Below are 115,343 nucleotides of genomic sequence, written 5' to 3'. Positions count from 1 at the left end.
CCAAATTGAGCGGCGGTTCTTCAGGCGTTTCAGTCATCAATGCCCACCGTTGTGAGCTGGCCACCATCGTCTGAGCGGCTCCGGCTTTACGCAATTCATAACTGTCTTTACCGGGTTTATCGACATCCATATTATGGTGGGTATGCTTGATTAAACCCGGGCGAATACCCTTTCTACAAAGCGCCGGAATAAGCTTTTTCAAAAGAGTGGTTTTCCCTGTGCCGCTCCAGGCGGCGATAGCCAGAACCGGTGTCATATTTTCCCCTGAAGTAACTGCAAATCTGCTGTGGTGTTAACGTTAATAAAGGCGGCTTGATGATCGCTAAAATCGACGGAATGGCCTCCTGCCCGACGCATAAACATCATTACGCGCCTCTCTCCTGCAGCGAGATAGTCCCGGATACTGTTCATCAAACCCTTATGGATCAAGGCAATCGTCGGATGATCGCGCTCTCCGTCATGTACCCAGACTACCGGGGCCTCTTGTCGTGCTCCGATCAATCTTTCGACGAGACCGTCGGGAATAAAAGGAACGTCGCAGGGGCAAAAAAGAAACCATTCATCTCTGGATTGCTGCATGACGGCGAGCATACCGGCGAGCGGTCCAGGAAAATCAACAAGGGTGTCCGGATACACGTCATAGCCACTTTGCTGATAAATCGCGATATTACGATTAGCGCTGATGGCCATTTTCGCCACCTGACCTTCAAGCCTGTCGGCAACATGGCGCCAGAGAGGCTTACCATTAAGGTACTGCAACCCTTTATCTTCTCCGCTCATGCGGGTTGATCGACCGCCTGCAAGAATGACTCCGGTAATTTGCTGGCACTGATTCACTAATATCGCCTCTTTTATTGTGGGATTGACCCTGATAACGTATCCCTCTCACAGAAAGGAGCACCACCATGAAATGTAAACGTCTGAATGAAGTCATTGAACTCCTCCAGCCGGCCTGGCAAAAAGAGCCAGAACTGAATCTGATGCAATTTTTACAGAAACTGGCGAAAGAGTCAGGTTATGACGGCGAACTGACCGACCTTTCTGATGACATTCTGATCTATCATCTGAAAATGCGCGATTCCTCGAAGGATGCGGTCATCCCTGGTATTCAAAAAGATTATGAAGAAGACTTCAAAACGGCACTGCTGCGCGCCCGAGGCGTGATTAAAGAGTAAAACCTTGTAAGCGGAGCCACCGAAATCGCGCTGAAATGATATCCTGAATCATTCGTATAAATTTCCGGATGATCGGATGAACGACCAGGCTTTTACTTTCCAGACATTACACCCGGATATCATTATGGATGCGCTGTTTGAACAGGGCATCCGGGTGGATTCCGGGCTCACGCCGTTGAACAGCTACGAAAACCGCGTCTACCAGTTTCAGGATGAGGATCGTCAGCGTTTTGTCGTAAAGTTCTATCGCCCTCAGCGCTGGTCTGCAGCGCAGATTCAGGAAGAACACGATTTCGCGCACGAGCTCGTCAATAACGATGTGCCCGTCGCCGCACCCGTAAAATTCAACCACCAAACGCTGCTCACGCACCAGGGGTATTACTACGCGGTATTCCCGAGCCTCGGTGGCCGGCAGTTCGAAGCAGACAACATCGATCAGATGGAGTGGGTCGCCCGTTATCTGGGGCGTATTCATCAGACAGGCCGCGCGCAGCCTTTTAAAGCCCGGCCTACGATGGGTATTCAGGAGTATCTAATCGAGCCGCGTCAGCTCTTCGAAACGTCCACACTGATTCCGGCGTCCCTGAAAGAAGCTTTCCTGAAAGCGACAGATAAACTTATTGCTGCGGTGACCAGCCGTTGGGATGATAAGGCTGATATGTTGCGTCTTCATGGCGACTGCCATGCCGGCAATATACTCTGGCGTGATGGCCCGCTTTTTGTGGATCTGGATGATGCCCGCATGGGGCCAGCGGTTCAGGATCTCTGGATGCTGTTAAATGGCGATAAAGCTGAACAACGTATGCAGCTTGAAACCATTATTGAAGCCTATGAAGAGTTTAGCCCCTTCAATTTAGATGAAATTGCCTTGATTGAACCTTTACGCGCCATGCGGTATGTATATTATCTCGCATGGATAATCAGGCGTTGGGACGATCCTGCTTTTCCCAGAAACTTCCCGTGGCTGACCGGAGAAGATTACTGGCGTAGCCAGACCACCACTTTTATTGAGCAGGTTAAGGTTTTACAGGAACCTCCACTGCAATTAACGCCAATGTATTAATCGGAAATACCCAGGAGAATGTTGATCATGAAAAAAATTTGGCTGGCGCTGGCAGGAATGATTCTGGCATTTAGCGCTTCTGCTGCACAGTTTACTGATGGCAAGCAGTTCACCACACTTGATAAGCCTGTTACAGGCGAACCCCAGGTGCTGGAGTTCTTCTCATTCTATTGCCCTCACTGCTATCAGTTCGAAGAAGTTCTTCATGTTTCTGACAACGTGAAGAAAAAGCTGCCTGAAGGCGTCAAAATGACGAAATATCACGTCGAGTTCCTTGGCCCGCTGGGTAAAGATTTAACGCAGGCATGGGCGGTGGCTATCGCGCTGGGCGTGGAAGATAAAGTGACTGCGCCAATGTTCGAAGCGGTTCAGAAAACCCAGACAGTACAAACCACGGCCGATATTCGCAAAGTCTTTGTCGATGCGGGTGTTAAGGGTGAAGACTATGACGCCGCGTGGAACAGCTTTGTCGTGAAATCTCTGGTCGCACAGCAGGAAAAAGCTGCCGCTGACCTGCAGCTGCAGGGCGTTCCGGCCATGTTTGTTAACGGCAAATATCAGCTGAATATGCAGGGTATGGATACCAGCAGCATGGATATCTTTGTCCAGCAGTATGCCGACACGGTGAAATACCTGGTCGAGAAGAAGTAAACACGAAGCGCCGGTCAATGACCGGCGTTTTTATATTGCGATTTAATCCCTTCTATCTGACTATCTTTTTCATTCCATAGCGCATTTAGCCAGCTCTGGAATCGACGCTTAAAATTCTTATCGTTAAGGTAATCGCCGTACAGCGCCTCATCGACCGGAACCAAATCGACCCGCACGACAATACGCGTCACTTTGCCACTCAACATGTCATAAAACGGTGTCTTATCGTTTTCGGGATAACAGAGAGTGACATTAAGTAATTTATCGAACTGCTTTCCTAATACATTAAGCGCCATCGCAATCCCTGCGGCTTTTGGTGCCAGTAAATGTTTAAAAGGCGAACGCGTCCCGGCCCGTTTCTCTTCCGTAAAGCGTGACCCTTCAACAAAATTCACAATCGTTGTTGGATGAGCGCGAAACTTCTCGCAGGAGCGGCGTGTCGTCTCAACGTCTTTGCCGCGGCGTTCCGGGTGGCGAAGAAGATAGCTTCGTGAATAACGCTTCATAAAGGGCATGTCCAGCGCCCAGCACGCAAGTCCCATAAAAGGAACCCAGGCCAGCTGTTGCTTCAAAAAGTATTTGTTCATTGGGATCTGTTTGCGAAAAAGTACGCAGAGCACCACGATATCCGCCCAGCTATGGTGGTTACAGATCAGCAAATACCAGTTTTTCTTATCCAGATTTTCCAGCCCATCGATATCCCATTTTAGCCATGGGTTAAGATGTAATAGCGCTGCCAGCCCTTCGCACCAGCAATACATCATTCCATTACAAAAGGCAGATACGCCACGCCAGATAACCGGGAAAGGGAGAAGAAATTTGATGATACCGGCAGCAATAATGGGGAGCGAACAGGCGACAGTCAAAAGGATCGTCAAAACGATACTGATAAGCAATGTTATAGCAGCGAGCAATCTGGACATAATAAATGGTTTCAAAGAGTTAACTTGTGTCCGGCGGTCATGCCGCAGACGCAGGGCGCTGATTTTATCAGAAAAGCATAAAAAGAAGGGGGGCTTTACCTGCGATCTGACATCAGGTGACGCTCTTATCCGGATAATTGTCTAATTTATTCTGACAGATGCCGCTTATATCCACATAGAGCAAATAGTCAGCAATGTAAAATATAACGCCTCGATCCTTTCATATTTGGCTGATAAATAAGGTTAAAATTATTTCTGCCGAGGTCGGTATGACAGGATTATTCATATGAAACGAAAGTATGCACAAACTTATCCACAGATTATATTTGCGAGGGATCCTGACGATCGCAAAATCTTTACCTGAATTCCGCGCGAAAAACTGATGTTTTTGCTCGTCTGTGGCATCCTTTATCCATAAATTGATTAAAGGCACGGACATTATGGTTCAGATCCCAGAAAACCCGCTTATTCTCGTCGATGGCTCCTCTTACCTGTATCGGGCGTATCATGCGTTTCCTCCTCTGACCAACAGCGCAGGGGAGCCTACCGGCGCGATGTATGGCGTGCTGAACATGCTGCGTAGCCTCATTCTTCAGTACAAGCCCTCACATGCTGCAGTCGTCTTTGATGCGAAAGGGAAAACCTTCCGCGATGAGCTCTTCGAACATTACAAATCTCATCGCCCTCCGATGCCAGACGATCTGCGTGCCCAAATTGAGCCGCTGCATACCATGGTTAAAGCGATGGGCCTGCCTTTACTGGCTGTCTCCGGCGTTGAGGCTGATGACGTCATCGGCACACTCGCCCGCGAGGCAGAAAAGCTGGGTCGTCCTGTGCTGATCAGTACGGGTGATAAAGATATGGCGCAGCTTGTGACGCCAGGCATTACGCTCATCAACACCATGACCAATACCATCCTCGGTCCGGAAGAGGTGGCGACCAAATATGGCGTGCCGCCAGAGCTCATCATTGACTTCCTTGCTCTGATGGGCGATTCATCCGATAACATCCCTGGCGTGCCGGGCGTGGGTGAGAAGACCGCACAAGCCCTTCTGCAAGGGCTGGGTGGGTTAGACACGTTGTATGCCGAATCCGAGAAAATCGCGGGTCTGACGTTCCGTGGCGCAAAAACCATGGCCGCGAAGCTGGAACAAAATAAAGAGGTCGCCTACCTCTCTTATCAGCTGGCGACCATCAAAACGGATGTTGAGCTGGAACTCACCTGCGACCAGCTGGAAGTGCAACAGCCCGCCGATGATGAGCTGCTGAGCCTGTTCAGGCACTATGAATTTAAGCGCTGGATCACCGATATTGAAGCCGGTAAGTGGATGCAGGCTAAAGGTGCCAAACCTGCTACGAAGCCGCAGGAAACCCTCGTCATCAATGCAGAAGATGAGCTTGAAGAAGAAGCGTCTGCACTCTCTTCTGAACATTACGAAACGATTCTCGATGAAGCGCAACTCATTGCATGGATTGAGAAACTCAAAAAAGCCCCTGTTTTTGCCTTCGATACGGAAACCGACAGCCTGGATAACATTTCTGCAAATATGGTCGGGCTCTCTTTTGCTATCGAACCTGGCGTTGCGGCTTATGTACCGGTTGCCCATGACTATCTGGATGCACCGGCGCAGATTTCACGTGAACGCGTGCTCGAACTGCTGAAACCGATCCTTGAGGATGACAAGGTGCTTAAGGTTGGGCAAAACCTCAAGTTCGACCGTGGCATCCTGCAAAATTACGACATTGAGCTGCGCGGAATCGCGTTTGATACCATGCTGGAATCCTACATTCTCGACAGCGTCGCGGGACGCCATGATATGGATTCCTTGTCCACGCGCTGGCTCAAGCATAAAACCGTCACCTTTGAAGAGATTGCCGGTAAAGGCAAAAATCAGCTGACGTTCAATCAGATCGCCCTTGAAGAAGCGGGTCACTACGCGGCGGAAGATGCCGATGTCACCCTGCAGCTGCATCTGAAGATGTGGCCAAAATTGCAGAAGCTGGACGGTCCGCGGAACGTATTTGAGCATATCGAAATGCCGCTCGTGCCGGTGCTGTCTCGTATTGAGCGTAATGGGGTTAATATCGATCCCGTTGTGTTGCACAAACACTCTGAAGAGATAGCGTTACGTCTGAACGAGCTGGAACAGAAAGCGCACGAGATCGCCGGTGAACCGTTTAACCTCTCGTCAACCAAACAGCTGCAAACCATTCTTTTCGAAAAACAGGGTATCAAGCCGCTGAAGAAAACGCCGGGCGGCGCGCCGTCTACCTCTGAAGAGGTGCTTGAAGAGCTTGCGCTGGACTATCCGCTGCCGAAAGTGATCCTGTCGTATCGCGGACTTGCCAAGCTTAAGTCCACTTATACCGATAAGTTACCCCTGATGATTAACCCGAAAACCGGGCGAGTCCACACCTCTTATCATCAGGCCGTGGCCGCGACCGGACGCTTGTCATCAACCGATCCAAACCTGCAGAACATTCCGGTGCGTAATGAAGAGGGTCGACGTATTCGCCAGGCCTTTATTGCACCTAAAGATCACGTCATTGTCTCTGCGGACTATTCGCAAATCGAACTGCGTATTATGGCGCATCTGTCGCGTGATAAGGGCTTGCTCACCGCTTTTGCGGAAGGGAAGGATATCCACCGCGCAACGGCAGCTGAAGTCTTTGGCCTGCCGCTGGACAGCGTGACAAATGAACAGCGTCGAAGCGCTAAAGCGATTAACTTTGGTCTGATTTACGGGATGAGTGCCTTTGGCCTGTCACGCCAGCTGAACATTCCGCGTAAAGAGTCGCAAAAGTATATGGACCTCTACTTTGAGCGCTACCCTGGCGTGCTGGAGTACATGGAACGCACCCGTGCGCAGGCGAAAGAGAATGGCTATGTCGAAACGCTGGATGGCCGTCGCCTCTATTTGCCGGACATCAAATCCAGTAACGCAGCGCGACGCGCCGGTGCGGAACGTGCCGCTATCAACGCCCCGATGCAGGGCACGGCCGCAGATATCATCAAGCGTGCAATGATTGACGTTGATGCCTGGCTGGAAAAGGACAAACCGCGCGTTCGTATGATCATGCAGGTACACGATGAACTGGTGTTCGAAGTGCACAAAGATGACGTGGAGAAAGTCTCGAAAAAGATCCACGAACTTATGGAAAACAGCATGAAGCTGGACGTGCCGTTGCTGGTGGAAGTGGGGTACGGCGAAAACTGGGATCAAGCTCACTAAGTGTTCGATGAATAAAGGGCTTTTTATGTAAGTAAGCAACATAACTAAGAACTTTTTGTGACGATCATTAGATTTCCCTATGTAAAGAGTGAAAAAAAACTACAAAAAGTGCTTTGTCCAGCGATAAAAAAAGAGTAGAGTTAACGACGTAGGGTACAGAGGTAAGATGTTCTATCTTTCAGACCTTTTACTTCACGTAATCGGATTTGGCTGAATATTTTAGCCGCCCCAGTCAGTTATGACTGGGGCGTTTTTTATTGCGGCAAAGAAAAAATCGGCCATAAAAAAGCGCGGACTCTGCCGCGCTTATTGTTACTCTTCTTCGGCTTCTACAGCCGGTTCCAGGTCGTTATACCAGCTATCCAGTTTCTGACGCAGTTTATCCACGCCAAGTTTTTTCAAGGATGAGAAAGGCTCAACCTGCACGTCACCATTGAACGCCAGCACCGCTTCACGAACCATGTTGACCTGCGCTTTGCGCGCGCCGCTCGCCAGTTTGTCGGCTTTCGTCAGTAGCACCAACACTTCAATCTCGCTATCCACTGCCCACGCGATCATCTGCTGATCGAGATCTTTGAGCGGATGGCGAATATCCATCAGGATCACCAGCCCCTTAAGGCACTGACGTTTTTCGAGATACTCACCCAGGGCGCGTTGCCACTTGATCTTCATCTCTTCCGGAACTTGCGCGAAGCCATAGCCCGGTAAGTCCACCAGACGTTTTCCATCGGCGACTTCGAAAAGGTTAATCAGCTGGGTACGGCCAGGCGTTTTAGAGGTACGCGCCAGACTTTTCTGGTTGGTAAGCGTATTCAGTGCGCTGGACTTACCCGCATTGGAGCGTCCAGCAAAGGCCACCTCTATACCCGTATCGGAGGGTAAGTGGCGAATATCAGGCGCGCTGGTGACAAAATGCGTCTGTTGATAGTTCCAGGTAGTCACGTGGTCGTCTCCAAAAATCGTAATCTGAGGGGATTATACCTGAATGCCAGCAAAAGGCTTTTCCCATCGCTCCGGCTATGTAGGTAAAAACCCTGCAACGTGTGAGACATTAGCCATAAAAAGGCTAAGACATTTAGGAATATACGCAGGGTCGAAAAAGGCCAAGTGTAGTTAAATCATAACGTTAAGTTTAAGTAATTATCTTAAAATCGTCCTTAATGCGCTTTAGCCGCTTGTCTGTATGGGTGAACAAGGTAAAGTAATGACCACGGCGAGGATGCCATCAGGAAAACGACTTACGGACGAGGGTCAGGAGCGCCAGGAGGCGAAGACTCAGGATTGTCAGGATGACAAGCGCCTGGAGGCGTTTAAAAAGGAAAGGGAACCGTATCACGGACGATAGTAGCCAAGGGATAAACAGGGTTGGTTGCTGGCAAACAAGGAATGTCTGGCCCGTTAAGGGTTATGAGTCAGGAAAAAAGGCGACAGATTGCTCTGTCGCCTTTTTTCTTTGCTTGCTTTCTGCTAGATTTCGCCGCAATTCTATACTGAATAAAACGGCTTAAAGATAAAACATCATGAAAAAACCGACCTCTGCTGCAGGCGCTAAACGCCCTGCAAAAGCGCACCGCAAAACACGTGAAGAACTTGACCAGGAAGCACGTGATCGTAAACGTGCGAAAAAGCACAGTGGTCATTCCGCTGGCTCCCGTGCTAACAGCAGCGGTCCGTCAGGCTCTTCGAACAAAAGCAGCCAAAAGAAAGATCCCCGCATCGGCAGCAAAACCCCCATTCCTCTGGGCGTGACAGACACCCCGGTTACTAAGCAGCACAAACCAAAGAGCGAGAAACCTATGCTTTCACCGCAGGCTGAGCTGGATATGCTGGAGAATGATGAGCGCCTGGACGCGCTGCTGGAACGTCTTGAAGAAGGTCAACCGCTGAGCGCCGAAGAGCAATCCTGGGTTGATGCCAAACTGGATCGCATCGATGAGCTGATGCAGTCATTGGGCCTTTCTTATGACGATGAAGAAGAGGACGAGGAAGAAGAAAAACAGGAAGATATGATGCGTCTTCTGAAGGGTGGAAACTAACGTTTGCACCCGGCAGGTACGATAGTCCTGCTTATAACCCTTCCGGTTATATGTTATCTGGTGTGGTTATTCGTTAAACTACGGCGGTTGTCGCGGCGACAGAAGTGGCTGCGCACCCGAGCGTTGACGCGCAATAGCGTCAAACCGGGCCGCCGTATACGAACGCGACACCAACGGAAGGAGTGAGCATGTCTGTACCAACTATCGATTGGGATTTGGCCCTAATCCAGAAGTATAACTATTCCGGGCCGCGTTATACCTCGTACCCCACTGCGCTGGAATTTGCGGAAACCTTTGCTGACGCCGATTTCGTGCAGGCAGTCTCACGCTACCCTGAGCGTCCGTTGTCGCTCTACGTTCACATTCCGTTCTGCCATAAGCTCTGCTATTTCTGTGGCTGCAATAAAATTGTGACCCGTCAGCAGCATAAAGCCGATCAGTATCTGGATGCGTTAGAGCAGGAAATTCTGCACCGTGCGCCGCGCTTTGCCGGGCGTCACGTCAGCCAGCTGCACTGGGGCGGCGGTACGCCAACCTATCTGAACAAGGCGCAAATCAGCCGCCTGATGTCACTGCTTCGCACGCATTTTGATTTTAACGACGATGCGGAAATTTCCATCGAAGTAGACCCGCGTGAAATCGAGCTGGATGTGCTGGATCATCTCCGTAGCGAGGGCTTTAATCGCCTGAGCATGGGCGTCCAGGACTTCAATAAAGAGGTTCAGCGGCTGGTAAATCGTGAGCAGGACGAAGAGTTTATCTTTGCGCTACTCAACCACGCCCGCGAGATTGGCTTTACGTCGACCAACATTGACCTGATCTACGGTTTGCCAAAGCAGACGCCGGAAAGCTTTGCCTTCACCCTTAAGCGCGTTGCTGAGCTCAATCCCGACCGCCTGAGCGTATTCAACTATGCCCATTTGCCGACGCTCTTTGCCGCCCAGCGTAAAATCAAAGATGCCGACCTGCCATCTGCACAGCAAAAGCTGGATATTCTGCAGGAAACCATCACCTCCCTGACGGAAACCGGCTATCAGTTCATTGGGATGGACCACTTTGCCCGCCCGGACGATGAGCTGGCCGTAGCCCAGCGTGAAGGGGTGCTGCATCGCAATTTCCAGGGCTATACCACCCAGGGCGACAGTGATTTACTCGGTATGGGCGTCTCCGCCATAAGTATGCTGGGGGATTGCTACGCGCAGAACCAGAAAGAGCTGAAGCGCTATTATCAGCAGGTGGACGAGACCGGCAATGCGCTGTGGCGAGGTATCGCCTTAACCCGCGATGACTGTATTCGTCGTGATGTGATTAAGGCGCTTATCTGCAATTTCCGCCTCGATTTTGCGAGCGTGGAAGCGCAGTGGGAGTTGCAGTTTGCCGACTATTTCGCCGAAGATCTCAACCTGCTCGCCCCGCTGGCCAAAGATGGGCTGGTGGACGTAACGGATACAGGGATTCAGGTGACCCCTAAAGGCCGCTTACTGATTCGTAATATCTGCATGTGCTTCGATGCTTACCTGCGTCAGAAAGCCCGCTTACAGCAGTTCTCACGCGTGATTTGACCGCTTCCCCGGGGTATCCCGGGGAACGCCTGCCTATTCCATACCTAACTCTTTCAGCTTGCGTGTCAGGGTATTTCGCCCCCAGCCCAGCAGGCGAGCCGCTTCCTGCTTATGGCCCTGCGTGTGCCGCAGCGCTGTCGTCAGCAAGGTGCGCTCCATTTCAGGTTGTGCTTCTGAAAGCAGGTTTTGATGACCGGAACGCAGCGCCCGATCGGCCCACTGCGCCAGCAGCGTGGCCCAGTTGTCCGGTAAAACCTGCCCGGCGTGACTGCTTTCCGGAACGGTGGCTTCAAACAGTTCGCTGGGTAAATCCTGAATCAACACCTCTTGTCCCGCTGCCATCACGGTGAGCCAGCGACAGGTATTCTCTAACTGACGCACGTTGCCCGGCCAGGCCAGGCGCGTTAACGCGGCATCGGTTTCCGGATGCAGCAGCTTGGCTTCAACGCCCAGCTCGCGGGCAGCCACCTGCAGGAAGTGACGGGCAAGGCGAGGAATATCTTCACGACGCTCACGCAGCGGCGGCAGATGCACGCGGATCACATTCAGACGGTGGAATAAATCCTCGCGGAATTTTCCTTCCTGAACGCGTTGCTCAAGATTCTGGTGCGTGGCGGCGATAATGCGCACGTCCACTTTCACCGGAGCATAACCGCCTACGCGATAAAACTGCCCGTCAGCCAGCACGCGCAGCAAGCGCGTCTGCACATCCATGGGCATATCACCGATTTCATCCAGGAACAGCGTGCCGCCATCGGCCTGCTCAAAACGGCCCTGGCGAACGGTATTTGCGCCGGTAAATGCCCCTTTCTCGTGACCGAACAGCTCCGATTCAATCAAATCCTTCGGGATCGCGGCCATATTCAGGGCGATAAACGGCGCTTTGGCGCGAGGGCTGTGGCGATGCAGCGCGTGGGCAACCAGCTCTTTCCCGGTCCCGGATTCACCGTTAATCAGCACGCTGATGGACGATCGCGACAGACGCCCGATGATGCGAAACACATCCTGCATTGCAGGTGCTTCGCCAATAATATCGGCGGTAGGGCCAAATACGGGCGCATTGCGCGGCTGTTGCTGCTCCTGGTAGTGGCTAATGGCTCGCTCTACCAGCGCGACGGCTTCATCGATATCAAAGGGCTTAGGCAGATAATCAAAGGCACCCTGTTGATAAGCACTGACGGCAGCATCCAGATCGGAATGGGCGGTCATTATGATGACCGGGAGCATAGGGTGGCGCTGTTTAATTTGCTTGAGCAGCGCCAGCCCGTCCATGCCCGGCATGCGGATGTCCGAAAGCAGGACATCCGGCGTTTTAGTGATGAGCGCGTCGAGGACGTCGCTGCCGCTTTCAAACGTCGTGCAGTTCAACCCTGCGCCCGTCAGTGCACGTTCCAGCACCCAGCGGATGGAGCTATCATCATCGACTACCCAGACTATCCCTCGTTGCATCGTCGTCACCTTTATTTTTTAATTGGCAGGAAAACCGAAAACTCGGTATGACCCGGCCAACTGTTAAATTCAATTTTTCCGGCATGCTGGTCGATCAAATTACGGGCAATCGATAATCCCAGCCCGGTGCCGCCTTCGCGACCGCTGACCATGGGGTAAAACAGCGTGTCCTGAAGATGCGGTGGAATGCCTGGCCCGTTATCCTGGACATCTATTCTTGCTGCCAGGCGATAACGCACGCCGTGTAACGTCAACTGGAAGGCGGTGCGGGTACGCAGGACAATCTCGCCGCCCTCCGGTCCCAGGGCCTGGAGCGCGTTACGCACGATATTCAGCAGTACTTGTTCTATCTGATCGGGATCGTGCGGTAATTCCGGCAGGCTTGGATCGTAATCGCGAATCAGCGTGACGTTTGCCGGCAGCTCCATCGAAACCAGTTTCACCACGCGCTCGGCGACTTTATGAATACTCTCGGTGATATGCATGCCCGGCTGCTGTGGCCCAAGCAGGCGATCAACCAGATTCCGCAGGCGGTCGGCCTGCTCAATAATCACGTTGGTATATTCCGCAAGAGAAGGGTCCGGCAACGCTTTGGTTAATAGCTGTGCCGCGCCGCGTAACCCTCCCAGCGGGTTTTTAATCTCATGGGCAAGACCGCGCACCAGATCGCGTGCAGCAATCTGCTGCGCATGCTGGAGCTGTTCCTGGCTCAGACGTCTCTGGTTATCCATCGGCGCCATTTCCAGCAGGATTAACCCTTCGGGTAAGCGCTGGGCCGTCAGCGACAAAATATGCGAGCGCCCGTCGATGACTAAGGTCACTTCGTTGTCGGTAAAACCTTGCCCGGCCTGCAGGCTTTCCTGCATCAGGCCAATATTCAGCGAAAAGTAGCTCAACAGTTCGGGTAACGGGGTGCCGAACAATTTACGCGCGCTTTGGGCGAGCAACTGTTGGGCTGCCGGGTTGGCGTAATGAACCGCCAGCTCGTCGTCGACCAGCAAGATACTGTTAATCAAAGAATTGAGGATCTGCCCAGCATCGGGCAGCGTGCCAGTTGCCATTCAGCAGTCTCCTGGAGCGGGTTGCACTAATTTAGTGCAGTATAGCTTTTTCGTTGTAAAAAGCGCGTCAGATCAGGCTGTTGCTGGAGAAAAAAGCCCATCCGGAGATGGGCTAAAAGTTTCCACGGCAACTAAAACCTGCGTCTTTCTCGCTTCAGCTGTGTTGGCCGCTTTCGTTCATCCCGGTCACTTACTGATGTACGCTCCCGGGACTCACTCAAATGCCGCCTTGCTGTAGCAAGAAATCCAGTGGTTTTTAAACTCTCACGACACCTCGTGCAGAGTTTTTATTCTTCATTAAACGCTGTAGTACAGTTCGAACTCAACCGGGTGTGGCGTCATGCGCACACGGTCGTTCTCTTCGGTACGCAGCGCGATGTAAGCGTCGATAGCTTCATCGGTGAACACGCCGCCAGCCGTCAGGAACTCACGGTCAGCATCCAGCGCGTTCAGGGCTTCTTCCAGAGAACCGGCAACCTGTGGGATCTCTTTCGCTTCTTCTGGCGGCAGGTCATACAGGTTTTTGTCCATGGCTTCGCCAGGGTGAATCTTGTTCTTGATCCCGTCCAGGCCTGCCATCAGCAGTGCCGCGAAGCACAGGTATGGGTTAGCCGCTGGGTCCGGGAAGCGCACTTCGATACGACGTGCTTTCGGAGACGCGACCACCGGGATACGGATAGAAGCAGAACGGTTACGGGCAGAGTACGCCAGCATGACCGGGGCTTCGTAGCCTGGGACCAGACGCTTGTATGAGTTGGTGGTTGGGTTCGCCAGGGCGTTAATCGCTTTAGCGTGCTTGATAACACCGCCGATGTAATGCAGCGCCTGCTCGGACAGACCCGCATATTTGTCGCCAGAGAACAGGTTAGTCCCGTTTTTGGACAGAGACATGTGGCAGTGCATGCCGGAACCGTTATCGCCAAACATAGGTTTTGGCATGAAGGTCGCGGTTTTACCGAAACGGTGCGCCACGTTGTGCACAACGTATTTGTAGATCTGAATCTCATCCGCTTTTTTGGTCATGGTGTTAAAGCGGGTAGCGATTTCGTTCTGGCCAGCGGTCGCCACTTCGTGGTGATGCGCTTCAACAACCAGGCCCATCTCTTCCATGATCAGACACATGGTAGAACGGATGTCCTGTGAAGAATCGACCGGAGGAACCGGGAAGTAACCGCCTTTCACGCCAGGACGGTGACCTTTGTTACCACCTTCGTATTTGGTGGAAGAGTTCCATGCGCCTTCGATGTCATCGATGGCCACGTGAGAACCGGAGATAGACGCACCAAAGCGGATGTCGTCGAACAGGAAGAATTCTGGCTCAGGCCCAAACAGAACGGTGTCTGCAATGCCGGTAGAACGCAGGTACTCTTCAGCGCGTTTCGCGATGGAGCGTGGGTCGCGGTCGTAGCCCTGCAGCGTGCCTGGCTCGAGGATATCGCAACGGATGATCAGCGTAGGCTCTTCGAAGAACGGGTCAATGAGCGCAGTAGAAGAGTCCGGCATCAGAACCATGTCAGATTCGTTAATGCCTTTCCAGCCGCCAATGGAGGAGCCGTCAAACATTTTGCCTTCTTCAAAGAACTCGGCGTTTACCTGATGAGCAGGAATTGTGACGTGCTGTTCTTTACCTTTGGTATCGGTGAATCGCAGATCAACAAACTTCACTTCATGTTCGTTCAGCATCGTCAAAACGTGTTCAGCGGACATACTTAACTCTCCAGATTGGTCATTGTCGTCGTGGTAACGAGGTCTTCAAATCGGCTGTGCTGCCATATTTTTTCTGTATTTCTACAAAGCGAAATCTGTGCCAACTTTTAAATCACCCCAAAAAGGCGTTATCATGCACGTCATAGTGCAATTGAGCTGCACCACGAGAGTCATCTTGCACCAGTATAGTGCTTCAGCGTGATCGTTGAGCACCATATTGGTGCAAATTACGTTAAAGTGCACTTTTAACGCTGCGTGAAAGCGATCACAAAGCAACTCTGCAATACTTGTTTGCGGAGGATGTTTGTGATCCTGTTTAGTCCTGCGATTAATCCGTGTACAATAACGCGCTATTTCTAATGCCTGAGGCAAAGTTGTGATCGAAAATCTGCGTAATATCGCCATCATCGCGCACGTTGACCATGGTAAAACTACCCTGGTTGATAAGCTGCTGCAGCAATCCGGTACTTTCAGTAATGAACGTGCTGAAGCCACCGAACGCGTGATGGACTCCAACGATTTGGAGAAAGAGCGTGGGATTACCATCCTCGCTAAAAACACCGCTATCAAATGGAATGACTACCGTATCAACATCGTTGATACCCCAGGGCACGCCGACTTCGGTGGTGAAGTTGAACGTGTAATGTCAATGGTAGACTCCGTTCTGCTGGTCGTTGACGCAATGGATGGCCCAATGCCGCAGACGCGCTTCGTAACCAAAAAGGCGTTTGCCCATGGTTTGAAGCCAATCGTGGTTATCAACAAAGTTGACCGTCCTGGCGCGCGTCCTGACTGGGTTGTGGATCAGGTCTTCGACCTGTTCGTTAACCTTGACGCAAGCGACGAGCAACTCGACTTCCCAATCATCTATGCATCTGCACTGATGGGTATCGCGGGCAACGACCACACTGATATGGCGGAAGACATGACCCCGCTGTACCAGGCGATTGTTGACCACGTTAAAGCACCTAGCGTTGACCTTGACGGTCCGTTCCAGATGCAGATCTCCCAGCTCGACTACAACAACTACGTTGGCGTTATCGGCATTGGTCGCATCAAACGCGGTAAAGTGAAGCCTAACCAGCAAGTCACTGTTATCGACAGCGAAGGTAAAACACGTAACGGTAAAGTCGGTAAAGTACTGACTCACCTCGGTCTGGAGCGTATTGAATCCACCGAAGCCGAAGCGGGCGACATCATCGCGATCACCGGTCTTGGCGAGCTGAACATCTCCGACACCCTTTGCGATCCGCAAAACGTCGAAGCCCTGCCAGCGCTGTCCGTTGATGAACCAACTGTTACCATGTTCTTCAACGTCAACACCTCTCCGTTCTGTGGTAAAGAAGGTAAATACGTTACCTCTCGTCAGATCCTTGACCGCCTGAACAAAGAGCTGGTGCACAACGTTGCCCTGCGCGTTGAAGAAACCGAAGATGCGGACGCGTTCCGTGTATCCGGTCGTGGCGAGCTGCACTTGTCTGTACTGATCGAAAACATGCGTCGTGAAGGCTTCGAACTGGCTGTGTCCCGTCCGAAAGTTATCAACCGTATGATCGACGGTCGTCTGCAAGAGCCGTTCGAAAACGTAACGCTGGATATCGAAGAACAGCACCAGGGTTCTGTGATGCAGGCGATGGGCGAGCGTAAGGGTGATGTTAAAGACATGATCCCTGATGGCAAAGGTCGTATCCGTCTGGATTACCTGATCCCAGCGCGTGGTCTGATCGGCTTCCGTACCGAGTTCATGACCATGACCTCCGGTACCGGTCTGCTGTACTCCACCTTCAGCCACTACGATGATGTTAAACCGGGTGAAATCGGCCAGCGTCAGAACGGCGTGCTGATCTCTAACGGCCAGGGTAAAGCAGTGGCATTCGCCCTGTTCAGCCTGCAGGATCGCGGTAAGCTGTTCCTGGGTCACGGTGCAGAAGTTTACGAAGGCCAGATCATCGGTATTCACAGTCGTTCTAACGACCTGACTGTAAACTGCCTGACCGGTAAAAAACTGACCAACATGCGTGCTTCCGGTACTGATGAAGCGACCACGCTGGTTCCACCACAGAAAATGTCTCTTGAGCAGGCGCTTGAGTTTATCGATGACGACGAACTGGTAGAAGTTACGCCGGTTTCTGTACGTATTCGTAAACGTCACCTGACCGAGAACGACCGTAAACGTGCGGGCCGTGGTAGTAAAGACTAATACACCGTATACCGGGTGGGCGTAAGCCGCGCCCGGAGCGTAAAAAGCCGCTGATTTCAGCGGCTTTTTTATTAGAACGAATAGCGTAACCCCAGACGGATACGATACTGCTCGCGATGGTAATCGTTCCATCTGTCCAGCCACTGCAGTTCCATATAGGGCAGCCAGTTCCGGTCGATTTTATAGCTAAACTTGTTGGTAATTTCCCAGTGATGATCCTTGCCGTTTTTGCTGTAGTAGTCATTTACCCGCTGGAAAAAGTGCGGCTCAAAGGTATAAAACAACGAATCGGTTAAGGTGAAATTCCAGTAACTGGCGAATTCGTGGGTATCGTTTTTATCCATCTCACCGTTAAAGTCAGGCGTATCATAATTATTGTGGTTATAGCGATAACGAAACGTCAGATTAAACCAGTCGACAAATTTATAGTTGGTATCCAGATAAAGGGCACCCCCCGATCCCTCTTTACTGTCGTTAATTAACCCGCCGGGTTGAAACGTCAGATTGGGCGTCGGTTTGAACAGGGGATACCATCCTTCGATTTCGTTATAGTTGTGCTTAATTTCGTCCCACTTTCCCACGTCATAGGCGTTCGTGAACATCAGTCCCGCGCCCATATCAAAGTTATAACCGGCTCGCAGGATCACCTCATGGCGTTCAGAGGCGGTGTTATAGGCATCACGCGTTTCGACATAGGCGCCTGCAAAAGCAGAGCCAGACACAGACGAAACGAGGAGTACTGTCGCTATTTTTTTCATAATTCTTCCATGTGTCAGGTACAGAAATGCCGCCCCTCCTGATAAACAGGAAGGGAAAACCGGCGGGATTTATTGTTATAGGGTGACGGGTGACGCTTTTTTCTCGTTATTCAGGGGCGTAATGTCGGCCACTGTTTTCTTACGTTTGCTTATCTCCTCAATAATAAAAGCGAAGCGCGCTTCGTTGAGTTTATAAAATAGGCCCATGGTGATGGCGGCAATAATGGCCAGCCCACAGGGCCAGAGAAAGATCAGCTGACGCAAACCCAGCAGCGTGCCCGCACTTTGAACGGCATGCGGAACATAGCCAATCTGCGTAAGCATGATGCCCGGCAGGAAACCGGCCAGCGCGGCGGAAATCTTGCGAGAAAAGGTATACCCGGTATATACCGACCCTTCCGCGCGAATCCCCGTTTTCCACTCGCCATAGTCCACGGTATCGGGCACCAGCGCCCAGTTCAGGCTGTTGACAAAGGCGGTGCCGAAAAAGGCCATGCAGGAGAAGAGCACAAACGTGGTGGAACTGCTCCCCCAGAAGAAATTCAGCACGTCGCCTACGGCCCAGAGCGCCAGCCCACCCAAATAGACCTGTTTCTTACCAAAACGCTTTACCGCGCCGGGCACCAGGAAAACGCCCACCAGGATGCAGCCCATGCTGAAAAATCCCATCCACGACAGCAGATGAATATCGTTCAGCACGTACTGGGTGTAATAGACCTGGATGGCGAGTTTGATGTTAAAAGCCGCCAGCGTACAGAGATTGGCGATGCACAACACCAGCAGGGGGGGATTGCGAAAGATGGCGCAGAAGGATTTCACAATGCTGGGTTTATGGTGATCGGGTGAAACCTCGACGTAGCGTTCTTTCACCCCGCTGTAGCACCACCACATGCAGAACAGCCCGCAGGTGACAAACAGCAGGGCCGCCACGAGGTAGCCCAGCGACGGCTGGCTGACAAAGAGTGCCTGAATGGGCATAAAGCCCACCGTGCACAGCAGCAAGCCCACCGTGGCGCCCCCCTGACGCCATGCGGCCAGCTGCGCCCGCTCGTTCGGGTTTTTGGTGATCGCCGGGACCATCGCGCCATAAGAGCAGTTCATCAGGCTGTAGAACAACCCGAACAGCATAAACAGCACGGTGGCGAGGGCGGTTTTTACCGTCAGGTTAAAATCGTTCGCCATAAACTGCGCCGTCGCCACCAGCGCGACGGGAACCGAAGCATAGAGAATAAACGGCCTGAATTTGCCCCGGGCACCAATACGACGCCGTGAGTCCAGCAGCACGCCGGTCAACATATCGGTGAACGCGGTAAAGAACTTGGCGACCAGAAAAATAATGCCGCCATAGAAGGCAGGCAGGCCCAGCTCATCGGTATAAAACTTCAGCAGATACAGCGTGCCGATACACAGCATCAGATTCGAGCCAAAATCGCCCATCCCGTAGGCGCACTTCTCACGCAGGCTCAGTTTCAGGGTTAACGGATCAGGAGTGTAATTCATAGTCGATCCTCGTAGCGCTCGTGAGAGCGCTATGACAGTTCATTCAGGCCGGACGCTTACGCTGTTCTATCTCTTCAACGATGCGGACATACATCTTCTCGTTGAGGTTATAGAAACAGCCCATCGCCACGATGGTGATCACCGCGAGGAGGCTGGGGTAGATGAAGATCAGTTGCCGCAACCCTTCAACCGTCCCTGCCGACTGCACCACATTCGGCACATAGCCGATTTGCGTCAGCATTATGCCGGGGAAGAAGCCCGCCAGCGCCTGCGACACCTTGCGGAAGAAGGTGAAACCGGTATAGACCGTCCCTTCCGAACGGACACCGGTACGCCATTCGCCGTACTCGACCGTATCCGACACCAGCGCCCAGTTCAGGCTGTTCACAAACGCGGAACCGAAGAACGCCAGGCACGAAAACGCAACAAAGCTGACCGATCCACCGCCAAAGAAGTAGTTAAGAAGATCGCCCGCCACCCAGATCAGCAACCCGCTGATATAGACTTTTTTCTTGCCGAAGCGCCTGACTGCACCGGGCATCATAAAGACCCCGATAAAAATGCAGCCCATGCTGAAAAAGCCCATATAGGAGAGCAAAATAGGATCGTTAAGAACGTACTGGGTGTAGTAAACCTGAATAGCGAGTTTGACGTTGAACGCGCCAAGTGTACACAGGTTGGCGATGCACAAAATAAACAGCGGCCGGTTACCCGCAATCGCCCGAAACGACTGTAACAGCCCCGGTTTTTGCGTCGGGTGCGCAGGCTGTGCCTCCACGTAGCGTTCTTTCACGCCGCGATAGCACCACCACATAAAGAACAGCCCGAACAGCGAGAAGAGGGTCGCGGCAAAGATATAGGCGAGCTGGTCATTCCCCTCGATCAGGTTCATCACCGGAACAAAGCCCACGGTACAGAGCAGCAAGCCCAGCGTTGCGCCGCCCTGTCGCCATGCAGCCAGCGAGGCGCGCTCGTCGGGGTTTTTGGTGATGGCGGGCACCATGGCGCCGTAAGAACAGTTCATCATGCTGAAGAACAAGCCATACAGCATGAACAACACCGTGGCCATCACCGTCTTGCCGGTCACCTCAAACGGCGTGCCGACAAAGTTGGCGATAGCTAACAACGTCACCGGAAACGCCGCGTAAAGCACGAACGGGCGGAACTTGCCTTTTGGCCCGATTTTGCGCCGCGAGTCGAGCATAATGCCGGTGCCCATATCGGTGAAGGCGGTAAAGAACTTGGCAATCAAAAAGATAATCCCGCCATACGTGCCCGGTAACCCCAGCACATCGGTGTAAAACTTCAGCAGGTACAGGGTGCCGATATCCAACAGGATATTGGACCCTAAATCGCCCATCCCGTAGGCGAGTTTTTCTTTAAACGGCAGTCGTAGGGTTGCCGGATCGGATGTATGTTGACTCATTATTATTCTCCGTCTGCCCGCAGGTTTCCCTGCGGGCGAGCCTTATCAGAGTTGACGTAAGCGGCCAAACAGTTCGGCCCATTCACTTTGCTCGCGCCAGAAGACCGGGGGCTGACCGAGAGGGGCGGCAACGGTCACTTCGCCACCCTGATAGCGTTCTCCGGTCCAGGCATTGACCCAGTTATCCTGCGGCAGGTACAGCGTCCAGTCGCTGCGGCCCTCTTCATACACAGGCGCAACCAGCAGATCGCGGCCGAACAGATACTGATATTTCAGCGTGTAGGTATGGGCGTCATCTTCGTAATGCAGGAAGAGAGGGCGCATTACCGGCAGGCCAGACTGGGCGTTCCGGGATACGGCATCTTTGATGTAAGGCTTAAGGGTCGTGAAGACGGTGGTCATACGGGCGAAATGGGCGATGGTTTCAGCATCGCTGTCAAACTGCCAGTTATCGCCGGGGCGATTGCCTTCGTGGGTGCGCATCATGGGGGTAAAGGCGCTGAAATCGCACCAGCGCAACAGCAACTCTTTGCTGCGCTTCATCTCAAAGAGCGTGGTGTAACCGCCAATGTCGCTATGGTGCAGACCGTGCCCGGTCATCGCCAGGGAGAGCGCCGCCGGGATCACCGAGGCCAGGCCATCGTCCAGACTCCAGTCTACGTTCTGATCGCCTGCCCACATCATCAGGGAGTGTTTCTGGCTGCCGGTATAGCCTGCCCGCATAAAGAACAGGACCTCCCCGAGCTTGCCGGTCTCTTCCAGCGCTTCGTAGTTACATTTTGCCCACAGCGCAGGCCAGGCGTTATGCATAATCTCCGCGCTGACGCCGTTGTGCAGGAAGGTATCGGTCGGCAGATATTCGCCGAAGTCGGCCATCCAGCCGCCGCATCCGAGTTCGATCAGATTCTTTTTGATGACCTCTTTGTACCAGGCGTAAGCCTCCGGATTGGTCAGATCGATGACGCCTGCATAAAATTCACCAAACTCAACGTGATAATCTTTTCCCTCGGCATCTTTGGTGACATACCCGCGTTCAGACGCCTCTTCGCACAAGTCACGGTCGCTGGCGACGTACGGGTTGATATAGGAAAGATACTGCACGCCTTCGCGCTTCCACTGCGGAATACGATCATCCAGCTGCGGATAAAGCTCGCTGTTCCATTTCCAGTTCCACATCACGCGCTTGCCGAATGAGGTCATGCGGATGCCGGACCAGTCCTGTGCCCAAATCCCGTTAACCTTCACGCCACCGTTGCGCATGGTGTCCAGCTTTTGCTGACACACGTCGGTACCGCCCTGAATCCCCAGCGTTACGCCATCGTATACCCAGTCCGGCAGTTCAGGCTGACGGCCCAGCAGCCCGGTCAATTTTTCCAGCAGATCGACATAGGTTTCCGCGCAGTCGAAGCGCAGCGTCGCGTTATCTTCCCAGAAGGCCAGTTCGTGGTACGCCGGGGCGCTGAAGTCAAAATTCATATAGCAGCTGTTATCAACGTGGCAGTAATACTTCTGCGTGCTGACAAAGGTTGGCTGAGGGAAGAAGGTCCAGTAATAATCGCCGCCCGCATTCTCTTTGCAGTCGGCCTGCCAGGTGACATAGGTCTGTTTGTTACGTCCCACGCCCTGTTCACTGGTCCACAGCGGGAAGGGTTTACCGCGCAAATCGAAATACGAGAACTGCTCGCCACAGCCGTAGATATGATCCTCAGGCTCTGCCGCCAGCCGCAGCCAGATGCGGTTATGGCTGGCGGCGTCGTTTTTGAGCTTTATTTCAAGCCGGCCCCGATCGTCTGCCCCGACAAGCAGCGTGGCACTCACCGTATCGCCACGGGTAAAGCGAATCGCCCAGCCGTTTTGCTGGTGGGTGACGGTCGCCTCGGTCAGCGCGATTTTTTCGTTCAGCTTATCCTTGATGCTGAAGTTGCCGCGAAACATCTCAATATCCGCCACGCCGGTGCCGATCCACAGGCAGGGCGCGTCATCGGTATGGGCCAAAATCAGCCGGTTTTGCCAGCGTAACGTAAAGCCATTGTCGAGCGTGGTCAGGTTTACATCATGTAGGGTAGTCATAAGATCTCCATCGTTTCGGGAGTAATGTTATTTGGCCTGGCTGTCGAGTAGCCCGGCGGCGACCGCAGGCGCCAGCCCTGGTGCGAGCGGCAGGCGAGGGATCACCAGACAGTGCAGAAGATGGTAGATATCCTGTTTGCCATCCCAGACTTTGGTCGTCACCTCGTTATGAATATCCAGTTCCTGCCACCATGATCCGTTTTCGTAATCCATCAGATATTTAATGCAGTAATCCCACCATTTCTGATACCAGGCCTCGTACTGCGGATCGCCGGTAACGGTGTAGAGCGCATAGGCCGTGCCCATAGCCTCAACAATCGGCCAGCGCACACGTTCACGCACAATTGGTTTACCGTCCCAGTCGACGGAATAGACAAACCCGTCCGCGCCGTCCGGTGCCCAGGCGTCACGGATCGTGGCGTGGAACAACCCTTTCGCATCTTCCAGCAGCCATGCAGGGGGCGTTTCAAAACGGGCTTCCAGCGCGGCGCGCAGATGCAGCATCAGACGGCCCCACTCGATCCAGTGGCCCGGCGTCCCGCCGTAGGCACGGAAACGGTGCGCAGGGTTGTCTTTGTTGTAATCGCGGATGGGGTTCCAGTGAGTGTCGAAATGCTCATTCACGCGGTACTCCCCCTTGCGGGCGACATCGTGAATAATCACCGACGCAATGCGCAGGGCGCGATCGAGCCATTTACGATCGTGCGTCACGTCATAGACGATCAGGAACGCTTCGACCGCGTGCATATTGGCATTGCCCCCGCGGTAATTCTCGGTTTTACTGAAGGCTTCGTCCCAGGATTCCAGGCACATTTGTTCCTGTTCACTCCAGAAATATTTCTCGATAACGGCGATGGCCTCATCGAGCAGCGGGCGGGCGTCAGGATGACCGGTGGTGACCGCACTGGCGGCACCCAGCAGGACGAAGAAATGCTGGTAACCCTGTTTAGAAGCATCGACCACGCCTTCATCATTGACGCAGGCGTACCAGCCGCCGTACTGCGGATCGCGCAGCGCGCCGTTCAGGGTTTTAATCCCATGATCGACCAGCGCATAGGCGCCGGGGCGACCCATTCCGGCGGCTACCGCGTAGACGTGCAGCATGCGGGCGGTGATCCACAGATGCGTGCCCATATCGCTTCGCACCTGGCCGTTATTGCCCAGCCAGCCAAAGCCGGTCGGCACGGCGGCGTTTTTACCAAAATCCAGAATGCGGTCGGTCTCTTGTTCGAGCCAGCGGTTGTGGCTCAGGGTGTTAAACCATTTCATAGTCTTGTCCTTCTTTAGCGGCGAGCCATCATTTCGTCGACGATCTCACCCAATCGCTGCAATTTCGGCACAGAAATATCGCGCAGCATCAGTTCGGTATCCGGCAGGCCCACCACGGAAGACCACACGGCGCGCCCGGCGAGGAAGCCAGAAGCGCCTGCCTGCATCGCCACGCTGACCGCACGCGGGAAAAGCTTCTCATCGACACCGGAGGAGAGAATCACCCACGGCATGTTGATCTGCTCATTCAGCGTCTGCGAAGCGTTCAGCAGGTCTTGCTGTGTGCCTTTGCCGTAAAGCGGCATTTCAACTTTGTAGAGATCCGCGCCGCTGTCACCCAGCTCTTTTGCCGCCTCGATAATGGCCTGCTCGCGGTCAAACACATCTCCCCGACGCGGCGGGCGTACCACTGGCTCAATAATGCTGAGCAAGCCATTCGCATGGCAAAGCTGGTTAAAGTTGCGCACCATCTCCAGGCGTTGCGCGGGATCTTCGTCGCTACGCCACAGCACCAGCAGCTTGAGCGCTTTGCCGCCGTCGCGTTTCACCGCCTGTGCATCGACATTTTTATCAATCACAACGCTGTCGACCGGGATGCCATTGCCCGGAATAAACGCGTCCGCGGCGACAATCATGGCGCAGCTTTCCGCTATCGCGTTTTGCTCCACCACCTGGCGGTAGCAGAATTGCTGATCGACCAGAATCGCAGAGGCATAGGGTGAGAGGATCTTAGCCGCATTGACTTTGAAATCGGTTAACTGCCCATCGGTCACCGGCGCAGGCACACCCGCAGCGGCAAACATCAGGCGCATCGCTTCACGCTGGTCGACCGCCAGCATGGAAAAACCGCCGGAAGGTCGGGTGATATCTTTCAGGGTGTACGTCGTCATGCAATAGTCCTTTTCTTCATCAGTGTTGGTTGTTCAGCCCGGCGGATGCGCGAACCTGTTCAAGAATGGCGGTCCAGTCTTCGCGACCGCGCCCGGCGGCACGCGCCTGGTTATAAACTTCACGAGAGGCTGCGCCGAGCGGCATGGGAACGTGCAGCTGATTAGCCACGTCCAGCGCAATGCCCAGATCCTTATGCGCAAGGTCGATCATGAACGCCGGAGAAAGATCCCCTTTCAGCACTTTGTTGGGCCACGAGGTGGTGAAATGCCCTTTGCCCGCCGGCGTGCCGCTCATGACCTTAAGCGCCACGTCGAAAGAGAGTCCCAGCGCTTCACACAGCACGGCGGCCTCCGCGGATAATGCGTTCAGGGCAATACTCATGTAGTTATTGATAAGCTTCACGCGGATGCCCATTCCCGGGCCGCCTGCCTCAATTAACTCGTTCCCCATCGCCATCAGCACCGGAGTGGCGCGTTTAACCTGCTGCGACGTACCGCCAGCCAGCAGGAGCAGCGTGCCGGCGATAGCGTGATCGGATGTCCGGCCAACCGGCGCGTCCATCATGCTAAAGCCGCGATCGGCCATCTCAGCGATGAGCTTGTCGGTTTGCAGCGGGTGAATGGTCGACATATCAATGACCAGCGCGTCGCGGGATAAGCCGTCGCACACGCCGTTCTCGCCGAACAACACGGCACGCACCAGATCGCCGTTTGGCAGCATTGTGATGATAAATTCCGCATCTCTGGCGGCATCGGCAGGCGTCGCGGCAGACGTTGCCCCTTTTTCGACCAGCGCCTGAACCGCCTGCGGATTAACGTCGTAAACGTGAAGCGAATGACCTTGTTTGAGCAAATTGCTCGCCATTGGCGCGCCCATTTGTCCCAGACCAATAAATGCAATGTCTGACATGCCTCTCTCCTGCAAATGCGTTATTGTCACAGTTTGTCTATTCGTGAGCGTTTGTGGTGTCTGTTTTTGATCGTATTTGTAATTTATAGTCAAAAAATAGACATGGGTCACTTTTTAAACATTTGATGAAATTAAAATGGTCACATTCATTTGAGGGAAGGAATCACCATGGCTCGAATCGCTTGTGTTGGCATCACCGTGCTGGATCGCATCTGGTATCTCGCTGATTTACCGAAAGAGGGAGGCAAATATGTGGCAAACAATTACACGGAGGTGGGCGGCGGCCCGGCGGCCACTGCGGCGGTGGCTGCGGCGAAACTGGGGTCCGACGTGGACTTTATTGGGCGCGTGGGCGATGACGATACGGGCCACCGGCTCCTCGCGGAGCTGGAGTCCCTGGGAGTAAACACGCGCTTTACCCGGGTCTTTAAGGGGGCACGCTCCTCGCAATCGGCGGTGCTGGTCGATGCCAGTGGCGAACGGATCATCGCCAATTACCCCAGCCCGGACCTTCCTGAAGAAGCGAACTGGCTGCAGGATATCGACTTTTCGCAGTGGGATGTGGTGCTGGCGGACGTACGCTGGCATGACGGGGCAAAACAGGCATTCACCCTGGCTCGTCAGCAAGGGGTGACGACGGTTCTGGATGCGGATATCACCCCGCAGGCGATAACCGATCTGGTTGCCTTAAGCGATCACGCCGCCTTTTCCGCCCCGGGCCTGCAGCGTCTGACGCAGATCGCCGAGGCCGAAAGCGCGCTGAAAAAAGCACAAACGATCACAAATGGACACGTCTACGTTACGCAAGGCAAAGAGGGCTGTTACTGGCTGGAAAAAGGTGCACTGTGTCATCAGCCTGCATTTGCAATCGATGTGGTGGACACCACCGGAGCGGGTGATGTTTTTCACGGCGTACTGGCGGCAGGACTGGCGCAGAATCAGCCCGTGCGTGAGGCGGTTCGCTTCGCCAGCGCCGTCGCGGCGTTGAAATGCACCCGCCCCGGCGGACGGGCGGGAATCCCCGACTGTGATCAAACCCGCTCTTTTTTGTCACTTTTTGTATAAAATGCGGGGCGTGATGGTTTTCAGAGGACAGCCCATGAGCCTTACCGAAATGACCGGTAATCCACGGCACGATCAACTGCTCACGTTGATCGCCGATCGTGGCTACATGAACATTGATGAACTGGCGCAACTGCTGGATGTCTCAACGCAAACGGTGCGGCGTGATATTCGCAAGCTCAGCGAGCAGGGATTGATTACGCGCCATCACGGCGGCGCGGGTCGTGCGTCCAGCGTGGTGAATACGGCGTTTGAACAGCGTGAAGTCTCTCTGACCGAGGAGAAACGGGCGATCGCCGAAGCCATTGCGGATTACATCCCCGACGGTTCAACGATTTTCATCACCATTGGCACCACGGTAGAACACGTGGCGCGGGCCCTGCTGAACCATAACCATCTGCGCATTATCACCAACAGTTTGCGGGTGGCGCATATTCTCTATAAAAATCCGCGATTTGAAGTGATGGTGCCGGGCGGCACGCTGCGGGCGCATAACGGCGGCATTATTGGCCCTGCCGCCACGGCTTTTGTTTCCGGTTTTCGGGCCGATTATCTGGTGACCAGCGTCGGGGCCATTGAACCCGACGGTGCAATGATGGAGTTTGACGTGAATGAAGCCAGCGTCGTAAAAACGATGATGGCCCACGCCCGGCATATATTACTGGCGGCCGATCATACAAAATATCATGCGTCCGCCGCCGTCGAGATTGGCAACGTTTCCCAGGCGACCGCCTTGTTTACCGATGAACTTCCCGGCACCGCCTTGCAAACCCTTCTCAGAAACAGCCATGTTGAGCTGGTGGAAGTCAGTTCCAGCGACGAACAACAGGCAGGATAATCTCCCCGACAGACAGGCCCGGTTCACACCGCACCGGGTTTTTTGCTCTCTTTCTCTAAGCTGAATCTGGCGCATAGCCAAAGCTTATCTTTCCCGCTACAGTTATTTCTCCACGGAGCGAAGGGGATAAACATGCTTTATATCTTTGACTTAGGAAATGTCATCGTCGATATCGATTTCAATCGCGTGCTGGGGGCCTGGAGCGATTTCGGCCGTGTCCCGCTGGCGACGCTTAAACAAAATTTCACCATGGGTGACGCCTTCCATCAGCATGAACGCGGTGAAATCAGCGACGAAGCGTTTGCGCAGGCGATCTGCCATGAGCTGGAATTACCGCTGAGCTATGAACAGTTCTCCCATGGCTGGCAGGCGGTGTTTGTCGGTCTGCGTCCCGAGGTGATCGACATCATGCATAAACTGCGTGAGCAGGGGCATCGCGTGGTGGTTCTGTCCAACACCAACCGACTTCATACCACCTTCTGGCCGGATGAATACCCGGAAATCCGTGCCGCAGCGGATAAAATTTACCTCTCCCAGGAGATGGGGATGCGCAAACCCGAAGCGCGAATTTACCAGGAACTTCTGCGTGCCGAAGGTTTTACCGCCTCGGATGCGGTCTTTTTCGACGACAATGCCGATAATATAGAGGGCGCTAACCAGTTGGGTATCACCTCCATTCTGGTGACCGGAAAAGAGACGATACCGAACTATTTTGCGAAGCAGGTATGTTAAAAAACGTTCATCAAAAAGCGTCACATCATTCTCGCCCGTTCAGGGCCTGGATAAAACTGCTCTGGCAACGCATTGATGAGGACAACATGACCACGCTGGCGGGGAATCTCGCTTACGTGTCGTTGCTCTCATTAGTGCCGCTGGTGGCGGTCATTTTTGCGCTGTTCGCCGCATTTCCGATGTTTTCAGAAGTCAGCGTACAGCTGCGGCATTTTGTTTTTGCGAACTTTATGCCGGCGACAGGGGATGTCATCCAGCGCTATATCGAACAGTTTGTCGCGAACTCCAGCAAGATGACCGCGGTGGGCGCGTGCGGGCTTATCGTGACCGCGCTGCTGTTGATGTATGCCATCGATAGCGCGCTGAACACCATCTGGCGCAGCAAAAAAGTGCGACCAAAAGTATACTCCTTTGCCGTCTACTGGATGATTCTCACGCTCGGGCCACTGCTTGCCGGGGCCAGTCTTGCTATCAGCTCCTATTTGCTTTCCCTGCGTTGGGCCAGCGAACTCAACACGGTGATTGATAACGTGCTGAGGCTCTTTCCGCTCATTTTGTCGTGGCTCTCGTTCTGGCTGCTGTACAGCGTGGTGCCCACCACTCGCGTGCCTAATCGGGATGCCATGACGGGCGCGCTGGTGGCCGCCATTTTATTTGAACTGGGTAAAAAAGGGTTCGCCCTCTATATCACCATGTTCCCTTCTTATCAGCTGATCTATGGCGTACTTGCCGTCGTGCCGATTCTGTTCGTCTGGGTCTACTGGACCTGGTGCATCGTCTTGCTTGGGGCAGAAATAACTGTCACTCTCGGGGAGTACCGCAAACTCAAAGAAGCCGCAGAACAAGAAGAAGCAGACCAACCATGATTGCATTGATTCAACGCGTAACCCGTGCCAGCGTCACCGTGGAGGATGAGGTGACGGGTGAAATTGGCCCAGGACTTTTGGTGCTATTAGGTGTCGAAAAGGAAGATGACGAACAGAAAGCCAACCGCTTATGTGAGCGCGTGCTGGGCTATCGTATCTTCAGCGATGCTGACGGAAAGATGAATCTCAACGTCCAGCAGGCCGGGGGCAGTGTGCTGGTGGTGTCCCAGTTTACCCTCGCTGCAGATACCGGGCGCGGAATGCGTCCTGGCTTTTCCAGAGGCGCTGAACCCGAACGTGCAGAAGCCCTCTACGAATACTTTGTTGAGCGCTGTCGTCAACAGAATACGCCTACACAAACCGGACGATTCGCTGCGGATATGCAGGTGTCGCTGGTGAACGATGGCCCCGTCACATTCTGGCTCCAGGTATGAGCCAACTGGCGGCAAGGCCGCGGGTAACAAGAGAGAGTACAGCTATGTATCACCTTCGAGTACCGCAAACGGAAGAAGAGTTAGAAGCCTATTACCAGTTCCGCTGGGAGATGCTGCGTAAGCCATTACATCAGCCGAAAGGATCTGAACGCGACGCCTGGGACGCAATGGCCCATCATCAGATGGTGGTGGATGAAGAGGGTAATCTGGTCGCCGTCGGGCGGTTATATATCAATGCCGATTATGAAGCCTCGATCCGCTTTATGGCGGTTCACCCCAGCGTGCAGGATAAAGGGCTGGGAACGCTGATGGCGATGACGCTCGAATCCGTCGCCCGTCAGGAAGGGGTCAAACGCGTCACCTGTAGCGCCCGCGAAGACGCCGTGGAATTTTTCTCGAAGCTTGGATTTGTGAACGAAGGTGAAATCACCGCGCCGCAAACCACGCCGATCCGCCACTTTTTGATGATCAAACCCATCGCCTCGCTCGACGATATCCTCCATCGCGGCGACTGGTGCGGGCAACTGCAACAAGCGTGGTATCAGCACATCCCGCTCAGTGAAAAAATGGGTGTGCGTATCCTGCAATACACCGGACAGAAATTTATCACCACCATGCCGGAAGTGGGCAATCAAAACCCGCACCATACCCTGTTTGCCGGCAGCCTCTTTTCCCTTGCAACGCTAACCGGCTGGGGGCTTATCTGGCTGATGCTGCGTGAACGCCATCTCGGCGGCACCATTATTCTGGCCGATGCCCACATTCGCTACAGCGCGCCGATCAGCGGCAAGCCGAGCGCGGTGGCCGATCTTGGCGCACTGGGCGGCGATCTCGACCGCCTGGCGCGCGGCCGCAAAGCGCGCGTGCAGATGCAGGTTGAGCTGTTTGGCGATGAAACCCCGGGCGCGGTATTTGAAGGCACCTATATTGTTTTACCTGCGAAGCCCTATGGCGCGTATGAAGAGGGGGGTAACGAGGAGGAGTAGCTTCTGGAAAGCGGCTCGCAAAAATGTGAACTGTATAAAGAAGTCGCTTTAACCTCACCTTTAAAAGGAGTATTTTGCCTGAAATTTAACCATGGATGATATACTGGAGTGATATATGAGTCTCATGGCGGAACGTGATATGGGCAGAATACTGATTGATTTGTCTGACGATGTTATCCAGCGGCTGGATAACCTCAAACAATTGCGCAATCAGCCCCGCGCTGAATTGCTGCGAGAAGCAATAGAGTTATACCTCGACCAACAAAACTCATCGGTTATTCGCAAGGCTCTGGGTCTGTGGAGCGACCAGCAAGAAGATGGGCTTGAGTATGAACGCAAGATGCGAGAGGAGTGGTAGTCATGCAGCACATGGCAGTGTTTGATACCAACATCCTGATCGATCTTTTCAATAATCGCCATGAGGCTGCGGACGCATTAGATAACACCGCTTCGCACTGTGCGATTAGCTTAATCACCTGGATGGAAGTGATGGTAGGCGCTCGCAAATATGGTCAAGAAGCTAAAACAGCGGCGGTGATGGGAGCGTTTGAGATTATCGATGTGTCACGAGAGATCGCACAGAGGAGTGTTTTACTTCGCGTTCAGCACGGTATGAAACTGCCGGATGCCATTATACTGGCCACTGCTCAAATCAAACATTGCGCGCTCATTTCACGCAATACCAAGGATTTCGCAGGCATTGACGGCGTGTTTTCGCCTTATCAACTGTAGGCCGGGCAAGCTTGCGCCGCCCGGCATTATCACAGCAGACTACTCCCCTTCACCCGGGAACAGGAACGGGTTAATAGAACTGCGGGCAAAGCCCTCTTGTTCCATATGCGCGTCCAGCACCAGCGTGGCGAGATCGTCAGCGACGGCTTCCACTTTCGGGTCCTTTTCCTGATACAAAATCTTCAGGTAGGTCCCGCAGTCACCGCAGCTTTCCGCTTTTACTGCCGCGTTTTCGTTTTCCAGCGACCAGTAGTTCAGGTCACGGGTCTGCTCGCAGTTGCTGCATTTGATGCGCACCACGTGCCACTCTGTTTCACACAGGTTGCAGTGCAGGTAACGCAGCCCTTGCGTGGTGCCGATCTGTACCATGCTGGTCACCGGCATTGAGCCACAAACCGGGCAGAACTGGCGCGCTTCGCCGTACTCGGCGCGGGCTTTACCGGGGATCAGACTCGCCATCTGCGCCCAGTAAAGCGACAGGGCGGCCCAGATAAACGGCGCTTTATCGCTGCTCACCAGGGCGAAGTCGGCGGCGAACAGCGCGTTCGCCATCTCTTCCAGCTCCAGCTCAGACGCTTTTTCCAGATTCTCAATGACCGCCAGCGCAGGGCCGCTCATCTCCGGTTTCAGCTCGGCAATCAGCGAATGCAGCAGCTTATGCCAGTGCTTGTCACGCGGCAGAACGTGGATATCCAGCGGCGGCTTGCCCTGCTCGTTCGCTTCTTTGATGCGCGCCGTCAGGTCGATTTGCAGCGGGTGGTCATACAGCACCACTTCCTGCGCATGGGCAATCAGCGCGGCGAAACGTAGAAAATCGCCAAGCGGGTTGTTCTCAGCCAGCTCGCGCAGACGCTCTGCGCGGCGGTTATACAGGTTCTTGAGTCTGGGGAATAACAGCGGCGGAATATATTCCGCCGTGCGTTTCTCGCTCGACCCCAGCTCATCTTGCGGGATTATGCGAATACTCATTCAGTTTTCTTTTCCGTTGTCTTGCGGACTTCACGGTACCAGCGCGGGTGATGTTTCTTCGCCCACGTTTTGGTCACCCATCCCTCCACCATCGCGGTAATAGTGCCTTTCACCCAAAGGGCGGCGTAGATATGCACCATGATAACCACAATTAACGCCACTGCGGCAAATGAATGCAGCATCAGCGCAAATCGGATCACCGGGATTGAGAAAGCAGGCGCAAAGTACGGACGCCAGATGATCACGCCGCTCACCAGCAACAGGACCAGGAAGATAATCGCCGCCCAGAATACGCATTTCTGACCGAAGTTATAACGCCCGGTATCACCCACTTCCTCGTTGACGATGATCTTACGAATATTCTTCGCCCAAAAGATATCATCCCGATTGATTAGATTATGGTGCCAGTAACGGAAAAACATGATGATAAACGAGGCAAACATAATGACGCCGACAAACGGGTGCAGAATTCGCGCCAGCTGTGGTGTCCCCATGATCTGCATCAGCCAGTTAAAGGAGGGGAAGAAGAACCCCAGCCCGCTTATCGCCGCCAGCATGAAGCAGAAGGCGGTGACCCAGTGGTTGATACGTTCCGGCGCGGTGTAGCGCACGATGGTGTCACGTCGTTTCATTTGCGCACCTCGTCTTTCTCTTCATGCAGGTTATCGTCTTCCTCTTCCGCACGGTTCGGACCGACACCGACGTAGTGGAAGATGCTGGCGGCGAAGGTAGCCGCAAACCCGACCGCTGCCAGCGGTTTCCAGATGCCTTTCCAGAACTTCACGGTCGCGCTGATTTCCGGGTTCTCCGGCAGGCCGTGATACAGATTCGGCTTGTCGGCATGGTGCAGCACGTACATCACGTGCGTACCGCCAACGCCAGACGGATCGTACAGGCCCGCATTATCGTAACCACGGGTTTTCAGCTCGCCCACGCGCTCTGCTGCCAGCGTTTTCATGTCCTCTTTGGAGCCAAAATGGATGGCGCCGGTTGGGCATGTTTTCACGCAGGCAGGTTCCTGGCCCACGGTCACACGGTCGACGCACAGCGTACATTTGTAGACGCGGTTATCTTCCGGGTTCAGGCGCGGTACGTCGAATGGACAGCCCGCAATGCAGTAGCCGCAGCCAATACACTGTTCAGACTGGAAGTCGACGATGCCGTTGGCATACTGAATGATAGCGCCTTCTGACGGACACGCCTTCAGGCAGCCCGGGTCCGCACAGTGCATACAGCCATCTTTGCGGATCAGCCATTCCAGTTTGTCGTTTTGTTCCACTTCCGAGAAACGCATCACCGTCCAGGACTTGGCGGTCAAATCGGCGGGGTTATCGTACACCCCGACGTTGTGACCGACTTCGTCACGCAGGTCGTTCCACTCCGAGCAGGCCACCTGACAGGCTTTACAGCCGATACAGGTAGTCACGTCGATAAGCTTCGCCACTTCCTGCTGGTGGTCCCGCGCCTGAGGCGCGGGGGTGAAACTGTTAGTCGCGGAACGACGGATAATATCTTGCGATTGATAAGCCATAATTCGTCTCCGCTATACCTTTTCCACGTTCACAAGGAAGGCCTTAAATTCCGGCGTCTGCGTGTTCGCATCACCGACGAACGGCGTCAGGGTGTTTGCAATAAACCCTTTCTTCGCCACGCCCTCGTAACCCCAGTGAATCGGGATGCCGATGGTATCCACCTGCTGGCCGTGAACGTTCAGCGTGCGAATACGCTTGGTCACCACCGCCTTGGCCTTGATATAGCCGCGGTTAGAGGAGACCTTCACGGTATCGCCATGGGCAATGCCGAGCTTGTTCGCCAGCTTTTCGCCGATCTCCACAAACTGTTCCGGCTGCGCAATAGCGTTAAGCAGCGCGTGCTTGGTCCAGTAGTGGAAATGCTCGGTCAGACGGTACGTGGTACCCACATACGGGAACTTGTCTTTTTTACCCAGCGCCTCGAAATCGCCTTTGAAGATACGGGCGGCGGGGTTAGAGACCACGTTCGGGTGTAGCGGGTTAGTGCCCAGCGGCGTCTCAAACGGCTCGTAGTGTTCCGGGAACGGACCTTCCGCCATCTTATCGATAGCAAACAGGCGGCCCATCCCTTCAGGCTGCATGATAAACGGCCCGACATCGCTGCCCGGAGGAGCAGTGCTGTAGTCCGGAATATCCACGCCGCCCCATTTCGCGCCGTCCCACTTAAGGAGCTGACGCTTCGGATCCCACGGATTACCCTGCGGGTCAGCGGAAGCACGGTTATAAAGAATGCGGCGGTTCAGCGGCCATGACCAGGCCCAGCCCAGCGTATTGCCAAGGCCTGACGGGTCGGCGTTATCGCGGTTGGCCATCTGGTTGCCTTTCGGCGTCCAGCTACCGGCAAAGATCCAGCAGCCGCTGGAGGTCGTGCCGTCATCACGCAGGTGCGCGAAGGTGCTCAGCTGATCGCCTTTCTTCGCCAGTACCACACCGGTGGCCGGGTCAATGACATCCGCCAGCGCTTTACCGTTGCTCTCCATCGCCACTTCTTCCGGCGCAGGGTTTTCCGGCGTCGAGTAGTTCCAGGTCATGTTCAACACCGGTTCCGGGTTCGCGCCGCCTTCTGTCGCATACATCTTACGCAGGCGTAAGAAAATACCGGCCAGGATCTCGCCGTCATTCATGGCGATACCCGGGGCGTCCGCACCTTTCCAGTGCCACTGCAGCCAGCGACCGGAGTTAACGATAGAGCCGTTCTCTTCCGCGAAGCAGGTGGAAGGCAGACGGAACACTTCGGTCTGAATCTTCGACGGATCGACGTCATTCGACTCACCGTGGTTCTGCCAGAAGGTCGACGTCTCGGTGTTGAGCGGATCAATCGTGACCAGGAACTTCAGCTTCGACAGCGACTCAACCACCTTATTCTTGTTCGGGAACGACGCGACGGGGTTGAAGCCCTGGCAGATATAGCCGTTGACCTGGCCCTGATGCATCATCTCGAAGTACTGCAGAACGTCATAACCTTTGTCCCACTTTGGCAACCAGTCAAAGCCCCAGCTGTTTTCCGCTGTCGCTTTGTCACCGAAGAAGGCTTTCATCATGGAGACGAAGAACTTCGGATAGTTACCCCAGTAGTTAACCTGGCCTTCGAGCAGCGGTTTTGGCGTGCTGGCCGTGAGGTAGGTTTGCAGGTCGGTCTGTTTTTCGCTTGGCAGGTTCATGTAACCGGTCAGGCTTTGTGACAGCAGGCCGAGGTCGGTCAGACCCTGAATGTTGGAGTGACCGCGCAGGGCGTTCACGCCGCCGCCTGCCATCCCCATGTTGCCGAGCAGCAGTTGCACCATCGCCATGGTACGGATGTTCTGTGCGCCGATGGAGTGTTGCGTCCAGCCGAGCGCGTACAGGAACGACGCGGTTTTATCTTTCGCGCTGGTTTCGGCAATGTATTCGCATACTTTCAGGAAATCAGCCTTCGGCGTACCGCAGATGTTTTCGACAACATCAGGCGTATAGCGGGAAACGTGCTCTTTCAGCAAGTTCCACACGCAGCGTGGGTGCTGCAGGGTGGTATCGCGCTTCGCAAAGCCTTTTTCATCCAGCTCATAGTTCCAGCTGGTTTTGTCATACTTGCGTTTTTCGGCGTCATAACCGCTGAACAAACCGTCATCAAAGCTGTAGTCCTCACGCACGATCAGGCTGGCGTTGGTGTAAGCCTCAGTATATTCACGGTTATATTTTTCATTGGTCATCAGGTACAGCAATACGCCTGACAGGAAAGTGATGTCAGTACCTGAACGAATAGGGGTGTAGAAATCCGCCACTGACGCCGTACGCGTAAAGCGGGGATCGATCACAATCAGTTTCGCACCGTTGTGGATTTTGGCTTCCATCGCCCAGCGGAACCCGACAGGGTGCGCTTCAGCGGCGTTACCGCCCATCACCACAATAAGGTTGGCGTTCTTGATGTCGACCCAGTGGTTGGTCATCGCACCGCGACCAAATGTTGGAGCAAGACTTGCTACCGTTGGTCCGTGTCAGACACGCGCCTGGTTGTCGACCGCGAGCATACCGAGTGCGCGCGTGAATTTCTGGGTTAAATATCCGGTTTCGTTACTGGAGGCAGACGCACACAGCATACCGGTGGAGAGCCAGCGGTTGACCGTAACGCCTTCCGCGTTTTGGGCCACAAAGTTCGCGTCGCGGTCTTCTTTAATCAGTTTAGCGATGCGGTCAAAGGCTTGTTCCCAGCTGATTTGCTGCCACTTATCAGAACCTGGCGCGCGATATTCCGGGAATTTCAGGCGGCTTTCAGAGTGGATAAAGTCCACCAGTCCTGCCCCTTTCGGGCACAGCGCGCCGCGGTTGACCGGATGATCCGGATCCCCTTCGATGTGGAAGATGGATGCTTTGGCGTTTTTCGCACCGTCGCCCAGGCTATACATCAATAGCCCACAGCCGACGGAGCAATATGTGCAGGTATTACGGGTTTCGCGGGTGCGCAGCAGTTTGTACTGCCGCGTTTCCGCCAGCGCTACGCCTGGAGCAAAGCCCAGTGCCGCCGCCGTCGTGCCTGCCATACCGCCAGCGCAGATCTTAAAGAACTGCCTTCTGCTGACCTGCATGGGTCACTCCTTGTTTCATTTCGACATTGCCACCCTGATATCTCGCGCCGCAGGGAACGGGGCTGCCCAGGTTCATCCACGAGGATTCACTGCGTAGCCGGCTTCCTGCCATGCGAATTATTTTGGGTCATTATTGTTTTACTCTACGGTTAAGGTTTAACCGTAAAGACGAAAATTTGAGTTATACCCTCAATTCTGCGAGGGGTATGGCGCAGAATACCACAATGTCGGTATGCCTGTTCCAACGGCGTTAAAACAAAGTGAACGTATTATCACTGTGATGATTATAAAGTGTGACATCAATCACAAAAATACCCCTGACTGTTAAAGGGATGTTTCTGCGAATCAGTTGTGCCTCTACTGAATGAGTAGGTACACTGACAGGAAAGGGTTGCTGAAAAGTTGATCCATACTATGCGCAAGGCATGCCATTTATGTTGCAATAGCAGGCCTCACCCACGTGGTTGCTCAGGAATACCGTTGTGCCGAAACAAAATCGTGATATCCAGCCTTCACCCTTACCTGTAGGTGTTGTGGAACATTGGGTTCACAGACCCCCTTCTGTCACGCTTGCCACCCCCGATTTTCTGGCGGAGGAGGTGCCCGTTGCACTGGTTTACAACGGCATATCCCATGTGGTGATGATGGCCTCGCCGAAGGATCTCGAGCTTTTTGCCATCGGCTTTTCGCTTTCGGAAGGCATCATTGCCCACCCGAATGAGATCTTCGGGATGGACGTGGTGAAAGTCTGCAACGGTCTGGAAGTGCAGATTGAGCTTTCCAGCCGCCGCTTTATGGGATTGAAAGAGCGGCGTCGCGCCCTGGCAGGCCGAACCGGCTGCGGCGTGTGTGGCGTTGAGCAACTGAACGATATTGGCAAGCCGATCGTTCCGCTGCCGTTTACGCAAACCTTTAATCTCCGCCATCTCGATCGCGCGCTGACCCATCTCAACGACGTTCAGCCGATTGGTCATCTTAGCGGTTGCACGCACGCTGCGGCCTGGGTGTTACCGTCGGGTGAGATTGCGGGCGGTCATGAAGATGTCGGGCGACACGTGGCGCTGGATAAGCTGCTGGGACGTCGCGCCGGGGAAAGTGAAAGCTGGCGACAGGGCGCCGCGCTGGTTTCCAGCCGTGCGAGCTATGAGATGGTGCAAAAAGCGGCGATGTGTGGCGTCGAAATTCTGTTTGCGGTCTCTGCGGCCACCACGCTGGCGGTCGAAGTGGCCCAGCGTTGTAATCTGACGCTTGCCGGATTCTGTAAGCCCGGAAAGGTCACGATTTATACCCATCCTCAGCGCTTTAATATTGATCAGTAAATTTGAATGAAGTGAGCAAATCCTTCCGCTATCAGTTGTGCGTGATGAAGCCTATTATTATCACATCAAGGCAAAACGCCTTATCCAAACAACTTAATGAAAGGGTTTATCTCATGAAAAGCATCAAAACTTTTGTCGCTGTAATCGCTCTGGCTACCTCTTTCGGTTCTTTCGCTGCACAGACTGTGACCGCAACTGGCTCAACTATTGATGGCGCAGAAGCAAAAATCGCCGCTCAGGCAGAGCAGGCTGGCGCGTCTTCTTACACCATTACTCAGGCGTTTTCGGGTAACCGTGTTCACATGACCGCTGAACTGAACAAATAAGTTATGTTGCCACTGTCCCTTGCTCTCTGGAGCGGGGACAGGTCTGCTTTTCCCTCAGCGCAGTAACGCAATAAATGCGTCATGATCCCTGAGTGCTTCAATTGTCTGCGGCGAATAGCGATTCAGCACGCTCGCCAGATAGCCAAAAATTTTCAGTTCCTGTTGATGCTCTGCGCTGGCACAGGCTACCAGCACATGTCTCACCTCTTCACCGTTAACGGAAAGGGGGGACTCAAGCGTGACAAAAAATCCACGAAACGGCTGCGGCTGCTCACTCCAGCAATGGGGAATGGCGATGCGGTTTACGATTAAATTTTCCCCCTCCTGCTCGCGTTGCTCAATCCGCCGTGCTTCTGTTTCAGTGATCAGATTTTGCTGGCGTAGCCGTGTGGTGATCGCCGCGACGACCTGCATCCAGCGCTCATTCGGCCCGTTGCGATAGTGGAAATAGCTTTCCGCCGGGAAAAAACGCGTCGGTTGCTGGCGAATAAACGCGGAGGCCAGAAAATCTTTGATTTGATCAAGACCGGCGGCAGGGATGATGTGACGAATAGTCAGGACGCACCCCTGTCGCTCATCCAGCGGGTAATGGCTATTGTTGATTACCAGCCCCGGCGTCAGTTCCTGTCTGATGGCGCAAAGCTCATCAGGCGTGCGGACAACGATCACCCGGCAATTAAACACGGCTCGCTCAATCGCCATCTTGTTGATCGTGGCGATAGCGTTTTGGTCGGCCAACAACACGACCGGTACCGATTCATGATGATGACGTTCCAGCGCGCAGGCGAAGTAAAGTCCCGGGAGATCGCTGTCAATAAGCGGAATATCTCTGCTTTCTTTTAAATGATGGATAAATTTCACGCTCATATCAAAAGCCGCAGGCCAGGCCGCTTTCAGGTGATTCATCGAACCCTGACGATGTTCTGGCAACCATTTCGGCATCGCGACGCATCGCACGAGATGCCCGGTAAGATCGTTAATCAATTGCGCATCCACCATTGCCGGCTGACCGGCGTGAGTGAGGCTGGCAAGAATACCGGTGACGTATTCTGGCGTTATGCGTCGGGCTTCCTGCTGCAAATCATCCAGCCGCTCGGCGAGAATGCTCAGCATAGCCTGACTCATCCAGAGACCCGCGCGTTCCGTGCAGGCCTGTAGCGCCTCGGCGGCAGGATGTAAACCTTTAGCAACCAGCTGGTGGCGCAGAGCGTAGACTGCCAGAATCATACTGGCACGGTAATCCGGAGTGATATCAGGCCAGGCAGTAAGCGGGCGGCAGTTTTCAAGAAGGGCGGTGAACGACCCGGCAGCGATACCCACCAGTGGAAACACGAGGGGATCTTTTCTGAAAAGCTCTGCCAGTAAAATAATCCGTTTGTCGCGATCGACGACAACGTAATGGCCCGAACCCGGGCGGCTGCCCAGCGTAAAGACTCGGGCATAGCGCTTTTTCAGGCGGGGCAAGCGTTCAGCCACCCAGGTATCAGGCAGATTAAGGGCTTCAGCGAGCTGCGCACGGGAAATTACCGGATGGATCAGGAGCAGCGCCAGCATCCGGTCATCATTATCATGACGCTGAAGAAGCTGGAAATAACCCTTCCTGTCGACAATTTCCAGCTGATAAAGCGAGTTGCCCACGGTATGAATGCGCGCTTTTCCACCGAGGGTAAAATTCAGATAGTCGATATCGCGCAGGATGGTTCGCGCTGAAACGGCACGCTTTTGCGCCAGCACACCCAGCGACACAGGTTGTGATTCAAGTTCGTCGAGCAGGGCAAACTGGCGCTCATTTAACATGCTGCTTCCTCAGCAAAACTGCGTAAAGCCTGCGACCTTCTCCTTATTCAGTGACGTGAGAAGCTCAAAAAGCATGGCGTACGCCGCCTCGTAATCCTTTACGGAAATCATACTGTTATTGGCATGCAGATAACGTGTGGGTAAGCACAGGGCCACCACCGGACGACCGCCTCCCACCACATTGTAACGCCCGCCATCGGTAGCGCCGGTCTTCATGATGCTGAACTGCAGCGCGGCGTCACACCGTGAGGCACTCTCTTGTAACGCGGTCACCAGTTTTTGGTTGGGGAAATAGCGTTTATCGAACAGCATCACACCGGGCCCAAAACCGAGCTTCAACGGATATTTTACCGCATCGATTCCCGGCACATCACCGGCTACTGCGGTATCGAGTACGATCGCGACATCCGGCAGGATGTGTCCTGCGGAGGTTTGCGCCCCGCGCAAGCCCACCTCTTCCTCCACGCTTCCCACGCCGTAAAGCGTGATTTGCGGGTTTTTGACCTGCATAAACAGTTCCGCCATCAGGGCACAACCCACACGATTATCCAGCGACTTAGCGACTATTTTATCCTCGCCCCATCGGTCAAAAGACGATGCCGGGCTAATAAAATCACCGGGCGCTACGCCGCGCCGGATCGCCTCTTCATGACTCCTTGCACCTATATCCACGAACATCTCATCGACGCTGATGGGCTGGTTTTTTTGCTTATCACTTAGCGCATGTGGCGCCACCGAGCCAATGACGCCGGGGATCTTATGGCCGCTGCGGGTGCGAAGCGTCACCCGATGGTTGAGCATCGACTGGCTCCACCAGCTGCCAATGGTGTCGAAGCGAATAAAGCCTTGCTCGGTAATGTGAGTGACCATAAAGCCGACCTCATCCATATGACCGATAAGCGCCACTTTCGGCCCCTGTGAGCCTTTACGGGCGATAAAGCTGCCCAGCCCATCAAAGGAAATATCATCAGCATGAGGTTTAAGCGTACCGTTCAGAATATCGCGCACCTCCTGTTCATCGCCGCTCACTGCATCCGCTTCACACAGTGCCTGCAGTAAATCAGTGTTCATTCGCCGTCTCCCGTCGTGCGGCCTGGCGCGCGAGCCACCAGCCTTTGAGTAAAATAATCAGTGAAATGTTGAGCGCCAGGCCAATCGTCAGCACCAGATAAAACGCGCCCATCGGTGACATCAGGCCAATCAGGGGATCAAAGACGCCAAGCCCCGGGGCAAGACGCTGGATGCCAAAGGAGAGGGTCAACATGCCCGCGATTCCACCGCTCAGGGTATTCGCGGTTAGCATGGGTAAAGGAGCCGCAAGGGCATAAGGAATGGCGGGTTCGGTGGCGACGGTTGCCCCCACGATAATCGCACTGCTGGCCGCCGCTTTTTCCTGAGGTGTAAACAGCTTAGGTGCAATATAGGTGGCGATCCCCGCCGCGACGGGCGGCATCAGCGCTACCACACCCACAATGGCGTACCAGTCGTAGATATGCTTTTCCAGCAAAGAAAAACAGAAGAACCACGCGGTTTTGTTGACAGGACCGCCCATGTCGAAAGCCAGCATCGCGCCGACCAGGAAGGCGGCACCCAGCTTCATGGATGGCGGAATCGTGTTGAGAAGATGCAACAGCCCGCTCATCAAATCGGACATCAGCGGGCCAATGATGTACCAGGTCAGCACACCAAATACCAGCAGCGTGACGAAGGGAATCATCATCGAACCCAGCAAAGGCTGGAGCGCTTTGCCCAGCCGGACTTTGCGAAACCACAGCACAAAGTAACCCATGGTCAGGCCCAGCACGACGGCACCCAGGAAACCCGCGCCAGATTGTGTTCCCAGCAACCCTTTATCATTTGCCAGGTAGCACACCAGAAAGGTGGGGGCGAACGCAGGTTTGTCGGCTATCGACAGGGCAATATAGGCCCCCATCACCGGGATCATAAAGGTAAAGCCCAGATACCCGATGCTTTCCACCACCCAGGTTAACGACGGCATTCCTTTTGCCATATCGACGTACGGCAAGCCCAGTTGCACCAGCATATTAGCGATCGCCACCAGGATACCGCCGCCAATCACAAAGGGCAGCGCGGCGGAAACGCCCGCCATCAGATGGGCCATGACGCTACCCTGTGGCACCTCCTGCTTACCTAATTTCACGTTAGCTTCTGCGGCGAAAAGAGTAGAGTGTGCAGGTAAATTCGCAAATATAGCGTCAATTTCTTTCAACGCGCGTGAAACGGGGATTTGATAGACGCGTTTGCCGGCAAAACGGGCGCGGTCATCGGCGCTCAGGCCGCGTCCTGTCGCCAGGATCACGTAGTCCGCCGCACCAATAGCCTCATCGCTCAGTGCATTTTCCACGCCGCTAGCGCCTTGCGTCTCTACCTGTATGGTATGACCGAGATCCCGGGCCTTTCGCTCCAGCGCTTCTGCCACCATATAGGTGTGGGCGATCCCGGCGGGGCAGTTGGTGATTGCCACCAACCGTAAGCATTTTTCCATAGGTCGCTCCTTAGTGGCTTAGCGTCTGGTTAAGCAGCGCCTGCACCTGGGCGCTGTTGCCCTGTTTTAGCTGCAAGATAAAGTCGTCGTGGATGATTTTTCGGCACAAATTACCCATTACCCTGACCTGATCGTCCTCGCCCTCCTGCGGTACCCCCAGACAGATCCAGCAGGTCACGTTTTCGCTGTCGCTGGCCTGCCAGTCCACGCCTTCCGCTTTGCGAGCAAAAAGCACAAAAGGATGCGTAACGGCGGCGCTTTTGCCGTGCGGCACGGCAATGCCGGAACCAAATCCGGTTGAGTGCTGTTTTTCGCGCAGTAACAGCGTTTGTAAAAAGGCGCTGCGATCGCTGACATAGCCATTTTTGTAAGCCATATCAGCCAGGGTTTTCAGGACGGAATAAACGCTGTTGCCGCTAATATCGAGATCGATACAGCTGGCGGTCAGAAGGGCCATCTTGTCACTCCATAAAATATGCGTAGGGCAATTTTACGGGAGGCACGCCGGGGCTATGATCGGGAATATGTCAGCCATAAATGACAGGAGAGCGGGGAATGAGGTGGGATAGTTGTGGGCGAAGCCACACTTAACGACGGAAAGATTTCCCTGACGAATGAGCGCACGTCAGGGAATGGATTTCATCAATGCACGCCGAAGCCTCGCAGTAGCGCCGTCATCACTGCCGCTGCAATGATCACCACAATTAACGGCATTTTTCGCCAGGCCAGAAATACCGCAAACGCCACGCCCAGCACACGCGCCATGCCGGCAAAATGTTCGCCTTCATAGAAGGTGGTCGCCAGCGCAACTGAAAACAGTAATACCGTGGCAGCATCGGAAAGCAGTGCCTGCGATCGCGCAGAGAGTGCCAGTCGGTTTCCCAGCTTCGCGCCACCGAGGCGCATCAGATAGGTTCCGGCAGAAAGCATGGCGATACCGAGAATAAAGACCGTCATATTGCCCATTATTTTTTCCTCGCTGCAAGGCCAAGTAAAGAGAGCAGAACCGGTAAGCCAACAGGCGCAAACGGCACGGCAGCCAGCGACAGTACCGCTCCGCTACAGGCGCGAATGAGCGTGGTCCGGTTTTTAAAGGCAGGCACAACGAGGGCGAGTAAAATGGCAGGGAAAACGGCATCCAGCCCGATGGTTTCCGGGGCAGGTAATAATTTACCCACCATAGCGCCCAGCAGGGTACCCAGGGGCCAGATCAGCGCCACGCCCAGCCCACAGAGCCAGTAGGCGGCCTTTCGCTGCTCGGGCGTTTTTTGTGACAGGCCAAACACCACGCTTTCGTCGTTCATAATGTGGCAGCCCAGCAGGCTCGCCGCGCGCGTGCCGACCAAATCGCGCACCGTAACGCCAAACGGCACATGACGGGCATTCACCAGCAGGCCCGCTGCCGCGGCGGCAAGCGGATTACCCCCGCTGGCAACAATACCGATAAACATAAATTCCGACGCGCCTGCCAGCACTGTCACAGAGAGCACAAAAGGCACCCATAGCGGAAACCCGTAGGCCATCGCCAGTGAGCCATAGGACATGCCCACGACCCCGACCGCCAGACACACCAGAATGATGGCCTTGATCGTGTCGCCTTTCAAAGATGAGAGAGAGTGCTTCATACATTTTTAGCCATATCGAACGAGTATCCATTATAATGAACGCATCAGGAACGTTTTTCAAGACGAACGATTCGTTCGATTTATAGAACAGAGGCCGTTTAATGACGCAGCCAATCAGCGTGATCGCTAAAAGTCTGGTGCGGGAACGTCTGCGAACCGGGCTTTCACTGGCGGAAATCGCTCGCCGTGCCGGGATCGCCAAATCCACGCTGTCACAGCTGGAGTCCGGTAACGGAAATCCCAGCCTGGAGACGCTCTGGTCACTGTGTGTGGCGCTGGACATTCCTTTCGCCCGTTTACTCGAACCGCAGCTGCCGACCACTCAGGTGATCCGCCGCGGAGAGGGGACGAAGGTCGTTGCCGGGCAGGCCAACTACGAAGCCATCCTACTGGCGGCGTGCCCACCGGGTGCGCGTCGGGATATCTACCTGCTGCTCACCCAGCCGGGTGCCGATCGCATCTCTCAGCCGCACCCGCCAGGCTCAGTTGAGCATATTATTGTGACGCAGGGTAGAGCGCGGGTGGGTTTGATCGACGCGGCAGAAGAGCTCGGTCCGGGGGATTATATTTGCTATCCCGCTGACCTGCCGCATATCTTTAAGGCCCTGGAGCCGGATACGCATGCGCTTTTGGTCGCAGAACAAAATTAACGCAGATACGGAAAATCATGTCGCTTAAAGCCATTGCTAAAGAACTGGGGCTGTCCGTGACGACAGTGAGTCGCGCGCTGAATGGATACGATGATGTGTCCAGCGAGACGCGCGCCCGCGTTGAAGCGGAGGCTCAGCGCCGTGGCTACCGGCCAAACACCTTCGCGCGTCGCCTGAAAATGGGCAAAATTGACGCCGTAGGTCTCGTTTTTCCGGTGCATCCTGTTCCGCTCAATAACAGCGTTTTTATGGACATGGTCGGCGAAATTAGCCATGAACTTGCGCAATATGAAATTGATTTACTGCTGATTGCCGATGACGATTTGGCCGACAAACACAGCTACATGCGTATGGTACAGAGCCGTCGTGTGGATGCGCTGATTGTCGCGCATACGCTGGAAAACGATCCTCGCCTGTCACAGCTTCAGGCTGCGGGTTTCCCCTTTCTCGCGCTGGGCCGCAGCCAGCTTTCCGAGCCTTATGCCTGGTTTGATTTTGACAACTATGCCGGAACCTATCAGGCCACGCGCTGGTTGATTGAGCGAGGCCATCAGCGTATTGCCCTGCTGGGCGAAAGCAACAATCAGGCGTTTATCACCCAGCGTCGGCAGGGCTATCTGGATGCGCTTCGTGAAGCGGGGCTGTCCAGCGAGTGGCTGCGTGCGATGCCACCTTCCCGCCGCGTGGGGTTTGCTACTACCCATGAGTTGCTCTCTCTTGAACAGCCCCCTACCGCCATCATCACAGACTGTAATACCCACGGTGACGGTGCCGCCATGGCGCTGGCGCAACTGGGTCGCCTGAGCGGCGAGAATGCCGTTGCGCTTATCGTCTATGACGGGCTGCCGCAGGACAGCATTGTCGATTTTGATGTGGCGGCGGTCATCCAGTCCACCCGTCAGGGGGTAGGCAAGCAAATTGCTGACATGGTGCGCCAGCTGATTAACGGCGTCGATGTTTCTCAGTTACAGGTGCTGTGGCAACCCGAATTTTCCCCAGGCCAGACCCGCTAAAAAACCAAAATTACCGAACCGATCACAAAACCGAAACGTTTTGGTTTGTATCCGAAACGTTTCGGATCAACACTCAGATCATCCCGATGACTGGAGAGGTCTGATGCAAGATTCCATTTTACGGCTCGAAAGCGGCACTGTCGATGTGGTGATAAAAACCCACCCGTTCACCGAAATTCTCTACTGGGGACCACATCTTCACCACTTTTCCCCGCAAGATACGTTAAGTCTTTCTCGCCCTGTCGCCAACGGGCGGCTGGATATCGACATCCCGTTAACGCTGATGGCGGAGCCAGGGCACGGGTTGTTTGGTTCGCCAGGAATTGAAGGGCATCGTCAGGGCAAGGACAGTTCCCCCATTTTTACCACGACCGCGGTGGAACAGCTGGAAAAACAACTGACCCTCATCGCGGAAGATAATCAGGCAGGTCTGCGTCTGACCAGTGAAATCTCGCTGGACGAGAGCGGTGTGCTGGTGGTTCGACACGGCCTGACCAACCTGCGTTCCCAGCCGTGGCAGGTGGATCGGCTGGCGGTGACGCTACCGGTCGCCGAACGGGCGCGAGAGGTTATGGCGTTCCATGGCCGCTGGATACGCGAATTTCAGCCGCATCGACTCCCGCTTGAGCATGATAGTTTTGTCATTGAAAGTCGTCGCGGTCGCTCATCACACGAACATTTCCCGGCCCTCATCACCGGCACACCCGCCTTTGGAGAGATGCAGGGCGACGTCTGGGGCGTCCATTTGGGCTGGAGCGGTAACCATCGCCTGCGGGCGGAAGCCAAAACCGACGGTCGGCGCTATCTGCAGGCCGAAGCGCTCTACCTGCCGGGCGAAATGAGCATTGATGAGGGGGAAACGCTCTGGACGCCCGCGCTTTACGCCAGCTATTCCGCGCAGGGCATGAACGGGATGAGTCAGCAGTTCCACCGTTACCTTCGCGACAACATCATTCGCTTCCCGAAAAACAGGGTGCGTCCGGTTCATCTCAACACCTGGGAAGGGATCTACTTTGACCACGATCCTGACTACATTATGCGGATGGCGGACGAAGCGGCATCGCTTGGCGTTGAGCGTTTCATCATTGATGATGGCTGGTTTAAGGGGCGCAATAACGACCACGGGGCGCTGGGTGACTGGTATCTCGACGAAAGAAAATACCCCAACGGCTTAACGCCTGTGATCGATCACGTTAAGCAACGGGGTATGGAGTTTGGCATTTGGGTTGAGCCCGAAATGATAAGCCCTGACTCCGATCTCTGTCGCGCCCATCCCGACTGGGTGCTGGCGATGCCAGGATACCCCCAGGCGACGGGGCGCCACCAGTGGGTGCTTAATCTGAACATTCCAGACGCCTTTGAATTTATTCTGGAAAGGATGAGCTGGCTGTTGGGTGAGCATGACATTGACTACGTAAAGTGGGACATGAATCGCGAGCTGGTTCAGCCCGGCCACCACGGGAAAGCGGCAGCCGATGCACAAACGCGCCAGTTTTATCGCCTGCTCGACACGCTGGGCGAACGCTTCCCGCAGGTTGAGTTTGAATCCTGCTCTTCGGGCGGGGGGCGTATCGATTATGAGGTCCTGAAGCGTTGCCATCGTTTTTGGGCATCGGACAACAATGATGCGCTGGAACGCAATACCATCCAGCGCGGGATGGGCTATTTCTTCCCGCCAGAGGTGATGGGCGCGCATATCGGTCATCATAAATGCCATGCCACTTTCCGTCAGCACAGTATCGAATTCCGCGGTCTGACGGCGCTTTTCGGCCATATGGGTCTTGAGCTGGATCCGCTTGCCGTAGATGAACACGAGCGTGAGGGTTATCGCCGTTATGCGGCACTGCATAAACGGTGGCGTGACGTAATCCATCACGGCACTCAGTGGCGCGTGGAGATGCCGGATGCCACGACGCTGGCGCAGGGTATAGTGAACGAGGCTAAGACGCAGGGGCTGTTTATTGTCAGCCAGCTGGCCATGCCGGATTACACCCTGATGATGCCGCTGCGTATGCCTGGCCTGGACGCGAGTGCGCAGTACCGAATCAGTCTGCTCGACCACCCCAATATTCGCCTGACGGGCGAAGGCGGCCACACCATGCGCAAATTACCGGCATGGATGGAAGCCCCTCAGACTGCCAGCGGGGAGTGGTTAATGCAGGCGGGTATCGCCCTGCCGATTCTGGATCCGGAAACCGCCATTCTCATTGGCGTTGAACGCGTATAAGGGCCACGGGCCGGGTGACCGGCCCAGCGTTGAGGATAAAATAATGATTACAAACACCTGTACCCATAAAGACAACCCTAACTTTTGGATCTTCGGAGCGTTTTTCTTTCTCTACTTCTTCATTATGGCCACCTGCTTTCCGTTCCTGCCCATCTGGCTGTCGGACGTCATTGGCCTGAACAAAACCCATACCGGGATTGTGTTCTCCTGTATCTCGCTTTCTGCCATTGCCTTCCAGCCGGTGCTGGGCGTGATTTCCGACAAGCTGGGGCTGAAAAAACACCTGCTTTGGATTATTGCCGTACTGTTATTCGCCTTTGCGCCGTTTTTTCTCTACGTCTTCGCGCCCTTGCTTAAAACCAATATCTGGCTGGGTGCTCTCAGCGGCGGTCTCTATATCGGCTTTGTTTTTTCGGCAGGGTCCGGGGCGATCGAGGCCTATATTGAGCGCGTCAGCCGCAATAGCTTCTTTGAATACGGCAAAGCGCGCATGTTTGGCTGCCTTGGCTGGGGGCTTTGCGCCTCTACCGCCGGGTTGCTGTTCAGCATCGATCCCTCTTTTGTCTTCTGGATGGGCTCCGCGGCCGCGCTGCTGCTGATGGTGCTGTTATGGGTCGCTAAGCCTAAACCCAACCAGACCGCCGAAGTGATGAACGCGCTGGGGGCTAACCAGCCGCAGATCACCGCCCGTACCGTTTTCAGCCTGTTTCGCCAGCGCAAGATGTGGATGTTCATTCTGTATGTGATTGGCGTGGCCTGCGTGTACGACGTCTTTGATCAGCAGTTTGCGACCTTCTTCAAAACCTTCTTCGCGACGCCGCAGGAAGGCACCCGCGCCTTTGGTTTTGCCACCACGGCGGGTGAACTGTGTAATGCCATCATCATGTTCTGCTCACCGTGGATCATTAACCGCATCGGCGCCAAAAACACGCTGCTGATTGCCGGTCTCATTATGGCGACGCGGATTATCGGTTCATCGTTTGCCACCACGGCCGTGGAAGTGATTGCCCTGAAAATGCTGCATGCGCTCGAGGTGCCGTTCCTGCTGGTGGGCGCATTCAAGTACATTACCGGCGTGTTCGACACCCGCCTGTCCGCCACGATTTATCTTATCGGCTTCAACTTTGCCAAGCAGTCGGCGGCGATTTTCCTGTCCGCGTTCGCGGGAAATATGTATGACCGGATCGGCTTCCAGGATACCTATCTGATGCTGGGCTGCCTGGTCCTGACCATTACGCTGGTGTCGGCCTTTACCCTGAGCAACCGGCAGGAGAGTGCCGCGCGCAGTAATACGGTGGAGGCGAATTGAGTGAAGACGCTGCCGCGAAGGCGGCAGCGTAAAACGCATTATTCCAGGTAGAACACCTCTTTCAACTCCGCGCTTACCGGGCTGTTGTCCGGGTTCGCGGGCATCACCTCGCTCATGTGTTTCCACCAGCGCTGGCATACATCGGTGTTCGCCACCGCGTTCCAGCGGGCTTCGGATTCAATCTCAACGGTGGCAAACAGCAGGTTGCGTTCACGATCAAGATAGATGGCGTAGTGGTGGGCGCCGTGCTCTTTCAGCACCGCTTCCAGTTCGGGCCAGATGGGATTATGACGGCGCGCGTACTCTGCGTGCGCATCCGGGTTCACCTGCATGACAAAGGCTTTGCGAATCATAAGGCCTCCAGGTACAGCTCACGGACCTCATCGCGGCTGGCGGTGCGGGGATTGCAGGGCGCACACGGATCGGCGAGCGCTTTATCCAGCCAGCCTTCAATGTCTGCTTTGGTCACCCCAAGCTGGCTGAAACCGGATGGGATCCCCACGCGGGCGCTCAGGTCGCGGATGGCCTGAATGGCCGACATGCTTGCCGCTTCGTCGCTCATGCCACGAGTGTCCACACCCATGGCCTGCGCCACGCGGGCAAAACGGGATACCGCATTTGGGCGGTTAAAGTTTTCGATGATCGGCAGCAGGATGGCGTTGCAGACGCCGTGGGGCAGGTTGTGCGTGGCGCCAGGCTGATGCGCCAGAGCGTGTACCAGGCCAAGGCCGGCACTGTTAAAAGCCATGCCCGCCAGATACTGACCGAAGGCCATCTGCTCACGGGCCTCCAGGTTATGCCCGTCGTCGACCGCCCTGGGCAGCCACAGCGCGATCAGACGAATGGCTTCCAGCGCATTAGCATCCGTCAGCGGGTGCGCGCCCACGGAGACAAAGGCTTCAATGGCGTGCGTTAGCGCATCCATTCCGGTCGCGGCGGTCACGGACGCCGGAATATCCAGCATGACGCTGGCATCGTCCACGGCGATATCCGGAATAATGTTCGGGTCGATAATCACTTCTTTTACCTGACGTCCCGTGTCAATGATCACCGCGTTGCTGGTCATCTCCGCCGCCGTGCCCGCCGTGGTGTTAATCGCCACCAGCGGTACGCCCGCGTTTTTCACTTTGCCCACGCCCGCGTAATCCGTTGACGGCCCAGGGTTAGCGGTGAGGATTTTAATCGCTTTCGCCGTATCAATCGGGCTGCCGCCGCCGAACGCGATAATGTACTCACATTCAGCCTCCTGAAAGGCCGCAAAGCCTTTTTGCACCAGCTCTTCCGTTGGGTTCGGGAATACCTCGTCAAACAGGTGATAGGACATCTCATGGCCGTCCAGGGCGGTAAAGAGGCTGTCGAGCAGGCCGAGTTTAACCAGCTGACCGTCGGTCACAATCAGCGCCTTGCCCCAGGGGTTGTTTGCCACCAGCGTCACCATATCGCCGATTGCGCCTGCGCCATGCAGGCTGATTTTTGGCAGCGCCAACATAAAGCTCATGATAATTCTCCTTAATATGATTTTTGGGTAATCCGTTCCCCTCACCCCGTTCTTCTCCCCGTAAGGGATAAGATAAAAGACGGCGCCGGGCGGTCCCCCTTCCCGGCGGGGAGAGGGAGAGGTGAGGGAGTTAAATCCTTCTTCGTTGCATAATCCGCCGGGTAATGATCGGCAGTGAAATCACCACAATCAGCATCGCGCCGATAATCACCGACATCACAATGCCGGGCACGTTGAGCAGGCTCAGGCCAAAGGTCACCAGCCCCATCAGGAAGGCGGCAATGATCACACCCACCATGCTGCCGGACCCGCCCAGGATGTTGACCCCGCCGAGCACCGCCATCGTCACCACCGCCAGTTCCCAGCCCATCGCAATCGTCGGGCGCGTACTGCCAAGGCGTGAGGTAAGTAGCACCGATGCGAGGCCGGACATCAGCCCGACCAGCGCAAACAGCATCAGGTTGTGGCGTTTGACGTTGATGCCGGAGTACCACGCCCCGGTTGGGTTATTGCCAATGGCGTAGGTGCGACGGCCGAAGTTGGTGCGGTGCAGCACAAACGCGAAGACCCCCGCCAGAACGATAAAGAGCGCAAACTCAAACGACAGCGCGCCCCAGACGTAGCCTTGTCCAAACCAGGCGAAGCTCTCCGGGTAGCTGTTCAGCGCCTGATCGCCCAGCAGGATGTAGGTGATCCCGCGGTAGAGGCTCATGGTGCCGATGGTGATCACGATGGACGACAGGTTAAAGCGCGTCACCAGAATGCCGTTGAACAACCCGCACAACAGCCCCACACCGAGTCCCACGCAGACAAGCAGGGGCGTGTCGATGCCCGCCGCCGCGCAAAAGCCCATGACCGTGGAGCTGAGCGCGATGGTAGAGGCCACCGACAGATCAATTTCACGGGCAATAATCAGCATCGCCATCGGCAGCACGATGATCGCTTTTTCGGTGAAGTTGAACGTCGCATCTGACAGATTCCAGATGTTGAGGAAGTAAGGCGAGGCGAGGGCATTAACGACAAATACCGCCAGCGTTACCGCCAGCAGAAACCCTTCCCAGCTGAGCAGGCGCTGGAAAAACCCCGTCCGGTCCGGATCGCGGGTCATTGTCTCTGAGGTCATTATTTTGCTCATGATTTCACCGCCATTTTCTGACGAGCCAGCGCCGCATCGCGTAGAATTAACCGACCTTTGCGTTTGTTGCCCCGCTCATTAAGCAGAACCGCAATCACAATCACCATGCCGGAAATCGCCATTTGCCAGAACGGCGAGACGCCGATGACCGGTAACGCATTGTTGATCACGCCAAGGAACAGTGCGCCAAACAGGCAGCCGAGTACGCGTCCGGTGCCGCCCATGGTGCTAATACCGCCAATCACACAGGCTGCCACCACCTGCAGTTCAAAACCGTTAGCCACGTCGACATACGCAACGGCAAAGCGCGAAATCCACAGATAGCCGCAGAACCCCGCCAGCGCACCGGAAAGGCAGAAGCTGACGAACTGCATTTTCCCGGCGTTGATGCCGGTGTAATAGGCCGCCGTAGCGTTACCGCCCGCGGTATACAGTGCGCGGCCGGTTCGGCTGTAACGCAGGAAATAGCCCACCAGCAGCAGTGCGGCAATCGCGCACCAGCTCAGGACCGGTAGCCCCAGCACCGCCGTGCGCGGCAGCGCCAGAAAGTTTGCGCCCATCTGGTTAGAGTTAACCCAGCCGCCGCCGGAGAGCATAAAGATGATCCCCCGGTAGATGCTCATGGTGCCAAGCGTAACGACAATCGCCGGGATGCCGAGCTTCCAGACCAGCAGGCCATTGATCATACCCATCAGCAGGCCAAGCGCGGTCGCCAGGATCAGCAGCACCCAGACGGGTACCTCCGGATGATGGAAGTTTAACAACGCCACAATCATGCCGGTGAGCGCCAGATTCGCCGCCATCGACAGATCGATGCCTTTGGTTAGCAGAACCATCATCTGCCCGAGCGCAAGGATGATCAGAATGGACGTATCGTTAAAAATCTCCACCAGGTTACCCGGCGCGACAAAGGACGGCACGCGACTGCCGATGGCGACAATCATCAGTACGATAACCGCGCCCAACAGCGCTTCGCGGTGTTTAAGCAGTTGAGTGATCATCACGCGGCCTCCTGTTTTGCACCGCTGGCCGCGCTGACGATGGTTTCTGCCGTTGCGTCACCCGCCTGATATTCGGCCACCATTAACCCTTCATGCATCACAATGATACGGTCCGCCATGCCCATCACTTCCGGCAGTTCGGACGACACCATAATGACCGCCAGCCCCTGGCCGACCAGTTCCGACATAAATTGATGAACGGCGGCTTTTGAACCGATATCAATCCCTTTTGTCGGCTCATCAAGGATGATCACCTCAGGATGCGTCGCCAGCCATTTTCCGATCACCACTTTTTGCTGATTACCGCCGGAGAGGGTCTCTACGGGCTGTTTCCAGCTAAAGGCCTTCACCTGAAGCCGGGTCGCGTACTCGTCCGCCAGCTGCCATTCGCGATCGTCGTGCAGAACGCCGTTCGGGTTGAGCTTGCTGAGCTGGGGAAGGCTGATGTTTTGCGCGATTGGCAGCGCAACGATCGCCCCCTGTTGCTGGCGCTCTTCCGGCACGCAGACAATACCCGCCCTGATGGCGTCCGCAGGCTGGCGAAAATGGCAGGATGTTCCGTTCAGCACAATTTCACCGGAGGACGGGCGCGTCACCCCCGATAAGGCCTGCATCAGTTCCGTCCGTCCAGCGCCGACCAGCCCGTAAAAGCCCAGGATTTCGCCCTTGTGCAGAGAAAAGGAGATATGCGCGAATTCGGTCGGGTGACACAGGTCTTTGACCTCCAGCACCGTGTCGCCTTTTTCGCACTCGACCTTCGGGAAGGTTTGCGTAATGGCGCGACCGACCATCATCGAAACCATACGCTCCTCGGTGATCTCGTTCATCGCGCCCGCCCCGACAAATACCCCGTCACGCAAGATGGTGTAATGGTCCGCCAGCTCAAAGATTTCATCGAACTTATGCGAGATAAACAGGATGGCTTTGCCCTCCTGCTTTAACCGCTCGACAATCTGGTAAAACTCGAGAATTTCGTGCTGTGACAGCGCGGCGGTCGGCTCGTCCAGAATGACCACCTGCGCATCAAACGACAGCGCACGGGCGATCGCCACCATATGGCGCTGGGCGATACTGAGGGTTTTCAGCGTTGCGCGCGGGTCGATTTTTACCTCAAGACGGGTGAGGATTGCCTGCGCCTTACGGTGCATCTCTGGCCAGTCGAGCTTCCTGAAAAAGCCCTTATAGAGATACTGACCGACGAAGATATTTTCGGTGACCGACAGTTCATCAAACAGGACGGTTTCCTGATGAATGGCGGTAATGCCGACTTTATGCGCCGACTCCGGCGTCGGGAGTTGAATAGGGATCGCTTTGTAGAGGATTTCGCCCTCTTCAGGCTGGTAAATGCCGGTCATAACTTTGACCAGCGTCGATTTTCCCGCGCCGTTTTCGCCTATCAGCGCGGTCACTTTTCCGGGCCAGAGGGCAAGCTGGACGTTCTCAAGCGCGCGCACCCCCGGGAAGACTTTGGTGATGCCCGAAAGCTGAAGCAATGGTGTCATGATCGTTCTCCAGAGTATCTCCTCTCCCCCTGGAAGCAGGGTAGGGTGAGGGGCATGCGGCCTGATGCCCTCACCCCGGCGCGCTCTCACAGGGAGAGGGAGAAGGGATTAGAAAATCTTCGAGAACTTATCAATATTGCTGGCATCGTAAACGAACGGCTCAGCCATCGCGCCGTTGCCGTCGGCGTCCAGCTTCACTTTGCCCAGTTTGCCCATGCTGGCTTCGCCTTTGGTAGCGGTCCCTTTTACCAGATCGTCGGCTAAATACGTGGCGGCATAACCCAGGTCAATGGGGTTCCAGATGGCAAAACTTTTGCTCGCGCCGGATTTTACCGCCCCGGCCATTTCAGACGGCAGCCCTAAACCGGTCACGTACACCTTGCCGATCTTGCCCTGGTCTTTGACCGCCTGTGCCGCCGCCACAATCCCCACGGAGGACGGCGAGACGATCACTTTCAGGTCCGGATAGGTTTTAAGCAGGCCAACCGCTTCACGATAGCTTTTGTCGGAGAGATCGTCGCCATAGGCCACGGTCACCAGATTGACGGACGGGTACTTCGGCAGCACCTTTTTCATCTCGGCAATCCAGGTATTCTGGTTGGTGGATGTTGGTGTGGCGCTCAGTACCGCCACATCGCCTTTCTCCACGTTCAGCGCTTTCAGCGCATCGGCGGCGAGCTTGACGTTGGTTTCACCAATCAGGGCGTTATTTGACGGGTTGAGGTGGATTTGACGGCCCGCTTTCGCCACGCCGGAATCCCAGGAAACCACTTTGATACCGCGCTGCATCGCTTTTTTCAGCACCGGCACCAGCGCGTCCGGATCGTTTGCGGAAATCGCGATCGCATCCACATCCTGGGCGATCAACCCGTTCAGCACGTCGATCTGCGCTTCCGCCGTGGTGGTGGTCGGGCCGGTATAAATCACTTTTACATCGCCTAACTCTTTGGCCGCCTCCTGCGCGCCGACGTTCGCTGCTTCAAAGAATCCATTTCCTAAAGACTTCGCCACCAGGGCGATTTTTACTTCTGCTAAAGCGGAACCGGACAACGCCAGAGCGGCAACGGTGAGGATCAAGCTTGTCTTTATTTTCATTGCTTTTACTCCACATAGTAAGCGAGTTGTGTAGGGATGGCAGGTGGTTTTCGCCCCGTCTCATTGAGCGGGGCGCGATGTTTTTATGGGTACAGATCTAACGCAGACTGCATCGGGGTGACGCTAAAACGTTTCCCCAGCGCAATCAATTCTTCCCGGGTGATAGTCTGCTTCATACCGCCCATGGAATAGACTTTTACCAGCACTTCAGCAGATTTTTCCGCAGTGTCGATCAGGCCAAAGGCTTCATCGAGCGTCGGGCCGCTGCCGAATACGCCGTGGAACGGCCACAGCACCAGCGAATGTTGCTGCATCTCGTGCGCGGTCGCTTCCCCGATCTCGTCGGTACCTGGCACCATCCAGGGCAGGATGCCCACCCCATCCGGGAAGACCACCAGACATTCGGTGCTGCCTTCCCACAGTTTACGGGTGAAGACATCGGTGTTGTTTTCCAGCACGTAGGTCAGGGCGATCAGGTTGGTGGCGTGGCAGTGCATGATCACGCGGTCTTTACCGTCGGTCGCTTTGATACGTTCGCAGTGAGAAAGGAAGTGCGCCGGCAGTTCAGAGGTGGGCACCGCCTCGTCAGTCAGCCCCCAAAGAATGTGGTAGCCCGCGCCGTCGCTGTCCACTTTTACCACGCCCAGGTTCGCGGTGGGATCAAGCTGGACGTTGCGGAAGAACTTACCGGAACCCGTGACAATAAACGGCGTGTTGGCGAGCAGCGGCATCGGCTGGCTCAGCGCAATATAACGCGGTTTTGCATGGAAATCGGCCTCGAACGGGGCAAGGTCGGCCTCATCAAGACGCAGCGTCAGGTTGCCGCCGTTGCGCTCGTCCCAGCCTTTCAGCCAGGCGTCCGAGGTGGCTTTAATCATGCCCTGGACGAACCAGGCGTTTGTGATGGTCTGCATAGTTTTCTTTTCCAGTTATCGCGGTGAGGTGGAATTCCCTCACCCCGGCCCTCTCCTACAGAGAGAGGGGGTAAACGTTCCTTCTCCCGGCGGGAGAGGGTTAGAATGAGGGCAGAATTATCCGCGCTGACTCAGCACGTCTTTCTCATACGCCCGCACGTTGTCCAGCCACTGGCTCCCCGCCGGAGCATCATGACGCTGACAGTACATTTCCCACACGGCCTGCCAGGGCAGAGATTTTTGCTCTTCCAGCAGGGCCAGACGGGCGGTGTAATCGCCTTGTTGCTCCAGCGTGCGTAACGCGTCTACCGGTTCCAGCAGGGCGCGCAGCAGCGCTTTTTTCATGTTGCGGGTGCCGATCACCCATGCCGCGATGCGGTTGATGGAGGCATCAAAGAAATCCAGACCGATGTGGACGCGGTCGAACAGGTTGTGGCGAATAATCTCGCTGGCGATCGCCTGCGTTTCATCATCCAGCAGCACGACGTGATCGCTGTCCCAGCGAACCGGACGGCTGACGTGCAGCAGCAGGCGAGGCACAAACAGCATGGCGGCAGAGATTTTGTCGGAGATCACCTCGGTCGGGTGGAAGTGCCCCGCATCCAGGCACAGCGCAGTCTGACGGCTGGTGGCGTACCCCATATAGAACTCATTCGAGCCTACGGTGTAGCTTTCTGCGCCAATGCCGAACAGCTTGCTCTCCACGGCGTCGATGTGGTGTGCCGGGTCCAGCTTTTCACTGATGATTTCATCCAGGGCGTCCAGCAGACGCTGGCGCGGTGCCAGACGATCGACGGTAATATCTTTCATGCCGTCCGGAACCCAGATGTTCATCACCGACGGCGTGCCGAGCTGCTCACCAAAATAGGCAGAGACGCGACGGCTGGCCTTTACGTGGTCAATCCAGAACTGGCGAATGTCATCATTCGCATGGGCAAGGGTGAAACCGTCAGCGCTCAGCGGATGTGAGAAACAGGACGGGTTAAAATCCAGCCCGAGTTTGTTGGCTTTTGCCCATTCAACCCAGTTTTTAAAGTGGGCTGGTTTGATCTCGTTACGCGCAACAGGTTGGTCCGATTCCAGATAGATAGCGTGCAGGTTCAGGCGTTTAGGGCCTGGGATAAGGCTCAGCGCCAGCTCCAGATCGGCACGCAGTTCGGTCGCGTTACGCGCTTTGCCTGGGTAGTTGCCCGTCGCCTGAATGCCACCCGTCAGCGAGCCGCCCGGATTCTCAAAACCCGCGACATCATCGCCCTGCCAGCAATGCATCGACACGGGCAGACGGTCAAGCTGACGCAGCGCCTCTTCGACGTCCACCCCAACGGTGGCGAAACGCTGTTTAGCCAGTTCCCAGGCTTGTTCAAGTTGAGTGGTCATGCGCAAAGCTCCTTTGTCAGTCGTTTTTGCTGAAACTGTGCCCGGTAGCGGGCAATTTCATGGCAGGAATGGGGGGTAAAGGTGGTCAGTTCATGGTTGGCTGTGACCACGCTTCGAAACGCATCCACGCTGGAAAGCTCGTCGAGGGTCATCAGCTGAATGCCGATATTGCCAAGGGTGGAGGCTTCAACCGGGCCGGCCACGACCGTGATACCACAGGCATCGGCGCACAGCTGATTCAGCAGATGGTTCTGGCAGCCGCCGCCCACGATATGCAGTTGTGTAAAGGGTTTGCCGCGCAGTGCCTCCAGTTCACCCAGCACGTCGGCATACAGCAGCGCCAGGCTATCGAAGATGCAGCGCGCCAGTTCGGCGGGGTTTACCGGCACCGGCTGGTGGCTTTCCCGACAGGCCGCCTGAATTTCGTCGCTCATGCTTTCGGGATTGATAAAGCGATCGTCATTTGGGTTGATCAGGAAGGTGCAGGCGGGCAACTGTTCGGTAGCGGCAATCAGGGCGGGTAAGTCGGTGATGTTCTGCTCTTTCAGCACGCGCTGAAGCAGCCACAGGCCCATGATATTTTTCAGCACCCGATAACGGCCTTCGGCACCGCCCTCGTTGGTGATATTTGCGGCGAGCGCAGCCTCGCTGGTATAGGGCGTTTTGCTCTCAAAGCCCATCAGCGACCAGGTCCCGGAAGAGAGATACGCGGCGTCCTGGCCTGCCAGCGGCGCGGCGATCACCGCACTGGCGGTGTCATGGCTTGCCACGGCGACCACCGGGATGGCATTGCCCTGCGGACACAGCCAGTGGCCAATCACATTGCCGGGATGGGTTGGGGTCCCAAACCAGTCAGGCGAAGCGCCGGTCCAGTTCAGCAGATTGTCGTCCCAGTTATCGGAATTGATGTTTACCATCTGGGTGGTGGTGGCGTTGGTGTATTCCCAGTTCAGATTGCCCGTCAGGCGATAGCTGAAATAGTCCGGGATCAGCAGCGCATGGGCGACACTGGCGACCAGCGCAGGCTCCTGCTCCACCAGCGCACGCAGCTGATAGAGCGTATTAAAAGGCAGAAACTGAATGCCGCTGCGCCCGTAGATATCGGCTTTGCCAAGCTGATCGACGGCCCGCGCCATCACGCCGTCCGTGCGGCTGTCCCGATAAGAGACCGGCAGGCCAACGCGTTCGCCGTTTTTATCCAACAGAACGTAATCCACGCCCCAGGTATCAATACCGATGCTGTCGATGCGGATACCCTCTTCACATACCTTGTTCAGGCCGGTGCGGATGTCATCTTCAAGGCTGTCGATATCCCAGGTCACTTTGCCGTCCTGCTTCTGCAGGCCGTTAACAAAGCGGTGGATTTCACGTAGCGAGAGCGTGCGCTGTTCAGGGGCATAGCGGGCGAGCATTACGCGACCGCTGGAAGCGCCTAAATCGACAGCCACACAATGGCGAAAAGTCATGTTCCGGTCCTTACTTATGTCATTACGCATGAGTGTAAGAACGGGAAGAAAAAGTGACCTTCTTGCCAATGACAGGCGAAATGCAGGGCTGGCAAGAAAGCAAAGATGAACGTGAGGAAGTTCACAGTTTCCAGTAATGGCGCGGTTTTCAGGCGATGTGACGGTGACCGCATTTCCCGATCTTTCCGCTCGTTTCTTGAAAAACCGACAGGCTTTGCACGCTTTGTTGTCGAAAATTGAAGGTCAGAATCGCGACCCTTAATTACTATTTTGAGAACATTTCTCATTAATGGTGGCCGTCATGACCGTACTGCACAGCGTGGATTTTTTCCCTTCAGCCTCGCCGGTGGCCATCGAGCCACGCCTCCCGCAGGCGGCCTTCCCTGAACATCATCATGACTTCCACGAGATCGTGATCGTGGAGCACGGCACCGGTATTCATGTTTTTAACGGCCAGCCGTACACCATCAGCGGAGGAACGGTCTGTTTTGTGCGCGACCACGACAGACACTTGTATGAACATACTGACAACCTGTGTCTGACTAACGTGCTCTATCGTTCGCCGGACGCTTTCCAGTTTTTGTCCGGGCTGAACCAGCTTCTGCCGCAGGAAAAGGACGGGCATTACCCGTCGCACTGGCGGGTAAATCAGTCCACGTTGCAACAGGTTCGTCAGCTGGTCAGCCAGATGGAACACACGGAAGATGCCCGTGAAACCCACGCTCTGGCGACGCGCGAGCTTCTTTTTATGCAACTGCTGGTGCTGCTGCGCCGCAGCAGCCTGGTGGAAGGGTCGGAGAATAATGATGCCCGGCTCAATCAGCTGATCGCCTGGCTGGATGAGCATTATGCGGAAGAGGTCTGCTGGGAAACGCTGGCCGAAACGTTCTCGCTGTCGCTGCGTACCCTGCATCGTCAGCTTAAACACCAGACCGGTTCCACGCCGCAGCGTTACTTAAATCGCCTGCGCCTGATTAAAGCCCGGCATCTCCTGCGCCATACCGATGAAAGCGTCACAGATATCGCTTATCGCTGCGGTTTTGGCGACAGTAACCATTTTTCGACGCTGTTTCGCCGGGAATTTAGCTGGTCTCCGCGCGACATTCGTCAGGGAAGGGATGCGTCACTTCAGTAACGCGAGGGCAATCACCGTTTTTTTGCCGTAAAAAGGCTAATAATATCCGGTGATAAGCCGCTGAGGTGTGTTGTGGGCGTTCCTTTAATTCTTCGCAAAGCTGATTTTTTTGCTAACGCCGGGCAGGCCGTCGCGGTGGCGGACCGCTATCCACAAAATGTCTTTGCCGAACATACCCATGAATTTTGCGAGCTGGTGCTGGTGTGGCGCGGCAACGGTCTGCATGTCCTGAACGATCGACCTTATCGTATTACCCGTGGCGACCTGTTTTATATTCGCGCTGAAGATAAACACTCCTATGCCTCGGTGAATGACCTGGTGCTACAGAATGTGATCTATTGTCCGGACCGGTTAAAGCTCAACATCGACTGGGGAGCCGCGATTCCGCGCTTCAACGATGCGAACGGTTCGCCGCACTGGCGTCTTAGCAGCAATGGCATGACCCAGGTGAGGCAGGTGATCACCCAGCTTGAGCAGGAGAGCCAGAAAGCCGAGCCGCTGGCAAACGAGATGGCGGAATTGCTGTTCGCTCAGTTGGTTATCACGCTCAAACGCTATCGCTACGCCATTGATAATCCGTCTGCCAGTGAACAAGAGGCGTTGCTGGATAAGCTGATTACCACCCTGGCGGGAAGCCTGAACCGCAGCTTCGTGCTGGAGAAATTCTGCGAACAGGCGCAGTGCAGCGAGCGTACGTTACGCCAGCAGTTTCGCACCCAGACGGGCATGACGGTGAACCATTACCTGCGTCAGTTACGCATTTGCCACGCACAGTATTTGTTGCAGCACACCGAGCTGATGGTGAGTGAAGTGGCGATGCGCTGCGGTTTTGAGGACAGTAACTACTTTTCGGTGGTGTTTAACCGTGAAGTGGGGATGACGCCGGTTCAGTGGCGTCATCGCAGTCGAAAGGCCGCGTAATTAATTTGCCATGCCGAGGCCAACAATGTTGGCCGCAATGATAATCACCACGCAGCCCAGGCTCAGCACGCCCACCGGCCGTCGACCGGCATGCTTCCACTCCTTTAGCACCAGTCCCACCAGACCGCCGCACAGCACGTAGAAGCTCATGTGCAGCATCCAGCTCATGTAGTCATATTGCGCAGGTATGCTGGCGTGACCCCAGGCATAAAAGAAGAACTGCAAATACCACATCAGGCCACCGAGCGCCGAGAGCAGCACGTTGGTGACAATTAACGATTTTGCCAGCGAAAAGTCGGCTTTTACCGACAACGTTTTTACCTTTGCCAGACGAATAAAACAGAAACCGAGGTTAACCAGCGCGCCGCCGCCCATGATCACCACATAACTTGGCAGGGCGACATAGAGCGGATCCACGCCCAGCGCTGCGGCGGCTTCATGCATCGGTTTCGCGGCGTTCATGGCAAAGGACATCCCCGCTGAGAAAATGCCGCACATCACCGCCAGCACCAGCCCTTTTTTGAGATTAAACTCCTCGGCCCGGATGCCCATTTTACGCTCTTTCAGTTGCCCAGCCCGGGTCACAATCCCCACGCCAATCACCGCAACCAGCACGCCAAGCAGCGTCATGCGGCCACCCTGCGTGTTGATCAATACGTCGAAATTGCCGTTGAGAATGGGCGTCATCAGCGTTCCCACAATCAGCGTGATGCCGATGGCGATGCCGATGCCCATCGACATACCGAGGTAGCGCATAGTGAGTCCGTAATTGATATTCCCGATGCCCCACATCGCGCCGAACAAAAAGACCGGCAGCAGGGTCGAGGCGCTAAAGGAGGAGAAATACCCCCAGAAATCCGGGAGCAGCAGGGCGCTGATGGTCCAGGGCAGAATCAGCCAGGACACCGTGCCACCGACAGACCACATGGTTTCCCATGACCAATGTTTTACCTTTTTAAACGGGGCATAGAAACAGGCCGCACTGGCTGCGCCTATCAAATGCCAGAAAATACCCATCGTAATCGCATGATTCATTTTTACATCCTCATCGTTTTTATAGGTCGTTGGCTTCCCTCCGACCCGACGAGTGTAAAAATTAAGCGGTGAGCGAACCTTCAGAAGGTTGCCGCAGATTTCTTTTGAATGGCAATAAGCGCGTTAACCGCGTGAGCGGACTCACAGTTCCGGGAATGAAACAAAAATTAATAACCTTACAAATAGTACGGCATTGATAATCATTTTCAATATCATTTAATTAACTATAATGAACCAACTGCTTACGCGGCATTAACAGCTGTGCCGCCCGACAATAATGGAGAGGATTATGAGTTATACACTGCCATCCCTGCCGTATGCCTATGACGCACTGGAACCGCATTTCGACAAGCAGACGATGGAAATCCATCACACTAAACACCACCAGACCTACGTTAACAATGCGAATGCTGCGCTGGAAAGCCTGCCAGAGTTCGCAAGCCTGCCTGTTGAAGAGCTGATCACCAAACTGGACCAGCTGCCAGCGGACAAGAAAACCGTTCTGCGCAACAACGCAGGTGGTCACGCTAACCACAGCCTGTTCTGGAAAGGCCTGAAAACCGGTACCACCCTGCAGGGCGACCTGAAAGCGGCTATCGAGCGCGATTTCGGTTCTGTTGATAACTTCAAAGCAGAATTCGAGAAAGCAGCTGCAACCCGTTTCGGCTCTGGCTGGGCGTGGCTGGTGCTGAAAGGCGACAAACTGGCGGTTGTATCTACCGCTAACCAGGACTCCCCGCTGATGGGTGAAGCAATCTCTGGCGCATCCGGTTTCCCAATTGTGGGCCTGGACGTGTGGGAACACGCTTACTACCTGAAATTCCAGAACCGTCGCCCTGACTACATCAAAGCCTTCTGGGACGTAGTGAACTGGGACGAAGCAGCAGCACGTTTCGCCGCGAAAAAATAAGGTTGCATTGACACCTGTGAGAAGCGAGTCTGATGACTCGCTTTTTTTGTATCTGTATACCCGTCATACTTCAAGCTGCAGGTGCGTTGGCTGTGCTCGCTCACCCCAGTCACTTACAGGAGTAAGCTCCCGGGGATTCTCTCCCTTGCCGCCTGCCTGCAACTCGAAATATTTAGGGTAAAAGGAGTGGCAATGCACTATCCGGTGAATGTGTTTACAGGCAAGGTCAGGGACTACGACGGCAGCCGCCCGAGCGCCATCGGCAAAATTCAGGTCGACGGCGAGCTGTCCCTGACCGAACGGGGGCTGGTGGGTGATGAGCAGGCCGAAAAGAAAATCCACGGCGGGCCCGATCGCGCGCTGTGCCACTATCCGCGTGAGCACTATCGCCACTGGATAGCCGAATTCCCCGAACAGGCGGATCTGTTTGTCGCCCCGGCATTTGGCGAAAATCTCTCGACGGAAGGGCTGACGGAAAAGAATGTGTTTATTGGCGATATTTATCGCTGGGGCGATGTCCTGATTCAGGTGACGCAGCCGCGCTCGCCGTGCTTTAAACTCAACTACCATTTCGGTATCAGCGATATGTCAGCGCAGCTGCAAAGCGCGGGCAAAACCGGCTGGTTGTATCGGGTGGTACAGGCGGGAAAGGTATCGGCAGATGCGCCGCTGGCGCTGGCATCGCGCCTGAGTGATGTCTCGGTATATGACGCCTGTGCGATTGCCTGGCATATGCCGTTTGATGATGAGCAGTATCATCGCCTGCTGTCGGCGGCCGGGCTATCGACAAGCTGGACCAGAACGATGCAGAAGCGGCGAATAAGCGGGAAGATCGAAGATAATGCACGGAGATTGTGGGGAAGATAACTGCCCCTCACCCCGGCCCTCTCCCCAAAGGGGCGAGGAGTGAAAGACCGCGCCATTTGGTTCCCTCTCCCCTATGGGGAGAGGGTGAGGGGAAGACTACGAACGCTTATACAGCGGCAGCCACAGCGTTAACCGCAGCCCACCCAGCGGGCTGTCGTCGGCTTTGACCCAACCGCGATGCTGCTGCATAGCGGTCTCAACAATCGCCAGCCCCAGCCCCGTGCCGCCAGACTCGCGATCGCGCGCCTCATCGGTACGGTAGAACGGACGGAAGATCTGCTCGCGGTCTTCAGGACTTACGCCAGGACCATCGTCATCAACGATGATGGTAATCCCGTCTTTATCCACCGAGAACGCCACCTCAATCTTCGTATTCGAGTAGCGCAGGGCGTTACGCACGATATTCTCCAGCGCGCTTTCCAGCGCGTTAGGGTTACCGTACAGCGGCCAGGGCCCCGGCGGGAAGTTGACGGTAAAGGACTTGCCCATCTGCTCCGCTTCGAACGCCGCGTTATCCAGCACTTCATGCCACAGGTGATTGGCTTTCACCGTTTCACTCAACAGCGCGTTTTTCTGCTGATTGCGCGACATCACCAGCAGATCGTTGATCATGCTGTCCAGACGATGTGCTTCGGTTTCAATGCGCTCCAGCTCTTTGCTCTCACCGCTACGGCGACGTAACAGCGCCGTGCCAAGCTGCAAGCGGGTAAGCGGGGTGCGCAGTTCGTGGGAGATATCCGACAGCAGACGTTGCTGTGCGGTCATCATGCGATCCAGCGCGCTTACCATCTGGTTGAAGCTGGTTCCGGCGGCAAGGAATTCTTGCGGGCCGGCTTCCAGTTCCGGATGTTGCCTCAGGTTGCCTTGCGCCACTTCATCGGCGGCATTTTTCAGCTTACGCGCCGGTTTTGCCAGGCTCCACGCCAGCCATAACAGCAGCGGTGAACTCAGCAACATGGTCACAATCAGCAGCAATAAAGGTCTGTCAAACAACAGGTTGATAAAATCGGTTTGAGAACTGCTTGCCGGGCGAATCAGATAGAGCTGGTAATTATCTTCGCCATCACGGATAGAGAAGGGCCCCACCATTTCTACCCGACCGTACTTTTTCTTTTGGGGATGGTCAGCGTTATCTGCCTGGCCAATGAAGTTACGGATGACCTGCATTTCATTGCGTTCTGCACCGATGACGCGGCCTTCGCTGGTCACCAGCAGCAGGCGTTGTCCGGGCGGCGCCCATTTATCGATAGCGCGAAACAGCCTGCGCCACCACATCAAATCGTTAGGCGGATCGTTTGCCAGCTCTGCCTCAACGTGTTGTTCGATCATCACGCCCTGACGTTGCTCGCTGTCGAGAAGCTCCGTCATCTGGCGTGAGTCGAGTTTTGGCAACATCAAAACCAGCATTAACACCAGTGCCAGCGTCAGCCAGAAAATGGCGAAGATGCGGGCGGTTAAACTGCCTATCATGAAGCCGACACCATCAGATAGCCGCGCCCACGCAGGGTTTTAAACCAGGGGTGGCCATCTTTGCGCTCCGGCAGCTTGCGACGCAGGTTGGAGATGTGCATATCGATTGCGCGGTCAAACGGCGTGAGACGTTTGCCCAGCACTTCCTGACTAAGGTGTTCACGCGAGACCACCTGACCAAGATGCTGTGCCAGCAAATAGAGCAGGGTGAACTCGGTGCCGGTCAGTTCCAGCGCAACGCCGTCGAAACTGGCTTCCTGACGCCCCGGATTGAGGCTGAGGGAATCCACTTCCAGCGTTGGTGAGCTGTTATCCGCGTTCTGCTGCTGTTCGCTCCAGTGGGAACGACGCAGGATGGCACGAATACGGGCGACCAGTTCACGGTCGTTGAACGGTTTAGGTAAATAGTCATCGGCACCGAGCTCAAGGCCCAGTACGCGATCCAGTTCGCTGCCGCGCGCGGTCAGCATGATAACGGGTGTCTGGTGTGTCTGGCGTAACTCTTTCAGCGTGTCGATACCGTTTTTCTTCGGCATCATCACGTCCAGCAAAAGCAAATCGATACTGTCGTCCAGGAGACTCAGCGCCTGTTCCCCATCATGGGCAACCAGCACGTTGAAACCTTCCATATCGAGTAATTCTTTCAAAAGGGATGTGAGCTCTTTGTCATCATCCACTAACAGTATTTTATTCATTTTTTAAATACCTCCGAGGCAGAAATTACGTCATCGAAGCGCGCTAATCCATGACTTTACGTTGTTTTACACCCCCTGACGCATGTTTGCAGCCCGAATCGTAGACTGTCTCTCGTTGAATCGCGATACGAAAGAAAGTGGGAGCAAGTGATGCGCATAGTTACCGTTGCCGTCATGGCCTCAACACTGGCGATAAGTGCTGTAAGCCAGGCTGCTGGAGTCATACCCGGCGTTAACGGGTCCTCAACGGAGGGAACTTCGCAGCACAGTGGCCAGATCAATATGTTTGACGGCATTAGTTTAACCGAACATCAGCGTCAACAGATGCGAGATCTTATGCAGCGGGCACGACACGATCAGCCCCCTGTTAATGTTAGCGAAATTGAGACAATGCATCGCCTTGTCACCGCAGATAATTTTGACGAAAGCGCTGTGCGCGCTCAGGCAGAAAAAATGGCACAGGAACAGGTGGCCCGCCAGGTCGAAATGGCGCGAGTTCGCAACCAAATGTTCCATCTGCTTTCGCCCGAGCAGCAAGCGGTTTTAAACCAGAAACATCAGCAACGTATGGACCAGTTGCGTGAGGTTGCACGGATGCAACGAAGCTCAGAAATGACGCTTTTCAGTAGCAATACCCGTAGTAACCAGTAACCCTGTTTTTCCTTGCCATAGACACCATCCCTGTCTTCCCCCACATGATGTGGGGGTTTTTTTTGTCTTTCATTCAGGGTTGTTAACCGTTTATTCATCTTTTGACTCCGTAGGCATCCGTTATACTAGCGGCAGAGCATGACAGGAGTGTTTATGAATCAAACCTATGGACGGCTGGTGAGCCGGGCTGCAATTGCGGCGACCATCATGGCGTCGTGTTTACTGATCATTAAAATTTTTGCCTGGTGGTACACCGGGTCGGTCAGCATTCTGGCGGCGCTGGTGGATTCGCTTGTCGATATCGCCGCGTCGTTGACCAACCTGCTGGTTGTGCGTTATTCACTGCAACCGGCCGATGAGGAACACACCTTTGGTCATGGAAAAGCCGAATCGCTGGCGGCCCTGGCGCAAAGCATGTTTATCTCCGGCTCCGCGCTGTTCCTTTTTTTAACCGGTATTCAGCACCTGATTTCGCCTACGCCCATGAACGATCCTGGCGTGGGCGTCATCGTGACAATTATTGCACTTATTTGCACAATCGTTCTTGTAACGTTCCAGCGATGGGTGGTTCGTAAAACGCAAAGCCAGGCAGTACGGGCAGATATGCTTCATTATCAGTCTGATGTTATGATGAATGGGGCGATTCTTATTGCACTCGGTCTTGCCTGGTATGGCTGGCATCGCGCCGATGCGATTTTTGCGTTAGGGATAGGGGTCTATATCCTGTATTGCGCCTTGCGGATGGGGTATGAAGCCGTGCAATCGCTTCTCGACCGCGCGTTACCTGACGCAGAACGGCTTGAAATATTTGACATTGTCACCTCCTGGCCCGGCGTCAGCGGTGCACACGATCTTCGTACGCGGCAGTCAGGGCCGACCCGCTTTATTCAGATTCATTTGGAAATGGAAGATAACCTGCCGCTCGTTCAGGCCCATCTGGTGGCCGAACAGGTCGAACAGGCAATTTTGCGACGTTTCCCGGGATCGGATGTGATTATCCATCAGGATCCCTGTTCCGTTGTCCCCAGGGAAGGCTAAAGAGATTTTGCGCTTTCGTCATTCGTTGTAAAAAAGTGAGCCAGGCCAGCATTTTGTGTATAAATTACCGCCATTTGGTCTGACCTGAATCAATTCAGCTGGAAGTGGTTGATATACTATTTGCAGTATTCGTTGGTTGAGCAGACGTCTTCCGGCAACAGATTTCATTTTTGCATTCCTAAGTTCAGAGGTAGTCATGATTAAGAAAATCGGTGTGTTGACAAGCGGTGGCGATGCCCCAGGCATGAACGCTGCAATTCGTGGAGTTGTTCGTGCAGCGTTGACGGAAGGTCTGGAAATTTTTGGCGTGTATGATGGCTACCTGGGTCTGTATGAAGACCGCATGGTGCAGCTCGATCGCTACAGCGTCTCTGACATGATTAACCGTGGGGGAACCTTCCTGGGCTCCGCACGCTTCCCGGAATTCCGCGAAGAGCACATCCGTCAGGTGGCCATCGAAAACATGAAAAAACGCGGCCTGGACGCGCTGGTGGTGATCGGCGGTGACGGCTCTTACATGGGTGCAAAACGTCTGACTGAAATGGGCTTCCCGTGCATCGGGCTGCCGGGCACCATCGATAACGACATCAAAGGCACAGACTACACCATCGGCTTCTTTACTGCGCTGGGTACCGTTGTGGAAGCCATTGACCGCCTGCGTGACACCTCTTCTTCTCACCAGCGTATCTCCATCGTCGAAGTGATGGGCCGCTACTGCGGCGACCTGACCCTGGCGGCGGCCATTGCGGGCGGCTGCGAATTTATCGTGGTGCCGGAAGTCGAATTTAGCCGTGAAGACCTGGTGAATGAAATCAAAGCCGGTATCGCAAAAGGTAAGAAACACGCTATCGTCGCGATCACTGAGCACATCTGTGATGTCGATGAGCTGGCGAAGTACATTGAAACCGAAACCAAACGTGAAACCCGTGCGACCGTACTGGGCCACATCCAGCGTGGCGGTTCCCCGGGCCCTTACGACCGTATCCTGGCGTCCCGTATGGGTGCCTACGCTATTGACCTGCTGCTGCAGGGCCACGGTGGTCGTTGCGTCGGTATTCAGAACGAAAAACTGGTTCACCATGACATTATCGACGCCATTGAGAACATGAAGCGTCCGTTCAAAGGTGACTGGTTAGACTGCGCGAAAAAACTGTACTGATTATTGTCAGTTCCGTGCGGGCTGTTGCCCTCACCCCGCCCTCTCCCACGGGGAGAGGGAGAACACACTAAAAACGGTAACCTGCGGGTTACCGTTTTGCATTTTCTGCACCGTGCGGGCTGTTGCCCTCACCCCGCTCTCTTCCACGGGGAGAGGGAGAACACACTAAAACGGTAACCATTGGGTTGCCGTTTTGTATTGCTTTCACAGCCACGCTCCATATTCCCTCACGTTATAGCCAATCTTTTTTTATTCTTTAATCATTGGTTAGCTTTCTGGCACGCTGCATTCATCGAAACACTGCATAAGAGAACCGGGCGATGAATAAATGGGGCGTGGGTTTAACATTATTACTGGCATCGACCAGCGTGCTGGCAAAGGATATCCAGTTATTAAACGTGTCGTATGACCCGACGCGTGAGCTTTACGATCAATACAACAAAGCGTTCGCGGCGCACTGGAAACAGGAAACCGGCGATAATGTGGTCATTCGCCAGTCGCACGGCGGTTCCGGTAAGCAGGCGACGTCGGTGATCAATGGCATCGAAGCGGATGTGGTGACGCTGGCTCTGGCTTACGATGTGGATGCCATTGCTGCGCGTGGTCGTATCGATAAAAACTGGATCAAACGCCTGCCAGATAACTCTGCACCTTACACCTCCACCATCGTTTTCCTGGTGCGCAAAGGCAATCCGAAACAGATCCATGACTGGAACGATCTCATTAAGCCGGGCGTCTCCGTCATTACGCCTAACCCGAAAAGCTCCGGTGGCGCACGCTGGAACTACCTGGCAGCCTGGGGCTATGCGCTGCACCATAACAATGGCGATCAGGCAAAAGCCCAGGATTTTGTGAAGTCACTGTATAAAAACGTCGAAGTGCTGGATTCCGGCGCGCGTGGTGCGACCAATACCTTCGTGGAACGCGGCATTGGTGATGTGCTGATTGCCTGGGAAAATGAAGCCCTGCTGGCGACCCATGAACTGGGTAAAGACAAGTTTGAGATTGTGACCCCAAGCGAGTCTATCCTGGCCGAGCCAACCGTCTCGGTGGTCGACAAAGTCGTTGAGAAGAAAGAGACCAAAACGGTAGCAGAAGCCTATCTGAAGTATCTCTATTCGCCAGAAGGCCAGGAAATCGCTGCGAAAAACTACTATCGTCCACGCGATCCTGCGGTGGCGAAGAAACATGAAGGCGAATTCCCGCAGCTCAAGCTTTTCACCATCGACGAAGAGTTTGGCGGCTGGACGAAAGCGCAGAAAGAGCACTTCTCCAACGGCGGCACGTTCGATCAAATCAGCAAACGTTAAGACGCAAAACCCTGTGACCCGGTGTGAGAAATCCACCGGGTTTTTTGTTTGGTCATCTTTTTGCGTTACTCTTTCGCTTCGGACGAATTCAGGGAACGCGTTGTGAAAAAAATTATTGTGCTGGTTGTGATGGTTATTGCCCTTGCGGCAGGGGGATGGCTCTGGCTAAAAACCGGTAACCCGGATGCGTTACGCCACATCGTTCTCGACCAGTGCCTGCCAAACCAACAACAGCATCAGCTTCCGGCACCCTGCGAGCAGGTGAAACCTGACGCCGGGTATGTGGTATTCAAAGATCGTAATGGGCCGCTGCAGTACCTGCTGATGCCAACGTATCGCATCAATGGTACCGAAAGTCCGCTGCTGACCGAGCCACAAACGCCGAATTTTTTCTGGCTGGCATGGCAGTCGCGACAGTTTATGAGCATGAAACGGGGCGCGGACGTGCCTGATAGCGCGGTCTCGCTCACGATCAACTCTCCGACCGGACGCACGCAAAATCATTTCCATATTCACATCTCCTGCCTGCGTACCGATGTGCGGGAAAAGCTTAACGCGCATCAGGGGCAGATTAGCACCCAGTGGCTGCCTTTTCCTGGTGGACTGGAAGGGCATGAATATCTGGCGCGCCGTGTGACCGATCAAGAGCTGGTCCAGCGCAGTCCGTTTATCATGCTGGCGGAAGAGGTGCCTGAAGCCCGTGACCATATGGGGCGTTTCGCCCTGGCGATGGCGCAGCAGTCCGACGGGTCGTTTGTGTTGCTCGCCACCGAGCGAAATCTGCTCACACTTAACCGTGCATCCGCTGAGGAATTACAGGATCATCAATGCCATATTTTGAAGTGACCCCACCATAAATAGCGTTTACTCGTCCTGCCTGTCGCCGTAGACTTGCTGAAAAAATCTACAGGAGACAGGTATGTCGCTCTGGTTAACGCATCCTCTGCTACTGCCCTCACTGATTGTTGGCATCACCATCGTACTGTGGGCGACCTCGCTCCTGCCGGAATTTATCACCGCGCTGCTGTTTTTCACGGCGGCGATGATCGCCAAAATTGCCCCACCGGACGTCATTTTTGGCGGCTTCGCCTCCTCGGCCTTCTGGCTGGTCTTCAGCGGGTTTGTGCTGGGGGTAGCGATCCGTAAAACAGGACTTGCTGACCGCGCCGCACGGGCGCTTTCCGCAAAGCTGACCGATTCATGGGTGCTCATGGTGGCAAGCGTCGTGCTGCTGAGCTATGCGCTGGCCTTCGTCATGCCGTCAAACATGGGGCGCATCGCGCTGTTGATGCCAATTGTGGCCGCGATGGCAAAAAGGGCGGGCATCCCGGACGGTTCGCGCGCGTGGTTTGGCCTGGCGCTGGCCGTGGGTTTCGGCACGTTTCAACTTTCTGCCACCATACTGCCGGCGAACGTGCCGAATCTGGTGATGAGCGGCGCGGCGGAAGGGTCGTATGGCATTCATCTTAACTACGTCCCCTATCTGCTTTTACACACGCCTGTGCTCGGTATCCTGAAAGGACTGATCCTGATTGGTCTTATCTGCTGGTTATTTCCCGGCTCGCCGAAACACCCTACCGACACTGCGCCCTCGCAGCCGATGGGGGGTGAAGAAAAGCGTCTGGCCTGGCTGCTCGCCGTGGTCTTGACGATGTGGGTGACCGAAAGCTGGCACGGTATCGGCCCCGCCTGGACCGGCCTGGCTGCCGCCGTGGTGGTGATGCTGCCGCGTATCGGCTTTATTACCGGCGATGAGTTCGCGGCGGGGGTCAATATGCGAACCTGCATTTACGTGGCAGGCATCCTTGGGCTGGCGATTACCGTGACGCAAACCGGCATCGGGAACGCGGTTGGCGAGGCGCTTCTCACCATGATGCCGCTGGATGCGGCAAAACCGTTCACCAGCTTCCTGGCGTTGACGGGGATCACCACGGCGCTGAATTTCATCATGACGGCAAATGGCGTTCCGGCCCTGTATACCACGCTGGCGCAGAGCTTTGCGGATGCGACCGGCTTCCCGCTGCTGTCGGTGATTATGATTCAGGTTCTGGGGTATTCCACGCCGCTGCTGCCGTATCAGGCATCACCGATTGTGGTGGCGATGGGGCTAGGGAAGGTGCCTGCAAAGGCGGGGATGTTGCTCTGTCTGGCGCTGGCGATGGCGACGTATCTGGTGCTGCTCCCGCTGGATTATCTGTGGTTTAGTCTTTTAGGTAAGCTGTAAAAAAGCCCGGTGGCGCGAGCGCTGACCGGGCCTGCAGAATGAGCAGGGCGGGCGTGCTGTTCGCCACCCGCCGTTAAGCATTACGCTTTTGCTGCTTCTGCCGCTTTAACGATAACCGCGAAAGCGTCTGCTTTCAGGGAAGCACCGCCAACCAGCGCGCCATCGATGTCTGGCTGGGTGAACAGCTCAGCAGCGTTGGAAGCGTTAACGGAACCGCCGTACTGGATGATCACTTGTTCAGCGACCTTCGCATCAGCTTTAGCAATGTGATCGCGGATGAATTTGTGAACGGCCTGTGCCTGAGCTGGGGTCGCTGATTTGCCGGTACCGATAGCCCATACTGGTTCGTAGGCGATGACCGCGCCTTCGAACGCTGCTGCGCCCTGGCTGTTCAGCACGGCGTCGAGCTGACGTGCACACACTTCTTCCGTTTTGCCCGCTTCGTTTTCTGCTTCGGTTTCACCAATGCACAGAACCGGCACCAGGCCTTGCTCTTTCAGCACGGCGAATTTTTTCGCGATGAATTCGTCGGATTCTTTGTGGTAAGTACGACGCTCAGAGTGGCCGATGATGATGTATTTTGCGCCGATATCTTTCAGCATTTCAGCGGAGGTTTCGCCGGTGAATGCGCCAGACAGGTTAACGTCTACGTTCTGTGCGCCAAGGATGATATGGCTGCCGTCAGCGGCGTGTTTAGCCAGGTCCAGGTACATGTCCGGCGGAGCGATTGCAACAGCACAGCCCGTCACGCCAGCCAGCTCTTTGCGCAGGTTCGCAACCAACTCATTTACCATGTGGCGGCTGCCGTTCAGTTTCCAGTTACCCATCACTAAAGGATGTCGCATTTTAATTCTCCACGCTTCTAGAGCGAATTAAGGATTATGGCCGCCCTGAAGGGCAGCATGGTCTGTGAATCAGTATAGAGATTTTCCCCTGAAAGGCTTTGCTTTTTGTCATTAATTCGCCCCTCCGAGTGTGTCAGATAGTGCCAGCTTAATCGGTTCAACGGCGAAGGTCAGTCCCTTTTCGCCGTTATCTGCAACCACATAGCGCACGGCACCTTCCGTTTCGGCGTAATAACCTTTGTTTTTACCGGCGACGAGCAACTTTTGCAGCTTTTGCTGGCTCTGCGCTTTGGTGAACGCAGGGGTAAATGCCTGCAAAATCGCGCTCATGTACTCCAGCGCTTTTGCTTTGGCTGCTTTCTGATCTGGCCCCTGAATAGGCAGCCAGGTGATTTGCATGCTTTTGATTTTTAACGTGCCGCGTTCAAGCGCCGTTGACGCATACAAATTTTCGTTAATTTTACTGGCGGCTCGCGTCAGAGAAGGGGTATCGCGCGCGGCGTCAATGGCGCGGAATTCACCCAAAGGCAGCCGGGGATTATCGTGATTGAAGCTCTCGCGAAACTGGCTGATCGACTGATCAAAAGAGGGCGCACCCGCAGCGAGATACGGTGCGGTAGCCGGTTTGGCAGGTTCATTAGCATGCAGAAAAAAGCTGGCGCTCAGCAAGGTGATACACAGTAAAAAAGAGTCGGCCCGTTTTTTCATCAAATATGTCCCTGGTTGTGGCTGTTCACAATTAAATCGATATCTGCCTGGCTTGTCAAAAAGTCCCAACACCAGGGTAAACTAGGCGGCAAAGGATAATCAGGAACCTGACATGACGATACAGCAGTGGTTGTTTTCATTCAAAGGGCGTATTGGACGTCGCGATTTCTGGATTTGGATGGCGGCGTGGATTGCCGGCATGCTTTTGCTTTTTAGTCTGGCGGATACTGCGCTGCTCAGCTCGCAAATGGCGGCATTTGCGCTGGTTTGCCTGCTTTGGCCGACGGCCTCGGTGATCGTTAAGCGTCTGCACGACCGTGGACGTTCCGGATTATGGGCGCTGCTGTTTATACTTTCGTGGATGCTGCTGGCCGGAAACTGGTCAATGCTGCCCTCCGTACTGCCGTGGCTGGTGGGCCGCTTTGTCCCGACGCTGATATTTGTGATGATGATGATCGATCTGGGTGCCTTTGTGGGCACCCCAGGCGAGAACAAATATGGCAAAGAGACGCAGGACGTAAAGTACAGTTAATTACCAGTAATGTTCCGCAGTCATGTGGCCCGGTCGACGGCGTAAATGTTTGGTCATCTGCCGGGTCTCCTTCAGCAACTGCTGGGTATCCCGCACCATCTGCGGATTTCCGCACAGCATGACATGGCTGGTTTCGGCGTTCATGAGCAGACCGACGGCCCCTTCCAGTTCGCCGTTTTCAATGAGCGCCGGAACGCGTCCGGTCAGCGATCCTTCCACCGTTTCACGACTGACAACGGTCTGAATGGTGAGCTTCCCTTCGTAGCGTTTTTCCAGCGCCTGCATCAGCGGCAGGTAGCTGAGATCGGCGGCATAGCGTGCGGCATGCACCAGCACGATTTTTTTAAAGCGGTCCAGATCGTGGCCATACTGCAAAATAGAGAGATAAGGGCCAATCGCCGTACCGGTTGCCAGCATCCAGAGCGTGTCGCAATCGGGGATTTCATCCAGCACAAAGAAGCCTGCGGCCTCGCTGACAATCTGAATTTCATCCTCTGGCTGCAACGCCGCCAGGCGCGGGCTGAGCTTTCCATCAGGCACGGTGACCAGATAAAACTCGAGATCGGGATTATCGGGGGCATTGACGTAGGAGTACGCACGCTGCACGCGTTCGCCGTCAATCTCCAGCCCCAGTTTGGCAAACTGTCCTGCCGTGAAGGGCTGAATAGGGGCGTGGACGGTGATGCTGAAGAGCGCATCGGTCCAGAACGTTACCTTTTTGACTTTACCTGTTACCCAGTCTGCCATGACGGTCTCCTGTGCTGAATTTCTGCTTCTATCTTCCGTTCTTGCTGGCGAGATTTCCAGCCCAGCGGGGCCGGAAAGCTCTATTGATCAAATCACCTTACAGGATGTGAGTCTGAACATTCGGGTCTTTACGATCCAGATAATGGATGGACTGGATACGTCGGATGGTGCGCGATTTACCGCGAATCAGCAGCGTTTCGGTGGTCGCTATGTTGCCTTTACGGGTGATCCCATCCAGCAGATCGCCTTTGGTGATTCCGGTGGCGGCGAAAATGACGTTGTCGCTACGCGCCATCTCATCCAGAGGCAGGACTTTATTGGCTCTAATGCCCATCTCTTTACAACGTGCCAGCTCGTCTTCACCGATGCGGCGGTTCTCTTCAGTGTCGCCCTTAACATCATGACGCGCCAGTAAACGGCCCTGCATATCACCATCCAGCGCACGGATGACGGCTGCGGAAACCACGCCCTCTGGCGCCCCGCCGATGCCATACAGCACATCCACTTCGCTGTCCGGCATGCAGGTGAGAATGGAGGCCGCGACGTCGCCATCGGGAATGGCGAACACGCGCACGCCGAGCTGTTGCATTTGGGCGATGGTGGCGTCATGACGCGGTTTCGCCAGAATGGTGACGGTGAGTTCGCTAAGCGGCTTGCCTAATGCGGCAGCGACATTGCGCAGGTTCTCTTCCAGCGGCAGGTTAAGGTCGATCGCTCCTTTTGCGCCGGGGCCAACGACCAGTTTTTCCATGTACATGTCGGGCGCGTTAAGAAAACAGCCTTTATCACCGACGGCGAGCACCGCCAGCGCGTTAGCCTGACCCATCGCGGTCATGCGGGTCCCCTCAATGGGATCGACGGCAATATCCACCGCGTCGCCGTTACCGGTACCGACCTTTTCACCGATGTAAAGCATCGGGGCTTCGTCGATCTCGCCTTCGCCGATGACGATGGTGCCATCGATGTTGACCAGATTGAGCATAATACGCATAGCATGGACGGCCGCGCCGTCGGCGGTATTCTTATCGCCACGACCTAACCATTTATAGCCAGCCAGGGCGGCGGCTTCGGTTACGCGGGAAAATTCGATAGCAAGTTCACGTCTCATTGGATACTCGTGCAGTCAAAAGGAATTGCACGAAGTTTATCACAGAGTGGGGAGGGGGGCGGTTTTAGCCCTCTCTCCGGGGAGAGAGGGCTGGGGTAACGGCAAAATTACTCTTCGTGCTCTTCCCATGCCAGGGCGCGTTTCACCGCTTTTTTCCAGCCGCTGTAACGGTAGTTACGCTCGGTGGTTTCGATGCCCGGACGGAATTCGCGCTCGATGACGGCTTTCTCCTGCAGCTCATCCAGGTTCTGCCAGAAGCCGACGGCCAGTCCTGCCAGATACGCCGCGCCTAAGGCGGTGACTTCACGCACTTCAGGACGCTCCACGCGCGTTCCCAGAATGTCGGACTGGAACTGCATCAGGAAGTTGTTCGCGACCGCGCCGCCGTCCACACGCAGCGCGTGGAGACGAATACCGGAGTCAGCCTGCATCGCTTCCAGCACGTCGCGCGTCTGATAAGCGATGGATTCCAGCGTAGCGCGAATAATATGGTTCGAGTTCACCCCACGGGTCAGGCCGAAAATCGCGCCGCGTGCATACGGGTCCCAGTAGGGCGCACCCAGACCGGTAAAGGCGGGCACAACGTAGACGCCGTTGGTGTCTTTCACTTTGGTGGCGAAATATTCAGAGTCGAAGGCGTCGCTGATCAGCTTCATCTCGTCACGCAGCCACTGAATAGAGGCCCCCGCCATAAACACCGCACCTTCCAGCGCATAGTTCACTTCACCACGCGGGCCGCAGGCGATGGTGGTCAGCAGACCGTTTTCTGATTTCACCGCTTTCTCACCGGTATTCATCAGCATGAAGCAGCCGGTGCCGTAGGTGTTCTTCGCCATCCCTTCTTTCACACACAGCTGACCAAACAGCGCTGCCTGCTGGTCACCCGCGATCCCGGAGATGGGAATACGCGTTCCGCCCTTACCGCCGATGTTAGTCTGACCGTAAACCTCAGAGGATTTGCGAACGTCCGGCAGCATGGCACGCGGGATGTCCAGCGCGTCCAGCATCTTGTCGTCCCAGTCCAGGTCGTGGATGTTAAACAGCATGGTTCGGGAGGCGTTGGTGTAGTCGGTCACGTGGACGCGCCCTTGCGTCATCTTCCAGATGAGCCAGGTATCGACGGTACCAAACAGCAGCTCGCCGCGTTTTGCCCGCTCACGTGAACCCTCCACGTGGTCAAGGATCCATTTTACTTTTGTACCGGAGAAGTACGGGTCGACGACCAGACCGGTCGCGCTACGGATGTACTCTTCCATCCCGTCACGCTTCAGCTTTTCGCAGATATCGGCGGTACGACGGCACTGCCACACGATGGCGTTATAGATCGGTTTACCGGTTTCACGTTCCCACACAATGGCGGTTTCACGCTGGTTGGTGATACCAATGGCGGCGATCTCATCGGAACTGATATCTGCTTTCGCCAGCACTTCGACCAGCGTAGAGCTTTGGGATGCCCAGATCTCCATTGGGTCGTGTTCTACCCAGCCTGGCTTAGGATAGATTTGTTCAAATTCGCGCTGTGACACGCTGACGATGTTCGCGTCATGATCCATTACGACAGCGCGGGAGCTGGTGGTGCCCTGGTCGAGCGCAACGATATATTTTTTTTCGGTCATGGTATGTGTCCCGTAGTCAGATTACAGCGAAGCTTTTTGTTGTGCGGGAGAAGCGGTTTCCTTCTCGTCTACCACACAGGTGTCGCACGGTAAGTGGCGACCAATTAATTTACGATAGCCAAAGGCGCCCAGCGCAGCCCCAACAATCGGGCCGAACAGCGGCACCAGGAAGTAAGGGATATCTTTGCCACCGGTAAAGGCGACGTCGCCCCAGCCTGCGAAGAAGGCGAACGTTTTTGGGCCAAGGTCACGTGCCGGGTTCATCGCAAAACCGGTCAGTGGACCCATGGATGCGCCAATGACCGCAATCAGTAAGCCTATCAGCAGCGGCGCTAAAGGCCCGCGTGGAATACCGTTACCATCATCGCCCAGAGCCATAATGACGCCCATCAGAATAGCGGTAATCACCATTTCAACTGCGAAGGCCTGCACAAAATTGATATGCGGGTTAGGATAGGTAGAGAAAATACCCGCGAGATCAAGACTTTCGACGCTGCCGCGAACCATATGATGCGTCTGTTCGAAGTCGATGAAAAGGTTGTAATAAAGCCCGTAAACTAACGCCGCAGCGCAAAACGCGCCGGCAAACTGTGAAAGAATAAAAGGAACGACCTTACGTTTGTCAAAGCAGGCGAAGAGCCACAGCGCGATGGTGACCGCCGGGTTAAGATGTGCACCGGAAACCCCCGCGGTCAGGTAGATGGCCATCGCCACGCCCAGACCCCAGATGATACTGATTTCCCACTGCCCGAAAGAGGCACCCGCGACTTTCAGTGCGGCCACACAGCCCACCCCGAAGAAAATCAACAACCCGGTACCCAGGAACTCGGCAATGCACTGGCCTTTTAAGGTTGATGTCTGACTCATAATCGGAATCCTGAAATAATGAATGTTTGTTGTTAGCGTGGAAGCCCGTGACAGCCACGATGTCCTGTAGACACTGTGTTAATTTATCGTTAACGAGCAAAAACGAGAAATATCGAAATCAAAATGTGTGTGCTGCGTCAATAAAATGAGCGTTTTCGCGCTGTAAAGCGCATTTGTACCGCATTCGAGAAACGTGAGCTGAATCATTTCATTAACGAAAGTAGTAACAATTTAGTGGTATATGTGCCGAAATCACCAGGACCAGGCCGAAAAGTGTTGCTAACCGCAATCTACGCGGCGTGCCGCTGGACAGGGAAGGCGGGGCTTCATACAATCGGCATATATGTTGTGCGCGTTTACGTCCAAGCGTCGCCTTGCAATTCAGAAGAGGTATGGTCATGTCATTAGAAGTGTTTGAGAAACTGGAATCGAAAGTACAGCAGGCGATCGACACCATCACGTTGCTGCAGATGGAAATCGAAGAGCTGAAAGAAAAGAACAATTCTCTGTCGCAGGAAGTGCAGAATGCTCAGCACGGTCGTGAAGAGCTTGAGCGCGAAAACAACCAGCTGCGTGAACAGCAGAACGGCTGGCAGGATCGTCTGCAGGCGCTGCTGGGACGTATGGAAGAGGTGTAACACCCCTTCGCCCTGTGCGCCAGAGTGGAAAAAAGCCATCATTATCATGATGGCTTTTTTTATTATTACTGGGTTACGGTCGCGTTTATTCCTGCTTAACAGACGAAATAACCTGTAAAGGAAAGTCGCGATTCTTTGCCAGAAATTTCGGGCCCACGATAACGGAAAATAAATACGTTTTTTTGTCATCGTTGAGAAAGGCAAAATACCCCGTTCCGCTACTGTTTTTTACATCCTCGATCTTTATATAATGACATTTAAACTGCGCGTTAAAACAGCTTTCCAGTTGGAAATTCGGTGGGGTTTCAATTCCGGACGTCGCTTCCATAACCTGAGTGATAAATTCTTCATAGGACATCTCATCAAATATCCCTTGCTCAAGCGCTGTAGCCCCCACGACGGCAAACTGATTTTCTTCTCCCGTGCGCACAGCAACTTTCTCTTTCGTTTGCCACAGTTTGTCAGGCAGTTCAACCGAGAGGGGCACATTGCTAAAGGTATAGCGCCAGGGGCTGAACACCTTGTAATATGAGCGAACGCTGTAAAGCGTGAGGAAGGCCAGCGATGCGCAAATAAGCCAGACCAGTCGGATATGTGTATTTTTATGGATTAAATAAATAATTCCTGAAATTATAATTAAAACTAAAAATATTATAACCCAGGCGAATATCCCAATAATAACGATATGGGACATAAATAACGAGCCGAGACTAATAAACGCCAGGAATAGCGTCAAGCCCCATGAGAACCAGGTAAGTGTGGAATCACGCATAAACATCCTTGTGAAATATAAAAGGGGCACAGCCCCCTTTATATTACAGTATGCGTTTATTCAATATCCAGCGGATCTTCAGAAAGGATGATACCGGTATTATCTGCGTAGAGATGGTCGCCAGAAAAGAATGTCACGCCGCCGAAATTCACGCGAACGTCGCTTTCACCGATGCCATCACCCGCGGCACCCACCGGAATGGCGGCAATCGCCTGAATGCCGATATCCAGCTCTTCCAGATCGTCGACCTGACGCACTGCGCCATATACTACCATCCCTTCCCACTCGTTTTGGGTGGCAAGGCGGGCCAGATCGGCATCGATTAACGCCCGGCGAACTGAACCGCCGCCATCCACCAGCAGAATGCGGCCACGGCCGTTCTCTTCGAGCAGATCGTACAGCAACCCGTTATCCTCGAAACATTTCACCGTGATGATTTGTCCGCCAAACGATGAGCGTCCTCCAAAGTTGGAGAACAGGGGTTCGACGACGTTGACATCTTCCTGGTAGATGTCACAAAGCTCGGAGGTATCGTATTTCATAGGGTTACCGCTCAGTTGCTGCGAATGTGTTCAGTATATCGTGCGAACCGCGTTGTTGGCAAAATCATCAATTGTTAATTGATATTTGTCAGTTAACGCAGCGTCTGGCTTAAGACAATCCCGATGACGAACAACAGGTTAACCAACAGCGCGCCTTTTACCGTGCGTTCGAGCATGGGCGGCATCACCGCGGGGCTCAGTTCGCGCATCACGAAACGTGCCTGTTTGACCAGCAGCGGTGCGGCAAGTACAAACAGCCAGCCCCACAGGCTTTGCAATGACATCAGGTTAAACAGCGCCAGACAAACCAGAGCACCTGTTAGCAGGCAGGCATGGTAACGGCGCGCGTTCACCGGCCCGAGACGTACCGCCAGCGTGTTTTTACCGTTTTCACGGTCGCTGTCGATATCGCGCAGGTTATTGATATTCAGTACGGCCGTGGCCAGCAGGCCGCAGGCCGTGGCGGGCAGAAGGAAAGCAGGGATCAGGGTGTGCATCTGTAAATACCCACTGCCCATCACGCTCAGCCAGCCGAAAAAGACCAGCACGGAAATATCACCCAGGCCAATGTAACCATAGGGGCGCGTTCCGACGGTGTAAGTAATGGCAGCGATAATAGCCAGTAGCCCAAGCACCGTAAAACCAATGAAATCAGCAGGCGTTTTACAGGCAACCGACACCAGCGCCAGCCCGGAAAGACAAATTAACACCACGGTGATCATTAGCGCACGCTTCATCTGCGCCTGGGTGATCGCCCCTTTTTGCATGCCGCGTAGCGGCCCAATGCGGTCGGGCTTGTCACTGCCTTTCACCGCGTCGCCATAATCATTGGCGAGATTGGAGAGGATTTGCAGCAGCCCTGCGGTGCTCAGTGCCAGACCGGCCACCAGCGGATCGAAATGTCCTTGCCACCAGGCGAGAGCCGTACCGACGACAATCGCGGCAAAAGCCAGAGGAAGTGTTTTAGGGCGGAGACTTTCGAGCCACGCCTGAGTACGGCTGATATCAGTCATAAGTATTTAGCCAATAAAAATGGGGGCATTAGCCCCCATCAACAGTGATGAAAATGCAGTAACCGCGATTATAAGATAAAACGGCTCAGATCTTCATCTGCCACTAACGCATCCAGATGTTTGCTCACATAATCTGCGTCAATGGTAATGCTTTGACCGCCAAGGTCGCTGGCATCATAAGAGATATCTTCCATCAGGCGTTCAAGCACGGTATGCAAACGACGTGCACCGATGTTTTCGGTGGTTTCGTTCACCTGCCAGGCGGCCTGGGCGATACGCTTGATGCCGTCTTCGGTGAACTCAATGTTCACGCCTTCGGTCGCCATCAGCGCTTTATACTGTACGGTGACAGACGCGTTTGGCTCGGTCAGAATGCGCTCGAAATCTTCGGTAGTCAGCGCCTGCAGCTCAACGCGGATAGGCAGACGACCCTGCAGTTCCGGAATCAAATCGGAAGGCTTCGCCACCTGGAATGCGCCAGAGGCGATAAACAGGATGTGGTCAGTTTTAACCATGCCATGCTTGGTCGAGACGGTGCAACCTTCGACCAGCGGCAGCAGGTCACGCTGAACGCCTTCACGGGAGACATCCGGGCCGGACGATTCGCCACGCTTACAGATTTTATCGATTTCATCGATGAAGACGATGCCGTGCTGCTCAACCGCGTCGATAGCGTCCTGCTTCAGCTCTTCAGGGTTAACCAGTTTTGCCGCTTCTTCTTCAATCAGCAGCTTCATCGCGTCTTTGATTTTCAGCTTACGCGATTTTTGTTTCTGGCCGCCCAGGTTCTGGAACATGGACTGCAGCTGGCTGGTCATCTCTTCCATACCCGGAGGTGCCATAATTTCGACGCCCATCGGCGCAGCAGCCAGATCGATCTCAATCTCTTTGTCGTCTAACTGTCCTTCACGCAATTTCTTACGGAAGGACTGACGCGCTGCCGAGGGTTCCTGAGGCTGTTCAGCCTGGCCCCAGTTATTTTTCGCCGGTGGGATCAGCACGTCGAGAATACGCTCTTCCGCCATCTCTTCCGCGCGGTAGCGATTTTTTTCGATAGCCTGAACGCGCACCATTTTAATCGCGGAATCGGTGAGGTCGCGGATAATGGAATCCACCTCTTTACCGACATAACCCACTTCGGTGAATTTCGTCGCTTCGACTTTGATGAACGGCGCGTTTGCCAGCTTCGCCAGGCGACGGGCAATTTCGGTTTTACCGACGCCCGTTGGGCCGATCATCAGAATGTTTTTAGGCGTGACTTCGTGGCGCAGCTCTTCATCAAGCTGCATACGACGCCAGCGGTTACGCAGGGCGATTGCCACGGAACGCTTCGCGTTGTCCTGGCCGATAATGTGATTGTTCAGCTCGCTGACAATTTCGCGTGGGGTCATTTCAGACATGGGAGATCCTTACGCTTTAGAGGCTAATTCTTCAATAGTGTGGTTGTGGTTGGTATAAATGCAGATATCACCTGCAATATCCAACGCTTTCACCGCGATATCGCGCGCGTTCATGTCGGTGTTTTCCAACAGGGCGCGAGCGGCGGCCTGGGCGTATGGGCCGCCAGAGCCAATCGCAATCAGATCGTTTTCAGGTTGGATGACGTCGCCGTTCCCCGTGATGATGAGGGAGGCATTTTCGTCTGCGACGGCCAGCAAGGCTTCAAGCTTGCGCAGCATGCGGTCGGTACGCCAGTCTTTTGCCAGCTCAACGGCGGCTTTCACCAGATGCCCCTGGTGCATTTCCAGTTTGCGTTCAAAAAGTTCAAACAGCGTGAAGGCGTCAGCCGTACCGCCAGCAAAACCGGCGATCACTTTGTCGTTATAAAGACGACGGACTTTTTTGACGTTGCCCTTCATGACGGTATTACCCAGTGTGGCCTGGCCATCACCGGCAATCACCACCTGGCCGTTACGGCGTACACTTACAATTGTTGTCACGAGCAGACCCCCTGGTTACATATTCTGAATAGGGGCCCCGAGCCAATGCTCAGGGCTGAATAGAATGATAGATGGGGGGGATTTTGGGGGTTTCAACCCCCAGAGGCGAGGCGAATACAGTTTGAGTGGCCGGCAATCTTCAGACGGCTGATGGTGCCATCCGCATTATCTTTGCCTTTCACCGGGCCTATCACCACGCGATTCCAGCCATTATTAGTGGTAATGCGGGAGTCAAAGCCTTCAAAGGCCAGCTGTGCGCGAACGGTTTCCGCCTGTTCGGCGCCTTTAAACGAACCGCACTGAACCATCCAGCGGCGTTCATCTTTTTTCTCAGCGGTTTGCTTCGGCGCGTCGGCTTCTTTGGTCACCGGCGCACTTTGCTGTGGCTGCGCTTTTGGCTGCTGCGCGGTGTTGTGTGCCGGCGTTTGCAGAAGATCCTGATAAGGCTGTGACGTTGCCGTTGGTTTTGACTGCGTCTGAGCCTGACGCGTCGGCTGCGTCGGTTGAGACTGCACGGTGCGCGTCTGTTGCTGCGGCTGCTGATACGGTTGTTCGGCCACGCGTGGCTGTGTACGCGGCTGCTGCACCGGCTGCGTCTGGTTCATTTGCTGTTGCTGCTGTTGCTGCACCAGGCGCTGGCGTTGCAGCGTCTGCTGACGCTGCTGTGGCGTTTGCTCGTTCCACGGCACTTCCGTCAGCTGCGTGGGCGACTGGCGCATATCGGCCTGCATTTGTGCCAGCAGCTGGCGCTGTTCATTGGTCAGCTGGTCGGCGTTTTTCACTTCGCCGCCCGCAGACGGTTCCGTAGGCGCACGCACGCCCGGCTGGCGGCTTTCCAGCTCTTTGATATAGCGCCAGCGTTCTTCTGGTTTCGGCGGCAAGCCATTCCCGACCACTTTATTGCCCTGGAGCGCTTCGGCTTCTTCTTTTTTATGGTGCGTGATGAAGTACAGACCACCGATAAAGGCCACCAGTACAGCCGCAGCGATGGCGACCATTGCAGGCGAGACAGAAGGCAGGCTGCGTTGCTTGCTCCGGGAAGTGCTCTTTTTGCGTCGCGAAGGTGCCGGCTGGCCGCGACGTACATAATCTCGTTGTGCCACTATCGTTTCGCTGTATTTATTCGTTCGTCAGCCCGCCATGTTACTTAAGCGGCGGGCCTTTGAACAGACACGGAAGTCCGAAAGCCATTTACTTTAAGTAAGGGCCTGTGTTGAACCCCGAATGATGAGTTCGCAGTCGAGCAAACGTGACCCGCTGTTTACCGTTTGTCCATGAAGCTGATCGAGGAGCAAAAGCATGGCTTCACGGCCAATGTCATAGCGCGGTTGAGCCACGGTCGAGAGCGGCGGATCGCAAAATTCTGACAGTGAAATATTGTCAAAGCCGATGATAGAGAGATCTTTCGGCACCCGCAGGCCGCGGCGCTTAGCAAAGGACAATGCCCCCAGCGCCATCACGTCACTGTGACAAAATACCGCGGTTGGCGGTTCCGGCAGCGCCAGTAACTTTTCCAGCGCCAGTCCACCCGCTTCAAAGGTGAAATCACCCCGGGCGATGTAATGGGGGTCCACCGTTACGCCTGTGCGGCGCAGCGCCTGCACGTAGCCCTGAAGACGGTAATGGCACAGCGGCATCTCTTCCGGCCCGGCGATGCAGCCAATGCGCTTATGCCCCAACTCCTGGAGATAGTTCACGGCGTTGAACGCGGCGGTCAGGTTGTCGATATGCACGGTCGGTAATTTAAGCTCTGGCGCGAATTCATTGGCCATGACCATTGGCGGCAGATTGCGTTGTTCTTCGATGCTGGCATCAAAGGGCAGACGCGAGCCAAGCAGCAGCATGCCGTCGATTTGTTTGGTGATAATCAGATCGATAAAGGTTTTTTCTTGCTGATTCTGATGGGCGCAGTCGCCAATTAGCACCAGATAGCCTTGCGCTGCCGCCGTGACCTCAATGCCGCGAATAATTTCGCTAAAAAAGGGATCGCAAATATCCGGCACGATAACCAGGATTGTGCGGGACTCATTACGTTTAACGTTCCGCCCCATCGCTTGCGGAAGGTATCCCACTTCCAGCGCCGCCTGTTCGACCTTGTTACGGGTTGACTGAGAAACTTTATCCGGGTTCATTAATGCTCGGGACACGGTTGCCGTGGATACATTGGCTTTCAGGGCAACGTCTTTCATGGTCGCCGGAGCAACCTCTTTCCTGGACTTCAACGTCTTCTCCTCGCAGGGAACACTGAACGACTCACCCGACCATTTTTACAGATAGTTTATGGAAGCGGTTACAGAATTTTCACAAAAAGTGTGAGATGCATTCAATTTTTCGATCCGCCTCGCACCATGGCTTAACCTTCAATGGGATCAACGTCAAGAACCCACTTCACTTTACGTGCTTCCGGCAGGGTATTGATCAATGCCAGCGCGCCGCTGATAACATGCTGTAAACGAATACGTGAAGGATGCTGGAGTAAAATCTGCCAGCGGTAGCGACCACCGCGTTTAGGGGCTAACGCGGGCACCGGGCCTAAGATCCACAGCTGATTATCGATAAGCGGGCTGGCTTGCAGCAGATTTCGGAGCTGCTGCAGGAACAGCGGCGCCTGCTGATTATTATGATCTTCAGCGCGGATAATCACGTGGCTGGTCCACGGCGGTAACTGCATTGTCTGGCGTTCCGCCAGCGCCTGTTCCGCAAAGGCGTCGTATCCGTTATGCAGCAACGTTTGCAGCAGCGGGTGTTCGGGATGGTGCGTTTGCAGTACCACTTCGCCTTGTTTGCCGGCACGCCCCGCACGGCCTGCTACCTGCGTGTAGAGCTGCGCAAATCGCTCGGCGGAACGGAAGTCTGCAGAAAACAGCGCGCCGTCTACGTCCAGTAGCGCAACCAGCGTGACGTCCGGGAAGTGATGCCCTTTTGCCAGCATCTGAGTGCCGATGAGGATGCGCGCGCCGCCGCGATGGACTTCCGCCAACTGCTGCTCCAGCGCCCCTTTACGGCTGGTGGTATCGCGGTCGATACGCGAAATGGGAACATCAGGGAAGAAGGGGGCAAGCGCCTGCTCAAGCTGCTCGGTCCCCAGCCCGACGGGCACCATGTGCGTGGAGCCGCAGGAAGGGCACTGGCGCGGGATGGGGCGCTGGCTGTCACAGTGGTGGCAACGTAAATGACGCTGTGCCTGGTGTAAGGTGTAATAGTGATCGCATCGCGGACATTCGGCGATCCACCCGCAGTCGTGGCACAACAGCGCCGGAGCGAATCCACGGCGGTTGAGGAACAGGATCACCTGATTGTCGGCATTTAAATGCTGGTGCATACGGCCGATTAAGGCAGGAGCCAGCCCTGCCTGCAGCTGTTGGCCTTTCAGATCGAGCACATGTTGCGTCGCCGGGCGCGCGTTTCCTGCCCGACGCGTCAGGCGCAGCATATGGTATTTTCGCTGACGCACGTTGTGCAGCGTTTCTAAAGCAGGCGTCGCGGAGCCCAGAATAATGGGGATCTGCTCGTGATGGGCACGGTAAACGGCCAGGTCGCGGGCGTGATAGCGCCAGCCTTCCTGCTGTTTGTAGGAGCTGTCGTGCTCTTCATCAATGACAATGACGCCAAGATTTTTAAACGGCGTGAACAGAGACGAACGCGTACCGATCACAATGGCGGCTTCGCCATTTTTGGCTTTAAGCCAGGCGCTGAGCCGTTCGCTGTCGTTTAAGCCTGAATGCAGCACCTCAACGGGCGCGTTAAAACGTTCGCGAAAACGGGCAATGGTCTGCGGCGTCAGGCCAATTTCCGGCACCATCACCAGCGCCTGCTTCCCTTGCGCGAGCACATTTTCTAATACGCTCAAATACACTTCGGTTTTACCGGAGCCGGTTACGCCCGCTAACAGCCATGCGGAGAAATTGTCAGATGCGCTGTGAATAGCGCCGACGGCGGTGGCCTGCTCGGTATTCAGACGCAGTCGCTCGCCCGGCACACTAAAAGTGTTGCGCCAGTCTATAAGCGCCGGGGATTCGCTGCCTAATTCGCTCAGCCCCTTTTTGCGTAACGCCTGCAGAGCGGCGTCGTTAAATTCCAGCTGTTCAACCTGATGGCGCCAGATGCGCCCTTGCCGCAGGGCGGCCAGCGCCTGCTGCTGTTTTGGCGAACGTTTCAGGCTGTTGATGTCTGCGGCTTGCCCTTGTTCGGTTGCAAACCAGTACCACATCGGGGCATGGCTGGCGTCTTTCCCCTGGCGCAGCAGAATAGGCAGGGCATGAAACAGGACATCGCCAATCGGGTGATGATAGTACTCAGCCGCCCACAGCAGTAATCGCCAGACGCTTTTCGAATAGACCGGCTCGTTATCCAGCACCTCTGCGACGGCTTTCAGCTCATTAAGCGGCAGTTCGCTCTGCTCACTGACCGATACCACTATCCCCACGCGCTGTTGTTTGCCGAACGGCACGGTCACGCGACAGCCCGCTTTGGCGCTCATGCTGTCGGGCAGCAGGTAGTCAAAGGTGCGGGGAAGCGGAACGGGCAGGGCAACGTGAGCGACGGGCATCGAATCTTCCTGACTTGAAAAGTGGCGCGTTAGTATACACATTAGTGAAAGCGGCGTGCGGATCAGTTTGCATACGGTGGTCAAATTCTGTATGATTCGCCGCCTTTGGTGTATTTCGCGCCAAAGAACTTACATTCAACATCGCGTGGTGTCTGGCGTTAGGGCTGGAAGAGCGACGCGGCCTTAACTGAGGTTCTCCCATGAAAAAAGATATTCACCCGAAATACGAAATGATTACTGCAAACTGTTCTTGCGGTAACTCTATCCAGATCCGCTCCACCGTGGGCCACGATCTGAACCTGGACGTGTGCGGCAAATGCCACCCGTTCTACACTGGTAAGCAGCGTGATGTTGCAACCGGTGGCCGTGTTGACCGCTTCAACAAGCGTTTCAGCATCCCGGGCGCGAAATAAGCATCCAGAAGAAACCGCCCTCGGGCGGTTTTTTTGTATCTGAAATTTCTTTCCTGAATCATTTATAAGCCCCTATACAAATTATAAATTTATATTTCATTTTTATTAAAAATAAACCCTCGCCCGCGTTAATGCTTTAATTCATTTATCAAAATTATCTTTAGCCAGACAGTGATGTTTGTCCTGACTTCCTTTTGTTTATTGCCATTAAATAACGGTGGCTGGCAATCAATAAAAGGTTTCTCCCTTATTCTGATTCTACACTGCGCGCGTCTTTAATTTTTTATTTCGGACGTTGACGCCAGCGTCGGTTGGACGGCACAGATACCTTAATAAGGGATTTATTATGAGAACGCAGTATTTTTTATTCGTACTTCCATTAATGACATGCGCGGCCCAGGCGGGTTATGTTGATTATCGACATGAGTACTACGACGATGGTCGAAACTACGATCGTGTTTATATGTCCCACCGCTTTGCTACAGGCTTTGGCGTGGCGGTAGAGGCGGTGTCACGCTCTGATGACAAACAGTCAAACGATGCGTTAAATAATATGGAAAGTAACAGCAATGAATACACCGCCAGTTATCAATTCACGTGGCAAGATATCATCTGGCAGCCCGGTATCGCCGTAGAGATGGGCGATGATATGACCATCTATAAACCTTATTTACGTGCGCAATATAATATTGATGAACACTGGTGGACGGCATTCCGTTATCGCACTGAATATACCCGAAGAAATGCAGACGGCAAAGACGATCGCATGGTTTATCGTCCGGAAGTCTGGTTTGGGTATAACGTAAATAGCTGGTTGTTTGAACTGAACGGATTGTATAAATTCGCCGATAACGAGAATCTGTATAATAATAAAAAAGAGGATTACGAATATAACTTCCGTGTGGCTTATACTCTCGATTCCTGGGTGCCTTTCGCTGAAGTGGGCAATGTGGCTTCTGGCTATAACACTGCAACCACGGACGATCGTCAGACGCGCTTTCGCGTAGGGTTAGGGTATAATTTCTAGTCGCCTTTGTTAGCCTGTTAATGACCTTCCCGCTGAGTTAGCCCAGCGGGAGGGATCTGTGTAGGTAGCCTGCACAGATTTAGTATTCCCACGTATCCGGGTCGATGCCCAGTTCACGCATAATCACTTTCGCCGCTTCCGGAATTTCATCACTTCGCTCTTTGCGCAGATCTTCATCATTCGGCAACGGTTGACCGGTAAATGCATGCAGGAACGCCTCGCACAGCAGTTCGCTGTTGGTGGCGTGACGCAGGTTGTTCACCTGACGACGCGTGCGTTCATCGGTGAGGATCTTTAACACCTTCAGAGGAATGGAAACCGTAATTTTTTTTACTTGTTCACTCTTCTTACCGTGCTCAGCGTATGGGCTGATATATTCGCCGCTCCATTCAGCCATGAGATACCTTTAATCCTCTCTGTCATTTATAAGGGCTCAAAACCACAGCATACTGAGGGTTATGAACCATAATCTCGCGTAGTTTACCGTAGAGACGCTATCGTGACACGGATATTGCGCCTGCGGCGTGCACTAAAGCATGTAATTTTAACGGCTATTCTCGCATTGCTCAATCTATACGCAAAGAAGTTTAGATGTCCAGATGTATTGACGTCCATACTTTCAATGTTTACTCTGGTGCCTGACTTTTCCTCTAATAAGCCAGGAAGCCTTCACCATGACGCGTAAACAGGCCACCATCGCAGTGCGTAGCGGATTGAATGATGACGAGCAGTACGGCTGTGTTGTCCCGCCAATTCATCTTTCCAGTACCTATAACTTCACCGGATTCAATGAACCGCGTGCGCATGATTATTCGCGCCGTGGCAATCCTACGCGTGATGTCACCCAGCGTGCGCTGGCGGAACTGGAAGGCGGTGCGGGCGCGGTCCTGACCAATACCGGCATGTCGGCTATTCATCTGGTGACAACCGTATTCCTGAAGCCCGGCGACCTGCTTATTGCACCACATGATTGCTATGGCGGCAGCTACCGCCTTTTTGACAGCCTGGAAAAGCGCGGCTGTTATCGAGTGTTGTTCGTCGATCAGAATGATGAAAACGCCCTAAAACAAGCACTTGAGCAAAAGCCAAAGCTGGTATTAGTGGAAAGTCCAAGCAATCCTTTGCTGCGCGTTGTCGATATTGCGAAAATTTGTCAGCTCGCAAGGGATGCGGGAGCGATAAGTGTAGTGGATAATACGTTCCTCAGTCCGGCGCTTCAGAACCCGCTGGCACTGGGAGCAGATCTTGTGTTGCATTCATGCACCAAATATCTGAACGGGCATTCTGACGTGGTCGCCGGCGTGGTGATTGCAAAAGATCCGGCGCTTGTCACTGAACTGGCATGGTGGGCCAATAACATTGGCGTTACCGGCAGCGCGTTTGACAGCTATCTGCTGCTTCGCGGATTACGCACGTTGTCACCGCGCATGGAAGTGGCACAACGAAATGCCCAGGCGATCGTTGATTTCCTGAAAACACAGCCGCTGGTGAAAAAATTGTATCACCCGTCGCTGCCGGAAAATCAGGGTCACGAGATCGCGGCGCGCCAGCAGAAAGGCTTCGGCGCGATGTTAAGTTTTGAAATGGACGGTGACGAGCAAACGCTGCGTCGCTTCCTGAGCGGGTTGTCATTGTTTACGCTGGCGGAATCGTTAGGGGGAGTCGAAAGCTTAATCTCCCACGCCGCAACCATGACGCACGCGGGTATGGCGCCTGAGGCGCGTGCCGCCGCCGGTATTTCTGAGACGCTGCTTCGCATCTCGACCGGCATTGAAGATTGTGAAGATTTAATTGCCGATCTGGAAAATGGCTTCCAGGTCGCGGCCAAGGGGTAATCATGAGTGTGATAGCGCAGGCAGGGGCGTTGGGTCGTCAACTGCACAAGTTTGGTGGTAGTAGTCTTGCTGATGTGAAATGTTATCTGCGTGTCGCAGGGATCATGACAGAGTATTCGCAGCCGGGGGACATGATGGTTGTCTCTGCGGCGGGCAGCACCACCAACCAGTTGATTAGCTGGCTGAAATTAAGCCAGACCGATCGTCTTTCTGCGCATCAGGTTCAACAGTCGTTACGCCGTTATCAAAGTGAGCTGATTGCCGGATTAGTCCCACCGGCGGTAGCGGATACGCTTATCAGCGCGTTTGTGCACGATCTTGAACGCCTTGCCGGCCTGCTGGACAGCGGCATTACCGATGCGGTGTATGCGGAGGTCGTCGGTCACGGCGAGGTGTGGTCAGCGCGCCTGATGGCGGCAGTACTGCAACAGCAAGGCCTCGAGGCGGCCTGGCTTGATGCGCGTGATTTCTTACGCGCCGAACGCGCCGCGCAGCCGCAGGTGGATGAAGGGTTGTCTTATCCGCTGCTGCAACAACTGCTGGTGCAGCATCCGGGCAAACGCATCGTGGTGACGGGCTTTATCAGCCGCAGCAACGCGGGTGAAACCGTGCTGCTCGGACGTAACGGTTCTGACTACTCCGCGACCCAAATCGGCGCGCTGGCAGGCGTTTCCCGCGTTACCATCTGGAGCGACGTCGCCGGTGTATACAGTGCCGATCCGCGCAAGGTGAAAGATGCCTGCCTGCTGCCGCTGCTACGCCTGGACGAGGCCAGTGAGTTGGCGCGTCTGGCCGCGCCGGTTCTGCACGCCCGTACCCTGCAGCCGGTTTCCGGTAGCGACATTGATCTCCAGTTACGCTGTAGCTATACGCCGGATCAGGGGTCAACCCGTATTGAACGCGTGCTGGCCTCCGGAACGGGGGCGCGTATTGTCACCAGTCATGATGACATCTGTCTGATTGAGTTCCAGGTCCCGGCGGGGCAGGACTTCAAACTGGCGCACAAAGAGATCGATCTGATTCTGAAACGTGCTCAGGTTCGTCCTCTGGCCGTTGGCGTGCATAACGATCGTCAGCTTTTGCAGTTCTGCTATACCGCTGAAGTGGTCGACAGCGCGCTGAAAATCCTGGATGAAGCGGGTCTGCCGGGCGAGCTTCGTTTGCGTCAGGGGCTGGCGCTGGTGGCCATGGTGGGTGCTGGCGTGACGCGTAATCCGCTGCATTGCCACCGTTTCTGGCAGCAGCTGAAAGGCCAGCCGGTTGAGTTTACCTGGCAGTCAGAAGAGGGCATCAGCCTGGTGGCCGTGCTGCGTAAAGGCCCGACCGAAAGTCTGATCCAGGGACTGCATACCACACTGTTCCGGGCGGAAAAGCGCATTGGTCTGGTGCTCTTCGGTAAGGGAAATATCGGCTCCCGCTGGCTGGAGCTGTTTGCGCGGGAGCAGACAACGCTGTCGGCACGTACCGGTTTCGAATTTGTGCTGGCGGGCGTGGTGGACAGTCGCCGCAGCCTGCTGAACTATGACGGACTGGATGCCAGCCGCGCGCTGGCTTTCTTTAATGACGAAGCGGTCGAGCAGGATGAGGAGTCGCTCTTCCTGTGGATGCGCGCGCACCCTTATGATGATTTAGTGGTGCTGGATGTCACGGCGAGCGAAGAGCTGGCCGATCAGTATCTTGATTTTGCCAGCCACGGTTTCCATGTGATCAGCGCGAATAAACTGGCGGGTGCGAGCAGCACGGATAAATATCGTCAGATCCACGATGCGTTCGAAAAAACCGGCCGTTACTGGTTGTATAACGCCACCGTAGGGGCAGGTCTGCCGGTTAACCATACCGTGCGTGACCTCATTGACAGTGGTGACAGCATTTTAGCCATCAGCGGTATCTTCTCGGGCACGCTCTCCTGGCTGTTCCTGCAGTTCGACGGCACGGTACCGTTTACCGAGCTGGTCGATCAGGCATGGCAGCAAGGGCTGACCGAGCCGGACCCGCGCGTTGATCTCGCCGGTAAGGACGTCATGCGCAAGCTGGTGATCCTGGCGCGCGAGGCCGGTTACGACATTGAGCCAGACCAGGTTCGCGTCGAATCACTGGTACCTTCGGGTTGCGAGGAAGGATCGGTCGATCACTTCTTTGAAAACGGCGATGAGTTAAACGACCAGATGCTGCAACGTCTTGAGGCCGCGCGCGAAATGGGGCTGGTCCTGCGTTACGTGGCGCGTTTCGATGCCCACGGCAAAGCCCGCGTCGGCGTAGAGGCGGTGCGTACCGAGCATCCTCTGGCGGCTCTGCTGCCATGCGATAATGTCTTCGCCATCGAAAGCCGCTGGTACCGTGATAATCCTCTGGTCATTCGTGGCCCGGGAGCCGGACGCGATGTCACTGCCGGTGCCATCCAGTCTGATATCAATCGTCTGGCTAAACTGCTGTAATCTTTCGGGTTCCCTCTCCCTGTGGGAGAGGGACTTCAGACCCCACTTGCCCTGCATCATGAATTTTCCTCATCTTCCCTGAGCATTCCTCATCGTTATGCGTGATTATTTCAGTTGACGCGATAGGGCTTTTCCGTCATTTTTACATCTAGACGTCTAAACGTATAGCAGTTCACAACACAACATATAACGACACGCGATTGATGAGGTAAGGTATGAGCTTTTTTCACGCCAACCAGCGGGAAGCCCTGAATCAGAGCCTGGCTGAAGTAAACGGCCAGATTAACGTCTCTTTTGAATTTTTCCCGCCGCGCACCAGTGAAATGGAGCAAACCCTCTGGAGCTCTATCGATCGTCTGAGCAGCCTAAAGCCTAAGTTTGTCTCTGTGACTTACGGGGCTAACTCCGGTGAGCGCGACCGCACGCACAGTATTATCAAAGGGATTAAAGACCGTACCGGGCTTGAAGCCGCACCGCATTTAACCTGCATCGATGCCACCCGCGACGAACTGCGTACCATCGCGCAGGATTACTGGAATAACGGTATTCGCCACATCGTCGCCCTGCGCGGCGATCTGCCGCCGGGCAGCGGTAAGCCTGATATGTACGCCACCGATCTGGTGGCCTTGCTGAGGGAGGTCGGTGATTTTGATATCTCCGTGGCGGCCTATCCTGAAGTTCACCCGGAAGCGAAAAGCGCACAGGCGGATCTGCTCAACCTGAAGCGTAAAGTCGACGCCGGGGCGAACCGTGCTATCACCCAGTTCTTCTTTGATGTCGAAAGCTATCTGCGTTTTCGCGATCGCTGCGTCTCCGCCGGTATTGACGTGGAGATCATCCCGGGCATCCTGCCGGTCTCAAACTTTAAGCAGGCGAAAAAATTCGCCGATATGACCAATGTCCGTATCCCGCTGTGGATGCAGAAGATGTATGAAGGTCTGGATGACGATGCGGAAACCCGCAAGCTGGTGGGGGCAAACATCGCCATGGACATGGTTAAAATTCTGAGTCGCGAAGGGGTAAAAGATTTCCACTTCTATACGCTGAACCGCGCAGAGATGAGTTATGCCATCTGCCACACGCTCGGCGTCAGGCCAGGTGCCTGACAAATAAAAGCCCTCTTCGGAGGGTTTTTTGATTTATGAGGGTATTAATTTCTCGCCATATCAGCAATGCTGCCTGTGAAGTTCATAAGCCATACAGTTTCCATGCGTAATTAAACGGAATTAACTATCGAATCTGTGGGTTTTCCCAGCTATACCTTATCAACAAGGGCGTATATCGTAACGGTAACACTGTAAAGGGAGCATAGCGATGAGCACGTCAGACGATACTAATAAAGCGGCCTCGATTGGCAAATGTCCGTTCCATCAGGGCGGCGTCGATCACAGCGCGGGCGCAGGTACAGGCAGCCGCGACTGGTGGCCAAAACAACTCCGCATCGATCTTCTTAATCAACATTCCAACCGTTCTAACCCGCTGGGTGAAGACTTCGACTACCGCAAAGAATTCAGCAAACTTGATTACTCCGCCCTGAAAGGCGATCTCAAAGCACTTCTGACGGACTCTCAGCCATGGTGGCCTGCCGACTGGGGCAGCTATGCGGGTCTGTTTATCCGCATGGCCTGGCACGGTGCGGGAACCTATCGCTCCGTTGACGGGCGCGGTGGCGCTGGCCGGGGCCAGCAGCGTTTTGCGCCATTAAACTCCTGGCCGGATAACGTGAGCCTGGATAAAGCGCGTCGTCTGCTGTGGCCCATCAAGCAAAAATATGGACAAAAAATTTCCTGGGCCGATCTGTTTATCCTGGCGGGTAACGTGGCGCTGGAAAATTCAGGCTTCCGCACCTTTGGGTTTGGCGCCGGTCGTGAAGATGTCTGGGAACCTGATTTGGACGTGAACTGGGGGGATGAAACCGCCTGGTTGAAACACCGTGACCCAGAAGCGCTGGCGAAGAACCCGTTAGCGGCCACCGAAATGGGCCTGATCTATGTGAATCCGGAAGGACCAAACGCCAGCGGTGAACCGCTGTCTGCGGCGGCAGCCATTCGCGCTACCTTCGGCAATATGGGCATGAACGACGAAGAGACCGTTGCGCTGATTGCGGGCGGCCATACGCTCGGTAAAACCCATGGTGCGGGTGAAGCGACGCATGTCGGGACCGATCCTGAAGCCTCGCCGATTGAAGCACAGGGGCTGGGCTGGACCAGCACGCACGGCAGCGGTATCGGCGCGGATGCGATCACCTCCGGGCTGGAAGTCATCTGGTCACAAACGCCGACGCAGTGGAGTAACTACTTCTTCGAGAACCTGTTCAAATATGAGTGGGTCCAGACGCGCAGTCCGGCAGGGGCGATTCAGTTCGAAGCTGTCGATGCGCCTGAGATAATGTCCGACCCGTTCGACCCGTCGAAAAAACGCAAGCCAACGATGCTGGTGACCGACCTGACGCTGCGCTTTGATCCGGAATTCGAGAAAATTTCTCGTCGTTTCCTGAACGATCCGCAGGCCTTTAACGAAGCCTTCGCCCGCGCCTGGTACAAACTGACGCACCGCGATATGGGGCCAAAATCGCGTTACTTTGGTCCGGAAGTGCCAAAAGAAGATCTGATCTGGCAAGACCCGCTGCCGCAGCCGGTATTCAATCCTGCACCGGAAGACATTGAAAGCCTGAAGGCGGAAATCGTGGCATCCGGGCTTTCTGTCAGCGAACTGGTCTCCGTGGCCTGGGCGTCTGCCTCGACCTTCCGCGGCGGCGATAAGCGTGGCGGTGCCAACGGCGCCCGTCTGGCGCTGGCTCCACAGCGCGACTGGGACGTGAACGCTGCGGCCGTGCGTGCGTTACCGGCTCTGGAAGCCATTCAGCGCACCACTAACAAGGCGTCTCTGGCCGATATTATCGTGCTGGCGGGCGTGGTCGGCGTTGAGCAGGCGGCGAAGGCGGTCGGGGTCTACGTTACCGTACCCTTTACGCCAGGCCGTGTTGATGCGCGTCAGGATCAGACGGACATAGAAATGTTCAACCTGCTGGAACCGATTGCTGATGGCTTCCGTAACTATCGTGCTCAGGTTAATGTTTCCACCACGGAGTCACTGCTGATCGATAAAGCGCAGCAGTTGACGCTGACCGCGCCTGAGATGACGGTGCTGGTGGGTGGTCTTCGCGTGCTGGGGGCGAATTTCGACGGCAGCAAGAATGGCGTGTTCACCGACCGCGAGGGCGTGCTGAGCAATGATTTCTTCTTGAACCTGCTGGACATGAATACCCAGTGGAAAGCGACCGACGCGTCGAATGAGCTGTTTGCAGGAAGCGACCGCGCCAGCGGGGAAGTGAAATACACTGCCACGCGTGCCGATCTGGTGTTTGGTTCGAATGCCGTGCTCCGCGCCCTGGCGGAAGTTTACGCCAGCAGCGACGCCAGCGAGAAGTTCGTACGCGACTTCGTGGCAGCATGGGCGAAAGTGATGGATTTGGATCGTTTCGACGTACAGTAGTCACTCTGCCGGTTAAAAAAATCCCCGCCTGTGCGGGGATTTTTATTTATCCACCTTACTCCCATTCTTGCAGGAAGCGCTGCCCATACTGATCCGCAACCAGCAGCGCGGCGTACACCTGGTCAGGCGAGACCCCTCCCGGCATGTTGTGGATGGTTTCCCCTTCGGCACAGGAGGCTTCAGCAATCAGACGCATTTTAGCGGGAATATCCTCTTTGATATTCAGCTGGGCCAGGGTCATCGGCAAGCCCACGCTATGACACAGGGCGGCCACGGTTTCGATCTCCTCAACCGGAGCATTTTCCAGCACCAGCTGTGTCAGCGTACCAAACGCGACTTTTTCACCGTGATAAAAAGAGTGTGCGTCCGGCACTGCCGTCATGCCGTTGTGAATGGCGTGCGCAGCGGCGAGGCCACCGCTTTCAAACCCAACGCCGCTCAGATAGGTATTGGCTTCAATGATGCGCTCCAGCGCCGGCGTCACCACATGCTGTTCGGCCGCGAGCATGGCTTTTTCACCCTCCGTCACCAGCGTGTTGTAGCATAACTCTGCAAGGGCAAGCGCGGCCTGCGTGCACTTACCGCCCGCCATAGTCGTTGCGCCGCTTCGTGAGCAGGCACGCGCTTCAAACCAGGTTGCCAGCGCATCGCCAATCCCGGCCGCCAGCAAGCGTGCGGGCGCACCGGCTACCACTTTAGTATCGACGATGACCATATTCGGATTATGCGGCAGCATCAGGTAACGCTCGAACTCGCCCTCGTCGGTATAAATCACCGAAAGGGCACTGCATGGCGCATCGGTTGAGGCGATGGTGGGGGCGATTGCGACCGGTACATCCATAAAGTGGGCCAGCGCTTTGGCCGTATCCAGCGTTTTGCCGCCGCCGATACCCAATACCGCCATGCAGTCGGCGCTGTCAGCCAGTTTTTTTAAGCGGTTAATTTCATTTTGCGAACATTCGCCGCCAAATGGCGCGATTTCGACGTGTATCTCCGCCTGTTTAAAGCTCTGGCGCAACGTCTCTTCGGCAAAACCAAGAACAAACTTATCCCCCACCACCAGCCAGCGTTTTGCCAGCGGTTTCAGGTAGTCACCCAGACGGGTAAGCACATCAGCGCCCTGAATGTATTTTCCCGGCGATTGAATAATACGGTCCATAACAGTTCTCCCTTACAGGTTGAGGTTACCAAACGCGTTTTTCCAGCCTTGTTCGAACGTCTCTGTTACTGACTGTACCGCGAGGATGCCGGGCATTTGTTGCGCTACATCTAAAGGAAGCGTGATTGCTTCGCATCCGGCAAGCCGGCAGAGAAAAGAAGGAATGCTGTGTGGCAGAAGAAAAAAGATGCCCGGGGCATAAAGAGAGAAGGGAAGTGCCCGGCAGTGCTACACCTGCCGGGCTGGTAAACCATTAACCTGTATTACGCATACCCGCTGCGACGCCCGCGATCGTCACCATCAGCGCCTGTTCAACGCGTGGGTCCGGATCCTGGCCCTCTTCTTCCGCTTTACGCGAGCGGTAGAGGAGCTCTGCCTGCAGCACGTTCAGGGGGTCGGTATAGATGTTACGTAGCTGGATAGACTCGGCAATCCACGGCAGATCGGCCATCAGGTGAGAGTCGTTGGCGATAGCCAGCACCACTTTGATGTCATCTTCCAGCAGTTCGCGAAGCTCTTTGCCCAGTGTCCACAGTTCGGGTTTAACCAGACGCTGATCGTAATATTCCGCCAGCCACAGGTCGGCTTTTGAGAACACCATCTCCAGCATGCCAAGACGCGTGGAGAAGAATGGCCAGTCGCGGCACATTGTTTCCAGTTCGCTTTGTTTGCCGTCTTCCACCACTTTTTGCAGGGCCGCACCCGCACCCAGCCAGGCAGGCAGCATCAGGCGGTTTTGCGTCCAGGCGAAGATCCATGGAATGGCGCGCAGGGATTCAACGCCACCGGTAGGGCGACGTTTAGCCGGGCGAGAGCCCAACGGGAGTTTACCCAACTCTTGCTCCGGCGTTGCCGAGCGGAAGTAAGGGACAAAATCTTTGTTTTCACGGACGTAGCCACGATACAGGTCGCATGAAATGTCAGACAGCTCATCCATGATATGACGCCAGGCATCTTTCGGCTCCGGCGGTGGCAGCAGGTTCGCTTCCAGAATGGCGCTGGTGTAAAGCGACAGGCTGCTGATGGTGACTTCCGGCAAGCCGTACTTGAAGCGAATCATCTCGCCCTGCTCGGTGACGCGCAGGCCCCCCTTCAGGCTGCCCGGTGGCTGTGAGAGCAGCGCGGCGTGAGCCGGTGCGCCGCCACGGCCAATCGAGCCGCCGCGACCGTGGAACAGCGTCAGTTCGATACCGGCTTTTTCGCAGGTTTTAATCAGGGCATCTTGCGCCTGATACTGTGCCCAGGAGGCCGCCATCACGCCCGCGTCTTTTGCGGAGTCGGAATAGCCAATCATGACCATCTGCTTGCCCTGGATAAAGCCGCGATACCAGTCGATATTCAGCAGCTGCGTCATAACATCGTTGGCGTTATTCAGGTCATCAAGGGTTTCAAACAGCGGCGCGACGGGCAGAGCAAAGCTGATACCGGCTTCTTTCAGCAGCAGATGAACCGCCAGCACATCAGACGGGGTTTTGGCCATGGAGATCACATAGGCCGCCACGGATCCTTTTGGCGCATCGACGATCGCTTTACAGGTATTGAGCACTTCGCGCGTTTCTTCGCTCGGTTCCCAACTGCGTGGCAGAAGAGGGCGCTTTGAATTCAGCTCGCGGATCAGGAACGCCTGTTTATCGGCCTCTGACCAGCTTTCGTAATCCCCGATGCCGAGATAGCGGGTCAGTTCACCCAGCGCTTCGGTGTGACGGGTGCTTTCCTGACGCACATCAATACGCACCAGCGGTACGCCGAAGCATTTCACGCGGCGCAGGGTATCGAGCAGTTCACCGTTGGCGATAATACCCATGCCGCAGGCCTGAAGAGATTTATAACAGGCGTAGAGCGGCTCCCACAGCTGTTCGTTCTGGCTCAGTAATCCCGCCGGTTTCGGCAGGCGCTGGCCTTTGAGGCGCGCTTCCAGCCAGGCCTGGGTTGCCAGTAACTGGCCACGCAGTTTTTTCAACAGATAACGGTAAGGCTCGGTTGCCCCTTCTTCCCCGACCAGCTCTAACAGCTCTGGCGAGGCTTCTACCATCGACAGCTCTGAGATCAACACCTGGATATCTTTCAGGAACAGATCGGTCGCTTTCCAGCGGCTCAGCAGGAGAACGTGACGGGTAATATCCGCCGTCACGTTCGGGTTACCATCACGGTCACCGCCCATCCAGGAGGTGAAACGGACCGGGACAAAATCAACCGGCAGACGGAAATCCAGGTTCTCTTCCAGCTGTTCGTTCAGCTCGCGGAGGTAGTTAGGCACCCCTTCCCACAGGCTATTTTCAACAACGGCAAAACCCCATTTGGCTTCGTCGACCGGGCTTGGGCGATGCTTACGAATTTCATCGGTGTGCCATGACTGGGCAATCAACTGGCGCAGGCGACGCAGCAGCTGATTGCGTTCGTAGTCGGCAATTTCATTGTTATCTAACTGCTTGAGGCAGCTGTTCACTTCACCCATTTTGTGGATCAGCGTACGGCGGGTGATTTCGGTTGGGTGAGCCGTCAGAACCAGTTCCAGAGAAAGGGATTCCACGGCTCTTTTGATGGTTGCTTCGTCAAGATTGGGCTGGTCTTTCAGCTTTCTCAGCGTTTGGGCAATCACTTCCGGGTTGCTGGCGCCTTCGCCTTTTGGCGAAATGCTGTGGTATTGCTCAGCGGTGTTCGCCAGGTTAAGGAACTGGCTGAACGCACGTGCAACAGGCAGCAGCTCATCGTTTGACAGGTTCTGCAAGGTGGTAAGCAGCTCCTGACGATTCGCTTCGTTTCCTGCACGGGAGGATTTCGACAGTTTACGGATGGTTTCAACGCGGTCGAGAATATTTTCTCCCAGCGCATCCTTGATGGTATCTCCCAGCACTTTGCCGAGCATACTGACATTACTACGCAACGCGGAATATTGTTCGTTCATAAAAGCCCAATCACCCCATCATTTTTGTTTATGCCCAATCGAAAATCTTTTGGACATTATTTTGTCATCTCCCTTTATAAAGCCACGTAAAACCCCCGTCGTCAATTGCTGCGAAAACGGTTCAGCAAACGAATAAATGCGGGTAATTTACGAAATTTAATTCGCTTCGATTCAGATAAGAGATGCTTATGGGAATGTGACGGAGATCATGCGATTTGTCGCCCTCAGCCTACCCCTCTCCCACAGGGAGAGGGGACTGGTCGGCGCGGTTTTAATGCCAGCAGAAGTGGTGCACAACCTGCTTAATCAGTTCGCGCGTCGGTTTGATAAAGCGCGTTTCCAGATATTCATCTGGCTGGTGCGCCTGGTTGATGGAGCCTGGGCCGAGGACCAGCGTCGGGCACAGCGTCTGAATAAACGGCGCTTCGGTGCAGTAGTTCACGACGTCGGTTTTTTCGCCCAGCAGTTTTTCCACCACTTCGACCAGCTGGTGGTCGGGTGGGCACTCGTAGCCTGGAATTGGCGGATGCAGCTCGGAGACGGTCAGGCGGCCCGGCCAGCGCTCGCTCACCGGCGCCAGCGCGTCGGTCAACAGGCCGTCGAGGTCGCTCAGCGTCATACCCGGCAGCGGACGGATATCCATATGCAGTTCACAGCAGGCGCAGATGCGGTTGGAGGCGTCGCCCCCGTGCAGGCTGCCGAGGTTCAGCGTCGGGTAGGGCACGGTGAAAGCATCGTAGTGATAGCGTTCTTTCAGCGAGTCGCGAAGCTGCATGATACGACCAATCGCATCGTGCATCAGTTCGATGGCGTTTACGCCACGCGCCGGATCGCTGGAGTGGCCAGACTGACCCAGCACGCGCACGGCGGTGGAGATGTGGCCTTTATGGGCGCGGATAGGCTGCAACGAGGTCGGTTCGCCAATGATGGCGCAGTCCGGGCGAATCGTGGTGTTTTCAGAAAAATACCGCGCCCCCGCCATGCTGGTCTCTTCATCGGCCGTCGCCAGAATGTAGAGCGGCTTCTTCAGCGTCTTCACATCCACGTCACGCAACGCATCCAGAATAAAGGCAAAAAAGCCTTTCATGTCGGCGGTACCCAGACCATAGAGCTTGTTGTCATGCTCCGTCAGGGTAAAGGGATCGCGCGTCCAGCGTCCGTCATCAAAGGGCACGGTATCAGTATGGCCTGCCAGTAACAGGCCGCCCGCGCCTTCGCCGGTGCTGGCGAGCAGGTTGAATTTATGCCGGGTTCCCGGGACGGGTTGAACTTCCACCTTAAAGCCCAAATCGCTAAACCAGCCAGCCAGCATAGTGATTAAAGACTCATTGCTTTGGTCGAGTGCTTCTTCGGTTGCGCTGATGGACGGCGTGGCAATCAGGGCGCGGTAAATCTCGATAAAAGGCGGTAAATTCATTTTCATTGTTGACATACCTTAGGTCGTGATAGTATCAATATTCATGCAGTAATTGTGAATAAAAATACACTAACGTTGATCGTAAAGGAACCCGATGTTGAATACGCTGATTGTGGGCGCTAGCGGTTATGCGGGCGCAGAGCTTGTAAGCTACGTGAATCGCCATCCTCATATGACCATAACCGCTTTGACTGTGTCAGCGCAAAGCAATGATGCGGGAAAATTAATTTCCGATTTACATCCACAGCTTAAGGGCATTGTCGATCTCCCCTTACAGCCGATGTCCGACATCAGCGAGTTTGTTGAGGGTGTGGACGTGGTGTTTCTGGCGACCGCCCATGAAGTTAGCCACGATCTGGCGCCACAGTTTTTAGCCGCAGGTTGCGTGGTATTTGATCTCTCCGGCGCGTTTCGCGTTAACGATAGTGCGTTTTACAAAAAATATTATGGTTTCACGCACCAGCATCCCGATCTGCTTGCGCAGGCGGTGTATGGCCTGGCGGAGTGGAACGACGACAAAATTAAAGAAGCCCGCCTGGTCGCCGTACCGGGCTGTTACCCCACCGCCGCGCAGCTGTCGCTGAAGCCGTTGATCGATGCAGACCTGCTGGATCTTAGCCAGTGGCCGGTGATCAACGCCACCAGCGGCGTGAGTGGAGCAGGGCGCAAAGCCGCGATCTCAAATAGCTTCTGTGAAGTGAGCTTGCAGCCTTATGGCGTGTTCAATCACCGTCATCACCCTGAAATCACCACGCATCTGGGCGCGGAGGTGATTTTCACGCCGCATCTGGGTAGTTTCCCGCGCGGAATTCTGGAAACTATCACCTGCCGCCTGAAGCCTGGCGTGACCAAAGAGCAGGTGAGCGAAGCCTTTACGCAGGCGTATGCGGCCAAACCGCTGGTGCGTTTATACGACAAAGGCGTGCCGGCGCTGAAAAACGTGGTCGGCCTGCCGTTCTGCGACATCGGTTTTGCCGTGCAGGGCGAGCATCTGATTGTGGTGGCTGCGGAAGATAATTTACTGAAAGGCGCTGCCGCCCAGGCAATGCAGTGTGCAAATATTCGTTTTGGCTACGCTGAAACCCAGGCTCTTATTTAAGGTGTGATGATGAATCCATTAATTATCAAACTCGGTGGTGTACTGCTGGACAGCGAAGAAGCGCTGGAGCGTCTTTTTACCGCGCTGGTGAACTATCGCGAGTCACATCAGCGTCCGCTGGTGATTGTTCACGGTGGCGGCTGCGTGGTGGATGAGCTGATGAAAGGGCTGAACCTGCCGGTGAAAAAGAAAAATGGCCTGCGCGTCACCCCTGCCGATCAGATTGACATCATTACCGGCGCGTTAGCCGGAACGGCGAACAAAACGCTGCTGGCGTGGGCGAAAAAACATCATATCGCGTCGGTGGGTCTCTACCTCGGCGATGGTGACAGCGTAAAAGTGACCCAGCTCGACGAAGAACTGGGCCACGTTGGACTGGCACAGCCGGGTTCGCCTAAGCTGATCAACACGCTGCTCGAAGGCGGGTTCCTGCCCGTCGTCAGCTCTATCGGCGTGACCGAAGAGGGTGCATTGATGAACGTCAATGCAGACCAGGCGGCAACGGCTCTGGCGGCTACGCTCGGCGCCGATCTGATTCTGCTCTCAGACGTCAGCGGTATTCTGGATGGAAAAGGGCAGCGTATCGCCGAAATGACCGCCGCGAAGGCGGAGCAGTTGATTGATCAGGGCATTATTACCGATGGCATGATCGTTAAGGTCAATGCGGCGCTGGACGCGGCCCGCACGCTGGGACGTCCGGTGGATATCGCCTCCTGGCGTCACGCAGAGCAACTGCCTGCGCTGTTTAACGGCACGCCGATCGGCACGCGCATTCTGGCATAAGCCTTTTCAGAACCTGTAGGCCGGATGAGCGCAGCGCCATCCGGTAATGAATTCAAAGATATTAAGGAAGCATGTTATGGCACTTTGGGGTGGGCGTTTTACACAGGCTGCGGATCAGCGGTTCAAACAGTTCAACGACTCTTTGCGCTTCGACTACCGCCTGGCCGAACAGGATATCGTCGGCTCTGTGGCCTGGTCCAAAGCGCTGGTCACCGTTGGCGTACTGACCGCCGATGAACAAGTGCAGCTGGAAGAGGCGCTGAACAACCTGCTGGAAGAGGTGCGTCTCAATCCGCAGCAAATTCTGGAAAGCGATGCCGAAGATATTCACAGCTGGGTGGAAGGGAAACTCATCGACAAGGTCGGGCAGTTAGGTAAAAAGCTGCACACGGGCCGTAGCCGTAACGACCAGGTCGCCACCGACCTGAAACTGTGGTGTAAAGACACGGTTGTCGAGCTGCTGGCCGCCAATCGTCAGCTGCAGGGCGCGCTGGTGGAAACCGCGCACAACAACCAGGACGCGGTGATGCCGGGTTATACCCACCTGCAGCGCGCGCAGCCGGTGACCTTTGCTCACTGGTGTCTGGCCTACGTTGAGATGCTGGCGCGTGATGAGAGTCGTCTGCAGGATACCCTAAAGCGTCTGGACGTGAGCCCGCTGGGCAGCGGTGCGCTGGCGGGAACGGCCTATGAAATCGATCGCGAACAGCTGGCAGGCTGGCTGGGCTTTGCGTCCGCCACCCGTAACAGCCTGGACAGCGTCTCTGATCGTGACCACGTGCTGGAACTGCTTTCTAACGCGTCCATCGGCATGGTGCATCTGTCGCGTTTTGCCGAAGATCTGATTTTCTTCAACTCAGGCGAAGCCGGGTTTGTTGAGCTGTCCGATCGCGTCACGTCTGGCTCCTCCCTGATGCCGCAGAAGAAAAACCCGGATGCGCTGGAGCTTATCCGCGGCAAGTGTGGCCGCGTGCAGGGCGCGTTGACCGGCATGATGATGACCCTGAAAGGGCTGCCGCTGGCGTACAACAAAGATATGCAGGAAGACAAAGAAGGGCTGTTCGACGCCCTCGATACCTGGCTTGATTGCCTGCACATGGGCGCGCTGGTGCTGGACGGCATTCAGGTGAAGCGTCCACGCTGCCAGGAGGCGGCTCAGCAGGGTTATGCTAACTCTACCGAGCTTGCTGACTACCTGGTGGCGAAAGGCGTACCCTTCCGTGAAGCGCACCATATTGTCGGCGAAGCGGTGGTTGAAGCCATTCGCCAGGGCAAACCGCTGGAGGATCTCTCCCTGGCTGACCTGCAGAAATTCAGTGCGGTAATCGGTGATGATGTCTATCCGATTCTGGCGTTGCAGTCTTGTCTGGATAAGCGTGCGGCGAAAGGCGGCGTGTCGCCGAAGCAGGTGGCGCAGGCTATTGCGGATGCGAAAAACCGCCTGGTGTGATGAGTGCGGGCTGGTGCCCTCACCCCTACTCCTCTCCCATGGGGAGAGGGAGTAAACACTAAAAATGGCAACGTCGGTTGCCATTTTGCTTTTATCCCCGGGCTTTTTTACGCAAAAAAATGCGGACCACGGGGTCCGCAAAAGTTCACGTTGGCTTTATTTATTCGAGTTTGAGAGAAACTCGTTTTGACTCAGCGGGGACTTCAAGGGTCAAACAGCCGCCGCCTCGTCTATGTGCTGTATTATTCAACAGAATGCTTGATAGGGATAATCGTTCATTGCTATGCTATCTATCGCCATGAACTATCATGGCGACGGAGGATGAATAATGAATATTCGTGATCTTGAATACCTGGTTGCTCTTGCAGAGCATCGCCATTTTCGCCGCGCGGCAGACTCTTGCCACGTCAGTCAGCCTACCCTGAGCGGGCAGATCCGCAAGCTTGAGGATGAGTTGGGCGTGATGCTGCTGGAGCGAACCAGCCGTAAAGTGCTGTTCACCCAGGCCGGTTTGCTGCTGGTGGATCAGGCGCGCACCGTGCTGCGCGAGGTCAAAGTGCTCAAGGAAATGGCAAGCCAGCAGGGGGAGACGATGTCCGGCCCGCTGCATATCGGCCTGATCCCAACCGTTGGCCCATACCTGTTGCCGCATATTATTCCGATGCTGCACCAGACCTTCCCGAAACTCGAAATGTACCTGCATGAAGCACAAACTCATCAACTGCTGACGCAGCTGGATAGCGGCAAGCTCGACTGCGTGATTCTGGCGCTGGTCAAAGAGAGCGAAGTCTTTATCGAAGTGCCGTTGTTTGATGAGCCGATGATGCTGGCGATCTATGAAGATCACCCGTGGGCGAATCGCGATCGTGTGCCGATGGCCGATCTGGCGGGTGAGAAACTGCTGATGCTGGAAGACGGGCACTGCCTGCGCGATCAGGCGATGGGTTTCTGTTTTGAAGCCGGGGCGGATGAAGATACTCACTTCCGCGCAACCAGCCTGGAGACGCTGCGCAATATGGTTGCAGCGGGAAGCGGTATTACGCTGCTGCCGGCACTGGCTGTGCCTAACGAGCGTAAGCGCGATGGCGTGGTTTACCTGCCGTGCATTAAACCCGAGCCGCGCCGCACCATTGGGCTGGTATACCGCCCGGGCTCGCCGCTGCGCAGCCGCTATGAGCAGCTGGCAGAGGCCATCCGCAGTTCAATGGATGGCCATTTCGACAGTGCGTTAAAACAGGCGGTTTAAGCCATTTAGCGCCGCTACCCGATAGGCTTCTGCCATAGTGGGGTAGTTAAAGGTGGTGTTAACAAAGTACTCGATGGTGTTACCACCACCTTTTTGTTCCATGATGGCCTGGCCGATATGAATGATCTCCGCAGCACGTTCACCGAAGCAGTGAATGCCCAGAATCTCTTTCGTCTCGCGATGGAACAAAATCTTCAGCGTTCCTACACTCATTCCCACGATTTGCGCCCGCGCCAGATGCTTGAATTGAGCACGACCCACTTCATAAGGCACTTTCATCGACGTCAGCTGTTGTTCGGTTTTACCCACAGAGCTGATTTCCGGGATGGTATAAATACCGGTCGGGATATCTTCAATGAGGTGGGCGTTCGCTTCACCTTTGACCAGCGCCTGGGCGGCAATACGGCCCTGATCGTAGGCTGCTGAGGCCAGACTCGGATAACCAATCACATCGCCAACGGCATAGATATGCGGCAGCGCTGTCTGGTACATACTGTTGACCTTCAACTGACCGCGGCTGTCGGTGGTAAGACCTATGTTCTCCAGCGCCAGCGAATCGGTGTTCCCGGTACGGCCATTTGCATACAGCAGGCAGTCGGCTTTTAACTTTTTACCGGACTTCAGGTGCATGATCACGCCGTCGTCGCAGCCTTCAATTTTCTCGTACTCTTCATTGTGGCGGATGACGACACCGCTGTTCCAGAAGTGATAGGAGAGCGAATCGGACATCTCCTGATCGAGAAAGGCCAGCAGACGATCGCGGGTATTGATTAAATCCACTTTCACTTCCATCCCACGGAAGATAGAGGCGTATTCGCAGCCAATCACTCCTGCGCCATAGATCAACACATGGCGTGGTTCGTGGTGCAGGCTCAGGATGGAGTCACTGTCGTAAACACGCGGATGCGAAAAATCGACGTCATCAGGACGATAAGGGCGTGACCCACACGCGATGACAAATTTCTCCGCGGTGATCGTTTCGACCGAACCGTCATGGCATTTCAGTGCCAGCGTGTGCTCGTCAACGAAATGCGCGTCTCCTTGCAGGATTTCGCAGTGATTGCGTTCGTAGAATCCTTGTCTCATCCGTGTTTGCTGATTAATCACCGTATCAGCATGGTTAAGGATGTCGGCAAAAGAGGAACGAAGAAGTCGGGAGTGGTCGCTGTAAAGAGGGTTTTGGTTAAATTCGATAATGCGGCTAACGGCGTGGCGGAGTGCTTTAGACGGGATGGTGCCCCAGTGGGTGCAACCGCCGCCGACATTATGGTAGCGCTCAATCACCGCGACCCTTGCTCCCTGCTTCACCAGGCCCATAGCAGCACCTTCTCCGCCGGGACCGGAACCAATAACTATTGCGTCGTAATCGTAGGAATGTGACATGGCAAGGCTTACCTGTTCTTATACATAAAAGCAACAGAATAGTAACATCATTGGCCTGATAACCCAATTATCGTTGTGCTCTTTTCGCACAGTGGAGCACAAACGGCACGTAAACAATCATTCACAAAGGGATGTAAACAGATTAATTTTATTCTCTGGTATAGTGCCAACAGGCCTTTGGAAGGATTCAACTATCGTGATGGGCGTTAGAGCACAACAAAAAGAGAAAACACGGCGTTCGCTGGTGGAAGCGGCATTCAGTCAACTGAGCGCTGAGCGAAGCTTTGCCAGTTTGAGCCTGCGCGAAGTCGCACGCGAGGCAGGAATTGCGCCAACCTCCTTCTATCGTCATTTTCGGGATGTGGATGAACTGGGGCTGACCATGGTCGATGAAAGCGGCCTGATGTTGCGCCAGTTGATGCGTCAGGCACGCCAGCGCATCGCCAAAGGCGGGAGCGTGATCCGCACATCGGTCTCGACCTTTATGGAATTTATCGGCAATAACCCTAATGCGTTTCGTCTGCTATTGCGTGAACGCTCTGGTACATCGGCCGCTTTTCGTGCCGCGGTAGTGAGAGAAATTCAGCATTTTATTGCGGAACTTGCCGACTATCTTGAAATCGAAAACCATATGCCACGCGCCTTCACCGAAGCGCAGGCCGAGGCGATGGTCACCATTGTTTTCAGTGCGGGCGCCGAAGCACTGGATGTGGGTATTGAACAGCGTAAGCAACTCGAAGAGCGACTGGTATTGCAGCTGCGGATGATTTCCAAAGGCGCGTATTACTGGTATCGCCGTGAACAAGAAAGGTCGGCGCAACAAATCGACGAAGGGTGAGTAATGAAACAGTCAGGTCAGGATAAAGGTACGTTGTTGCTGGCATTGATCGCTGGCTTATCAATCAATGGCACATTTGCGGCGATTTTCAGCTCCATCGTGCCCTTTTCAATCTTTCCGATGATAGCCCTGGTGCTGACGGTGTACTGCCTGCATCAACGCTATCAGAATCGCACCATGCCGGTAGGTTTACCGGGCCTGGCGGCGGCGTTCTTTGTCCTGGGCGTTCTGCTGTACAGCACCGTGGTGCGCGCCGAATATCCGGATATCGGTTCAAACTTCCTGCCGGCCATCTTAACCGTGGCGCTGGTGTTCTGGATTGGCATCAGGATGCGTAATCGTAAGCACCAGTCCATCGATTAAGAGACTTTGAAACAGAGACGGGTAGCGCCGCGCGCGCACCCGGCTGTGAGGTTATCGGGCAGTCAGTAAAACGCCGCACTCCATGTGGTGCGTGTACGGGAACTGATCGAACAATGCCAGACGTTCAACCTTGTGCGTCTGGCTTAATGTTTCCAGATTCTTACAAAGCGTTTCCGGGTTGCAGGAGATATACAGAATGCGCGGATACGCCTGGACCATCTTCTCGGTTTCACTGTCCAGCCCACTGCGCGGTGGATCGACGAAAATCGTCTCGCACTGATAACTCAGCAGATCGATACCCTGCAGACGGTTAAATTCGCGCACGCCGTTCATGGCCTGGGTGAACTCTTCTGCCGCCATTCGAATGATCTGCACGTTATCAATATGGTTGGCGGCAATGTTGTATTGCGCCGACGCAACGGACGGTTTGGCGATTTCGGTCGCCAGCACGCGATTGAAGTTGCGCGCCAGCGCCAGCGAGAAATTGCCGTTGCCGCAGTACAACTCCAGCAAATCACCGGTTGAATCTTCCGTCGCGTTAATCGCCCACTCCAGCATTTGCACGTTCATGGCTGCATTCGGCTGGGTGAAGCTGTTCTCGACCTGGCGGTAGATCATCTCTTTTCCCGCCACGGCAAGGCGCTCATCGACGTAATCCTGATCGAGCATGATTTTGGTTTTTGTCGCGCGACCAATCAGATGCACATTTATATTTTGCGCTCGCAGCGCATCGCGCAGGCGTTCCGCCTCGGCGCGCCATTCATCATTCAGCGTCTTGTGATACAGCAGGGAGACAATAGCCTGATTGCTTTGGGTGGTCAGGTAGTCAATCTGGAACAGCTTATGGCGCAGTACCGGATTCTCACGTACGCCTTCAATCATCAGCGTCATTAACTGATTAATTAATTCGCTCGCCGCCGGGAAACTGTTCACGCGAATACGCGATTTGGTCTGCTGATCGAAAATGATGTGATACAGGTCGTCGCCATCGTGCCAGATGCGGAACTCAGCACGCATACGATAATGGCTGACCGGTGAACGAAACACCTCGGGAACCGGCGCCGCGAAAGGCGTCATCATACTTTGCAGGCGGACGACTTTCTCTGCCAGCTGTGCGTCGTACTGTTCTGTCGGGAGGTGTTCGGGGGTCATGATGCGTCCTGAGTGATAAAGATTTACGCGGGGATTGTAGGGATTGTGCAGACGATGTCCAGATTTAATGGGGCATAGCTGTCTGGACATCTATACGTATCTAATTGTAGCATTCTGTTTCCGGTCTCCTCTAAGTGAAAAGGGAATCCAGTGCAAATCTGGAGCTGACGCGCAGCGGTAAAGACTGGCGGGATGAGAGTTTAGACACTGCTATACCAAACACGACATCATTCAGGTTGCAGCCAGCGCAGAGGCAGCCAGAAGGATGATGTGAGCGGGAAGTCTTCATCCATAATACGCCACCAAGCCCGAAGACCTGCCGGAATCACGTCGCATTTGGTTTCATCATCGCGTGCTATAGATGAGGCCTGCGGCATCCTTCTTATATTATGGATGCTTTAACAATGATTAAAAAAGTATCGCTGATGACGGCACTTTCCGTCACGGCATTTTCGGGCTGGGCGCAGGATAGCGCTGACTCGTTAGTGGTGACAGCAAACCGTTTTCAACAACCTGTAAATACCGTCCTTGCGCCAACGGATGTCGTTACGCGTGAAGATATTGACCGCTGGCAGTCCAGAACGGTTCTTGACGTGATGCGACGCCTGCCTGGCGTGGATATCGCGCAAAATGGCGGTATGGGGCAGAGTTCATCGCTTTTTGTTCGCGGAACTGAGGCTAAACACGTATTGGTGTTAGTCGATGGCATTCCGGTTGCCCGTCCGGGTATTTCTAACAGCAGCGATATCGATCAAATCCCGGTGTCGCTGGTCCAGCGAATTGAGTATATCCGCGGACCCCGCTCGGCTATCTATGGCTCGGGCGCCATTGGCGGCGTCGTCAATATCATTACGATGGCCGGTGAAGAGCGTTCGCAAATCAATGCGGGCGTGGGTTCTAAAGGCTATCAGGAGTATGACGGAACGTACCGCAAGCGCTTTGGTGATACGGTCGTAACGGCGGCGGGCGCTTATCAGACGACAAAGGGCTTTAACGTTCAGCCACACTCGACGTATAGCGGTGATAACGATCGCGATGGCTATCGAAATAAGCTTTTCTGGGGCGGCATCGAACATAAGTTTAACGACTACTTTGATGGTTCATTCCGTGGGTACGGGTATGCCAGCAACGCCGATTATGACCAGGGCAACTATGGATATGACGGTGGTAATGACGAGCACCAGAACTATACCCAGTCATGGGATGCTGCGATGCGCTTCCATTCCGGTATTTACTCTTCTCAACTGGTTGCCAATTACCAGCGAATCAAAGATTACAACTACAGCAGCCAGACGTGGCGCTATGCGCCGGGCTATTCTCTCGATGATATGGAGCAACGTTATATTCAGTGGGGGAATAATGTCATCGTTGGACATGGCGCGATCAGCGGCGGCGTCGACTGGAAACAAGAAAAGCTCATGTCGTTGGGGACGACAAGCTCCGATCATTATAAGCGCGACAACACCGGCTTATACCTCACAGGTCAGCAGCAAATCGACAGCGTGACGCTGGAAGCCTCGGGTCGTGAAGATCATGATGAGCAGTTCGGCTGGCATGGAACGTGGCAAACGGCAGCGGGCTGGGAGTTTGTTGATGACTATAAAGTGACGCTGTCTTACGGGACGGGGTTCCTTGCACCGTCACTGGGTCAGCAGTTTGGCGCCGAGCGCTTTGGCATTTCGTCGAATCCAAACCTGAAGCCAGAAGAGTCAAAACAGTGGGAAGCAGGGCTGGAAGGGCTAACCGGACCGGTGGACTGGCGACTCTCTACGTACCGCTACGAAATCCAGAACCTGATTGATTACAACAATAATGCCTACTTCAACGTGAAGTCCGCGACGATTAAAGGGCTCGAGTGGACAGCAAACGTCACGACGGGGCCTGTGGATCATCGTTTGACGTTGCAGTATGTCGACCCACGCGATGATGAAACCGGTAAACAGCTTTATCGCCGTGCGAAGCAGCAGGTGAAATACGATTTGAGCGGCCAGGCTTATTCGCTGGGTTGGGATGTGACCTGGCAGTATATCGGCGAGCGCTACGATTATGACTACGACAATGCCCGACGTGTGCAAATGGGGGGAGTAAGTTTGTGGGATGTCGCACTTTCGTATCCGGTCACCTCTCATCTGACAGTTCGTGGTAAAATAGCTAACCTGTTCGATAAAGATTACGAGACAGTTTATGGCTACCAAACTGCAGGACGGGAATACACCTTGTCTGGCAGCTACACCTTCTGATCCGCGTCCCACCGTGCTGGTATTTGACTCCGGCGTCGGTGGGCTTTCGGTCTACGATGAGATTCGGCATCTCCTGCCGAATCTCCACTATATCTATGCCTTCGACAATGTGGCTTTTCCCTATGGAGAGAAGAGCGAGGAATTTATTGTCGAGCGCGTCGTCGAAATTGTCACTGCCGTGCAGGCGCGGTTCCCGTTAGCGCTGGCCGTCATTGCCTGTAACACGGCAAGTACCGTATCTCTTCCTGCCTTGCGTGAAAAATTCCCCTTCCCCGTGGTGGGCGTGGTGCCCGCGATTAAGCCTGCGGCGCGTTTAACCGCAAATGGCATCGTGGGTCTGCTGGCGACACGCGGCACGGTTAAACGTCCTTATACACGTGAACTGATAGACCGCTTTGCTAATGAGTGTCAGATCGCCATGCTTGGATCGGCTGAGCTGGTGGAAATGGCAGAAGCAAAACTGCACGGTGAACCCGTCTCGCTTGATGAGTTGCGTCGCATTCTGCGCCCATGGCTGCGAATGCCAGAGCCGCCAGATACCGTTGTGCTGGGATGTACACATTTTCCTTTATTGCAGGAAGAGCTTTTGCAGGTGCTGCCAGAGGGAACCCGGCTGGTGGATTCCGGCGCGGCTATTGCACGTCGTACGGCCTGGCTGCTTGAACATGAGGCGCCTGATGCAAAATCGACTGAAGCGAATATTGCCTTCTGTATGGCCCTGACAAAAGAAACTGAGCAACTTTTACCCGTTTTACGCCGTTATGGCTTTGAAACGCTCGAAAAACTAGCGCTATAGCACGGTTTTGAGCAAAAAAGAGACGGTTGAAAGTTTTTTTTAAAAGAGGGGTTGTCAACGTCTGAGAACTCCCTATAATGCGCCTCCACTGACACGGAACAACGGAACACAAGCCGCCGGGTCAGCGGGGTTCAGCGATGAACGCCGGCAGAGAAAAGC

General features: G+C 54.8%; 104 protein-coding genes, 1 pseudogene and 1 riboswitch (1 of these 106 running past the window's edge). Of the genes and pseudogenes, 48 read left to right on the top strand and 57 right to left on the bottom strand.

The features are described 5' to 3' along the window. Both mobB and mobA read right to left on the bottom strand, forming a co-directional pair. Window positions 1-256: the 5' portion of a molybdopterin-guanine dinucleotide biosynthesis protein MobB gene (gene mobB, locus LZP96_RS19430; protein WP_258926274.1), read on the bottom strand. It extends 251 nt beyond the left edge of the window; only the first 256 of its 507 coding nucleotides appear in the window; its start codon is at window positions 254-256; its stop codon lies off the left edge, out of view. Further along, window positions 253-837, bottom strand: a complete 585-nt coding sequence (gene mobA / locus LZP96_RS19425) for a molybdenum cofactor guanylyltransferase MobA (protein WP_258926273.1) — start codon at window positions 835-837, stop codon at window positions 253-255. Before mobA ends, mobB begins: the two co-directional genes overlap by 4 nt. A gap of 68 nt (window positions 838-905) precedes the next feature. Between mobA and LZP96_RS19420 the strand changes: the two genes are divergently transcribed. From LZP96_RS19420 to dsbA, 3 genes are all read left to right on the top strand, one after another. Beyond that, window positions 906-1,175, top strand: a complete 270-nt coding sequence (locus LZP96_RS19420) for a YihD family protein (RefSeq protein ID WP_064328041.1) — start codon at window positions 906-908, stop codon at window positions 1,173-1,175. A gap of 76 nt (window positions 1,176-1,251) precedes the next feature. Next, window positions 1,252-2,238, top strand: coding sequence for a serine/threonine protein kinase (locus LZP96_RS19415; RefSeq protein ID WP_064328040.1), 987 nt, complete (start codon window positions 1,252-1,254; stop codon window positions 2,236-2,238). Window positions 2,239-2,265: 27 nt separating this feature from the next. Then, window positions 2,266-2,889 carry a thiol:disulfide interchange protein DsbA gene (gene dsbA / locus LZP96_RS19410; protein ID WP_064328039.1) on the top strand — a complete coding sequence of 208 codons (624 nt, stop codon included), beginning with the start codon at window positions 2,266-2,268 and terminating at the stop codon, window positions 2,887-2,889. 14 nt (window positions 2,890-2,903) lie between these two features. On the opposite strand, the gene yihG is transcribed toward dsbA, so the two are convergent. Beyond that, the gene (yihG, locus tag LZP96_RS19405) at window positions 2,904-3,812 is read right to left on the bottom strand and encodes a 1-acylglycerol-3-phosphate O-acyltransferase, YihG family (RefSeq protein ID WP_064328038.1); all 909 of its coding nucleotides are present in this window, start codon (window positions 3,810-3,812) and stop codon (window positions 2,904-2,906) included. 440 nt (window positions 3,813-4,252) lie between these two features. Here yihG and polA point away from each other — a divergent pair, with 440 nt between their 5' ends. Together polA and spfP are read left to right on the top strand one after the other, a co-directional pair. Beyond that, on the top strand, window positions 4,253-7,045 hold the full coding sequence (gene polA, locus LZP96_RS19400; RefSeq protein ID WP_258926272.1) for a DNA polymerase I: 2,793 nt from the start codon (window positions 4,253-4,255) through the stop codon (window positions 7,043-7,045). A gap of 166 nt (window positions 7,046-7,211) precedes the next feature. Next, window positions 7,212-7,259: a small protein SpfP gene (gene spfP / locus LZP96_RS24300; RefSeq protein ID WP_071892919.1), complete on the top strand. Its 48-nt coding sequence runs from the start codon at window positions 7,212-7,214 to the stop codon at window positions 7,257-7,259. Between the two features lie 98 nt (window positions 7,260-7,357). On the opposite strand, the gene yihA is transcribed toward spfP, so the two are convergent. Next, the gene (gene yihA / locus LZP96_RS19395) at window positions 7,358-7,987 is read right to left on the bottom strand and encodes a ribosome biogenesis GTP-binding protein YihA/YsxC (RefSeq protein ID WP_064328035.1); all 630 of its coding nucleotides are present in this window, start codon (window positions 7,985-7,987) and stop codon (window positions 7,358-7,360) included. Window positions 7,988-8,565: 578 nt separating this feature from the next. Between yihA and yihI the strand changes: the two genes are divergently transcribed. Together yihI and hemN are read left to right on the top strand one after the other, a co-directional pair. Beyond that, complete coding sequence (gene yihI / locus LZP96_RS19390) at window positions 8,566-9,081, top strand: Der GTPase-activating protein YihI (protein WP_064328034.1); 516 nt, start codon at window positions 8,566-8,568, stop codon at window positions 9,079-9,081. A gap of 188 nt (window positions 9,082-9,269) precedes the next feature. Beyond that, entirely contained in the window at window positions 9,270-10,643 is a 1,374-nt protein-coding gene (gene hemN / locus LZP96_RS19385; RefSeq protein ID WP_258926271.1) for an oxygen-independent coproporphyrinogen III oxidase, read from the top strand. A gap of 33 nt (window positions 10,644-10,676) precedes the next feature. On the opposite strand, the gene glnG is transcribed toward hemN, so the two are convergent. The 3 genes from glnG to glnA form a co-directional block, all read right to left on the bottom strand. Continuing rightward, window positions 10,677-12,092 (bottom strand): nitrogen regulation protein NR(I), encoded by a 1,416-nt coding sequence (glnG, locus tag LZP96_RS19380; protein WP_064328032.1) that lies wholly within the window; start codon window positions 12,090-12,092, stop codon window positions 10,677-10,679. Window positions 12,093-12,103: 11 nt separating this feature from the next. After that, window positions 12,104-13,153 carry a nitrogen regulation protein NR(II) gene (gene glnL / locus LZP96_RS19375; protein ID WP_258926270.1) on the bottom strand — a complete coding sequence of 350 codons (1,050 nt, stop codon included), beginning with the start codon at window positions 13,151-13,153 and terminating at the stop codon, window positions 12,104-12,106. Window positions 13,154-13,450: 297 nt separating this feature from the next. After that, window positions 13,451-14,860, bottom strand: coding sequence for a glutamate--ammonia ligase (gene glnA, locus LZP96_RS19370; RefSeq protein ID WP_064328030.1), 1,410 nt, complete (start codon window positions 14,858-14,860; stop codon window positions 13,451-13,453). 376 nt (window positions 14,861-15,236) lie between these two features. On the opposite strand from glnA, the gene typA reads away from it, so the two are divergent. After that, the gene (gene typA / locus LZP96_RS19365; protein ID WP_064328029.1) at window positions 15,237-17,060 is read left to right on the top strand and encodes a ribosome-dependent GTPase TypA; all 1,824 of its coding nucleotides are present in this window, start codon (window positions 15,237-15,239) and stop codon (window positions 17,058-17,060) included. Between the two features lie 71 nt (window positions 17,061-17,131). Here typA and ompL read toward each other — a convergent pair whose 3' ends face one another. From ompL to yihU, 7 genes are all read right to left on the bottom strand, one after another. Beyond that, entirely contained in the window at window positions 17,132-17,818 is a 687-nt protein-coding gene (gene ompL, locus LZP96_RS19360) for a porin OmpL (protein WP_064328028.1), read from the bottom strand. A gap of 75 nt (window positions 17,819-17,893) precedes the next feature. After that, window positions 17,894-19,318 (bottom strand): MFS transporter, encoded by a 1,425-nt coding sequence (locus LZP96_RS19355; RefSeq protein ID WP_064328027.1) that lies wholly within the window; start codon window positions 19,316-19,318, stop codon window positions 17,894-17,896. 43 nt (window positions 19,319-19,361) lie between these two features. Beyond that, window positions 19,362-20,744 carry an MFS transporter gene (locus LZP96_RS19350; RefSeq protein WP_064328026.1) on the bottom strand — a complete coding sequence of 461 codons (1,383 nt, stop codon included), beginning with the start codon at window positions 20,742-20,744 and terminating at the stop codon, window positions 19,362-19,364. 45 nt (window positions 20,745-20,789) lie between these two features. Further along, the gene (locus LZP96_RS19345) at window positions 20,790-22,814 is read right to left on the bottom strand and encodes an alpha-glucosidase (protein ID WP_064328025.1); all 2,025 of its coding nucleotides are present in this window, start codon (window positions 22,812-22,814) and stop codon (window positions 20,790-20,792) included. A 27-nt stretch (window positions 22,815-22,841) separates the two neighbouring features. Beyond that, window positions 22,842-24,083, bottom strand: coding sequence for a sulfoquinovose isomerase (yihS, locus tag LZP96_RS19340; protein ID WP_064328024.1), 1,242 nt, complete (start codon window positions 24,081-24,083; stop codon window positions 22,842-22,844). A 14-nt stretch (window positions 24,084-24,097) separates the two neighbouring features. Beyond that, on the bottom strand, window positions 24,098-24,973 hold the full coding sequence (gene yihT / locus LZP96_RS19335) for a sulfofructosephosphate aldolase (RefSeq protein WP_064328023.1): 876 nt from the start codon (window positions 24,971-24,973) through the stop codon (window positions 24,098-24,100). A gap of 19 nt (window positions 24,974-24,992) precedes the next feature. Then, complete coding sequence (yihU, locus tag LZP96_RS19330; protein ID WP_064328022.1) at window positions 24,993-25,883, bottom strand: sulfolactaldehyde 3-reductase; 891 nt, start codon at window positions 25,881-25,883, stop codon at window positions 24,993-24,995. A gap of 168 nt (window positions 25,884-26,051) precedes the next feature. On the opposite strand from yihU, the gene LZP96_RS19325 reads away from it, so the two are divergent. The 8 genes from LZP96_RS19325 to LZP96_RS19290 all read left to right on the top strand — a co-directional run bounded on the left by LZP96_RS19325 (window position 26,052) and on the right by LZP96_RS19290 (window position 31,533). After that, window positions 26,052-26,948 carry a sugar kinase gene (locus LZP96_RS19325; protein WP_064328021.1) on the top strand — a complete coding sequence of 299 codons (897 nt, stop codon included), beginning with the start codon at window positions 26,052-26,054 and terminating at the stop codon, window positions 26,946-26,948. A gap of 34 nt (window positions 26,949-26,982) precedes the next feature. Further along, window positions 26,983-27,783 (top strand): DeoR/GlpR family DNA-binding transcription regulator, encoded by an 801-nt coding sequence (locus tag LZP96_RS19320; protein WP_064328020.1) that lies wholly within the window; start codon window positions 26,983-26,985, stop codon window positions 27,781-27,783. A gap of 132 nt (window positions 27,784-27,915) precedes the next feature. Beyond that, on the top strand, window positions 27,916-28,515 hold the full coding sequence (gene yihX, locus LZP96_RS19315) for a glucose-1-phosphatase (RefSeq protein WP_064328019.1): 600 nt from the start codon (window positions 27,916-27,918) through the stop codon (window positions 28,513-28,515). Continuing rightward, the gene (locus LZP96_RS19310) at window positions 28,509-29,381 is read left to right on the top strand and encodes a virulence factor BrkB family protein (protein ID WP_064328018.1); all 873 of its coding nucleotides are present in this window, start codon (window positions 28,509-28,511) and stop codon (window positions 29,379-29,381) included. Before yihX ends, LZP96_RS19310 begins: the two co-directional genes overlap by 7 nt. Next, the gene (gene dtd / locus LZP96_RS19305; protein ID WP_064328017.1) at window positions 29,378-29,815 is read left to right on the top strand and encodes a D-aminoacyl-tRNA deacylase; all 438 of its coding nucleotides are present in this window, start codon (window positions 29,378-29,380) and stop codon (window positions 29,813-29,815) included. The genes LZP96_RS19310 and dtd overlap by 4 nt, the downstream gene beginning before the upstream one ends. Before the next feature lie 44 nt (window positions 29,816-29,859). After that, window positions 29,860-30,801, top strand: a complete 942-nt coding sequence (gene fabY, locus LZP96_RS19300; RefSeq protein ID WP_064328016.1) for a fatty acid biosynthesis protein FabY — start codon at window positions 29,860-29,862, stop codon at window positions 30,799-30,801. Between the two features lie 115 nt (window positions 30,802-30,916). Beyond that, window positions 30,917-31,159, top strand: a complete 243-nt coding sequence (locus tag LZP96_RS19295; RefSeq protein ID WP_064328015.1) for a ribbon-helix-helix protein, CopG family — start codon at window positions 30,917-30,919, stop codon at window positions 31,157-31,159. Window positions 31,160-31,161: 2 nt separating this feature from the next. Continuing rightward, on the top strand, window positions 31,162-31,533 hold the full coding sequence (locus LZP96_RS19290; RefSeq protein ID WP_064328014.1) for a type II toxin-antitoxin system VapC family toxin: 372 nt from the start codon (window positions 31,162-31,164) through the stop codon (window positions 31,531-31,533). 39 nt (window positions 31,534-31,572) lie between these two features. Here the strand turns inward: LZP96_RS19290 and fdhE are convergent, their stop codons facing one another. The 4 genes from fdhE to fdnG are packed head-to-tail and all read right to left on the bottom strand — an operon-like array spanning window position 31,573 to window position 37,096. After that, window positions 31,573-32,502 carry a formate dehydrogenase accessory protein FdhE gene (gene fdhE, locus LZP96_RS19285; protein WP_064328013.1) on the bottom strand — a complete coding sequence of 310 codons (930 nt, stop codon included), beginning with the start codon at window positions 32,500-32,502 and terminating at the stop codon, window positions 31,573-31,575. Further along, window positions 32,499-33,134: a formate dehydrogenase cytochrome b556 subunit gene (gene fdoI, locus LZP96_RS19280; protein ID WP_064328012.1), complete on the bottom strand. Its 636-nt coding sequence runs from the start codon at window positions 33,132-33,134 to the stop codon at window positions 32,499-32,501. The genes fdhE and fdoI overlap by 4 nt, the downstream gene beginning before the upstream one ends. Then, the gene (gene fdxH, locus LZP96_RS19275) at window positions 33,131-34,033 is read right to left on the bottom strand and encodes a formate dehydrogenase subunit beta (RefSeq protein WP_064328011.1); all 903 of its coding nucleotides are present in this window, start codon (window positions 34,031-34,033) and stop codon (window positions 33,131-33,133) included. The genes fdoI and fdxH overlap by 4 nt, the downstream gene beginning before the upstream one ends. A 12-nt stretch (window positions 34,034-34,045) precedes the next feature. Next, window positions 34,046-37,096: a formate dehydrogenase-N subunit alpha gene (gene fdnG / locus LZP96_RS19270; protein WP_157685369.1), complete on the bottom strand. Its 3,051-nt coding sequence runs from the start codon at window positions 37,094-37,096 to the stop codon at window positions 34,046-34,048. Between the two features lie 482 nt (window positions 37,097-37,578). Between fdnG and fdhD the strand changes: the two genes are divergently transcribed. Next, on the top strand, window positions 37,579-38,415 hold the full coding sequence (gene fdhD / locus LZP96_RS19265; RefSeq protein ID WP_064328008.1) for a formate dehydrogenase accessory sulfurtransferase FdhD: 837 nt from the start codon (window positions 37,579-37,581) through the stop codon (window positions 38,413-38,415). A gap of 113 nt (window positions 38,416-38,528) precedes the next feature. Beyond that, window positions 38,529-38,741: a YdgH/BhsA/McbA family protein gene (locus LZP96_RS19260; RefSeq protein ID WP_064328007.1), complete on the top strand. Its 213-nt coding sequence runs from the start codon at window positions 38,529-38,531 to the stop codon at window positions 38,739-38,741. Window positions 38,742-38,795: 54 nt separating this feature from the next. On the opposite strand, the gene LZP96_RS19255 is transcribed toward LZP96_RS19260, so the two are convergent. From LZP96_RS19255 to LZP96_RS19230, 6 genes are all read right to left on the bottom strand, one after another. Then, entirely contained in the window at window positions 38,796-40,538 is a 1,743-nt protein-coding gene (locus LZP96_RS19255; RefSeq protein WP_064328006.1) for a putative frv operon regulatory protein, read from the bottom strand. 9 nt (window positions 40,539-40,547) lie between these two features. Continuing rightward, window positions 40,548-41,609: an aminopeptidase gene (locus tag LZP96_RS19250; protein ID WP_258926269.1), complete on the bottom strand. Its 1,062-nt coding sequence runs from the start codon at window positions 41,607-41,609 to the stop codon at window positions 40,548-40,550. Then, window positions 41,599-43,044: a PTS fructose-like transporter subunit IIBC gene (locus tag LZP96_RS19245; RefSeq protein ID WP_258926268.1), complete on the bottom strand. Its 1,446-nt coding sequence runs from the start codon at window positions 43,042-43,044 to the stop codon at window positions 41,599-41,601. The genes LZP96_RS19250 and LZP96_RS19245 overlap by 11 nt, the downstream gene beginning before the upstream one ends. A gap of 10 nt (window positions 43,045-43,054) precedes the next feature. After that, complete coding sequence (locus tag LZP96_RS19240) at window positions 43,055-43,501, bottom strand: PTS fructose transporter subunit IIA (RefSeq protein ID WP_258926266.1); 447 nt, start codon at window positions 43,499-43,501, stop codon at window positions 43,055-43,057. A gap of 185 nt (window positions 43,502-43,686) precedes the next feature. Further along, complete coding sequence (locus LZP96_RS19235; protein ID WP_064328002.1) at window positions 43,687-44,010, bottom strand: AzlD domain-containing protein; 324 nt, start codon at window positions 44,008-44,010, stop codon at window positions 43,687-43,689. Continuing rightward, window positions 44,010-44,669 carry an AzlC family ABC transporter permease gene (locus LZP96_RS19230; protein WP_064328001.1) on the bottom strand — a complete coding sequence of 220 codons (660 nt, stop codon included), beginning with the start codon at window positions 44,667-44,669 and terminating at the stop codon, window positions 44,010-44,012. Before LZP96_RS19230 ends, LZP96_RS19235 begins: the two co-directional genes overlap by 1 nt. A gap of 101 nt (window positions 44,670-44,770) precedes the next feature. Between LZP96_RS19230 and LZP96_RS19225 the strand changes: the two genes are divergently transcribed. From LZP96_RS19225 to LZP96_RS19210, 4 genes are all read left to right on the top strand, one after another. Next, on the top strand, window positions 44,771-45,319 hold the full coding sequence (locus LZP96_RS19225) for a helix-turn-helix domain-containing protein (protein WP_064328000.1): 549 nt from the start codon (window positions 44,771-44,773) through the stop codon (window positions 45,317-45,319). A 17-nt stretch (window positions 45,320-45,336) separates the two neighbouring features. Then, window positions 45,337-46,332, top strand: coding sequence for a LacI family DNA-binding transcriptional regulator (locus tag LZP96_RS19220; RefSeq protein WP_258926265.1), 996 nt, complete (start codon window positions 45,337-45,339; stop codon window positions 46,330-46,332). A gap of 103 nt (window positions 46,333-46,435) precedes the next feature. Continuing rightward, window positions 46,436-48,559: an alpha-galactosidase gene (locus tag LZP96_RS19215; protein WP_258926264.1), complete on the top strand. Its 2,124-nt coding sequence runs from the start codon at window positions 46,436-46,438 to the stop codon at window positions 48,557-48,559. Between the two features lie 43 nt (window positions 48,560-48,602). Continuing rightward, entirely contained in the window at window positions 48,603-49,868 is a 1,266-nt protein-coding gene (locus tag LZP96_RS19210) for an MFS transporter (protein ID WP_258926263.1), read from the top strand. 38 nt (window positions 49,869-49,906) lie between these two features. On the opposite strand, the gene rhaM is transcribed toward LZP96_RS19210, so the two are convergent. From rhaM to rhaB, 9 genes are all read right to left on the bottom strand, one after another. Beyond that, on the bottom strand, window positions 49,907-50,221 hold the full coding sequence (gene rhaM, locus LZP96_RS19205) for an L-rhamnose mutarotase (RefSeq protein WP_064327996.1): 315 nt from the start codon (window positions 50,219-50,221) through the stop codon (window positions 49,907-49,909). Beyond that, on the bottom strand, window positions 50,218-51,366 hold the full coding sequence (gene fucO / locus LZP96_RS19200; RefSeq protein ID WP_258926262.1) for a lactaldehyde reductase: 1,149 nt from the start codon (window positions 51,364-51,366) through the stop codon (window positions 50,218-50,220). Before fucO ends, rhaM begins: the two co-directional genes overlap by 4 nt. Before the next feature lie 130 nt (window positions 51,367-51,496). After that, window positions 51,497-52,501 carry an ABC transporter permease gene (locus LZP96_RS19195; protein ID WP_258926260.1) on the bottom strand — a complete coding sequence of 335 codons (1,005 nt, stop codon included), beginning with the start codon at window positions 52,499-52,501 and terminating at the stop codon, window positions 51,497-51,499. Continuing rightward, the gene (locus tag LZP96_RS19190) at window positions 52,498-53,502 is read right to left on the bottom strand and encodes an ABC transporter permease (protein ID WP_258926275.1); all 1,005 of its coding nucleotides are present in this window, start codon (window positions 53,500-53,502) and stop codon (window positions 52,498-52,500) included. The genes LZP96_RS19195 and LZP96_RS19190 overlap by 4 nt, the downstream gene beginning before the upstream one ends. Beyond that, window positions 53,502-55,004, bottom strand: coding sequence for a sugar ABC transporter ATP-binding protein (locus LZP96_RS19185; protein WP_064327992.1), 1,503 nt, complete (start codon window positions 55,002-55,004; stop codon window positions 53,502-53,504). The genes LZP96_RS19190 and LZP96_RS19185 overlap by 1 nt, the downstream gene beginning before the upstream one ends. Before the next feature lie 108 nt (window positions 55,005-55,112). After that, window positions 55,113-56,099 (bottom strand): rhamnose ABC transporter substrate-binding protein, encoded by a 987-nt coding sequence (gene rhaS / locus LZP96_RS19180; RefSeq protein ID WP_258926259.1) that lies wholly within the window; start codon window positions 56,097-56,099, stop codon window positions 55,113-55,115. Window positions 56,100-56,182: 83 nt separating this feature from the next. Further along, complete coding sequence (rhaD, locus tag LZP96_RS19175; protein WP_258926258.1) at window positions 56,183-57,013, bottom strand: rhamnulose-1-phosphate aldolase; 831 nt, start codon at window positions 57,011-57,013, stop codon at window positions 56,183-56,185. Window positions 57,014-57,130: 117 nt separating this feature from the next. Next, a complete protein-coding gene (locus tag LZP96_RS19170; RefSeq protein ID WP_064327989.1) occupies window positions 57,131-58,390 on the bottom strand; it encodes an L-rhamnose isomerase in 1,260 nt (419 codons plus the stop codon). Beyond that, complete coding sequence (gene rhaB / locus LZP96_RS19165) at window positions 58,387-59,856, bottom strand: rhamnulokinase (RefSeq protein WP_064327988.1); 1,470 nt, start codon at window positions 59,854-59,856, stop codon at window positions 58,387-58,389. Before rhaB ends, LZP96_RS19170 begins: the two co-directional genes overlap by 4 nt. A gap of 301 nt (window positions 59,857-60,157) precedes the next feature. On the opposite strand from rhaB, the gene rhaS (LZP96_RS19160) reads away from it, so the two are divergent. Together rhaS (LZP96_RS19160) and rhaR are read left to right on the top strand one after the other, a co-directional pair. Further along, window positions 60,158-60,991, top strand: a complete 834-nt coding sequence (rhaS, locus tag LZP96_RS19160; RefSeq protein ID WP_064327986.1) for an HTH-type transcriptional activator RhaS — start codon at window positions 60,158-60,160, stop codon at window positions 60,989-60,991. Between the two features lie 72 nt (window positions 60,992-61,063). Continuing rightward, complete coding sequence (rhaR, locus tag LZP96_RS19155) at window positions 61,064-61,912, top strand: HTH-type transcriptional activator RhaR (RefSeq protein WP_064327985.1); 849 nt, start codon at window positions 61,064-61,066, stop codon at window positions 61,910-61,912. Here rhaR and rhaT read toward each other — a convergent pair whose 3' ends face one another. Then, the gene (rhaT, locus tag LZP96_RS19150; protein WP_064327984.1) at window positions 61,913-62,947 is read right to left on the bottom strand and encodes an L-rhamnose/proton symporter RhaT; all 1,035 of its coding nucleotides are present in this window, start codon (window positions 62,945-62,947) and stop codon (window positions 61,913-61,915) included. It abuts the gene before it with no gap. 289 nt (window positions 62,948-63,236) lie between these two features. Between rhaT and sodA the strand changes: the two genes are divergently transcribed. Continuing rightward, a complete protein-coding gene (sodA, locus tag LZP96_RS19145) occupies window positions 63,237-63,857 on the top strand; it encodes a superoxide dismutase [Mn] (RefSeq protein ID WP_064327983.1) in 621 nt (206 codons plus the stop codon). A 192-nt stretch (window positions 63,858-64,049) separates the two neighbouring features. After that, window positions 64,050-64,724, top strand: coding sequence for a 6-hydroxyaminopurine reductase (yiiM, locus tag LZP96_RS19140; RefSeq protein ID WP_258926257.1), 675 nt, complete (start codon window positions 64,050-64,052; stop codon window positions 64,722-64,724). A gap of 96 nt (window positions 64,725-64,820) precedes the next feature. On the opposite strand, the gene cpxA is transcribed toward yiiM, so the two are convergent. Further along, the gene (cpxA, locus tag LZP96_RS19135; protein ID WP_064327976.1) at window positions 64,821-66,194 is read right to left on the bottom strand and encodes an envelope stress sensor histidine kinase CpxA; all 1,374 of its coding nucleotides are present in this window, start codon (window positions 66,192-66,194) and stop codon (window positions 64,821-64,823) included. Further along, window positions 66,191-66,889, bottom strand: a complete 699-nt coding sequence (cpxR, locus tag LZP96_RS19130; protein ID WP_064327975.1) for an envelope stress response regulator transcription factor CpxR — start codon at window positions 66,887-66,889, stop codon at window positions 66,191-66,193. Before cpxR ends, cpxA begins: the two co-directional genes overlap by 4 nt. Before the next feature lie 150 nt (window positions 66,890-67,039). Between cpxR and cpxP the strand changes: the two genes are divergently transcribed. The 6 genes from cpxP (at window position 67,040) to LZP96_RS19100 (ending at window position 73,271) form a co-directional block, all read left to right on the top strand. After that, the gene (cpxP, locus tag LZP96_RS19125) at window positions 67,040-67,540 is read left to right on the top strand and encodes a cell-envelope stress modulator CpxP (RefSeq protein WP_064327974.1); all 501 of its coding nucleotides are present in this window, start codon (window positions 67,040-67,042) and stop codon (window positions 67,538-67,540) included. Between the two features lie 153 nt (window positions 67,541-67,693). Beyond that, window positions 67,694-68,578, top strand: a complete 885-nt coding sequence (fieF, locus tag LZP96_RS19120; RefSeq protein WP_064327973.1) for a CDF family cation-efflux transporter FieF — start codon at window positions 67,694-67,696, stop codon at window positions 68,576-68,578. Between the two features lie 196 nt (window positions 68,579-68,774). Continuing rightward, on the top strand, window positions 68,775-69,737 hold the full coding sequence (pfkA, locus tag LZP96_RS19115) for a 6-phosphofructokinase (RefSeq protein ID WP_064327972.1): 963 nt from the start codon (window positions 68,775-68,777) through the stop codon (window positions 69,735-69,737). A 320-nt stretch (window positions 69,738-70,057) separates the two neighbouring features. After that, entirely contained in the window at window positions 70,058-71,047 is a 990-nt protein-coding gene (locus tag LZP96_RS19110) for a sulfate ABC transporter substrate-binding protein (RefSeq protein ID WP_064327971.1), read from the top strand. 102 nt (window positions 71,048-71,149) lie between these two features. Continuing rightward, a complete protein-coding gene (locus LZP96_RS19105) occupies window positions 71,150-71,893 on the top strand; it encodes a CDP-diacylglycerol diphosphatase (protein WP_258926256.1) in 744 nt (247 codons plus the stop codon). Window positions 71,894-71,966: 73 nt separating this feature from the next. Continuing rightward, complete coding sequence (locus tag LZP96_RS19100) at window positions 71,967-73,271, top strand: SLC13 family permease (protein ID WP_258926255.1); 1,305 nt, start codon at window positions 71,967-71,969, stop codon at window positions 73,269-73,271. Between the two features lie 80 nt (window positions 73,272-73,351). Here the strand turns inward: LZP96_RS19100 and tpiA are convergent, their stop codons facing one another. Together tpiA and LZP96_RS19090 are read right to left on the bottom strand one after the other, a co-directional pair. Further along, window positions 73,352-74,116, bottom strand: coding sequence for a triose-phosphate isomerase (gene tpiA / locus LZP96_RS19095; RefSeq protein ID WP_258926254.1), 765 nt, complete (start codon window positions 74,114-74,116; stop codon window positions 73,352-73,354). A 111-nt stretch (window positions 74,117-74,227) separates the two neighbouring features. After that, window positions 74,228-74,824 carry a DUF1454 family protein gene (locus tag LZP96_RS19090; protein WP_064327967.1) on the bottom strand — a complete coding sequence of 199 codons (597 nt, stop codon included), beginning with the start codon at window positions 74,822-74,824 and terminating at the stop codon, window positions 74,228-74,230. A gap of 112 nt (window positions 74,825-74,936) precedes the next feature. On the opposite strand from LZP96_RS19090, the gene LZP96_RS19085 reads away from it, so the two are divergent. Next, window positions 74,937-75,356 carry a DUF805 domain-containing protein gene (locus LZP96_RS19085; protein ID WP_064327966.1) on the top strand — a complete coding sequence of 140 codons (420 nt, stop codon included), beginning with the start codon at window positions 74,937-74,939 and terminating at the stop codon, window positions 75,354-75,356. Here LZP96_RS19085 and fpr read toward each other — a convergent pair whose 3' ends face one another. From fpr to LZP96_RS19065, 4 genes are all read right to left on the bottom strand, one after another. Further along, window positions 75,357-76,103, bottom strand: coding sequence for a ferredoxin--NADP(+) reductase (gene fpr / locus LZP96_RS19080; RefSeq protein WP_258926253.1), 747 nt, complete (start codon window positions 76,101-76,103; stop codon window positions 75,357-75,359). A 97-nt stretch (window positions 76,104-76,200) separates the two neighbouring features. After that, window positions 76,201-77,211, bottom strand: a complete 1,011-nt coding sequence (glpX, locus tag LZP96_RS19075) for a class II fructose-bisphosphatase (RefSeq protein ID WP_064327964.1) — start codon at window positions 77,209-77,211, stop codon at window positions 76,201-76,203. 107 nt (window positions 77,212-77,318) lie between these two features. Beyond that, complete coding sequence (gene glpK, locus LZP96_RS19070) at window positions 77,319-78,827, bottom strand: glycerol kinase GlpK (RefSeq protein WP_064327963.1); 1,509 nt, start codon at window positions 78,825-78,827, stop codon at window positions 77,319-77,321. A 21-nt stretch (window positions 78,828-78,848) separates the two neighbouring features. Continuing rightward, the gene (locus LZP96_RS19065; protein WP_258926252.1) at window positions 78,849-79,694 is read right to left on the bottom strand and encodes an MIP/aquaporin family protein; all 846 of its coding nucleotides are present in this window, start codon (window positions 79,692-79,694) and stop codon (window positions 78,849-78,851) included. A 392-nt stretch (window positions 79,695-80,086) separates the two neighbouring features. Between LZP96_RS19065 and zapB the strand changes: the two genes are divergently transcribed. Next, window positions 80,087-80,332, top strand: a complete 246-nt coding sequence (gene zapB, locus LZP96_RS19060) for a septal ring assembly protein ZapB (RefSeq protein ID WP_087892661.1) — start codon at window positions 80,087-80,089, stop codon at window positions 80,330-80,332. Between the two features lie 85 nt (window positions 80,333-80,417). On the opposite strand, the gene LZP96_RS19055 is transcribed toward zapB, so the two are convergent. From LZP96_RS19055 to priA, 8 genes are all read right to left on the bottom strand, one after another. Then, the gene (locus LZP96_RS19055) at window positions 80,418-81,104 is read right to left on the bottom strand and encodes a hypothetical protein (RefSeq protein WP_258926251.1); all 687 of its coding nucleotides are present in this window, start codon (window positions 81,102-81,104) and stop codon (window positions 80,418-80,420) included. Between the two features lie 56 nt (window positions 81,105-81,160). Then, window positions 81,161-81,646 (bottom strand): ribonuclease E activity regulator RraA, encoded by a 486-nt coding sequence (gene rraA / locus LZP96_RS19050; protein WP_064327960.1) that lies wholly within the window; start codon window positions 81,644-81,646, stop codon window positions 81,161-81,163. A gap of 92 nt (window positions 81,647-81,738) precedes the next feature. Then, entirely contained in the window at window positions 81,739-82,659 is a 921-nt protein-coding gene (gene menA / locus LZP96_RS19045) for a 1,4-dihydroxy-2-naphthoate polyprenyltransferase (protein ID WP_258926250.1), read from the bottom strand. Window positions 82,660-82,727: 68 nt separating this feature from the next. Further along, window positions 82,728-84,059 (bottom strand): ATP-dependent protease ATPase subunit HslU, encoded by a 1,332-nt coding sequence (gene hslU / locus LZP96_RS19040; RefSeq protein ID WP_064327958.1) that lies wholly within the window; start codon window positions 84,057-84,059, stop codon window positions 82,728-82,730. Between the two features lie 9 nt (window positions 84,060-84,068). Next, window positions 84,069-84,599, bottom strand: coding sequence for an ATP-dependent protease subunit HslV (gene hslV, locus LZP96_RS19035; protein ID WP_064327957.1), 531 nt, complete (start codon window positions 84,597-84,599; stop codon window positions 84,069-84,071). A gap of 92 nt (window positions 84,600-84,691) precedes the next feature. Continuing rightward, window positions 84,692-85,702, bottom strand: coding sequence for a cell division protein FtsN (gene ftsN / locus LZP96_RS19030; RefSeq protein ID WP_064327956.1), 1,011 nt, complete (start codon window positions 85,700-85,702; stop codon window positions 84,692-84,694). A 93-nt stretch (window positions 85,703-85,795) separates the two neighbouring features. After that, on the bottom strand, window positions 85,796-86,821 hold the full coding sequence (gene cytR / locus LZP96_RS19025; RefSeq protein ID WP_258926249.1) for a DNA-binding transcriptional regulator CytR: 1,026 nt from the start codon (window positions 86,819-86,821) through the stop codon (window positions 85,796-85,798). A gap of 131 nt (window positions 86,822-86,952) precedes the next feature. Then, window positions 86,953-89,148, bottom strand: a complete 2,196-nt coding sequence (gene priA, locus LZP96_RS19020; RefSeq protein WP_258926248.1) for a primosomal protein N' — start codon at window positions 89,146-89,148, stop codon at window positions 86,953-86,955. Between the two features lie 200 nt (window positions 89,149-89,348). Between priA and rpmE the strand changes: the two genes are divergently transcribed. Both rpmE and LZP96_RS19010 read left to right on the top strand, forming a co-directional pair. After that, complete coding sequence (gene rpmE / locus LZP96_RS19015) at window positions 89,349-89,561, top strand: 50S ribosomal protein L31 (RefSeq protein WP_003862040.1); 213 nt, start codon at window positions 89,349-89,351, stop codon at window positions 89,559-89,561. A 346-nt stretch (window positions 89,562-89,907) separates the two neighbouring features. Continuing rightward, window positions 89,908-90,588, top strand: coding sequence for an oligogalacturonate-specific porin KdgM family protein (locus LZP96_RS19010; protein ID WP_258926247.1), 681 nt, complete (start codon window positions 89,908-89,910; stop codon window positions 90,586-90,588). A 79-nt stretch (window positions 90,589-90,667) separates the two neighbouring features. Here the strand turns inward: LZP96_RS19010 and metJ are convergent, their stop codons facing one another. Next, complete coding sequence (gene metJ / locus LZP96_RS19005) at window positions 90,668-90,985, bottom strand: met regulon transcriptional regulator MetJ (RefSeq protein ID WP_015960995.1); 318 nt, start codon at window positions 90,983-90,985, stop codon at window positions 90,668-90,670. 277 nt (window positions 90,986-91,262) lie between these two features. On the opposite strand from metJ, the gene metB reads away from it, so the two are divergent. The 4 genes from metB (at window position 91,263) to katG (ending at window position 98,353) form a co-directional block, all read left to right on the top strand. Continuing rightward, window positions 91,263-92,423: a cystathionine gamma-synthase gene (metB, locus tag LZP96_RS19000; protein ID WP_258926246.1), complete on the top strand. Its 1,161-nt coding sequence runs from the start codon at window positions 91,263-91,265 to the stop codon at window positions 92,421-92,423. A gap of 2 nt (window positions 92,424-92,425) precedes the next feature. Further along, window positions 92,426-94,858, top strand: coding sequence for a bifunctional aspartate kinase/homoserine dehydrogenase II (locus LZP96_RS18995; RefSeq protein ID WP_064327952.1), 2,433 nt, complete (start codon window positions 92,426-92,428; stop codon window positions 94,856-94,858). A 215-nt stretch (window positions 94,859-95,073) separates the two neighbouring features. Further along, window positions 95,074-95,964, top strand: a complete 891-nt coding sequence (gene metF, locus LZP96_RS18990; RefSeq protein ID WP_258926245.1) for a methylenetetrahydrofolate reductase — start codon at window positions 95,074-95,076, stop codon at window positions 95,962-95,964. Window positions 95,965-96,172: 208 nt separating this feature from the next. Further along, window positions 96,173-98,353 (top strand): catalase/peroxidase HPI, encoded by a 2,181-nt coding sequence (gene katG, locus LZP96_RS18985; protein ID WP_258926244.1) that lies wholly within the window; start codon window positions 96,173-96,175, stop codon window positions 98,351-98,353. Between the two features lie 55 nt (window positions 98,354-98,408). Here katG and gldA read toward each other — a convergent pair whose 3' ends face one another. The 4 genes and pseudogenes from gldA to argE form a co-directional block, all read right to left on the bottom strand. Then, on the bottom strand, window positions 98,409-99,512 hold the full coding sequence (gene gldA / locus LZP96_RS18980; RefSeq protein WP_258926241.1) for a bifunctional L-1,2-propanediol dehydrogenase/glycerol dehydrogenase: 1,104 nt from the start codon (window positions 99,510-99,512) through the stop codon (window positions 98,409-98,411). Window positions 99,513-99,524: 12 nt separating this feature from the next. Further along, window positions 99,525-99,662 (bottom strand): annotated as a pseudogene (locus LZP96_RS18975) (fructose-6-phosphate aldolase); the annotation flags it as partial. A 103-nt stretch (window positions 99,663-99,765) separates the two neighbouring features. After that, entirely contained in the window at window positions 99,766-102,417 is a 2,652-nt protein-coding gene (gene ppc / locus LZP96_RS18970; RefSeq protein WP_258926239.1) for a phosphoenolpyruvate carboxylase, read from the bottom strand. A gap of 271 nt (window positions 102,418-102,688) precedes the next feature. Continuing rightward, window positions 102,689-103,840, bottom strand: coding sequence for an acetylornithine deacetylase (gene argE, locus LZP96_RS18965; protein ID WP_230353304.1), 1,152 nt, complete (start codon window positions 103,838-103,840; stop codon window positions 102,689-102,691). Between the two features lie 88 nt (window positions 103,841-103,928). Between argE and argC the strand changes: the two genes are divergently transcribed. The 4 genes from argC to oxyR all read left to right on the top strand — a co-directional run bounded on the left by argC (window position 103,929) and on the right by oxyR (window position 108,412). Then, entirely contained in the window at window positions 103,929-104,933 is a 1,005-nt protein-coding gene (argC, locus tag LZP96_RS18960) for an N-acetyl-gamma-glutamyl-phosphate reductase (protein ID WP_258926238.1), read from the top strand. Window positions 104,934-104,939: 6 nt separating this feature from the next. After that, window positions 104,940-105,716 (top strand): acetylglutamate kinase, encoded by a 777-nt coding sequence (argB, locus tag LZP96_RS18955; protein WP_157685368.1) that lies wholly within the window; start codon window positions 104,940-104,942, stop codon window positions 105,714-105,716. 76 nt (window positions 105,717-105,792) lie between these two features. Continuing rightward, window positions 105,793-107,166 (top strand): argininosuccinate lyase, encoded by a 1,374-nt coding sequence (gene argH / locus LZP96_RS18950; protein WP_064327944.1) that lies wholly within the window; start codon window positions 105,793-105,795, stop codon window positions 107,164-107,166. Between the two features lie 328 nt (window positions 107,167-107,494). After that, window positions 107,495-108,412 carry a DNA-binding transcriptional regulator OxyR gene (oxyR, locus tag LZP96_RS18945; RefSeq protein ID WP_258926237.1) on the top strand — a complete coding sequence of 306 codons (918 nt, stop codon included), beginning with the start codon at window positions 107,495-107,497 and terminating at the stop codon, window positions 108,410-108,412. On the opposite strand, the gene sthA is transcribed toward oxyR, so the two are convergent. Continuing rightward, entirely contained in the window at window positions 108,395-109,795 is a 1,401-nt protein-coding gene (gene sthA, locus LZP96_RS18940) for a Si-specific NAD(P)(+) transhydrogenase (protein ID WP_258926235.1), read from the bottom strand. The genes oxyR and sthA overlap by 18 nt on opposite strands. 199 nt (window positions 109,796-109,994) lie before the next feature. Between sthA and fabR the strand changes: the two genes are divergently transcribed. Then, entirely contained in the window at window positions 109,995-110,633 is a 639-nt protein-coding gene (gene fabR / locus LZP96_RS18935; RefSeq protein ID WP_082904959.1) for an HTH-type transcriptional repressor FabR, read from the top strand. Between the two features lie 3 nt (window positions 110,634-110,636). Further along, a complete protein-coding gene (locus LZP96_RS18930; RefSeq protein ID WP_064327940.1) occupies window positions 110,637-110,996 on the top strand; it encodes a YijD family membrane protein in 360 nt (119 codons plus the stop codon). 51 nt (window positions 110,997-111,047) lie between these two features. On the opposite strand, the gene trmA is transcribed toward LZP96_RS18930, so the two are convergent. Further along, window positions 111,048-112,148, bottom strand: a complete 1,101-nt coding sequence (trmA, locus tag LZP96_RS18925) for a tRNA (uridine(54)-C5)-methyltransferase TrmA (protein ID WP_258926233.1) — start codon at window positions 112,146-112,148, stop codon at window positions 111,048-111,050. A 104-nt stretch (window positions 112,149-112,252) separates the two neighbouring features. Beyond that, window positions 112,253-112,486: riboswitch (cobalamin riboswitch) on the top strand. Window positions 112,487-112,552: 66 nt separating this feature from the next. Between trmA and btuB the strand changes: the two genes are divergently transcribed. After that, a complete protein-coding gene (gene btuB, locus LZP96_RS18920; protein WP_258926232.1) occupies window positions 112,553-114,388 on the top strand; it encodes a TonB-dependent vitamin B12 receptor BtuB in 1,836 nt (611 codons plus the stop codon). Further along, window positions 114,333-115,184: a glutamate racemase gene (murI, locus tag LZP96_RS18915; protein WP_064327937.1), complete on the top strand. Its 852-nt coding sequence runs from the start codon at window positions 114,333-114,335 to the stop codon at window positions 115,182-115,184. Before btuB ends, murI begins: the two co-directional genes overlap by 56 nt. Window positions 115,185-115,343: the final 159 nt, after the last annotated feature.

This window comes from Huaxiibacter chinensis (genome assembly GCF_022171985.1).
Taxonomy (GTDB): Bacteria; Pseudomonadota; Gammaproteobacteria; order Enterobacterales; family Enterobacteriaceae; genus Enterobacter; species Enterobacter chinensis_A.
This window is presented reverse-complemented; position numbering and strand designations above follow the sequence as displayed.

Coding starts and splice junctions, on each gene's coding strand:
- LZP96_RS19420 (WP_064328041.1), top strand. CDS start 906: ATGAAATGTAAACGTCTGAATGAAGTCATTGAACTCCTCCAGCCGGCC.
- LZP96_RS19415 (WP_064328040.1), top strand. CDS start 1,252: ATGAACGACCAGGCTTTTACTTTCCAGACATTACACCCGGATATCATT.
- dsbA (WP_064328039.1), top strand. CDS start 2,266: ATGAAAAAAATTTGGCTGGCGCTGGCAGGAATGATTCTGGCATTTAGC.
- yihG (WP_064328038.1), bottom strand. CDS start 3,812: ATGTCCAGATTGCTCGCTGCTATAACATTGCTTATCAGTATCGTTTTG.
- polA (WP_258926272.1), top strand. CDS start 4,253: ATGGTTCAGATCCCAGAAAACCCGCTTATTCTCGTCGATGGCTCCTCT.
- yihI (WP_064328034.1), top strand. CDS start 8,566: ATGAAAAAACCGACCTCTGCTGCAGGCGCTAAACGCCCTGCAAAAGCG.
- hemN (WP_258926271.1), top strand. CDS start 9,270: ATGTCTGTACCAACTATCGATTGGGATTTGGCCCTAATCCAGAAGTAT.
- glnG (WP_064328032.1), bottom strand. CDS start 12,092: ATGCAACGAGGGATAGTCTGGGTAGTCGATGATGATAGCTCCATCCGC.
- glnL (WP_258926270.1), bottom strand. CDS start 13,153: ATGGCAACTGGCACGCTGCCCGATGCTGGGCAGATCCTCAATTCTTTG.
- glnA (WP_064328030.1), bottom strand. CDS start 14,860: ATGTCCGCTGAACACGTTTTGACGATGCTGAACGAACATGAAGTGAAG.
- ompL (WP_064328028.1), bottom strand. CDS start 17,818: ATGAAAAAAATAGCGACAGTACTCCTCGTTTCGTCTGTGTCTGGCTCT.
- LZP96_RS19355 (WP_064328027.1), bottom strand. CDS start 19,318: ATGAATTACACTCCTGATCCGTTAACCCTGAAACTGAGCCTGCGTGAG.
- LZP96_RS19350 (WP_064328026.1), bottom strand. CDS start 20,744: ATGAGTCAACATACATCCGATCCGGCAACCCTACGACTGCCGTTTAAA.
- LZP96_RS19345 (WP_064328025.1), bottom strand. CDS start 22,814: ATGACTACCCTACATGATGTAAACCTGACCACGCTCGACAATGGCTTT.
- yihS (WP_064328024.1), bottom strand. CDS start 24,083: ATGAAATGGTTTAACACCCTGAGCCACAACCGCTGGCTCGAACAAGAG.
- yihT (WP_064328023.1), bottom strand. CDS start 24,973: ATGACGACGTACACCCTGAAAGATATCACCCGACCTTCCGGCGGTTTT.
- yihU (WP_064328022.1), bottom strand. CDS start 25,883: ATGTCAGACATTGCATTTATTGGTCTGGGACAAATGGGCGCGCCAATG.
- LZP96_RS19325 (WP_064328021.1), top strand. CDS start 26,052: ATGGCTCGAATCGCTTGTGTTGGCATCACCGTGCTGGATCGCATCTGG.
- LZP96_RS19320 (WP_064328020.1), top strand. CDS start 26,983: ATGAGCCTTACCGAAATGACCGGTAATCCACGGCACGATCAACTGCTC.
- yihX (WP_064328019.1), top strand. CDS start 27,916: ATGCTTTATATCTTTGACTTAGGAAATGTCATCGTCGATATCGATTTC.
- LZP96_RS19310 (WP_064328018.1), top strand. CDS start 28,509: ATGTTAAAAAACGTTCATCAAAAAGCGTCACATCATTCTCGCCCGTTC.
- dtd (WP_064328017.1), top strand. CDS start 29,378: ATGATTGCATTGATTCAACGCGTAACCCGTGCCAGCGTCACCGTGGAG.
- fabY (WP_064328016.1), top strand. CDS start 29,860: ATGTATCACCTTCGAGTACCGCAAACGGAAGAAGAGTTAGAAGCCTAT.
- LZP96_RS19295 (WP_064328015.1), top strand. CDS start 30,917: ATGAGTCTCATGGCGGAACGTGATATGGGCAGAATACTGATTGATTTG.
- LZP96_RS19290 (WP_064328014.1), top strand. CDS start 31,162: ATGCAGCACATGGCAGTGTTTGATACCAACATCCTGATCGATCTTTTC.
- fdhE (WP_064328013.1), bottom strand. CDS start 32,502: ATGAGTATTCGCATAATCCCGCAAGATGAGCTGGGGTCGAGCGAGAAA.
- fdoI (WP_064328012.1), bottom strand. CDS start 33,134: ATGAAACGACGTGACACCATCGTGCGCTACACCGCGCCGGAACGTATC.
- fdxH (WP_064328011.1), bottom strand. CDS start 34,033: ATGGCTTATCAATCGCAAGATATTATCCGTCGTTCCGCGACTAACAGT.
- LZP96_RS19260 (WP_064328007.1), top strand. CDS start 38,529: ATGAAAAGCATCAAAACTTTTGTCGCTGTAATCGCTCTGGCTACCTCT.
- LZP96_RS19255 (WP_064328006.1), bottom strand. CDS start 40,538: ATGTTAAATGAGCGCCAGTTTGCCCTGCTCGACGAACTTGAATCACAA.
- LZP96_RS19250 (WP_258926269.1), bottom strand. CDS start 41,609: ATGAACACTGATTTACTGCAGGCACTGTGTGAAGCGGATGCAGTGAGC.
- LZP96_RS19245 (WP_258926268.1), bottom strand. CDS start 43,044: ATGGAAAAATGCTTACGGTTGGTGGCAATCACCAACTGCCCCGCCGGG.
- LZP96_RS19240 (WP_258926266.1), bottom strand. CDS start 43,501: ATGGCCCTTCTGACCGCCAGCTGTATCGATCTCGATATTAGCGGCAAC.
- LZP96_RS19235 (WP_064328002.1), bottom strand. CDS start 44,010: ATGGGCAATATGACGGTCTTTATTCTCGGTATCGCCATGCTTTCTGCC.
- LZP96_RS19230 (WP_064328001.1), bottom strand. CDS start 44,669: ATGAAGCACTCTCTCTCATCTTTGAAAGGCGACACGATCAAGGCCATC.
- LZP96_RS19225 (WP_064328000.1), top strand. CDS start 44,771: ATGACGCAGCCAATCAGCGTGATCGCTAAAAGTCTGGTGCGGGAACGT.
- LZP96_RS19220 (WP_258926265.1), top strand. CDS start 45,337: ATGTCGCTTAAAGCCATTGCTAAAGAACTGGGGCTGTCCGTGACGACA.
- LZP96_RS19215 (WP_258926264.1), top strand. CDS start 46,436: ATGCAAGATTCCATTTTACGGCTCGAAAGCGGCACTGTCGATGTGGTG.
- LZP96_RS19210 (WP_258926263.1), top strand. CDS start 48,603: ATGATTACAAACACCTGTACCCATAAAGACAACCCTAACTTTTGGATC.
- rhaM (WP_064327996.1), bottom strand. CDS start 50,221: ATGATTCGCAAAGCCTTTGTCATGCAGGTGAACCCGGATGCGCACGCA.
- fucO (WP_258926262.1), bottom strand. CDS start 51,366: ATGAGCTTTATGTTGGCGCTGCCAAAAATCAGCCTGCATGGCGCAGGC.
- LZP96_RS19195 (WP_258926260.1), bottom strand. CDS start 52,501: ATGAGCAAAATAATGACCTCAGAGACAATGACCCGCGATCCGGACCGG.
- LZP96_RS19190 (WP_258926275.1), bottom strand. CDS start 53,502: ATGATCACTCAACTGCTTAAACACCGCGAAGCGCTGTTGGGCGCGGTT.
- LZP96_RS19185 (WP_064327992.1), bottom strand. CDS start 55,004: ATGACACCATTGCTTCAGCTTTCGGGCATCACCAAAGTCTTCCCGGGG.
- rhaS (WP_258926259.1), bottom strand. CDS start 56,099: ATGAAAATAAAGACAAGCTTGATCCTCACCGTTGCCGCTCTGGCGTTG.
- rhaD (WP_258926258.1), bottom strand. CDS start 57,013: ATGCAGACCATCACAAACGCCTGGTTCGTCCAGGGCATGATTAAAGCC.
- LZP96_RS19170 (WP_064327989.1), bottom strand. CDS start 58,390: ATGACCACTCAACTTGAACAAGCCTGGGAACTGGCTAAACAGCGTTTC.
- rhaB (WP_064327988.1), bottom strand. CDS start 59,856: ATGACTTTTCGCCATTGTGTGGCTGTCGATTTAGGCGCTTCCAGCGGT.
- rhaS (WP_064327986.1), top strand. CDS start 60,158: ATGACCGTACTGCACAGCGTGGATTTTTTCCCTTCAGCCTCGCCGGTG.
- rhaT (WP_064327984.1), bottom strand. CDS start 62,947: ATGAATCATGCGATTACGATGGGTATTTTCTGGCATTTGATAGGCGCA.
- sodA (WP_064327983.1), top strand. CDS start 63,237: ATGAGTTATACACTGCCATCCCTGCCGTATGCCTATGACGCACTGGAA.
- yiiM (WP_258926257.1), top strand. CDS start 64,050: ATGCACTATCCGGTGAATGTGTTTACAGGCAAGGTCAGGGACTACGAC.
- cpxA (WP_064327976.1), bottom strand. CDS start 66,194: ATGATAGGCAGTTTAACCGCCCGCATCTTCGCCATTTTCTGGCTGACG.
- cpxR (WP_064327975.1), bottom strand. CDS start 66,889: ATGAATAAAATACTGTTAGTGGATGATGACAAAGAGCTCACATCCCTT.
- cpxP (WP_064327974.1), top strand. CDS start 67,040: ATGCGCATAGTTACCGTTGCCGTCATGGCCTCAACACTGGCGATAAGT.
- fieF (WP_064327973.1), top strand. CDS start 67,694: ATGAATCAAACCTATGGACGGCTGGTGAGCCGGGCTGCAATTGCGGCG.
- pfkA (WP_064327972.1), top strand. CDS start 68,775: ATGATTAAGAAAATCGGTGTGTTGACAAGCGGTGGCGATGCCCCAGGC.
- LZP96_RS19110 (WP_064327971.1), top strand. CDS start 70,058: ATGAATAAATGGGGCGTGGGTTTAACATTATTACTGGCATCGACCAGC.
- LZP96_RS19100 (WP_258926255.1), top strand. CDS start 71,967: ATGTCGCTCTGGTTAACGCATCCTCTGCTACTGCCCTCACTGATTGTT.
- tpiA (WP_258926254.1), bottom strand. CDS start 74,116: ATGCGACATCCTTTAGTGATGGGTAACTGGAAACTGAACGGCAGCCGC.
- LZP96_RS19090 (WP_064327967.1), bottom strand. CDS start 74,824: ATGAAAAAACGGGCCGACTCTTTTTTACTGTGTATCACCTTGCTGAGC.
- LZP96_RS19085 (WP_064327966.1), top strand. CDS start 74,937: ATGACGATACAGCAGTGGTTGTTTTCATTCAAAGGGCGTATTGGACGT.
- fpr (WP_258926253.1), bottom strand. CDS start 76,103: ATGGCAGACTGGGTAACAGGTAAAGTCAAAAAGGTAACGTTCTGGACC.
- glpX (WP_064327964.1), bottom strand. CDS start 77,211: ATGAGACGTGAACTTGCTATCGAATTTTCCCGCGTAACCGAAGCCGCC.
- glpK (WP_064327963.1), bottom strand. CDS start 78,827: ATGACCGAAAAAAAATATATCGTTGCGCTCGACCAGGGCACCACCAGC.
- LZP96_RS19065 (WP_258926252.1), bottom strand. CDS start 79,694: ATGAGTCAGACATCAACCTTAAAAGGCCAGTGCATTGCCGAGTTCCTG.
- zapB (WP_087892661.1), top strand. CDS start 80,087: ATGGTCATGTCATTAGAAGTGTTTGAGAAACTGGAATCGAAAGTACAG.
- LZP96_RS19055 (WP_258926251.1), bottom strand. CDS start 81,104: ATGCGTGATTCCACACTTACCTGGTTCTCATGGGGCTTGACGCTATTC.
- rraA (WP_064327960.1), bottom strand. CDS start 81,646: ATGAAATACGATACCTCCGAGCTTTGTGACATCTACCAGGAAGATGTC.
- menA (WP_258926250.1), bottom strand. CDS start 82,659: ATGACTGATATCAGCCGTACTCAGGCGTGGCTCGAAAGTCTCCGCCCT.
- hslU (WP_064327958.1), bottom strand. CDS start 84,059: ATGTCTGAAATGACCCCACGCGAAATTGTCAGCGAGCTGAACAATCAC.
- priA (WP_258926248.1), bottom strand. CDS start 89,148: ATGCCCGTCGCTCACGTTGCCCTGCCCGTTCCGCTTCCCCGCACCTTT.
- rpmE (WP_003862040.1), top strand. CDS start 89,349: ATGAAAAAAGATATTCACCCGAAATACGAAATGATTACTGCAAACTGT.
- LZP96_RS19010 (WP_258926247.1), top strand. CDS start 89,908: ATGAGAACGCAGTATTTTTTATTCGTACTTCCATTAATGACATGCGCG.
- metJ (WP_015960995.1), bottom strand. CDS start 90,985: ATGGCTGAATGGAGCGGCGAATATATCAGCCCATACGCTGAGCACGGT.
- metB (WP_258926246.1), top strand. CDS start 91,263: ATGACGCGTAAACAGGCCACCATCGCAGTGCGTAGCGGATTGAATGAT.
- LZP96_RS18995 (WP_064327952.1), top strand. CDS start 92,426: ATGAGTGTGATAGCGCAGGCAGGGGCGTTGGGTCGTCAACTGCACAAG.
- metF (WP_258926245.1), top strand. CDS start 95,074: ATGAGCTTTTTTCACGCCAACCAGCGGGAAGCCCTGAATCAGAGCCTG.
- katG (WP_258926244.1), top strand. CDS start 96,173: ATGAGCACGTCAGACGATACTAATAAAGCGGCCTCGATTGGCAAATGT.
- gldA (WP_258926241.1), bottom strand. CDS start 99,512: ATGGACCGTATTATTCAATCGCCGGGAAAATACATTCAGGGCGCTGAT.
- ppc (WP_258926239.1), bottom strand. CDS start 102,417: ATGAACGAACAATATTCCGCGTTGCGTAGTAATGTCAGTATGCTCGGC.
- argE (WP_230353304.1), bottom strand. CDS start 103,840: ATGAAAATGAATTTACCGCCTTTTATCGAGATTTACCGCGCCCTGATT.
- argC (WP_258926238.1), top strand. CDS start 103,929: ATGTTGAATACGCTGATTGTGGGCGCTAGCGGTTATGCGGGCGCAGAG.
- argB (WP_157685368.1), top strand. CDS start 104,940: ATGATGAATCCATTAATTATCAAACTCGGTGGTGTACTGCTGGACAGC.
- argH (WP_064327944.1), top strand. CDS start 105,793: ATGGCACTTTGGGGTGGGCGTTTTACACAGGCTGCGGATCAGCGGTTC.
- oxyR (WP_258926237.1), top strand. CDS start 107,495: ATGAATATTCGTGATCTTGAATACCTGGTTGCTCTTGCAGAGCATCGC.
- sthA (WP_258926235.1), bottom strand. CDS start 109,795: ATGTCACATTCCTACGATTACGACGCAATAGTTATTGGTTCCGGTCCC.
- fabR (WP_082904959.1), top strand. CDS start 109,995: ATGGGCGTTAGAGCACAACAAAAAGAGAAAACACGGCGTTCGCTGGTG.
- LZP96_RS18930 (WP_064327940.1), top strand. CDS start 110,637: ATGAAACAGTCAGGTCAGGATAAAGGTACGTTGTTGCTGGCATTGATC.
- trmA (WP_258926233.1), bottom strand. CDS start 112,148: ATGACCCCCGAACACCTCCCGACAGAACAGTACGACGCACAGCTGGCA.
- btuB (WP_258926232.1), top strand. CDS start 112,553: ATGATTAAAAAAGTATCGCTGATGACGGCACTTTCCGTCACGGCATTT.
- murI (WP_064327937.1), top strand. CDS start 114,333: ATGGCTACCAAACTGCAGGACGGGAATACACCTTGTCTGGCAGCTACA.